The sequence below is a fragment of the Brevundimonas sp. NIBR10 genome (genome assembly GCF_027912515.1).
Taxonomy (GTDB): domain Bacteria; phylum Pseudomonadota; class Alphaproteobacteria; order Caulobacterales; family Caulobacteraceae; genus Brevundimonas.
Genome location: NZ_CP115464.1, coordinates 3,418,287 through 3,530,960, shown reverse-complemented (window position 1 = coordinate 3,530,960; position 112,674 = coordinate 3,418,287). Strand labels below are relative to the sequence as shown.

Annotated in this window: 104 protein-coding genes and 3 tRNA genes (2 of these 107 running past the window's edge); 50 read left to right on the top strand and 57 right to left on the bottom strand. The window is 67.1% G+C overall.

Annotated features, from left to right (window positions below; translation table 11 throughout):
• From glyS to O5K39_RS17185, 5 genes are all read left to right on the top strand, one after another.
• Window positions 1–1,910, top strand: partial view of a glycine--tRNA ligase subunit beta gene (gene glyS / locus O5K39_RS17205; RefSeq protein WP_271144823.1) — the 3' portion only. The gene continues 322 nt to the left of window position 1, outside the view; 1,910 of the gene's 2,232 nt are visible here — the last part of the coding sequence; the start codon falls outside the window, past its left edge; its stop codon occupies window positions 1,908–1,910.
• 301 nt (window positions 1,911–2,211) lie between these two features.
• On the top strand, window positions 2,212–4,902 hold the full coding sequence (gene ppdK, locus O5K39_RS17200; RefSeq protein ID WP_271144822.1) for a pyruvate, phosphate dikinase: 2,691 nt from the start codon (window positions 2,212–2,214) through the stop codon (window positions 4,900–4,902).
• Between the two features lie 340 nt (window positions 4,903–5,242).
• Window positions 5,243–5,800: a hypothetical protein gene (locus O5K39_RS17195; RefSeq protein ID WP_271144821.1), complete on the top strand. Its 558-nt coding sequence runs from the start codon at window positions 5,243–5,245 to the stop codon at window positions 5,798–5,800.
• Between the two features lie 47 nt (window positions 5,801–5,847).
• Window positions 5,848–6,750 (top strand): 2-dehydropantoate 2-reductase, encoded by a 903-nt coding sequence (locus tag O5K39_RS17190; RefSeq protein WP_271144820.1) that lies wholly within the window; start codon window positions 5,848–5,850, stop codon window positions 6,748–6,750.
• Between the two features lie 173 nt (window positions 6,751–6,923).
• Window positions 6,924–7,454 carry a porin family protein gene (locus O5K39_RS17185; protein ID WP_271144819.1) on the top strand — a complete coding sequence of 177 codons (531 nt, stop codon included), beginning with the start codon at window positions 6,924–6,926 and terminating at the stop codon, window positions 7,452–7,454.
• Window positions 7,455–7,515: 61 nt separating this feature from the next.
• On the opposite strand, the gene O5K39_RS17180 is transcribed toward O5K39_RS17185, so the two are convergent.
• Window positions 7,516–7,806, bottom strand: coding sequence for a hypothetical protein (locus O5K39_RS17180; RefSeq protein ID WP_271144818.1), 291 nt, complete (start codon window positions 7,804–7,806; stop codon window positions 7,516–7,518).
• Between the two features lie 184 nt (window positions 7,807–7,990).
• On the opposite strand from O5K39_RS17180, the gene coaD reads away from it, so the two are divergent.
• From coaD to O5K39_RS17165, 3 genes are read left to right on the top strand one after another with little or no spacing between them, the layout of a single operon-like run.
• Window positions 7,991–8,479 carry a pantetheine-phosphate adenylyltransferase gene (gene coaD, locus O5K39_RS17175; RefSeq protein ID WP_271144817.1) on the top strand — a complete coding sequence of 163 codons (489 nt, stop codon included), beginning with the start codon at window positions 7,991–7,993 and terminating at the stop codon, window positions 8,477–8,479.
• Window positions 8,476–9,384 (top strand): peptidylprolyl isomerase, encoded by a 909-nt coding sequence (locus O5K39_RS17170; RefSeq protein ID WP_271144816.1) that lies wholly within the window; start codon window positions 8,476–8,478, stop codon window positions 9,382–9,384. Before coaD ends, O5K39_RS17170 begins: the two co-directional genes overlap by 4 nt.
• Before the next feature lie 19 nt (window positions 9,385–9,403).
• Complete coding sequence (locus tag O5K39_RS17165; RefSeq protein WP_271144815.1) at window positions 9,404–10,324, top strand: peptidylprolyl isomerase; 921 nt, start codon at window positions 9,404–9,406, stop codon at window positions 10,322–10,324.
• Here O5K39_RS17165 and O5K39_RS17160 read toward each other — a convergent pair.
• Entirely contained in the window at window positions 10,303–11,463 is a 1,161-nt protein-coding gene (locus tag O5K39_RS17160) for a Ppx/GppA phosphatase family protein (protein ID WP_271144814.1), read from the bottom strand. The two genes, O5K39_RS17165 and O5K39_RS17160, sit on opposite strands and share 22 nt — an antisense overlap.
• Window positions 11,464–11,612: 149 nt before the next feature.
• Here O5K39_RS17160 and hspQ point away from each other — a divergent pair, with 149 nt between their 5' ends.
• Together hspQ and phhA are read left to right on the top strand one after the other, a co-directional pair.
• Window positions 11,613–11,942: a heat shock protein HspQ gene (hspQ, locus tag O5K39_RS17155; RefSeq protein WP_271144813.1), complete on the top strand. Its 330-nt coding sequence runs from the start codon at window positions 11,613–11,615 to the stop codon at window positions 11,940–11,942.
• A 69-nt stretch (window positions 11,943–12,011) separates the two neighbouring features.
• Window positions 12,012–12,887: a phenylalanine 4-monooxygenase gene (phhA, locus tag O5K39_RS17150; protein WP_271144812.1), complete on the top strand. Its 876-nt coding sequence runs from the start codon at window positions 12,012–12,014 to the stop codon at window positions 12,885–12,887.
• A gap of 205 nt (window positions 12,888–13,092) precedes the next feature.
• Here phhA and O5K39_RS17145 read toward each other — a convergent pair whose 3' ends face one another.
• From O5K39_RS17145 to O5K39_RS17120, 6 genes are all read right to left on the bottom strand, one after another.
• The gene (locus O5K39_RS17145) at window positions 13,093–14,382 is read right to left on the bottom strand and encodes an MFS transporter (RefSeq protein WP_271144811.1); all 1,290 of its coding nucleotides are present in this window, start codon (window positions 14,380–14,382) and stop codon (window positions 13,093–13,095) included.
• Complete coding sequence (locus O5K39_RS17140; protein WP_271144810.1) at window positions 14,379–14,813, bottom strand: hypothetical protein; 435 nt, start codon at window positions 14,811–14,813, stop codon at window positions 14,379–14,381. The genes O5K39_RS17145 and O5K39_RS17140 overlap by 4 nt, the downstream gene beginning before the upstream one ends.
• Before the next feature lie 4 nt (window positions 14,814–14,817).
• On the bottom strand, window positions 14,818–16,149 hold the full coding sequence (gene astB / locus O5K39_RS17135; RefSeq protein ID WP_271144809.1) for an N-succinylarginine dihydrolase: 1,332 nt from the start codon (window positions 16,147–16,149) through the stop codon (window positions 14,818–14,820).
• Between the two features lie 178 nt (window positions 16,150–16,327).
• A complete protein-coding gene (gene astD / locus O5K39_RS17130; RefSeq protein ID WP_271144808.1) occupies window positions 16,328–17,743 on the bottom strand; it encodes a succinylglutamate-semialdehyde dehydrogenase in 1,416 nt (471 codons plus the stop codon).
• Between the two features lie 8 nt (window positions 17,744–17,751).
• Window positions 17,752–18,759, bottom strand: a complete 1,008-nt coding sequence (locus tag O5K39_RS17125) for an arginine N-succinyltransferase (protein ID WP_271144807.1) — start codon at window positions 18,757–18,759, stop codon at window positions 17,752–17,754.
• A complete protein-coding gene (locus tag O5K39_RS17120) occupies window positions 18,760–20,010 on the bottom strand; it encodes a hydrolase (RefSeq protein ID WP_271144806.1) in 1,251 nt (416 codons plus the stop codon).
• A gap of 120 nt (window positions 20,011–20,130) precedes the next feature.
• Between O5K39_RS17120 and O5K39_RS17115 the strand changes: the two genes are divergently transcribed.
• Genes O5K39_RS17115 through O5K39_RS17105 form a run of 3 tightly spaced genes read left to right on the top strand, consistent with a single transcriptional unit; the run spans window position 20,131 to window position 21,454 of the window.
• Window positions 20,131–20,637 carry a hypothetical protein gene (locus tag O5K39_RS17115; protein ID WP_271144805.1) on the top strand — a complete coding sequence of 169 codons (507 nt, stop codon included), beginning with the start codon at window positions 20,131–20,133 and terminating at the stop codon, window positions 20,635–20,637.
• Window positions 20,526–20,981: an arsenate reductase family protein gene (locus O5K39_RS17110; RefSeq protein ID WP_348637116.1), complete on the top strand. Its 456-nt coding sequence runs from the start codon at window positions 20,526–20,528 to the stop codon at window positions 20,979–20,981. Before O5K39_RS17115 ends, O5K39_RS17110 begins: the two co-directional genes overlap by 112 nt.
• Window positions 20,978–21,454 carry an SMI1/KNR4 family protein gene (locus O5K39_RS17105; protein WP_271144803.1) on the top strand — a complete coding sequence of 159 codons (477 nt, stop codon included), beginning with the start codon at window positions 20,978–20,980 and terminating at the stop codon, window positions 21,452–21,454. The genes O5K39_RS17110 and O5K39_RS17105 overlap by 4 nt, the downstream gene beginning before the upstream one ends.
• Here the strand turns inward: O5K39_RS17105 and O5K39_RS17100 are convergent.
• From O5K39_RS17100 to O5K39_RS17090, 3 genes are all read right to left on the bottom strand, one after another.
• On the bottom strand, window positions 21,451–25,677 hold the full coding sequence (locus tag O5K39_RS17100) for a translocation/assembly module TamB domain-containing protein (protein WP_271144802.1): 4,227 nt from the start codon (window positions 25,675–25,677) through the stop codon (window positions 21,451–21,453). The two genes, O5K39_RS17105 and O5K39_RS17100, sit on opposite strands and share 4 nt — an antisense overlap.
• The gene (locus O5K39_RS17095; RefSeq protein WP_271147185.1) at window positions 25,674–27,449 is read right to left on the bottom strand and encodes an autotransporter assembly complex family protein; all 1,776 of its coding nucleotides are present in this window, start codon (window positions 27,447–27,449) and stop codon (window positions 25,674–25,676) included. Before O5K39_RS17095 ends, O5K39_RS17100 begins: the two co-directional genes overlap by 4 nt.
• A gap of 188 nt (window positions 27,450–27,637) precedes the next feature.
• Window positions 27,638–27,880: a hypothetical protein gene (locus O5K39_RS17090; RefSeq protein WP_271144801.1), complete on the bottom strand. Its 243-nt coding sequence runs from the start codon at window positions 27,878–27,880 to the stop codon at window positions 27,638–27,640.
• Between the two features lie 129 nt (window positions 27,881–28,009).
• Here O5K39_RS17090 and O5K39_RS17085 point away from each other — a divergent pair, with 129 nt between their 5' ends.
• Together O5K39_RS17085 and O5K39_RS17080 are read left to right on the top strand one after the other, a co-directional pair.
• Window positions 28,010–29,755 carry an ATP-binding protein gene (locus O5K39_RS17085; RefSeq protein WP_271144800.1) on the top strand — a complete coding sequence of 582 codons (1,746 nt, stop codon included), beginning with the start codon at window positions 28,010–28,012 and terminating at the stop codon, window positions 29,753–29,755.
• 52 nt (window positions 29,756–29,807) lie between these two features.
• A tRNA-Lys gene (locus O5K39_RS17080) sits at window positions 29,808–29,884 on the top strand.
• Here the strand turns inward: O5K39_RS17080 and O5K39_RS17075 are convergent.
• A complete protein-coding gene (locus O5K39_RS17075) occupies window positions 29,847–31,082 on the bottom strand; it encodes an NAD(P)/FAD-dependent oxidoreductase (RefSeq protein WP_271144799.1) in 1,236 nt (411 codons plus the stop codon). The two genes, O5K39_RS17080 and O5K39_RS17075, sit on opposite strands and share 38 nt — an antisense overlap.
• A 100-nt stretch (window positions 31,083–31,182) precedes the next feature.
• Between O5K39_RS17075 and O5K39_RS17070 the strand changes: the two genes are divergently transcribed.
• Window positions 31,183–31,806, top strand: a complete 624-nt coding sequence (locus O5K39_RS17070; RefSeq protein WP_271144798.1) for a TetR-like C-terminal domain-containing protein — start codon at window positions 31,183–31,185, stop codon at window positions 31,804–31,806.
• Between the two features lie 105 nt (window positions 31,807–31,911).
• The gene (locus tag O5K39_RS17065; protein WP_271144797.1) at window positions 31,912–33,057 is read left to right on the top strand and encodes an iron-containing alcohol dehydrogenase; all 1,146 of its coding nucleotides are present in this window, start codon (window positions 31,912–31,914) and stop codon (window positions 33,055–33,057) included.
• Window positions 33,058–33,060: 3 nt separating this feature from the next.
• Here the strand turns inward: O5K39_RS17065 and O5K39_RS17060 are convergent, their stop codons facing one another.
• The 7 genes from O5K39_RS17060 to O5K39_RS17030 all read right to left on the bottom strand — a co-directional run bounded on the left by O5K39_RS17060 (window position 33,061) and on the right by O5K39_RS17030 (window position 40,472).
• Entirely contained in the window at window positions 33,061–35,430 is a 2,370-nt protein-coding gene (locus O5K39_RS17060) for a TonB-dependent receptor (protein WP_271144796.1), read from the bottom strand.
• A 112-nt stretch (window positions 35,431–35,542) separates the two neighbouring features.
• On the bottom strand, window positions 35,543–36,016 hold the full coding sequence (locus O5K39_RS17055; RefSeq protein WP_271144795.1) for a nuclear transport factor 2 family protein: 474 nt from the start codon (window positions 36,014–36,016) through the stop codon (window positions 35,543–35,545).
• Window positions 36,017–36,024: 8 nt separating this feature from the next.
• Window positions 36,025–37,134: a tRNA guanosine(34) transglycosylase Tgt gene (gene tgt, locus O5K39_RS17050; RefSeq protein WP_271144794.1), complete on the bottom strand. Its 1,110-nt coding sequence runs from the start codon at window positions 37,132–37,134 to the stop codon at window positions 36,025–36,027.
• 34 nt (window positions 37,135–37,168) lie between these two features.
• Window positions 37,169–37,474 carry a hypothetical protein gene (locus tag O5K39_RS17045; protein WP_271144793.1) on the bottom strand — a complete coding sequence of 102 codons (306 nt, stop codon included), beginning with the start codon at window positions 37,472–37,474 and terminating at the stop codon, window positions 37,169–37,171.
• Between the two features lie 13 nt (window positions 37,475–37,487).
• Window positions 37,488–38,546 (bottom strand): tRNA preQ1(34) S-adenosylmethionine ribosyltransferase-isomerase QueA, encoded by a 1,059-nt coding sequence (gene queA, locus O5K39_RS17040; protein WP_271144792.1) that lies wholly within the window; start codon window positions 38,544–38,546, stop codon window positions 37,488–37,490.
• A gap of 94 nt (window positions 38,547–38,640) precedes the next feature.
• Entirely contained in the window at window positions 38,641–39,804 is a 1,164-nt protein-coding gene (locus O5K39_RS17035) for an acyltransferase (protein WP_271144791.1), read from the bottom strand.
• Window positions 39,805–39,977: 173 nt separating this feature from the next.
• Entirely contained in the window at window positions 39,978–40,472 is a 495-nt protein-coding gene (locus O5K39_RS17030) for a surface-adhesin E family protein (protein ID WP_271144790.1), read from the bottom strand.
• Window positions 40,473–40,571: 99 nt separating this feature from the next.
• On the opposite strand from O5K39_RS17030, the gene O5K39_RS17025 reads away from it, so the two are divergent.
• Both O5K39_RS17025 and O5K39_RS17020 read left to right on the top strand, forming a co-directional pair.
• On the top strand, window positions 40,572–42,248 hold the full coding sequence (locus tag O5K39_RS17025) for a lysine--tRNA ligase (RefSeq protein WP_271144789.1): 1,677 nt from the start codon (window positions 40,572–40,574) through the stop codon (window positions 42,246–42,248).
• Window positions 42,249–42,368: 120 nt separating this feature from the next.
• A complete protein-coding gene (locus O5K39_RS17020) occupies window positions 42,369–42,839 on the top strand; it encodes an SH3 domain-containing protein (RefSeq protein WP_271144788.1) in 471 nt (156 codons plus the stop codon).
• Window positions 42,840–42,917: 78 nt separating this feature from the next.
• Here O5K39_RS17020 and O5K39_RS17015 read toward each other — a convergent pair whose 3' ends face one another.
• The 6 genes from O5K39_RS17015 to O5K39_RS16990 form a co-directional block, all read right to left on the bottom strand.
• Entirely contained in the window at window positions 42,918–43,550 is a 633-nt protein-coding gene (locus tag O5K39_RS17015) for a helix-turn-helix transcriptional regulator (RefSeq protein WP_271144787.1), read from the bottom strand.
• A 71-nt stretch (window positions 43,551–43,621) separates the two neighbouring features.
• Entirely contained in the window at window positions 43,622–44,050 is a 429-nt protein-coding gene (locus O5K39_RS17010) for a hypothetical protein (RefSeq protein ID WP_271144786.1), read from the bottom strand.
• Window positions 44,051–44,139: 89 nt separating this feature from the next.
• Window positions 44,140–44,508 (bottom strand): hypothetical protein, encoded by a 369-nt coding sequence (locus O5K39_RS17005; RefSeq protein ID WP_271144785.1) that lies wholly within the window; start codon window positions 44,506–44,508, stop codon window positions 44,140–44,142.
• Window positions 44,509–44,545: 37 nt separating this feature from the next.
• The gene (locus tag O5K39_RS17000) at window positions 44,546–44,926 is read right to left on the bottom strand and encodes a hypothetical protein (protein WP_271144784.1); all 381 of its coding nucleotides are present in this window, start codon (window positions 44,924–44,926) and stop codon (window positions 44,546–44,548) included.
• A gap of 67 nt (window positions 44,927–44,993) precedes the next feature.
• Window positions 44,994–45,389: a PaaI family thioesterase gene (locus O5K39_RS16995; RefSeq protein ID WP_271144783.1), complete on the bottom strand. Its 396-nt coding sequence runs from the start codon at window positions 45,387–45,389 to the stop codon at window positions 44,994–44,996.
• The gene (locus O5K39_RS16990; protein WP_271144782.1) at window positions 45,386–45,892 is read right to left on the bottom strand and encodes a PaaI family thioesterase; all 507 of its coding nucleotides are present in this window, start codon (window positions 45,890–45,892) and stop codon (window positions 45,386–45,388) included. The genes O5K39_RS16995 and O5K39_RS16990 overlap by 4 nt, the downstream gene beginning before the upstream one ends.
• 60 nt (window positions 45,893–45,952) lie before the next feature.
• On the opposite strand from O5K39_RS16990, the gene O5K39_RS16985 reads away from it, so the two are divergent.
• Both O5K39_RS16985 and O5K39_RS16980 read left to right on the top strand, forming a co-directional pair.
• Window positions 45,953–47,002, top strand: coding sequence for a ligase-associated DNA damage response exonuclease (locus tag O5K39_RS16985; RefSeq protein WP_271144781.1), 1,050 nt, complete (start codon window positions 45,953–45,955; stop codon window positions 47,000–47,002).
• A 48-nt stretch (window positions 47,003–47,050) separates the two neighbouring features.
• Window positions 47,051–49,012: a M10 family metallopeptidase C-terminal domain-containing protein gene (locus O5K39_RS16980; protein ID WP_271144780.1), complete on the top strand. Its 1,962-nt coding sequence runs from the start codon at window positions 47,051–47,053 to the stop codon at window positions 49,010–49,012.
• 28 nt (window positions 49,013–49,040) lie between these two features.
• Here the strand turns inward: O5K39_RS16980 and O5K39_RS16975 are convergent, their stop codons facing one another.
• A complete protein-coding gene (locus O5K39_RS16975; RefSeq protein WP_271144779.1) occupies window positions 49,041–50,663 on the bottom strand; it encodes a response regulator in 1,623 nt (540 codons plus the stop codon).
• A 213-nt stretch (window positions 50,664–50,876) separates the two neighbouring features.
• On the opposite strand from O5K39_RS16975, the gene queC reads away from it, so the two are divergent.
• From queC to O5K39_RS16960, 3 genes are read left to right on the top strand one after another with little or no spacing between them, the layout of a single operon-like run.
• Window positions 50,877–51,593, top strand: a complete 717-nt coding sequence (queC, locus tag O5K39_RS16970) for a 7-cyano-7-deazaguanine synthase QueC (RefSeq protein WP_271144778.1) — start codon at window positions 50,877–50,879, stop codon at window positions 51,591–51,593.
• Window positions 51,590–52,225: a 7-carboxy-7-deazaguanine synthase gene (queE, locus tag O5K39_RS16965; protein WP_271144777.1), complete on the top strand. Its 636-nt coding sequence runs from the start codon at window positions 51,590–51,592 to the stop codon at window positions 52,223–52,225. The genes queC and queE overlap by 4 nt, the downstream gene beginning before the upstream one ends.
• Window positions 52,225–52,608: a 6-carboxytetrahydropterin synthase gene (locus tag O5K39_RS16960; RefSeq protein ID WP_271144776.1), complete on the top strand. Its 384-nt coding sequence runs from the start codon at window positions 52,225–52,227 to the stop codon at window positions 52,606–52,608. Before queE ends, O5K39_RS16960 begins: the two co-directional genes overlap by 1 nt.
• Before the next feature lie 7 nt (window positions 52,609–52,615).
• Here O5K39_RS16960 and O5K39_RS16955 read toward each other — a convergent pair whose 3' ends face one another.
• Window positions 52,616–52,885 carry a hypothetical protein gene (locus tag O5K39_RS16955; RefSeq protein ID WP_271144775.1) on the bottom strand — a complete coding sequence of 90 codons (270 nt, stop codon included), beginning with the start codon at window positions 52,883–52,885 and terminating at the stop codon, window positions 52,616–52,618.
• Window positions 52,886–52,941: 56 nt separating this feature from the next.
• Entirely contained in the window at window positions 52,942–54,579 is a 1,638-nt protein-coding gene (locus tag O5K39_RS16950; protein WP_271144774.1) for a long-chain-fatty-acid--CoA ligase, read from the bottom strand.
• Between the two features lie 205 nt (window positions 54,580–54,784).
• Here O5K39_RS16950 and udk point away from each other — a divergent pair, with 205 nt between their 5' ends.
• Window positions 54,785–55,432, top strand: a complete 648-nt coding sequence (gene udk / locus O5K39_RS16945; RefSeq protein ID WP_271144773.1) for a uridine kinase — start codon at window positions 54,785–54,787, stop codon at window positions 55,430–55,432.
• Window positions 55,433–55,503: 71 nt separating this feature from the next.
• On the top strand, window positions 55,504–56,139 hold the full coding sequence (locus O5K39_RS16940; RefSeq protein WP_271144772.1) for a TetR/AcrR family transcriptional regulator: 636 nt from the start codon (window positions 55,504–55,506) through the stop codon (window positions 56,137–56,139).
• 8 nt (window positions 56,140–56,147) lie between these two features.
• Here O5K39_RS16940 and rffA read toward each other — a convergent pair whose 3' ends face one another.
• Window positions 56,148–57,350 (bottom strand): dTDP-4-amino-4,6-dideoxygalactose transaminase, encoded by a 1,203-nt coding sequence (gene rffA, locus O5K39_RS16935; protein ID WP_271144771.1) that lies wholly within the window; start codon window positions 57,348–57,350, stop codon window positions 56,148–56,150.
• A gap of 3 nt (window positions 57,351–57,353) precedes the next feature.
• Window positions 57,354–58,154 (bottom strand): class I SAM-dependent methyltransferase, encoded by an 801-nt coding sequence (locus O5K39_RS16930; RefSeq protein WP_271144770.1) that lies wholly within the window; start codon window positions 58,152–58,154, stop codon window positions 57,354–57,356.
• 62 nt (window positions 58,155–58,216) lie between these two features.
• Here O5K39_RS16930 and O5K39_RS16925 point away from each other — a divergent pair, with 62 nt between their 5' ends.
• A complete protein-coding gene (locus O5K39_RS16925) occupies window positions 58,217–59,395 on the top strand; it encodes a glycosyltransferase family 61 protein (protein WP_271144769.1) in 1,179 nt (392 codons plus the stop codon).
• Between the two features lie 12 nt (window positions 59,396–59,407).
• Here the strand turns inward: O5K39_RS16925 and pdxH are convergent, their stop codons facing one another.
• On the bottom strand, window positions 59,408–60,082 hold the full coding sequence (gene pdxH / locus O5K39_RS16920; RefSeq protein ID WP_271144768.1) for a pyridoxamine 5'-phosphate oxidase: 675 nt from the start codon (window positions 60,080–60,082) through the stop codon (window positions 59,408–59,410).
• 93 nt (window positions 60,083–60,175) lie between these two features.
• Here pdxH and O5K39_RS16915 point away from each other — a divergent pair, with 93 nt between their 5' ends.
• From O5K39_RS16915 to O5K39_RS16895, 5 genes are all read left to right on the top strand, one after another.
• Window positions 60,176–60,889: a DnaJ C-terminal domain-containing protein gene (locus O5K39_RS16915; protein ID WP_271144767.1), complete on the top strand. Its 714-nt coding sequence runs from the start codon at window positions 60,176–60,178 to the stop codon at window positions 60,887–60,889.
• Window positions 60,890–60,950: 61 nt separating this feature from the next.
• Window positions 60,951–61,169 (top strand): type II toxin-antitoxin system VapB family antitoxin, encoded by a 219-nt coding sequence (locus tag O5K39_RS16910; RefSeq protein WP_271144766.1) that lies wholly within the window; start codon window positions 60,951–60,953, stop codon window positions 61,167–61,169.
• Complete coding sequence (locus O5K39_RS16905; RefSeq protein ID WP_271144765.1) at window positions 61,166–61,543, top strand: PIN domain-containing protein; 378 nt, start codon at window positions 61,166–61,168, stop codon at window positions 61,541–61,543. The genes O5K39_RS16910 and O5K39_RS16905 overlap by 4 nt, the downstream gene beginning before the upstream one ends.
• Window positions 61,544–61,549: 6 nt before the next feature.
• Window positions 61,550–62,635, top strand: coding sequence for a chorismate synthase (gene aroC, locus O5K39_RS16900; RefSeq protein ID WP_271144764.1), 1,086 nt, complete (start codon window positions 61,550–61,552; stop codon window positions 62,633–62,635).
• Between the two features lie 97 nt (window positions 62,636–62,732).
• Complete coding sequence (locus tag O5K39_RS16895) at window positions 62,733–63,395, top strand: hypothetical protein (protein WP_271144763.1); 663 nt, start codon at window positions 62,733–62,735, stop codon at window positions 63,393–63,395.
• On the opposite strand, the gene O5K39_RS16890 is transcribed toward O5K39_RS16895, so the two are convergent.
• On the bottom strand, window positions 63,380–64,282 hold the full coding sequence (locus O5K39_RS16890; protein ID WP_271144762.1) for an MBL fold metallo-hydrolase: 903 nt from the start codon (window positions 64,280–64,282) through the stop codon (window positions 63,380–63,382). The two genes, O5K39_RS16895 and O5K39_RS16890, sit on opposite strands and share 16 nt — an antisense overlap.
• Before the next feature lie 69 nt (window positions 64,283–64,351).
• On the opposite strand from O5K39_RS16890, the gene O5K39_RS16885 reads away from it, so the two are divergent.
• The gene (locus O5K39_RS16885; RefSeq protein WP_271144761.1) at window positions 64,352–64,498 is read left to right on the top strand and encodes a hypothetical protein; all 147 of its coding nucleotides are present in this window, start codon (window positions 64,352–64,354) and stop codon (window positions 64,496–64,498) included.
• Here the strand turns inward: O5K39_RS16885 and O5K39_RS16880 are convergent.
• Entirely contained in the window at window positions 64,495–64,896 is a 402-nt protein-coding gene (locus O5K39_RS16880; protein WP_271144760.1) for a TIGR01244 family sulfur transferase, read from the bottom strand. The genes O5K39_RS16885 and O5K39_RS16880 overlap by 4 nt on opposite strands.
• On the bottom strand, window positions 64,896–65,426 hold the full coding sequence (locus O5K39_RS16875; protein ID WP_271144759.1) for a hypothetical protein: 531 nt from the start codon (window positions 65,424–65,426) through the stop codon (window positions 64,896–64,898). The genes O5K39_RS16880 and O5K39_RS16875 overlap by 1 nt, the downstream gene beginning before the upstream one ends.
• Window positions 65,427–65,709: 283 nt before the next feature.
• Between O5K39_RS16875 and O5K39_RS16870 the strand changes: the two genes are divergently transcribed.
• Entirely contained in the window at window positions 65,710–68,670 is a 2,961-nt protein-coding gene (locus tag O5K39_RS16870) for a TonB-dependent receptor (protein ID WP_271144758.1), read from the top strand.
• Between the two features lie 173 nt (window positions 68,671–68,843).
• Window positions 68,844–69,407, top strand: coding sequence for a hypothetical protein (locus O5K39_RS16865; RefSeq protein ID WP_271144757.1), 564 nt, complete (start codon window positions 68,844–68,846; stop codon window positions 69,405–69,407).
• 15 nt (window positions 69,408–69,422) lie between these two features.
• Here the strand turns inward: O5K39_RS16865 and O5K39_RS16860 are convergent, their stop codons facing one another.
• The 7 genes from O5K39_RS16860 to O5K39_RS16830 form a co-directional block, all read right to left on the bottom strand.
• The gene (locus O5K39_RS16860) at window positions 69,423–70,370 is read right to left on the bottom strand and encodes a methyltransferase domain-containing protein (RefSeq protein WP_271144756.1); all 948 of its coding nucleotides are present in this window, start codon (window positions 70,368–70,370) and stop codon (window positions 69,423–69,425) included.
• 50 nt (window positions 70,371–70,420) lie between these two features.
• A complete protein-coding gene (metH, locus tag O5K39_RS16855) occupies window positions 70,421–73,087 on the bottom strand; it encodes a methionine synthase (protein WP_271144755.1) in 2,667 nt (888 codons plus the stop codon).
• Between the two features lie 53 nt (window positions 73,088–73,140).
• Window positions 73,141–73,659 (bottom strand): RidA family protein, encoded by a 519-nt coding sequence (locus O5K39_RS16850; RefSeq protein ID WP_271144754.1) that lies wholly within the window; start codon window positions 73,657–73,659, stop codon window positions 73,141–73,143.
• Between the two features lie 15 nt (window positions 73,660–73,674).
• A complete protein-coding gene (locus O5K39_RS16845; RefSeq protein ID WP_271144753.1) occupies window positions 73,675–75,234 on the bottom strand; it encodes an FAD-dependent oxidoreductase in 1,560 nt (519 codons plus the stop codon).
• 121 nt (window positions 75,235–75,355) lie between these two features.
• Complete coding sequence (locus O5K39_RS16840) at window positions 75,356–76,450, bottom strand: homocysteine S-methyltransferase family protein (RefSeq protein WP_271144752.1); 1,095 nt, start codon at window positions 76,448–76,450, stop codon at window positions 75,356–75,358.
• Between the two features lies 1 nt (window position 76,451).
• Window positions 76,452–77,429, bottom strand: coding sequence for a methylenetetrahydrofolate reductase [NAD(P)H] (metF, locus tag O5K39_RS16835; RefSeq protein ID WP_271144751.1), 978 nt, complete (start codon window positions 77,427–77,429; stop codon window positions 76,452–76,454).
• Complete coding sequence (locus tag O5K39_RS16830; RefSeq protein ID WP_271144750.1) at window positions 77,429–78,397, bottom strand: metalloregulator ArsR/SmtB family transcription factor; 969 nt, start codon at window positions 78,395–78,397, stop codon at window positions 77,429–77,431. The genes metF and O5K39_RS16830 overlap by 1 nt, the downstream gene beginning before the upstream one ends.
• A gap of 147 nt (window positions 78,398–78,544) precedes the next feature.
• Here O5K39_RS16830 and O5K39_RS16825 point away from each other — a divergent pair, with 147 nt between their 5' ends.
• On the top strand, window positions 78,545–78,958 hold the full coding sequence (locus tag O5K39_RS16825; RefSeq protein ID WP_271144749.1) for a hypothetical protein: 414 nt from the start codon (window positions 78,545–78,547) through the stop codon (window positions 78,956–78,958).
• 7 nt (window positions 78,959–78,965) lie between these two features.
• Here O5K39_RS16825 and O5K39_RS16820 read toward each other — a convergent pair whose 3' ends face one another.
• From O5K39_RS16820 to O5K39_RS16795, 6 genes are all read right to left on the bottom strand, one after another.
• Complete coding sequence (locus tag O5K39_RS16820; protein WP_271144748.1) at window positions 78,966–79,892, bottom strand: 2-hydroxyacid dehydrogenase; 927 nt, start codon at window positions 79,890–79,892, stop codon at window positions 78,966–78,968.
• A gap of 49 nt (window positions 79,893–79,941) precedes the next feature.
• Window positions 79,942–82,257, bottom strand: coding sequence for a calcium-binding protein (locus O5K39_RS16815; protein WP_271144747.1), 2,316 nt, complete (start codon window positions 82,255–82,257; stop codon window positions 79,942–79,944).
• A gap of 299 nt (window positions 82,258–82,556) precedes the next feature.
• A complete protein-coding gene (locus O5K39_RS16810) occupies window positions 82,557–83,147 on the bottom strand; it encodes a hypothetical protein (RefSeq protein WP_271144746.1) in 591 nt (196 codons plus the stop codon).
• 130 nt (window positions 83,148–83,277) lie between these two features.
• The gene (locus tag O5K39_RS16805; RefSeq protein ID WP_271144745.1) at window positions 83,278–85,539 is read right to left on the bottom strand and encodes a calcium-binding protein; all 2,262 of its coding nucleotides are present in this window, start codon (window positions 85,537–85,539) and stop codon (window positions 83,278–83,280) included.
• Between the two features lie 91 nt (window positions 85,540–85,630).
• Complete coding sequence (gene ettA / locus O5K39_RS16800; protein WP_271144744.1) at window positions 85,631–87,298, bottom strand: energy-dependent translational throttle protein EttA; 1,668 nt, start codon at window positions 87,296–87,298, stop codon at window positions 85,631–85,633.
• 116 nt (window positions 87,299–87,414) lie between these two features.
• Complete coding sequence (locus O5K39_RS16795) at window positions 87,415–88,026, bottom strand: TIGR02466 family protein (RefSeq protein WP_271144743.1); 612 nt, start codon at window positions 88,024–88,026, stop codon at window positions 87,415–87,417.
• Between the two features lie 186 nt (window positions 88,027–88,212).
• Here O5K39_RS16795 and O5K39_RS16790 point away from each other — a divergent pair, with 186 nt between their 5' ends.
• Complete coding sequence (locus O5K39_RS16790; RefSeq protein WP_271144742.1) at window positions 88,213–89,544, top strand: MATE family efflux transporter; 1,332 nt, start codon at window positions 88,213–88,215, stop codon at window positions 89,542–89,544.
• Between the two features lie 285 nt (window positions 89,545–89,829).
• Here the strand turns inward: O5K39_RS16790 and O5K39_RS16785 are convergent, their stop codons facing one another.
• Window positions 89,830–91,146: an amidohydrolase family protein gene (locus O5K39_RS16785; protein ID WP_271147184.1), complete on the bottom strand. Its 1,317-nt coding sequence runs from the start codon at window positions 91,144–91,146 to the stop codon at window positions 89,830–89,832.
• 166 nt (window positions 91,147–91,312) lie between these two features.
• Between O5K39_RS16785 and O5K39_RS16780 the strand changes: the two genes are divergently transcribed.
• Both O5K39_RS16780 and metG read left to right on the top strand, forming a co-directional pair.
• The gene (locus O5K39_RS16780; RefSeq protein WP_271144741.1) at window positions 91,313–91,966 is read left to right on the top strand and encodes a murein L,D-transpeptidase catalytic domain-containing protein; all 654 of its coding nucleotides are present in this window, start codon (window positions 91,313–91,315) and stop codon (window positions 91,964–91,966) included.
• 751 nt (window positions 91,967–92,717) lie between these two features.
• On the top strand, window positions 92,718–94,427 hold the full coding sequence (gene metG, locus O5K39_RS16775) for a methionine--tRNA ligase (protein ID WP_271144740.1): 1,710 nt from the start codon (window positions 92,718–92,720) through the stop codon (window positions 94,425–94,427).
• On the opposite strand, the gene O5K39_RS16770 is transcribed toward metG, so the two are convergent.
• From O5K39_RS16770 to rlmB, 5 genes are all read right to left on the bottom strand, one after another.
• Entirely contained in the window at window positions 94,424–94,978 is a 555-nt protein-coding gene (locus O5K39_RS16770) for a hypothetical protein (protein ID WP_271144739.1), read from the bottom strand. The two genes, metG and O5K39_RS16770, sit on opposite strands and share 4 nt — an antisense overlap.
• Before the next feature lie 102 nt (window positions 94,979–95,080).
• Window positions 95,081–95,305, bottom strand: coding sequence for a type II toxin-antitoxin system HicB family antitoxin (locus O5K39_RS16765; RefSeq protein ID WP_271144738.1), 225 nt, complete (start codon window positions 95,303–95,305; stop codon window positions 95,081–95,083).
• Window positions 95,305–95,544 (bottom strand): hypothetical protein, encoded by a 240-nt coding sequence (locus O5K39_RS16760; RefSeq protein WP_271144737.1) that lies wholly within the window; start codon window positions 95,542–95,544, stop codon window positions 95,305–95,307. Before O5K39_RS16760 ends, O5K39_RS16765 begins: the two co-directional genes overlap by 1 nt.
• Before the next feature lie 10 nt (window positions 95,545–95,554).
• Window positions 95,555–96,361 carry a TerC family protein gene (locus O5K39_RS16755; protein WP_271144736.1) on the bottom strand — a complete coding sequence of 269 codons (807 nt, stop codon included), beginning with the start codon at window positions 96,359–96,361 and terminating at the stop codon, window positions 95,555–95,557.
• Window positions 96,362–96,436: 75 nt separating this feature from the next.
• Window positions 96,437–97,366, bottom strand: coding sequence for a 23S rRNA (guanosine(2251)-2'-O)-methyltransferase RlmB (rlmB, locus tag O5K39_RS16750; protein ID WP_271144735.1), 930 nt, complete (start codon window positions 97,364–97,366; stop codon window positions 96,437–96,439).
• Window positions 97,367–97,480: 114 nt separating this feature from the next.
• Between rlmB and O5K39_RS16745 the strand changes: the two genes are divergently transcribed.
• Window positions 97,481–97,564, top strand: a tRNA-Tyr gene (locus tag O5K39_RS16745).
• A 361-nt stretch (window positions 97,565–97,925) separates the two neighbouring features.
• Here O5K39_RS16745 and O5K39_RS16740 read toward each other — a convergent pair.
• Together O5K39_RS16740 and O5K39_RS16735 are read right to left on the bottom strand one after the other, a co-directional pair.
• Window positions 97,926–98,010: transfer RNA gene (locus O5K39_RS16740), tRNA-Leu, on the bottom strand.
• 51 nt (window positions 98,011–98,061) lie between these two features.
• Window positions 98,062–98,313 (bottom strand): FliM/FliN family flagellar motor switch protein, encoded by a 252-nt coding sequence (locus tag O5K39_RS16735; RefSeq protein ID WP_271144734.1) that lies wholly within the window; start codon window positions 98,311–98,313, stop codon window positions 98,062–98,064.
• Between the two features lie 77 nt (window positions 98,314–98,390).
• Between O5K39_RS16735 and lipB the strand changes: the two genes are divergently transcribed.
• From lipB to O5K39_RS16685, 10 genes are all read left to right on the top strand, one after another.
• Window positions 98,391–99,107 carry a lipoyl(octanoyl) transferase LipB gene (lipB, locus tag O5K39_RS16730; RefSeq protein ID WP_271144733.1) on the top strand — a complete coding sequence of 239 codons (717 nt, stop codon included), beginning with the start codon at window positions 98,391–98,393 and terminating at the stop codon, window positions 99,105–99,107.
• A 141-nt stretch (window positions 99,108–99,248) separates the two neighbouring features.
• Window positions 99,249–100,730: a hypothetical protein gene (locus tag O5K39_RS16725; RefSeq protein WP_271144732.1), complete on the top strand. Its 1,482-nt coding sequence runs from the start codon at window positions 99,249–99,251 to the stop codon at window positions 100,728–100,730.
• Between the two features lie 194 nt (window positions 100,731–100,924).
• A complete protein-coding gene (gene msrB / locus O5K39_RS16720; protein ID WP_271144731.1) occupies window positions 100,925–101,419 on the top strand; it encodes a peptide-methionine (R)-S-oxide reductase MsrB in 495 nt (164 codons plus the stop codon).
• 49 nt (window positions 101,420–101,468) lie between these two features.
• Window positions 101,469–102,059: a hypothetical protein gene (locus O5K39_RS16715; RefSeq protein ID WP_271144730.1), complete on the top strand. Its 591-nt coding sequence runs from the start codon at window positions 101,469–101,471 to the stop codon at window positions 102,057–102,059.
• 129 nt (window positions 102,060–102,188) lie between these two features.
• The gene (locus tag O5K39_RS16710) at window positions 102,189–103,352 is read left to right on the top strand and encodes an isovaleryl-CoA dehydrogenase (protein WP_271143615.1); all 1,164 of its coding nucleotides are present in this window, start codon (window positions 102,189–102,191) and stop codon (window positions 103,350–103,352) included.
• Entirely contained in the window at window positions 103,352–104,959 is a 1,608-nt protein-coding gene (locus tag O5K39_RS16705) for a carboxyl transferase domain-containing protein (RefSeq protein ID WP_271144729.1), read from the top strand. Before O5K39_RS16710 ends, O5K39_RS16705 begins: the two co-directional genes overlap by 1 nt.
• A gap of 173 nt (window positions 104,960–105,132) precedes the next feature.
• The gene (locus O5K39_RS16700; RefSeq protein ID WP_271144728.1) at window positions 105,133–107,025 is read left to right on the top strand and encodes an acetyl/propionyl/methylcrotonyl-CoA carboxylase subunit alpha; all 1,893 of its coding nucleotides are present in this window, start codon (window positions 105,133–105,135) and stop codon (window positions 107,023–107,025) included.
• 163 nt (window positions 107,026–107,188) lie between these two features.
• On the top strand, window positions 107,189–108,925 hold the full coding sequence (locus tag O5K39_RS16695; RefSeq protein WP_271144727.1) for a DUF1800 domain-containing protein: 1,737 nt from the start codon (window positions 107,189–107,191) through the stop codon (window positions 108,923–108,925).
• 12 nt (window positions 108,926–108,937) lie between these two features.
• On the top strand, window positions 108,938–110,488 hold the full coding sequence (locus O5K39_RS16690) for a DUF1501 domain-containing protein (RefSeq protein WP_271144726.1): 1,551 nt from the start codon (window positions 108,938–108,940) through the stop codon (window positions 110,486–110,488).
• A 145-nt stretch (window positions 110,489–110,633) separates the two neighbouring features.
• Window positions 110,634–111,329, top strand: coding sequence for a hypothetical protein (locus O5K39_RS16685; protein ID WP_271144725.1), 696 nt, complete (start codon window positions 110,634–110,636; stop codon window positions 111,327–111,329).
• On the opposite strand, the gene cobS is transcribed toward O5K39_RS16685, so the two are convergent.
• Together cobS and O5K39_RS16675 are read right to left on the bottom strand one after the other, a co-directional pair.
• Window positions 111,326–112,330 carry a cobaltochelatase subunit CobS gene (cobS, locus tag O5K39_RS16680; RefSeq protein ID WP_271144724.1) on the bottom strand — a complete coding sequence of 335 codons (1,005 nt, stop codon included), beginning with the start codon at window positions 112,328–112,330 and terminating at the stop codon, window positions 111,326–111,328. The genes O5K39_RS16685 and cobS overlap by 4 nt on opposite strands.
• 70 nt (window positions 112,331–112,400) lie before the next feature.
• Window positions 112,401–112,674, bottom strand: partial view of an organic hydroperoxide resistance protein gene (locus O5K39_RS16675; protein ID WP_271144723.1) — the 3' portion only. 152 nt of this gene lie beyond the right edge of the window; 274 of the gene's 426 nt are visible here — the last part of the coding sequence; the start codon falls outside the window, past its right edge; it ends in the stop codon at window positions 112,401–112,403.

Genomic DNA, 112,674 nt, shown 5'->3' with positions numbered 1-112,674 from the left:
ACGAGGCGGGCCGTCCGACCCCCGCCGTCATCGCCGAGACGGTCGAAGCCATCGTCCGCGCCTTCCCCTGGCCCAAGTCGATGCGCTGGGCCGACGCCACCCTGCGCTGGGTGCGGCCGCTGAAGCGGATCGTCTGCCTGTTCGACGGGGCCGTGGTGCCCTTCGTCATCGACGACGGCGCGCCGCCTCCGACCCAGGACGAGGTCCTTCGCGGCATCGCCTCCGGCGACACCACCGAGGGCCACCGGTTCATGGGCACGGGCCGCCCGCTCAAGGTCCGCGACTTCGCCGACTACCGCAAACAGCTTGAAGCCAACCACGTCATCCTCGACGTCGCCGACCGCAAGCTGAAGATCCTCGAGGGTGCCCGCGCCGCCTGCCACGCGCGGGGGCTGGAACTGGTCGACGACGACGGCCTGCTGCACGAGGTCGCCGGTCTCGCCGAATGGCCGACGCCGATCCTGGGCGACATGGACCCGCAGTTCCTCGACCTGCCGCCCGAGGTCGTCCGCCTGTCGATGAAGGTTCACCAGAAGTATTTCGCGGTGCGTGACCCCGCGACCGGCAAGTTGGCCCCCAATTTCCTCGTGGTCGCCAATGTCGAGGCCTCCGACGGCGGCGTGGCCCTGGCCGCCGGCAACAGTCGCGTCCTGTCCGCCCGCCTGAACGACGCCCGCTTCTTCTGGGACGAGGACCTCAAGACCGGCTTCGACGCCTGGAACGCAAAGCTTCAGGGCGTCACCTTCCACGCCAAACTGGGCACCCTGGCCGAACGCGTCGACCGCATCGCGGCATTGGCCCGCGAAATCGCCCCCCTGGTCGGCGCCAATCCCGACGAGGCCGAACGCGCCGCCCGCCTCGCCAAGGCTGACCTCGCCTCCGGCATGGTCGGCGAGTTCCCGGAACTGCAGGGCGTCATGGGCGGCTACTACGCCCGCGCCTTCGGTCAGTCCGCCGCCGTCGCCGACGCCATCCGCGATCACTACAAGCCTCAGGGTCCGGCCGACACGGTCCCCACCGCCCCCCTGACCGTCGCCGTCGCCCTGGCCGACAAGCTCGACACCCTCGTCGGCTTCTTCGCCATCGACGAAAAGCCCACCGGCTCCAAGGACCCGTTCGCGCTGCGCCGGGCGGCGCTGGGGGTGATCAGGCTGGTACTGGAAAATGCATCGCGGTTTCCGTTCCTAGCGATGGCCAAGTTTGCTGGCGCGATAGTGCGACTTAACGCCATCAGTCGATCGACACATTTGGCGGCCGAGCAAATGGTGGCAGTTCGTCAGCACCTTAGTCTAGATGTCATCGAGCAGTCTAAAGTCCCGCTTCCTATTGATAGGGACGAACTCCAAAAGCAGATTGACACTGCAAACGCGGAGGCCCGTGCCAGTAGCGGGGATCTCCTCGCCTTCTTCGCCGATCGCCTGAAGGTCCTCCTCCGCGACCAGGGCAAGCGCCACGATCTCGTGGACGCCGTCTTCGCGCTCGGCGACGACGACCTCGTCCGCATCGTCCGCAGGGTCGAGGCGCTGGATGCTTTCCTAGCCACCGACGACGGGGCCAATCTGCTGGCCGGGTACAAGCGCGCGTCCAACATCCTCAAGGCCGAGGCGAAGAAGGGGGATATCCCCACCGGCATGGTCCAGACCGGCCTGCCCAACCAGCCCGAGGCCGAGACCACGCTCGCCTTCGCCGCCGACGCCGCCCGCACCGCCGTGGACACCGCGCTGGACACCGAGGATTTCGCCGTCGCCATGACCGCGCTCGCCCGCCTGCGCGCGCCGGTGGATGCGTTTTTCACGGACGTGATGGTCAACTCGGATGTGGCTGAGGAACGCGACAACCGGCTGAAACTGCTGGGTCAGGTGCGGGATGTCATGGGCCGGGTGGCGGATTTCGGACTGGTCGCGGGGTAGGAGGCCTTCTTCTCCCGCGCAGCGGGGGAAGTGGCCCGGCGTCGAGCGAAGCGAGACCAGGGTCGATGGGGGTAGTCATCCGCCTGCGCCCTGCGTCACATGGCCCCCATCGTCGCTGCCTTCGCTGCGCTCAGGGACGCGACACTTCCCCCGCTGCGCGGGAGAAGAAGGAAACGCAGCCCCCGGTAACATTCCTCACGCTTTGTTTCATCCCGGTCTCGCCTTCGCGGGCGCAGCACGGTAGTCAGGCCCCATGAGTGGGGACAACCCGCCGTTGCTATTCAAAACTCAGGGGTTTCCAATGGTGCAGTGGGTCTATGCGTTCGGTGGCGGGGCCGCCGACGGCGACGCGTCGATGAAGAATCTGCTGGGGGGCAAGGGCGCCAACCTGGCCGAGATGTCGTCGCTGGGGCTGCCGGTGCCCCCCGGCTTCACCATCACGACCGAGGCCTGCGTCCACTACTATTCCAACGGCCAGAAATACCCCGACGCCCTGGCCGGACAGGTCGCGGCCGGCCTGCTCAAGGTCGAATCCATCGTCGGCAAGGTGTTCGGCGACCCCGAGAACCCCCTGCTGGTCTCGGTCCGCTCCGGCGCCCGCGCCTCCATGCCGGGCATGATGGACACCGTCCTGAACCTGGGCCTCAACGACCAGACGGTCGAGGGCTTGGCCAAGCTGTCGGGCGACCGCCGCTTCGCCTTCGACTCCTACCGCCGCTTCATCACCATGTATTCCAACGTCGTCCTGGGCCTGTCCCACGACGACTTCGAGGAGGTGCTGGACGACCACAAGGACCGCTTGGGCGTCACCGTCGACACCGACCTGACCGCCGAGGACTGGGAAAAGGTCGTCGCCGAATACAAGACGGTGGTCCAGCGCGAGCTGGGCGTGCCCTTCCCCCAAGATCCCCAGCTTCAGCTCTGGGGCGCGGTCTCGGCCGTGTTTGCCAGCTGGATGAACGACCGGGCCAAATTCTATCGCCGCATGCACGACATCCCCGAAAGCTGGGGCACGGCCGTCAACATCCAGTCGATGGTGTTCGGCAACATGGGCGAGACCTCCGCGACGGGCGTGGCCTTTACCCGCAACCCCTCGACCGGCGACGCCCGCCTGTACGGCGAGTTCCTGATCAATGCCCAGGGCGAGGACGTCGTCGCCGGCATCCGCACGCCGCAATCCCTGACCAAGGTCGGCCGCGAGGAGATGGGCGAGACCGCCCCCTCGATGGAAGAGGCCATGCCCACCGTCTTCGCCGAGTTCGTGGACGTGGTCGGCCGGCTAGAAACCCACTACCGCGACATGCAGGACATCGAGTTCACGGTCGAACGCGGTCGCCTGTGGATGCTCCAGACCCGCAACGGCAAGCGCACCGCCAAGTCCGCACTCAAGGTCGCCGTCGACCTGGCCGCCGAGGGCGTGATCACCCAGGAAGAAGCCATCAGCCGCGTCGAGCCCGCCGCCCTCGACCAGCTTCTGCATCCGACCCTGGACCCCAAGGCCGCCCGCACCGTCGTCGCGACCGGCCTGCCGGCCAGCCCCGGCGCTGCGACCGGCAAGATCGTCTTCGACGCCGACGAGGCCGAACGGATGTCGCAGCTCGGCGACGCCGTCATCCTGGTCCGTGAGGAAACCTCGCCGGAAGACATCCACGGCATGCACGCGGCGCGCGGCATCGTCACGGCGCGCGGCGGCATGACCAGCCACGCGGCGGTCGTGGCGCGCGGCATGGGTCGCCCCTGCGTCTGCGGCATCAATGCCCTGTCGATCGACGAGCACGCCGGGACCTTCACCGCCAACGGCCGCACCTTCAAGGCCGGCGAGATCATCACCATCGACGGCTCAAAGGGTGAGGTGCTGGACGGTGCCGTGGCCATGATCGAGCCCGAGCTGACCGGCGACTTCCAGACCCTGATGGGCTGGGCCGACAAGGTCCGCAGGCTCAAGGTCCGCGCCAACGCCGAGACCCCGCTGGACGCCAAGACCGCGCGCGGCTTCGGCGCCGAGGGCATCGGCCTGTGCCGCACCGAGCACATGTTCTTCGACGAGGAACGCATCGCCGCCGTGCGCGAGATGATCCTGGCCGACGACGAGGCCGGTCGCCGCACCGCGCTCGCCAAGATCGCCCCGTTCCAGAAGGCCGACTTCGTCGAGCTGTTCACCATCATGGCCGGCCTGCCGGTCACGGTCCGCCTGCTCGACCCGCCGCTGCACGAGTTCATCCCGCACACGGACGAGGACATCGACGCCCTTGCCGCCGGTTCGGGCCTCGATGCCATGAAGCTGAAACGCCGGGCCAAGGAACTGCACGAAACCAACCCGATGCTGGGCCACCGGGGCTGCCGCCTCGGCGTCGCATACCCTGAAATCTACGAGATGCAGGTCCGCGCCGTGATCGAGGCCGCCATCGCCGTCAAACAGGCGTCCGGCACCGCCCCCATCCCCGAGATCATGCACCCCCTGGTCGCCATGGGTCTGGAGATGAAATACCTGCGCGAACTGACCGACAGCACGGCCAAGGCCGTGTTCGAGGAGGCCGGCGACACCGTCGAATACCTGGTCGGCACCATGATCGAACTGCCCCGCGCCGCCCTGCGTGCCGGTGATCTGGCCGAATACGCCGAGTTCTTCTCCTTCGGCACCAACGACCTGACCCAGACCACCTTCGGCATTTCACGCGACGACTCCGGCCGCTTCCTCCAGGCCTATATGGACAAGGGCATCTTCGAGACCGACCCCTTCGTCCGCCTGGATCAGGACGGCGTCGGCGACCTGATCCGTATCGCCAGGGAACGCGGCTCGGCCGTCCGCCCCGACATGAAGATGGGCATCTGCGGCGAACACGGCGGCGACCCCGCCTCCATCGCCTTCTGCGAAGAGGTGGGCCTGTCCTACGTCAGCTGCTCCCCCTACCGCGTCCCCATCGCCCGCCTGGCCGCAGCCCAGGCCGCGCTGGTCAGCCGTGGCGGCGAGGCGCGCGAAAAGGATCGCTGAACTTTTCTCTCTCCCCCTGCGGGAGAGGGAGCCCGCGCACGGCGGCGCAGCCGTCGTCCTTGCGCGGTCGGGTGAGGGGTCACGCCGGCTTATTAGTCCTGCGCGCCTGAACCCTCACCGTCTCTCCTCGGCGTGACCCCTCATCCATCAGCCTTCGGCTGCCACCTTCTCCCGCAAGGGGAGAAGGAATTTCGGCTTGTCCGCCGCCTCGAAGTTTCAAACTTCAGCCTACCAATCCCTTGCCGCACAAGGGATTGCTCCGTTCTCACCCCCTCCAACCTCGCCCACCTCGACCCGTCCCTTATCCTGACCCCTCAACCCAATCCGAGGACGAAGGACGATGGACGACGAAGAATTCTGGCAACCTCTCCGGACGCGGGTGGAGGCGGCCCGAAATGCCGGGTTGCGGCCTGCACCGGACGACGTCTGGGCCGTGGTCCGGCTCGACTATCTGGATGGTTTGTCGGCGCGGGAGTGCTGCGAGCGACACGGCGTCGGACGCTCGGCCCTTCGCGCCCGTGCCAAGATCGAGGGCTGGCGGCGCTCGGATCAGCCATGGATCGTGACGAGTGGTCTGGATCCGGATGACGAGGGCGTCGAACTCGATGTTCTGAACGACAGCGATATCGACCGGATCGACGACGATCAGTTCATGGATCTGGCCCGACGCCGGATGAAGCGGGCCCTGCTGCGCGGCGATGCGGTCGCCGCCCTGCGGTGGCGTCGCGTGGCCCAACAGGTCGGCGACGAGTTCCACAAGATGGTCTGCGAAGCCCGGTGGGCCGCCCGTGACGCGCCTTCGCCAGAGAGTCCGGACTCCTCGGACTCCTCGGACTCCTCGGACTCCTCGGACTCCTCGGACTCTAATTTCGAGTCCGGACTCCCTCACCCCGCGTGATCCATCCGCTAGACTGAACCTCCCGCCCAATGCCCACAGGACCAACAATGCCTGCCCAATCCCGCCTCTCCATCGCCGTGGTCGGTCCCGGCGCCATCGGCGGGACCATCGCGGCCTGGCTGTCGCGCAGCCCCCGGGTGGGGCAGGTCACCCTGTGCGCCCGCAGCCCGCTGGATCGGCTGGTCGTCGAGACGCCGGACGGTTCGGTCATCGAGTCGGATCCGCGCGTGGTCACCTCGCCTGCGGACATCACCGCCCCCGTCGACTGGGTCCTGGTCGCCACCAAGGCCTATGACGTCGAGGCCGCCTCGGCCTGGTTCGCCGGCCTGGTCGGGCCGACGACCCGCATTGCGGTGCTCCAGAACGGCGTCGAACACGTGGAACGCTTCGCCCCCTTCGTCGCACCGGACCGGATCACGCCCGTGGTCGTGGATATCCCGGCCGAACGCACCGGGCCGGGCCGGATCCTGCATCGCCGCGAGGGCACGGTCATCGTGCCGGCCGGGCAGGCGGGAGACGATTTCGTCGCCCTGTTCGCCGACAGCGTCATCGCCGCCTCGACCACCGACGATTTCCCGACCGTCGCCTGGACCAAGCTGGCCCTGAACTGCGCGGGGGCCGTCAACGCCCTGACCGGCCAGCCGGGCGGAGTGGTGCGGGCGCAAGGGATCGCCGACCTGATGCGGGCCATGGTCCGGGAATGCGTCGCGGTGGGCCGCGCCGTCGGGGCCGATCTGGGCGATGACCTGCCGGACTGGGTGGTCGAGCGCGCCATGACCTCGCCCCCGGACTCGGTCAACTCCCTGCTGGGCGACCGGCTGGCGGGCCGGCCGATGGAATGGGATGCGCGCAACGGCGTGATCGTCCGCCTCGGCCGGGACCACGGCATCGAAACCCCGGTCAACGCCCTGTGCGCCACCCTGCTGAGCGCGACCGCCTGGCAGCCCTGAAGAGGCCATCTTTGAGATATCGTCTGTCGCAGAACAAGGTCTGTGTCAGTCATGCACGATTTCACGACTGCAACGTTCAGGTCATGGAACGGCCGCGCAGGGTCACCATTTAACTCCTCGCTGGATGGGGCTGATGACCACAAGTCATCATCATCTAGGAGTTAATAGAAACAATGCGTAACATCATTCTCTCTGCCGCCGCTGTCTCCCTGTTCGCCGTGCCCGCCATGGCCCAGAGCCTGCAATCGCCGACCTACTACGGCACCCTGGGCTATTCCCAGATGCAGGGCGACGACGCTGACCTCGGGGCCGTGACGGGTCGCCTGGGCGCCAAGCTGACCCCCTATCTGGGTGTCGAGGGCGAGACCTCGTTCGGGGTCGGCCATGACGACGTCTCCTTCGCCGGCGTCGACGGCAAGGTCGAGCACCGCTACGACGTCGCCGCCTACGGTGTCGCCACCCTGCCGGTCCAGCCGAACTTCGACCTGTTCGCCCGGGTCGGTTACGGCGTCACCGAAGTGAAGGCCTCGGCCGCCGGCGTCGCCGCCAGCGACCATTCCGACAGCGTCAACTACGGCGTCGGGGCCAACTACCACCTGGACGGCGTCAACGGCATCCGCGCCGACTGGACCCGCCGCGACTTCCAGGACGACAACGCCGGCGAAGCCGACGTCTATTCGCTGAGCTTCATCCGCAAGTTCTGATCATGAAAAAGGCGCGGTCCAGAACGGGCCGCGCCTCATGCCTTTCCGGGGATGGGAACGGTCAGCCCGGCTCGGCCACTAGGGCCCACCGCATCGACCCCTCGCCGAACGGCCGGGTGAACCACTGGGAGTACCGCTCGAACGCCTCGACCACCGCGTGACGCAGATCGTTGTTCACCGGCTCGCCACGGTTGCGCTTCATCGCCGCGACGCAGTCGATGACCACATTCTGGTGCGCCGACCCGCCGAGGCTCTTCAGGACCATGGCCACGTCGCGGGCCAGGGATTCCAGCAAGGACAGCCGTCCGCCCGCCGGGGTGGCGCTGTATCGGTTCGTCTGGGTGTCGGCCATTCGGGCGTCCCCTCGCGCTTTCACGGTGTGGATAGACATCCGTGACAAACTCGCCTCTCAGGCGCAAGCGGCGCCGCACAATTTTCGGTAGATTGTTCGTGACGAGGCACCCGAGATCACCCTCACTGGCCCACCCGTATCGCACCTGCTAACAAGACCGCGTCAGGCGGGAAGGGAAACGCCCATGAGAATCGGCCTCTATCCGGGCACCTTCGATCCCGTCACCAACGGGCACATGGACATCATCGGCCGGGCCGTGAAGCTGGTCGACCGGCTGGTCATCGGCGTGGCCCAGAACGACGACAAAGGCCCCCTGTTCACCACGGCCCAGCGGGTCGAGATGGTCAGGGCCGAGGTGGCCCACCTCGACGCCGACATCGACGTGCAGCCCTTCTCCAGCCTGCTGATGCATTTCGCCGAGCACCTGAACGCCCAGATGATCGTCCGCGGCCTGCGCGCCGTCGCCGACTTCGAGTACGAGTTCCAGATGACGGCCATGAACCAGCGCCTCAATGACGACATCGAGACCGTGTTCCTGATGGCCGATCCGCGCCACCAGGCGATCGCCTCCCGCCTCGTCAAGGAGATCGCCCGGCTGGACGGCAATATCGACAGCTTCGTCAGCCCCGCGGTCGCTGAGGCCGTCCGGCAAAAGGTACAGAAACGCGTATGAAGGCCCTCTTCGTTTCCCGCACCGTGCGGGTCGTGACCGCTGCGGCCGTCGCCGCCGGTGCCGCCCTTCTGGTCCTTCAGTCGGTCCAGGCCCAGGCCATACGGGGCCCCGAAGTGCCGCCCATGCCGATCGGCGAGGCCGACTGGCGCACCGTCCTGCCTGAGAACCTGCTGGTCATCGACACCACCAAGGGCCGCGTCCTGGTCGAGATGGAGCCCCGCGCCGCCCCCGGCCACGTTGCCCGCATCACCCAGCTGGCCGACCGGGGCTTCTTCGACGGCCAGAAATGGCACCGCGTCATCCCCGGCTTCATGGCCCAGACCGGCGACCCCCTGGGCACGGGCGAGGGCGGTTCCGACCTGCCGGATCTGGCCGGCGAGTTCAGCTTCCGCCGTGGTCGCGACGGGTTCGGACTGGTTCCCAACTCAGGGGGTGCGGTGCGCGGCTGGCTCGGCTCCCTGCCGATCGAGACCCAGCCCGACGCCCAGATGTTCGTCACCGCCGACATGAAGGTCCCCGCCAGTGGCCTGTTCTGCCCCGGCGTGCTGGGCATGGCCCGGTCCCAGTCGCCGGACAGCGCCAACAGCCAATTCTTCCTGATGACCGGCACCAACCCCAACCTGAACGGCTCCTACACCGCCTTCGGGCGGGTCGTGGTCGGCCTGGACGTGGTCAAGGCCCTGAACGCCGGATCCAGTGCCAACAACGGCGCGGTGGCCAACCCTGACGTCATGACCCGCGCCCGCATCGCCGCCTCCATCCCCCCGGCCGAGCGGCCCAGCGTCCGGGTCCTCGACCCCCGTACCGCCCCCTTCGCCGCCCGGGTCCAGACCCTGCGCGAGACCCGGGGCCTGAACTTCAACATCTGTGATATCCCGGTCGTCGCCGAAGCCATCGGCGGCTGACGAGGACAGGCGAGACACGATGCGCAACCCGGCCCTGATCCTGTCGTCCCTCGCCGTCCTGCTGGCCGGGCCCGTCCTGGCCCAGACGACCGAGACGCCCCCGCCGCCGCCCGCCCCCCCGGCCGTCACGCCTCCCAGCGAATGGCGTGCCGTGCCGCCGGAGAACCTGATGGTCATCGACACGACCAAGGGCCGGATCATGGTCGAGCTGATCCCCGAGATCGCCCCCCTGCACGTCGACCGGATGCGGCTTCTGACCCGCGCCGGCTTCTTCGACGGCATCGTCTGGCACCGCGTCATCGACCAGTTCATGGCCCAGACCGGCGATCCGCTGGGCACCGGCGAGGGCCAGTCGGCCTATCCCGACCTCAAGGCCGAGTTCACCTTCCGGCGCGGTCCCGAAATGGGCTTCACCCCCGTCGCTGCCCCGGCCGGGGCCCAGGTCGGCTTCCTGCATTCCCTGCCGGTCCAGACCCAGCCCGACGCGGTGATGGCCACGACCGCCGACCGCAAGGTCCACGGCTGGGGCCTGTACTGCCCGGGCGTCGCCGGCATGGCCCGTGACGACGCCCCCGACAGCGCCAACTCCCAGTTCTTCCTGATGCGCCAGCCCTATCCCTCGTTGGACAAGCGCTACAGCGTCTGGGGCATGGTGGTGTCGGGGCTCGACGTCGTCAGGTCGATCAAGGTGGGCGAGGGCGACGGTGGCATGGTCACCGATCCCGACCGCATGACCCGCGTCCGTATCGCCGCCGACCTGCCCGAGGCCGAACGGCCGACGGCCCTGGTGCTGGACACCGCCTCGCCCCGCTTCCAGGCCCTCGCCGCCGAGACCCGGGCAGCCCGGGGGGCGGACTTTTCGGTCTGTGACATCATGCTGCCGGCCCAGGTGACGGGCCAGCCTCCGGCCCCACCGACTCAGTCGCCGCCCGCCGCCTGATCCCGGCCTGACGACCCCTGGCAGCGCCGATGGCTGCGCCGTCGCCGTGAGGGCTTGCGCTCGCCCCGCATGGCATCCAGCAACAGGCCTTCGCGCAGGCCCCGGTCGGCGACCCGCACCCGGTCACAGGGCCAGGCCCTTTGCACGGCCTCCAGGATCGCGGCACCCGCCAGCACCAGATCGGCCCGGTCCGGCCCGATACAGGCCTCGGCCGCCCGTCCGATCGGCCCAAGGGCCTGAAGTCGCGCCGTCGCCGCATCGCACTGGCCCCGCGTCATCCACAGGCCGTCGATCCGGTCGCGCTGATAGCGGCGCAGGTTCAGATGGATCCCCGCCAGGCTGGTGATCGCCCCCGACGTCCCGACGATATGCCCCCTTCCGGCGGCGAACAGCCTGGTGATCTCAGGGTCCGCGAAGCCGCCTGCCGCCAGCGCCGTCTCGACGTCCGCGACCATGGCCTCGTACCAGTCGGCACCCGATCCGATCGGCTCGGGGTGACGTTCGGCCAGGGTGACGACCCCGATCGGGGCCGACATCCAGCCCACGGTCTCCATCTCGCGCCCGACCTTCTTCAGCCATGACAGCTCGGTCGAACCGCCGCCGACGTCGATGACCAGCACAGCCTCGGCCCGGGGATCGAACAGGTTGAGGCAGCCGCGCACCGACAGCCGGGCCTCCTCGGCCGGATCGATGATCCTGAGCCGCAGACCGGTGCCCAGCCGGACGCGTTCGATGAAGGCCTCGCCGTTCTCAGCCTGGCGACAGGCCTGGGTGGCGACGGCGGTCAGGCGGTGCGAGTCCAGTCCCTTGCGCACCACCCGCTCGGCGCAGGCGGCCAGGGCGTCATAGGCCCGGTCCATGGCGGCGGGCTCGAGTCGGCCCGATTGCGACAGGCCCTCGCCCAGACGCACGATCCGGCTGAAACTGTCGACGACCCGAAAGCCGTCGCGCATCGGCCGTGCGATCAGCAGCCGGCAATTGTTGGTCCCCAGATCGAGCGCGCCATAGAGGGGCGCGTCGCGACCGGAGCCACCGAAGCCTGTCGCCACGCCCCCGGGCTCTGCCGGAGGCGCGTTTCGAGGCCGTCGGCGCGGGGACCGATCGCCACGCCCCCGGGGCGCGTCGTCGGATTCCGGCATGGGCCGAGCTTTCAAGTGGGCGCAACCGTTGAGGGCACCCGTCCCGCGCAACCTAGACCCGGCCTGCCACTCGTCACAAGCCGATATGACAGCCAGATGAACAAGGAGGCCAGCATCCCGCTCAGGGTCGGTCACGTAGTTTTCCTGTCATGACCCAGTCCTCCACAGAGATGACCCGCACCGCCCGGTTCGGTCTCGGCCAGATCGTCCGCCACAAGGAAGCGGCGTTTCGCGGCGTGATCGTCGACGTCGACGCCGTTTATGGCGGTCCCGACGGCCAGCCCGGCCCCGACCTGCGCGACCAGCCCTTCTACCGAGTGCTGGCCATGGGCGAGGATGCGGGCTTTCTGGTCTATGCCGCCGAGGACTTGCTGGAGCACGAGACCGAACTGTCCGAACTGTCGCCGGCGGACCAAGCCAAATGGTTCACCCTGGACGATCAGGGCCATCGCGCGCCCCGGATGCAGCCGATTCACTGAAGTCGAACCGACGCTCTGGCGAAGCGCTGGCGGTCGGCCTAGATTGACCGGCCAAGGAGCGTGATCCCCATGTCCGATTTCGAGCACGTCTTCGCCGAGCCCCCGCCGGGCGCCGCCGCCGACTGGACCATCAGCCAGAACTGGCGCGCCTATACCCAGGTCGAGCACGACACCTGGGACACCCTGTACGCCCGCCAGATGAAGATCCTGCCGGGCCGGGCGTCCGACGCCTTCCTGAACGGACTCAAGGCCCTGGATCTGAACACCGGCGGCATCCCCGACTTCGCGGTGATCAATCCCAAGCTCGAGGCCCTGACCGGGTGGACCGTGCATTGCGTGCCCGGCCTGGTGCCGGATGACGTCTTCTTCGATCACCTGGCCAACCGCCGCTTCGTCTCGGGCCAGTTCATCCGGAAGCCCGACCAGCTGGATTACCTGCAAGAGCCGGACATCTTCCACGATGTCTTCGGCCATGTGCCGATGCTGACCGACCCCGATTTCGCCGATTACATGCAGGCTTACGGCCTCGGCGGTCAGAGGGCGGCGGGTCTGGGGGTGCTGGACCAGCTGGCGCGGCTGTACTGGTACACAGTCGAGTTCGGGCTGATGGAGAGTGCCGAGGGCCTGCGCATCTATGGTGCCGGGATCGTGTCGTCTGCCACCGAGAGCGTGTTCGCGCTGGAAGACGTCTCACCCAACCGGATCGCGTTCGACCTGGAGCGGGTGATGCGGACCCTTTACCGGATCGACGACTTCCAGCAGGTCTATTTCGTCGTACCCTCCATCGAGGCGCTGAAGGCGGCGACCCTCCAGGACTTCGCGCCGATCTATGACCGGTTGCGGGGGGCACCGGAGATCGCCGTGGACGCGGTGTTGCCAGGTGACCGGGTGCTGACACGGGGGACGCAGACCTATGCGGCGCGGGGCGGGCGGTTCGCGGCGTGACCCCCTTCGTCTCCCGCGAAGCGGGGGTGGAGGAACGAGCGGCGAAGCCGATCGGACGACGGTCGCGTCCCTGAGCGAAGCGAAGGCAGCGACGATGGGGGCCGTTTGTCCGGCGCACGAAACTCGAAATTCCCCCATCGACCCTTGTCTCGCTACGCTCGACGCCGGGCCACTTCCCCTGTGACGATCGGGGGAAGAGTGGTGCTCAGTCGTGGACGATCAGGCTCCTGCGCTTGGTGTCTCGCATGAACACGAACACGAGCAATGACACCCCGATCATCGCCGTGACGTACCAGAAATAGGCGCTCTCGATCCCCTCCAGCTTGAACTTGAGGGCCACGTACTCGGCCGTGCCGCCGAACACCGCATTGGCGATGGCATAGGGCAGGGCGACGCCCAGGGCGCGGATGTGGGCGGGGAACAGCTCGGCCTTCACCACGGCGTTGATCGCCGTATAGCCCGAGACGATCACCAGGGCCGCCAGCGACAGGGCAAAGGCCGTCAGGGGGTTGGTCGTGGTCGCCAGGGTGGTCATGATCGGAACGGTGCAGAGGACCCCCAGCACCCCGAAGGCGATCATCACGGGCTTCCTGCCGATCCGGTCCGACAGGGCCCCGACGGCGGGCTGGATCAGCATGAAGACGAACAGGGCGGCGGCGCTGATCTCGGTCGCCGTGGCCTTGGGAAAGCCGGCCGTATTGGTCAGGAATTTCTGCAGGTAGGTGGTGTAGGTGTAGAAGGCGAGGGTGCCCCCGGCGGTCAGGCCCATGACCAGCAGGGCCTCCTTCGGGTGTTTCAGGATCAGCAGCAGGGCGCTGGATCGCGGGGCTTTCTGCGTGTCCTCGGCGACGAAGGCCGAGGTTTCGTCCAGCCGACGCCGCAGCCAGAAGACCACCACGGCCAGGCCCGCGCCCACGAAGAACGGCACGCGCCAGCCCCAGCTCGACAGCTGAGCCTCGGTCAGGGTGTTCTGGAGCAGGATCAGCAGGGCGAGCGACAGCAGCTGGCCCGAGATCAGGGTGACGTACTGGAAGCTGGACCAGAAGCCGCGATGCTTCGCCGTGGCCATCTCCGACAGATAGGTGGCCGACGACCCGTACTCGCCGCCGACGCTCAGGCCCTGAAGCATCCGCGCCAGCAGCAGCAGGCCTGGCGCGAGGAGGCCGATGGTCGCATAGGTGGGGGTGCAGGCGATGATCAGCGAGCCGGTACACATCAGGGTCACCGACAGGGTCAGTCCCGCCTTGCGCCCCTTGCGGTCGGCATAGACCCCCATGATCCAGGCCCCGATCGGGCGCATCAGGAAGCCGACGGCGAAGACGGCCGCCGCCTGAAGCAGTTCGGCGGTATCGTTGGCCGCCGGGAAGAACAGCGGCGCGAAATACAAGGTGAAGGCCGCATAGGCGTACCAGTCGAACCACTCGACCAGATTGCCCGCCGACCCCCCGACGATGTTGCGCAGGCGACGGGCGGGGGTCATGGGTGCGTCGGTCATCGCGTGGACAGTCCCGGCCAGGCGATCCAGGTCCCGACCGCGTAGGCCAGGCCATAAACCAGCACGATCAGGGAGCTCCACAGGATGAAGGGCTGGACGCCGCCCTGATTGATGAGCAGCGCAGGAATCAGCAGCAGGCCGCGCACCAGATAGATCGCTGAAATGACCACCAGCCCCGTCCTGAGCAGGGGCAGGCGGGCGATCAGACCCGCGCCGGAAAAGGCGTAGGCGGCCCAGAGCGCCAGTACACCCGCGATACCGACGGTGATGGCGGCGGCTCTCCAGTCGCCGCGCTCGGCCATCCGCGCCATGCCTTCGCCCGCGCCGAAGAACCGGTACCAGGCCGGGCCGCCGATGATGACGGCGAGGTGCAGGACCGAGGCCGCCGCGCTGAGCAGGCCTCCCGTGACGAGGATTGGGTTGGACGCCATCGGCTCAGGTCCGCTGGAACGGATAGAAGGAACCGCCAAGGTCGAGGATGGCGGTCAGGCTGTCCAGCGCTGATCGCGTCTCGACCAGCAGGGCGGGATCGGCGAGATCGGCGGCAGTCAGGCGGTCGCGGTAGTGTTCGCCGGCCCAGTCGTTCAGGACGCCGAACAGTTCGTCGTTCATCCGCATGGGGTCGTAGACTGCGTCGAGCTCGGCCTCGGTCAGGACGACGCGCAGACGCAGGCAGGCCGGGCCACCGCCGTTGCGCATCGACTGGCGCACATCGACATATTCGACCCGACCGATCGATCCGTTGGAGGCCGCCAGGGACTGGGCCACGGCGTGGGCGCGGGGGTTTTCCTGCGTTTCGACCGGGCAGATCAGGGTCAGGCGATCCTCGCCGGGCAGCCGCACCAGCATGGAGTTGAACAGATAGCTGGAGATGGCGTCGGCCAGCGGCAGGTCGGCGGAGGAGACCTGGACGAAGATCGGCTCGAACCCCTGTGCGGCCGCGCGGATGGCGGCGTGGGTGGCGGCCGTGTCCTCGAAGGCGAGGTCATGGTGAAACAGGGTGTCGAGCGCGCCGACGCAGACGACGTCGTTGTGGAAGGTGCCGCCCGCGATGGCGGCGCGGGACTGCTGGGCCAGCACGACGCCCGACGCGCCATGGCGCCGGGCGACGGCCTCGCTGGCCTGGCGCGTCTGGCGGGCCGGGAAGGGGCCGTCCCAGGCTTGAAACGCGTCGCGGCCCCAGACAAGAAGGTTGACGCCGGGCTCGCCGTGATCGGCGCACAGGCGGACGTGATTGGCGGCGCCCTCGTCGGCGAGATGGGCCACGGACGGCAGGGCGTCGTGGACGGCGTGGTGGTCGGGATGCTGGAACAGGGCCTGAAGCGACCGCTTCGTCTGGGCGTGCTCCAGCGACCTGTGCAGGTTGGTGACGAGGTTGGCGGGGGTGAAGTGGACGCGGCCGTCGGCGCTGTCCGCGCTGGGCGTCACGGTCGCGGCATTGGCGGCCCACATCGGGCTGGCCGAACAGGCGGCGGCGGCGAAGGCGGGGGCGTCCTTCCAGGCCTGTTCCAGCGCCCGGGCGTCGGAGCCTGTGAAGCCGAGGGTGCGCAGGAAGGGGATATCGGGCCGTTCGTGCGGCGGCAGGACGAACTGGGGCAGGCCGAGGTCGGCGAGCCGCTTCATCTTCTGCAGGCCTTGCAGGACGGCGGCTCGGGGGTTGGAGGCATCGCCCTTGTTTCGGCCGGAGGCGAGATTGCCGGGGGACAGGCCGGCATAGGAATGGGTCGGGCCGATCAGGCCGTCGGCGTTGGCTTCGACGGCTGTCACGCTTTCTTCTCCCGCGCAGCGGGGGAAGTGTCACGTCGATCGGCGCAGCCGATCCAGTGACGATGGGGGCAGTTTGTCCGGCGCACGAAACTCGAAATTCCCCCATCGACCCTGGTCTCGCTACGCTCGACGCCGGGCCACTTCCCCCGCGAAGGGCGGGGGAAGAATGAAGACGCCCTCACTTCAGCCCCCGCATCTCGCCCTCGATGTTCTTCAACGATCCAGCCTCGAAACTGGCCACCGGATAGGCGCAGTAGTCGGCGGCGTACCAGGCGCTGGGGCGGTGGTTGCCGCTGTCGCCGAGACCGCCGAAGGGCATGTCGCCGGCCGCGCCCGTGGTGGGGCGGTTGAAGTTGACGACACCGGCCCGGATGCGGCGGATGAAACGGTTCCAGTTGGCTGGGTCGTCGCTGACCAGACCGGCGGACAGGCCGTAGCGGGTGGCGTTGGCGGCGGCGATCGCCGCCTCGAAGGTCGGGACGCGGGTGATCGACAGGAAGGGGGCGAAAATCTCCTCGTCGGGGACGTCCACCCCCGTCACGTCGATGATGGCGGGACGGACGAAGGCCGCTGACAGACCGTCGATGGGGCCGGAGGGGCGGATGACTTTCGCGCCGAGGTCGATGCGTTGCTGAAGGGCGGACAGGGCGGTGGCGGCTGCGCGCGGCGAGATCAGGGGACCGGCGTAAGGCTCCGGAGTCTGGTTCCAGGGGGCGAAGATCAGCCGCTCGACCATGGCGTTGACGGCCTCGATCACGGCGTCTCCGGCCGGGCCTTCGGGCAGGATCAGGCGACGGGCGCAACTGCACCGCTGGCCGGTGGTGACGAAGGCGGACTGGACGACGAGGCCGGCGACCGCTTGCGCATCCGCCGCATCCCAGACGACCAGCGGGTTGTTGCCGCCCAGTTCGAGGGCGAGGATGACGTGGGGGTTGTCGGCGAACTTCCTCCGGAAATGAGCCCCGGCCGCGCCCGACCCCGTGAACATCAGGGCGTCGATCGGCTGGTCCAGCAGGGCGGCGCCGGTGTCTCGGCCGCCCTGGATGATGTTGAACACGCCGCCGGGCAGGTCGGCCTCGGCCAGGCATTCGGCCATCAGTTGGCCGGTGTGGGGCGTCTCTTCGGACGGTTTGAAGACGACGGTGTCGCCTGCCAGAAGCGCCGGGACAATATGGCCGTTGGGCAGGTGGCCGGGGAAGTTGAACGGGCCCAGCACCGCCGCCACCCCGTGCGGGCGGTGACGCAGGGTGGCCAAACCGAACCCGGTCTGGGTCGTGCGCTCGCCGGTGCGTTCGTCATAGGCGCGGATCGAGATGTCGACCTTACCCGCCATGGAGCCGAGTTCGGCGGTGGTCTCCCAGAGGGCCTTGCCGGTCTCGCGACTGATAGCTTCGGCGATCCCGGGCGCGCGGGCCTTGAGGGCGGCCTGATAGCGTTTCATCGCGTCGATGCGGTCCTGACGCGGGCGATCGGCCCAGGCGGGGAAGGCGGCGCGGGCGGCCTCGACGGCGCCAGCGGTTTCGACGGGAGAGGCGGCGGAGCCTTCCCAGACCGTCTCGCCGGTGGCGGGGTTGGTGGAGGTGAACTGGGTCATGGGAATACTCAGGCCTTGATCCGCACGGTGTCGCCCGCGCGGACCTTCAGGGCGTCGGCGGTTTCGGCCGAGAGGGTGGCGGTTTCGCCGTCCAGCGAAGCGCGCTGGCGGACGGCGCGGAACGCCTCGACGCGGTCGGTGGAGATCAGCGACGGCAGTTCGGCCTCGACCTCTGGGGCGACGGCGACGGTCATGCGGCGGGCGTCGCGGACGGTGCGGATATGGTCGCGGGGGCAACTGACGGTCGGACCGGCGTCGAAGATGTCGACGAGGCCGTTGGGGCGGAAGCCCTCGCTCTCCAGCAGGGCCATGGCCGGGACGCCCTGCGGATGGACCTTGCCGATCACGGCGCGGGCGGCTTCCGGCAACAGGTTCACATAGATGGGGTGACGGGGGGCGAGGTCGAGGATGAATTGCTTGTCGGTGGAGCCGGTCATCATGTCGGCCTGATCGAACTCCATCGGAAAGAATTTGTGGGCCACATGGTCCCAGAAGGGGCAGGCCCCGTCGGGGGTGAAGACGCCGCGCAGCTCGGCCAGGACGGTCTCGGCGAACAGTTCGGGCTCGGCGCCGATCAGCATGTAGCGCGACTGGGACAGCAGGCGTCCGGCGCCGCCCTTGCGACGGTCGGCCTTGAGGAACAGGGAGCCGACCTCGGACCAGCCGGTGCATTCGTTGACCAGGACCAGGGTCTGGTGCTCGATCTTGATGTCCAGCGAGGGCGAGGACGAGGCGTTGTTGACGACGCGGTAGGAGAAGAAGGGGCGCTTCAGGCCGACCGCCGCCTTGACGCTGCCGATGCCATCGACGTCGCCTGTGTCGCTCTCCTCGAGCATCAATGTGTACCAGCGCTCCTGGGGCGGGAGGCTGCCGGTGAAGCTGTCGCGGCTGAGGTCCAGGCGTTCGGTCAGTTGGTCCGGGTCTTCGGGCAGGCTGGTGAAGCCGGGGCCCGACAGGATGGCGAGCTCCAGCAGATGGTCGAGGTCGGCGGGGCCGGCGGGGCGGACGACGAGCATCTACATCGTCTCCAGACGCAGGCGCTTCAGTTCGTGGGCGTCGATCTCGCCGGTGGCCAGTTTGCACAGGATCAGGGCCGAGAGCTGGGCGCGTTCGACGAAGCTGTCGGGCCAGGCGAACTCCTGGTCCGAGTGGATGTCGCCGCCCCGGACGCCGAGGGTGTCGATGTTGGGCAGGCCTGCGGCGTGCAGGTTGTTGCCCTCGCAGACGCCGCCAGAGGGCGTCCAGGCGATGGGCTGGCCGAGCAGGGCACCGGTCTGGCGGACGGCCTCGAACAGGGCGGTTTGCGACGCATCCATGGGTTTTGGCGCACGGGTCATGCCGCCGTGCAGGTCCAGCGTCAGGCCCTCGAACGGCGGCGAGGCGACGATCTCGGCGACGGCGTCGGTGATCCAGGCGGCGGATTGCGCATCGGGGACGCGGACGTTGAAGCGGACCACGGCATTGTCGGCGACGACGTTGAGGGCCCCTCCGCCGCTGATCTTGGCGACATTGATGGTGACGCCGTCGCGGCGGCCGTTCAGGGCATGCAGGGCTGAGGCGATGATGGCGGCGCCGGCTATGGCGTTGGCCCCTTCATGGAAGGCGCGGCCGGCGTGGGCGGCGCGGCCGGCGACGATCAGGTGGTAGTTGCCGCTGCCCTTGCGGGCCCCCGCCATGGTGCCGTCGGCCAGGGCGGGCTCATAGGTCATGCCGACGTGACCCGCCGCGCCGAGCTGGGCCAGCAGGGGGGCGGAGGCGGGGGAGCCGATCTCCTCGTCGGGGCTGAGCAGGACGGTCCAGCCGAGATTGGCGCGGTCGGGGTGGGTCTCGAAGGCTTTCAGAGCCGCCAGCAGGACCGAGATGCCGCCTTTCATGTCGGCGACGCCGGGACCGTTCAGGGCGCCGTCGGGGCGCGCCCGGACCGACTGGAACCGGCTGTCGGCGGGGAAGACGGTGTCGTAGTGGCCGGTCAGGACGACCTGGATCGGCGCGTCGGGCCGGGCGGTGATCTTCAGGGCGTCGGCGTGGGCGATGGTCTGCACCGCGCCGTCGTCGCCGACGGTGGTGGAGCCTTGCGTCGGGATGCGGACGACCTCGGCGGGCAGGCGGCGCGCCTCGGTGTCGAGCAGGTCCAGCATGGCGTTCAGGCCGTCAATGTTTCGACTGCCGGAGTTGACCTGGGCCCAGTCGAGGGTCCGGCCCACGATCGTCGCTTCCCTGGCCGCGACATGGTCGAGGACGGCCTGATCGGGCTGGAGAATCCGCATCGCCGGACCCTAGCGAGGTCGGCTGGAAAGGTGAAGGGACAGCGATCGGAGGATGCAGATCCGGGCTTTACTCGCCGTCACGCGATGTTAAGGTCGCTTTACATTCTTGGAGAGGAAGCGATGACCCACCTGTTGCCCAACGCCCCTGTGGCGACCGAAGCCCAGGCCGAAAAGGCCGCCCGTGCCAGCGCCATCTCGATCATCATCGGGGTGATCGTCGGCATCATCGGCGCTGTCTGGCTGGCCACCCAGCCCCAGATCGCCGAACAGGCCATCGCGGCCGCCGAGGCCCAGACTCCGGGTGCCGGCGCGATGGTCGAGGCGACCATGCAGGGCACCGTCTGGTTCACCTATGCCCTGATCGTGGTTCAGGCGGTCTTTGCCTTTATCCAGTGGCGCTCGCCCAAGAAGTGGATCGCCTTCCTGTTCCTGGCCATGCTGGCCCTGGGTCTGGTCAGCGTGGCGGTGTCGCCCTTCGCGGCGTCCCTGAGCCCCGGAACGCCGGTCACGCCGATGTGGCAGATCGCGCTGTCGGGCGCCGTCATGGTGGTCCAAATTCTGCTTCACGTCACGGGCCTCAAGGGCATCGCGGCCCTGGACAGGCTTCAGATGGACGCCGCGCGCTGAGCGTGTCGGTCACGATCTATCACAAGCCGACGTGCAGCACATCGCGCGCGGCCCTCGCTCTGTTGAAGGAGCGAGGGCTGTCGCCGTTGGTGGTCGATTACGTGAAGGTCGGCTGGGACGTTGCGACGCTGGAGCGGCTGGGGGTCGCGACCGGTGGTGGCGTGCGCGGCCTGTTGCGGACCAAGGAGGAGGGGGCCAGGGCGCTGCTGGCGTCCGGGGCGGATGATGCCGCGATCGTAGCGGCGATGATCGCCGAGCCGGTACTGGTCGAGCGGCCGATCGTGGAGACGGGCAAGGGTGTCCGGATCGGGAGGCCGGTGGAGAGGGTGCTGGAGGTTCTATGAGCGAAGACGTCTTCGCCGACTTCATCGCCAAATGGACCCATCCCGACTATCCGCCTCAGCGGGTGGTCGGTGATTGGCGTGTTGATGTCGAGACGAAGTTGGGCGTCAACCTGCCTGATGACCTGGTTCAGTCTCTCACCAAGAAGGGCTGTCCCGGCTTAACTGTCGCCCTCTTACACAGCATCGTCGAAGGCGATCGGGACATGGCAGATGTCAGCGACTTTCTGACGCCGGAGGAAATGATCTCTGTCACCCTCGACTGGCGTGAGCTCGGGATGGATCCGATGCTCGCGGCCTTTGCGACTGACTGCAGCGGAAATCTGTTCGGCGTACGAAGCGGCCAGACGGCTATCTGGCTTTGGGATCACGACACCGGGGAGACACGTCAGGTCGCGGAATCGTTCGAGACCTGGATTGCCGCGTTCAATGCTATTCCCTGGGTCGATCCCTTCGAGGGCGACGACACAGATTAGGGCGTCGCACGGTTCGCAGGCGGCTCCCTCGGCGGCCGCGTTGAGCGCCGCCAGCGGATCGAGAGCGTCGCTTCGCCCGTGCCGCCGAATTTGGAGCTGACGGTCAGGTTCCGGCGGACCTGCCATTCGAGGTTCACGGCCGCGCCGCCCTCGCCCCCGCCGATGATTTCCAGATAGACATTGTTGGTGATGTAGCGGCCGCCCGCGACGGTCAGGGCCGAGGCCTCGCCGCCGAAGGACAGCCGGTCCAGCCCGGCCAGTTCGCGCAGGTTGCCGATCACGTCGAAGCCCCCACCGCCGGCCAGGGACGCGACCCCGGCCGCCAGCTGGGCCGCCTCGAACGGCGACAGCTGGGAGGCCGAGCGGCCGAACAGGACCTGGGCCAGGATCTCGTCCTGGGGCAGTTGCGGCGTCGAGGTCAGGGCGATCTCGGGCGCGGCCGCGGTGCCGGTAACGCGGATGGTGGCGGTCAGGGCCGGATCCTCGCGCACCGCCGACAGGTTCAGGCGGATTCTGGCCGGATCGGTCGACAGGGACACCGTGCCCCGGTCGTCGAAGACGAAGCGCTTGCCGGCGAACTCATAGTCGCCGCGCACGATGCGGGCGCTGCCGGTCAGGTTGGGCTGGGCGATGGTGCCGGTGACCTGGGCGTTGACGCCCAGCACGACGTTCAGGCCCCGGCCGACGACCCGGACATTGCCGCCGACCGAACGCAGGCCGATGTCGAGGTTGAACTGGGGCCCGCGCTGGCGCTGGACTTGCTGGTCCTCGGTCTCGTCGCCGCCGGGCTTGTTGATCTCGATGACGTCCATGCGGACGACGCCGTTGGAGCCGGGGGGGTTGGCCTCGATCCGGGCCTCGTCGATGTTCATCTGACCGGCCAGGCGGATGTTGCCGCCCTCGGAGCGGACGACCGTTATGGGGCCCGAGGCGCGGGCCTCGGCGATGTCGTTGTCGATGATGCGGAAGCGGTTGAGGTTGAGCTCGAAGCTGGAGCCAGACCCTTCGCGCAGGCCGATGCGGCCGTCGCCCGACACCGTGCCGCCGGACCCGTCGTTGGCGCTGAAGGTCTCGACCAGGGCGGTGGTGTCGTCGAAACGTCCGGCCAGGGTCATGGCGTTGAGCGTGACGCCGGTGGCGTTGTCGCGGAACGACCCCTGGGCCACGTCCATCCGGCCGTTGATGCGCGGTGCGGCCATGGTGCCGGCGATGGTGGCGTCCAGGTCGACCTGGCCCGCCAGCGAGCGCTCGCCACCCAGGAACAGGTCCCAGATGGGCTGGATCTGGCCGTGCAGGTCGATCTTGCCGGACATGGGCCGGGTGCGGACGATGGCGAGGCGGAAGGGGGCGGCCGAGGCCTCGACCGGCAGGCTGAGGTCGGCGCTGGCACGCACGGCGGTGTCGTCGTGGGCCTGCGCCTGGATGCGCAGGACGCTGTCGTTCAGGGTGGCGTTGACGGTGCCGTCCACCGCCAGACCGCGCGGGGCGTCGAGGCTGCGGACCTGGGCCAGGGCCATGTCGGCCGAGCCGGACAGGCTGGCCCCCGCGCCGCGCAAGGCGATCTTTCCGGTGACCGAGCCGCGCAGATCGGGGGCGATGGAGCCCAGTTCCACGGCGGACAGGTCGGCGTTCAGGACCACCGCCTCGGCCGTCTGGAGCAGTTCGCCTTGCAGCACACCGCCGCCGATGCCGAGGTCGAACCGGGCGGCGTGACCGTCGGCGGTCAGGGTGACGACGGCAGGATTGCGGGTCAGGAAAGCGATCTCTCGCACCCGTCCACCGCCGCGCAGGGTCACGGCCTGGCCCACGTCGTTGCGCGAATAGACCCCGCCGCCGTTGAACTGCACCGGCGTTGCACCGCCCACGTCCATGGACAGGGTGAAGGGCAGGTTCGAAAGGGTGCCGCGTCCGTTCAGGTCGAGCGTCCGGACCGTCCAGGTGGTGCCGGCCAGCCGGGCGTTTCGGGCGGTGACGTCCAGGATGGCGGTGTCGTTTCCGGCCCCTTCGGCCAGGCGTACCCGGCCCTCGGCGCTGCCCGAGGTGATGAAGGCACCGGGCCGGGCGCTGAAGGTCAGGTCGGCGCTGGAGGGGACATTGTTCGACAGGGCGATCGCGCCTTGGGCCACCACGCCACCGGCGTTCAGATCGACATCGGTCAGCCGGATGGCGGGGCCGCCGAGGAAGAAATTCCCCGAGGCCGTGGCGGGGCCGTAGTTGGAACCTGCGGCGAGGGTGATCCGGCCGTCCGAGGCGTCGGTGCCCTTTCGGAAGCTCAGGATCATGTGGGTGTTCAGCAAAGTCAGGGGCCCGGCAGCGACCTTGTCGAAGTCGGCGGTCAGGTCAATGCGGGGCTGGGCCAGGGTGCCGGTCAGGGCGCCTTCGCCGGTCATGGCCCCGTCGATGGTGACCGGGCCGACGCCGAACGGACCGCGCGCATTCCAGTCGAGCGCAAGCCGCAGCGATCCGTCGAAACCCATCAGACCCCTGGCGTTGGCCGTACCCGACGCGCCCGTGACCGTCGCCGAGTTCACCTCGATCCGGTTGTTCTGCATCAGGCCGGCGAACTGCAGGCGGGGCGTGGGGCCTAGCAGGCGGTCGGTCTCGGCCTGGCCCGTGACGATACGGGTGCCGCGCCCGTCGAAGGTCAGGTCCCAGGGCATGCCCCGGGGCGGTGCGCGGGCGGTGACGACACCGCCGACTTCACCCCGGGCCCCAGGCCAGATCTTGCCGAAGTCGGTGATACGGGCGTTGCCACGGAAACCCAGACCGCCGAGCAGGTTGCGGGAGCCCGAACCCTGGAAGCTCAGGGCCAGACCTTGCAGGTCCAGTTTCTCGAACAGGAAGACGCCGTCCTTGAGCAGGGCGGTCTCGGCCCTGATGCGAGGGGTGGAGCCCAGAAGGGCGCCGATCAACCCCTCGGTGACGCCGCCGGTGACCTGGGCGTCGGTATCAATGTCGTAGCGACCGGCGGCGGCGCGCACGTTCAGGGGGCCGGCGATCCGGGCGGAGCGATAGCTGATGAGGTCGGTGTTCTGCAGATCGACGCGGCCGTCGAGCGCCCATGTCGAGGCGTCGCCGGTGAAGACCCCGCTCCAGGCGGCCGGGCCCGCCAGTCTGAACTTGATCAACCGGCTCAGCGACGGGGTCGAGACCTCGACCTTCACGCCGTCAGGGGCGGAGCGGTCGGAAAGGTCGATCAGCCCTTGGGCGCTCGACGTCAGGTTCTCGGCCATCAGCCGCCAGGCGACGCCCTGGACGTCCTTGCGGTTGGCATCCGGCACGGCGGCGAAGCCGAAGCGGGCGGTGCGGCCGATACGCTCGACGAAGGGCTCCAGCAGGTCCGAGCCGCTGAAGTCGGCATAGCCGCTGATCCGCGAACCCGCCTTGCCGTAGTGGCCCTTGATGGTCAGGGGGGTGAAGCTGCCGGTGCGGACCACGGCATCGACGATCTCGCCATTGACCAGGGCGGCGGCGGTGAATTGCTGGTCCGGTGAATAGCCGAGGGCCCCGGCGATGGGTCCGCCTTGCGCCTCGTTGGCCCGGAGGTTCAGCCGGGTGTCCTCGATCTTCGCGCCGAGGGTGGCGTCGATGCGCAGGAAATCGCCCGGCCGGTTCAGGCTGTAGGCATTGACGGTCGCCTGTTTGGCGCCCGAGCGCGGGACCTCGGCCGAGCCGGTCAGACGCCAGCGGCCGTATTCCTTGGAGAAGCCCTCCAGCAGTTCGACGTTGGCCGCGAACTTGTCGATGTCGACCGAGATGGGCATGGGCTGGGGAGGCTTGCCGTCCGGCGGATCGAGTTCGGGGCGGCGGACCAGGCGGATCGTGCGGGCACTGATGTCGGTGGCGTGGAAGCGGCGCGCGATCAGGGCCGGATAGGACCAGTCGACCCGGACGTCGGCCGCCTCGAGCCAGACGCCCTTCTGGTCGGTGATGGTCAGGCGGCGGATGGTGAAGTCGTCGAACAGGTCGCCGGTGACGCCCTCGACGTTGATGCGGCCATAGCGGCTGATCTTCTTGCCGGCGATGAAGGAGGTGACCAGGCCGCGCCCGGAGTCGGACAGCAGATACATCCGGCCGCCGACCAGCAGCACCAGGACCAGAACGGCCAGAACGGCCGCCGTGATCCCGCCTATGAAGGCAGCGAGCTGCAGCCGGGTGCGACGGCGTTTCTCGACCGTGGCGGGCGTCTCGGTTTCAGGTTCTGGCGCGGTCGGGTCGGTCAAAACGCCTGGCCGATGCTGATGTAGACCTGGAAGGTCGGATCGCCCTCGCGCGGGCTGATGGGGAAGGCGATGTCGGCGCGGACGGGACCGAACGGCAGCTTGTAGCGGGCCCCGACGCCCACGGCGTAGCGCATGTTCGACAGGTCCGGGGCTTCGTCGAAGCCGATCGCGCCGGCATCGACGAAGGCCACGGCGCCGAAGCTCTGGCCGATGTCGCGACGCACCTCCAGCGAGGTCTCGAACAGGGATATCCCGCCGCGCGGCGTGTTGTCGGGCAGGCGGGGACCGACGTCCTGATAGCCGTAGCCGCGCACGGACCCGCCGCCGCCGGAATAGAACAGGCGATCGGCCGGCACCGTCAGCTCGTCCCCGCCCAGGATGGACCCCAGCCGGATGCGCCCGGCCAGCACGGTGCGGTCCATCACGGGGCGATACAAGGTGGCCTGGGTTTCCGTCCGCAGGAACAGCACCGTGTCGTCACCGGCCACAGCCGTCGGCTGGACGTTCAGGGTGAAGCGGTAGCCCGCCGTCGGGTTCAGCGGGTCGTTGGAGCGATCCAGATAGGCTCCGGCGCGTCCCGTCAGGATGGCCAGGTCGCGGTTCATGCGGATCGGCGCGAGGGTGACCGGGTCGAAGCGGCTCTCGTCATACTGACCGACGTCCAGGCCGACGCCATAGCTGATCCAGGAGGTCTTGCCGATCCGCTGCTGGAGGTCGGCGGACACCGTCGCGGCGAGGCGGCTGTAGGCGTCGGTGTTCTCGTTCACCAGGGCGGTGGTCAGCTTCAGCGTCTGGGCCGGCCGGCGCCAGTGGGGCAGGGAGAGGTCGACGCCCAGACGGCTGTCGATCGTGGCGATCCGGGCCTGCCAGCGCAGGGTGTCGGCGCGGCCGAAGCGGTTGTACCAGGTCGAGATCGCCTCGACGGCCGAGCCGCCGGTGACCGAAGTCGTCGCGCCGGTCGTCACCGTCGCCTGGGCGGTGGACAGGGTGATCCCGGCCTCGAGCACACGCCTCGGCCGATCGGCGAGGGTGACGACGACGGGGCGGTTGCCGGCCGGATTGGTCTGGTCCGCCGGGGCCAGGGCGACGCCGACGGTGTCATAGACTCCGGTGTCCAGCAGGCGGCGTTCCAGTTCCGCGACCTTGTCCGGATCGAACCGGTCGCCCTCTGCCCAGGGAGCGAGGCCCGCGACCCAGTTCTGGCGTGTCCGACCCTCGGTCTCGAGTCTGATTCCGTCCAGCCGGACCATCGGACCGGAGACGACGCGATAGGTAGGCTGAACGGTGAAGGCGGCATGGTCGACGACCACCCTGCGGGGCTGGGTCGCCGCATCGGCATAGCCCCGGCGGGTCAGACCCGCGACGATCCGGCCCTCGCCCGCGATGACGTCGACGGCGCGGCCGGGATCGCCGGGCGTCAGGCCGACCTCGGCGGCGGCCGCGGCGGCCGCCCCCCGTTCCGGCTCGGGTGCGATCCATTCGATGGCCGGCGGGCCGAGCAGGAAGCGCCGGCCGGGGATGACCGAGACGATCGCGACCGGATTCTCGTCGCCCTCGACCACATCATCCAGCGTCGGCTGGTAGTAGCCTTCGGAGCGCAGCAGGGCCTCGGCGGCCTCGACCGCGGAGCGGGCGCGTCGGCGGGCCTCGAAACGGTTGGTAGGCGCGCCGTCGGCCTCGCCCACGGCACGGACAAGCTGGGCCCTCAAGGTATCGTCCAGGTCACCGCGAATCTGGGCCTTGGGGTCGGCATGGGCCGGAGCCACCATCATCAATAGCGCCAGCGCGACGCCGCCGATCGCAGCCGACTGCGGAGCGCGTGCGACGGTCGCGTTCCAACCGGACTGCGGGGAGGGCCGTGCGATCAATCCCGAACCTTCGTCAACGCGTCACCCAGGTGACGCGTGCGGGTGAAATCACCCCGTCGTGGCACCCATAAGGCACCGGTCTGAGGCGGCGGTCAGTAGAACAGCGTCTCGCTCTCGGGTTTGACCGTTTCTTCGGAAGCCCGCTGGTCGGCGGGCAGGGTCGAGGTGTCCGTCGCCGAGGGCGGTGGCGTGGTCGGCACCGGGGTCTCGACCGGCGGCGGAACCGGAGCCTCCATGGGCGGCGGCGCGGTCTCTTCCTGAGCAGGACGAGGCTCATCGCAGCCGGCGAGGGCGACGGTGCCGAAGGCGAGAGCCAGAACGAGTCTTTTGATCATCGATGTCTTCCCCGGAACTTCGCGATAATGCGCCCCGGACAGAGCCGTTCCATAGCGGTGATCGGCCGTCCAAGGCAACGAATCCTTGGTGTTTGGCTCGTACAACAGTGCGATGCGAAGCGAGGCCCCATGACGACTTCCGGATACGCCATGGCCGCACAGGTGCGCGCCCGCGAGCTGGGCTCCCGGCTGGCGCTCGCCGCCTTCATCGGTTTCGTGGGCTGGATCCTGGCCCCGTCGATCTGGCCGGCCGTCTGGATCGTCGTCGTTCTGGCCAGCCAGGGTGCGGACTGGTGGCTCTGTCGAGACCTCCGGCGCGCGCCGGAGCAGGTACCGTCGCCGGCCTACAAGATCGCCTGCTGCGTGATGGCGTCGCTCAATGTCGTCGTCTACTCCGGGATGACCGGCTATCTGTGGTTCTACGGCGGCGAGGAAGGTCGCATCTTTGCGATGATCCAGGCCGCCGGCGGCTTGCTGCACGTCAGCCTGCACATGCACCACACGCGCGCCCTGCTGCTGTCGGCTGTCATTCCCCACGCCCTGTATTTCGTCGGCCTGCCCGTCGCGACGGCCATTCTGGAGCGGCGCCCGGCCGAACTGCTGATCACGGTCGGCGGCCTGCTCTACATGAGCCATCTGGTCGTCGCGGTCCGCCAGAGTTCGGCGACCACCTCGGGCCTCCAGGCCGCCAATGCCGAGGCCCGCGAGGCCCGGCACAAGGCCGATGCCGCCAGCGCCGCCAAGTCCGACTTCCTCGCCGTCGTCAGCCACGAAATCCGCACGCCCATGAATGCGGTGATCTCGGCGGCCAACCTGTTGCGCCGGACCCGGCTGGACGCCGAACAGCGCGAGCATGTGATGATGCTGATCGATGCGGGCGACGTTCTGGTCGGACTGCTCAATGACGTGCTCGACTTTTCCAAGATCGAGGCCGGCAAGATGCATCTGGAGCAGGCCCCGATGGACGTAAGGGCGCGGCTGACGTCGCTTCAACGGCTGTGGGAACCCAAGGCCGAGGCGGGCGGCGTCACCTTACGATTCGACATCGCCGACGACACGCCTGACGGCGTGGTGACCGATGCCCTGCGCTTCCAGCAGATCCTGTTCAACCTGCTGTCCAATGCCCTGAAGTTCACCCGCGAAGGGGAGGTGACGGTGAGCGTCGCGTGGGACGCGCCGAACGCGGCCCTGATCCTGGCCGTCGCCGACACCGGCTGCGGCATCCCCGAAGACCGACTGGCCCATATCTTCGACAGTTTCGAGCAGGCCGACGTCGGCACGACGCGACGCTACGGCGGCACCGGCCTTGGGCTGGCCATCAGCCGTCGCCTCGCCGAGATGATGGGCGGTGACCTGACGGTGACCAGCGTGGTCGGCCAGGGCTCGACCTTTACCGTGCGCCTGCCGGCCGAGGCCGTCGTCATGGCCCCGGCCCAGGACAAGGCCCGTCGGGTCGCCGACGCGGGGGCCCTGCGCGGCCGTCAGGTGCTGGCGGCCGACGATCATGCGGTGAACCGTCGTATCCTCAGCCTGCTGCTTGAACCGCACGGCTGCGTGCTGACCCTGGTCGAGAACGGGGCCGAGGCCGTCGCCATCTGTCAGACCCAGGTGTTCGACGCCATCCTGATGGATATGCAGATGCCGGTCATGGACGGGCTTGAGGCCTCGCGCGGGATCCGCAGCAGCGGCGTGAACCGCGACACGCCCCTGATCGCCCTGACCGCCAACGCCATGGACGTCCATCGCGCCGCCTGGGACGAGGTCGGGGCCCAGGCCTTCCTGACCAAGCCGATCGACCCCGTCCTGCTGGCCCGGACCCTGGCGGAGGCCTGCACGCCGGCTGTCGAGACCGACGAACTGGTACAGGCCGCCTGATCCGGTCTTGACCCGGCGGCCGCGATCGAACAGAAGGCCCACCCGATAGTGCGCGTCCTTAGCTCAGTTGGTTAGAGCATCTGACTTTTAATCAGAGGGTCCTCGGTTCGAGCCCGAGAGGACGTACCATCGGCTGTTCGCCTTCCTCGATTTCAGCCAGCTGGCTGAGGATCTGTGCCGGCATCTGGTCGCCCACCATCCTTTGCAGGAATGGGGTCCGGTCGAAGATCAGGTCCCGCAACGGCCGTAAGGGCCCGGGCAGATGGTGGAACATCCGGCCGACCTTGTACGCAAGTTGCGACACATAGGCCGTATGGGGTTTGCGCCGATCTTCGTAGGCTTGCAGGGCACCATGGACCGCCTCGGTGTCATGGATATCGATCGCGCCCAGTTCCCGGGCCAGAAAATAGCCGTCCTCGATCGACATGCCGGCGCCGTAGGCCGCGTAGGGTGACGTCGGGTGGGCGGCGTCGCCGACCAGGGTCGCACGGCCCCTGGACCATTGCCTGATCGGCGGGCGATCGCGGATTTCCCATCGCTGCATGTTTTCGACCGGCGTCCGGTCGATCAGTTCCCGGACGAGCGGCGAGAACTCAACGGCGCGCTTCTGGCAGAAGCCGAGGAGGTCGACCAGAACCGGGTCCCTGTCCCTGAACGCTTCCAGCACCCACCATTCAAAGCCCCACTGGCCCTCATGACGGATCGGGGTGTAGCTGACCTGGGTCGTGCGGTTGTGCGAGATCACACCTTCGCCCGATGCTCCGCGCTCATCGTAGAGCCAGCCGCCGACCAGATGGAGAAACTGCCGTCGGATGGGGGCGTCGCCCCACAGCGACTTCCGGACAGATGAATTGATGCCGTCTGCGCCGATCACGAGGTCGGCGACGACCGGGTCGCGACCTTCAAAGGTCAGTTTCACCGTCTCGCCCAGATCCTCCAGACCCGTCAGGTTGTGGTTCAGCCGGAGGACGCCCTCGGGCAAGGCCGCCAGCATGCGCTGATAGAGACCCCACCGAAGCAGGCCGATGAAGCCGCCGCCATACTCTTCCTCGACCTCGGCCGGTAGCCTCACGTCGGCGCGCATCCGGCCTTTGGCGTTGGCGAAGATCGTGTGGCAGGGGGCCCCGAGGTCGGTCGTATCGACACCGATGATCTTCAGAACTTTCTGGGGCGGCGGCCACAGGTTGAGGATGTTTCCGGCCGCCTTGACCTCGGCAAACCGCTCATAGATCGAAACCTCGAACCCCTGACGGATCAGGGCGAGGGCTGCTGCCATGCCCCCCGGACCCGCCCCGATGACCGCAATACGCCCTCTGGATTCCGCCATATCCATCCCTTTGCAGTTGTTAATCACTGATCAATTAATCGCTGATTAAACGAGTGGGCGAGGCTTGTCACTCCCCCACTTCGCGGGCAATGACGGACCCATGGACACCGGTAGTTCCGATGCAGCGACGCAGAATTCCAGCGGCGAGGATTCAAAGCGCGATCTGTTGCGTTGCGGGCTCGACCATCTGCGAACGGCGGGCCACGCCTCGATTTCGGTCAGGGCGCTGGCGATTTGCGCGAACCTGTCGCCCGGCGCGCCGTACTACCATTTCGGGACTCGCCGTGGCCTGCTCTGCGCCCTTGCCCTCGAAGGTTTCCGGCAAATCAATGGTGCCGCCGCTACGATCGTCCGTGACGGCGCTGCCGATCCGAGACGTGTGCTCGCCGACCTTGCTCGCAGCTTCATCGCCTTCAGCCTTGAGAACCCTCATCTGTTCGAGCTGATGTACGAGAGCGAGCTGACGCATCCAGTCGATCCCGCGCTCGGCCCGGCTTTCCGCCAGGCCTTCGACATCGTGGTGGGTGCCGTCGCTTCCGCACGGGGGGAGCCTGAAGGCGAGCAGAACGTGGTGAGGGCGGTTTCTTTCTGGACGTCGATCTTCGGGCTGGCGCGGTTGTTGCGGTTCGAACTCCTTGATCCATTCTTCGATCGTGGCTCGCTGGATCTCCAGACGCTGATGATCGAGGAAGCCGTCGCGAGCGTGCTGCGCGCCCCGGGCTAGCTGACCCAGGCCGGGCACAGCGACGCGATCCCGCCCCCATCTTGCGTTTGACTGAGAGGGTCGGAGCCCCGACTGTCGTCGAAGACGACGGACGGAACGTGAGCCATGCAGGCGTTTGATTTCAACTATGGACCCCGGCTTCATCTGGGGGCGGGCGGATGCGGCCGGCTGGCCGATCTGGTGCCGGAGGGGGCTGTGCTGCTCGTCACAGATGCCGGTGTGCGTCGGCTGGGGCTGTGTGATCAGGCGGTCCGGGCGCTGGAAGGTGCAGGGCGGACGGTCATCATCTTCGACGCGGTCGAGGCCGATCCGTCGGCGGCGACGGTGCTGGCGGCGGTCGAGGCGGGGCGTTCGGCCGGGGTCGGTTCGGTGGTCGGTCTGGGCGGGGGCAGTCCGATGGATGTGGCCAAGCTGGTCGCCTATCTGATCGGCTCGGGCGATGCGCTGGAGACCATATACGGCGTCGATCAGGCCCGGGGGCGACGGCTTCCGCTGGTGCTGATCCCGACGACGGCGGGGACCGGGTCCGAGGCCACGGCCGTGGCCATCGTCACGGTCGGCGGGGCGGAGAAGAAGGGGGTGGTGTCCGCCGCCCTCTATGCCGATTGGGCCATTCTCGATGCCGAGCTGACCGTGGGGCTGCCTGCGCACATCACTGCGGCGACCGGCGTGGACGCCATGGTCCACGCGATCGAGGCCTTTACCTCGGCGCGTCTCAAGAACCCGATGTCCGACCTGATGGCGCGGCAGGCGCTGGATCTTCTGAGCCGCAACCTGTTGACAGTGGTCAGGAACGGGCAGGACCGGGCCGCGCGCGGGGCGATGCTGCTGGGGGCGCATCTGGCGGGGGTGGCGTTCGCCAATGCGCCGGTGGCGGGGGTTCACGCCCTGGCCTATCCGCTGGGTGGGCATTTCCACGTGCCGCACGGCCTGTCGAACGCCCTGATGCTGCCGCACGTGCTGGGGCACAACATGGCGGCGGCACTGGATCACTATGCGGAACTGGCCGAGATCGTGTCGCCGGCGCTGGCCGGGCGTTCGCGCGAAGCCAGGGGGCAGGGGCTGATCGAGGCGCTGACGACGATGTGCGCCGAATGCGGCCTGCCCGACCGGCTGTCGATGGTGGGGGTGGCGGAGAGCGACCTCGATCTGCTGGCGGCCGAGGCGATGAAGCAGCAGCGGTTGCTGGTCAACAACCCCGTGCCGATCGATCAGGATCAGGCACGGGCGCTGTATGCGGCCGCCCTGTGAGACCTACCGCGTCAGCCTCACGGTGACGCCCACGGTGCGCGGGGCACCGAGGAAGGCGCCCAGGGTTCCCGTCTGGAACGGCGCGCCGAACGCCACCTGAGAATAGGTTTCGTCCGACAGGTTGCGGCCCCAGAGTTCCACGGACCAGTCGGCCGCCGCATCGCTGATCGCCAGCGAGCCGTTGGTCAGCCAGTAGGCCTGTTGCACCTTCTCCGGGGCCAGGTCCGAACCCGTGTTGTAGGCCGACGAATATTTGGTCGCGAGGGTGGCGCGGGCTGTAAGGTTGCCTCCGATCGAGCGTCCGTAGACGCCGGAGAGGGTGCTGGACCACAGGGGTGCAAAAGACAGCCGCGAACCGGCCAGCAGGGGCAGGCCCGCGACGGGCTGATCGCCGTATTCGGTCTGGGCATAGACCACCCCGCCTTGCAGGCTGAGGCCCTCGACGGGGCGGGCCGTCCACTCCAGTTCGGCGCCTTTGGCGGTCACCTCGGGGATCGAGCGGACGAGGAAGGTCGTGCCGAGGAAGGTGTTGAGCTGAAAATCCTCATAGCGCTGGTGGAAGGCGCTGACGGCGACGGATACCCGGCCGTCCTGTCCGGTGGCGCGCAGACCGGCTTCGGCGGCGTTGACGGTTTCCGGGGCGAAGGCAGTGGAGGCGTCGGGGACCAGCCCGGTCTGGGCCCGGTCGAGGTTGTAGCCCGCGCTCTTTCGACCGCGCGACCATGAGGCATAGGTCAGCACATCGTTGGCCAGTCGGTATTCGATGCGGCCCACACCGGACCAGCCGGCGTCGGTCTGGCTTTCCTTCGCGACCCGCCCGTTGAAGGCGGGATTGGCCCAGGGCAGGCACAGGGTCGCACTGGTGATGCCGCGCGCCAGAGCCGCCGCGCAGGCCGCGCCGCCGTCGGTGTTGACGTACCGGGCCTCAAGATCCTTGCCGACGCTGGAGTATCTCAGGCCCAGGGTCAGGCCGAGCCGGTCGGTCGCCTGCCAGGTGGTCTGGCCGAACAGGGCGGCGGTGTCGGCGGTCTGGTCGTAGGTGTCCTTCTGGCCCTGGCCCGCGACGAAGCTGCGGCCGACGGGCAGGCCGGTCAGGGTCGAGACATGGCCTGCGAGCCCAACCGGGTTGGCCGCCGAACGGGTCAGGACGCGGCCGAGGTAGTCCTCATAGGCCGTGCCGTACTGGAAGGCGTCGCGGCGGTGCAGGGTCTCGCGCGCCAGATACAGGCCCACGGTGTAGTCGATCGGGCCGCGGGCACCCGTCAGGCGGGCTTCGTGGCTGAGGGTGTCGAAGCGGTTGGACCAACTGCCGTCGTCGGGCCGCACGGCGATATCGGCCGAGGTGAAGTCCCAGTCCTGGCTGAGCCGCGCGTCCCAGCGGCGGGCCGAGGTCGTGGTCTCGGCCCGGCCGAACCGGGTGTCGATCCGGTTGTGGATGGCCAGGCCACCGTCCTCGATCCGGGTATGGGTGGCGCGGTTGGCATAGCCGATGCGTGCCTCGGGGTCGGGCGTCGTATCGACGCCGCCATCGGGGCTCAGCAGGGCCAGGATGCCCGCGGTCGGGCCGGTCCTCAGTTGCACGCCGATGCAGCAATATTCATCACGGTGGGCATAGTCGGCGACGAGACGCACCTGGACCCGGTCGGCGGGAGTCCAGAGCAGTTGAGCGCGGGCGGTCTCATAGGCTTCGGTCTGATCGTCGGTACGGGTGCGCGGACCGGCCCCCGTGCGGACCTCATAGAAGCCGTCGCGACGCCGGGCCGAGAGGTACAGCCGCCCGGCCAGACGATCCTCGATCAGGGGGCCGGTCAGGGACAGGGAGCCGCCGTAGGCACCGTGGTTGCCGAGGGTGGCCTCGGCTGTCGCCGACGGGCTGAAGCGGGGCAGGGCGGTCACGACATTGATCAGCCCGGCGGTGGTGTTCTGGCCGAACAGGGTCGATTGCGGGCCACGGAGCACCTCGATCCGCTCCACCTCGCCGAGGTCGCCAAGGGCCACGCCGTTGCGGGCGCGGAAGACGCCATCCACGACCACGCCGACCGAGCTCTCCAGACCCGGGTTGTCGCCGACCGTGCCGACGCCCCGGATGCGGGCCGTGGTGAAGGTCTGGTTCGAGGTCGAGGCGACCAGCAGGCCGGTGGCCAGGATGGCCAGATCCTTGATGTCGGTGACCCCTGCGCCGGCCAGCAGGGGCTGGGCCGCGACGGTCACGGACAGGGGGGTGCGACCCAGGCTGCGGTCACGCCGTTCGGCGGTGACGACGACGTCGGCGACGGCCGAGGCGGAGGGGGTCTGGGCGTCGGCGGGTGCGGTGAACACGGCAGGCGCGGCGAGGATGGCGACTGAGACCGTGAGGGAGATTTGTCTACTCATGAGTAGCTTTTGGCGATGCTCGCGCACCGCCGTCAAGCCGAATATCGACTAATCAACGATCATCTAAGCGATTCTACCTGTGATAATCCAACTCTTCAGTAGGAAACCGATGTCATGGCGCGACCTCATAGGCCGAGACGTGGTTGAGGGCGATGACCCAGCGGCCGTCGATCTTGCGGAACAGGCGGGTGTTGATTCCCTCCATCGGACGTTCCGGCCGGTCGAGGCGATAGTGGCCGATCAGCTGGGCGGCGTCGGGGCTGAGGAACTCCACCGTCATGTCGTAGAAGGTCAGGGTGCCCCGGCTGTCGGGCGTGGGGCCGTAGTTGCGGATGTAGTCGTCCAGCGCCCCCTGCCAGCCGTTCTTGATCCGCCCGCCCGAGACGAAGATCACGTCCGGGTTCTTGAAACCCTGCATATAGCCCGCGTAGTCGCCGCGGTTCCAGGCGGCCTGCATGGTCGCGATCGTGTCGAGAATGGCGGTGCGCTCGGCCGCCTCGTCGAAAGGAGCCGGGGCCGTCTGGGCCGAGGCGGGCAGGGTCCAGGCTCCGAGCAGGAGGATCAGGACGGCGAGCAGGCGGATCATGTCGGGCCTCAGTTCGAGGTGTGGCGGGCGTGGAAGTCGCGGCGGAAGGCCTCGAAGCGGCCGTGCTGGATCGCCTCGCGCATCGCCGCCGTCAGGGCCTGGAAGAAGGCGATGTTGTGCCAGCTGAGCAGGGTCTTGCCGAGAATCTCGTCGGCGCGGATCAGGTGGTGCAGATAGGCCTTTGAATACCGCGACGAAGGCCCGTCGATGGTGGGGTCGAGCGGATCCTGATCCTCGGCGAAGCGGGCGTTCTTGAGGTTCATGGGGCCGTCCCAGGTCCAGGCCTGGCCGTGGCGACCGGCGCGGGTGGGCAGGACGCAGTCGAACATGTCGACGCCGCGCCACACCGCCTCGACCAGGTCGATCGGCTTGCCGACCCCCATCAGATAGCGGGGTCGGTCGGCGGGCAGCATCTCGGGGGCGTAGTCGAGGACCTCGCACATCGCCTGATGGCCCTCGCCGACGGCCAGGCCGCCGATGGCGTAGCCGTCGAAGCCGATTTCCTGAAGCTGGTCCGAGGACTGGCGGCGCAGGTCCTCGAAGGTGGAGCCTTGCTGGATGCAGAACAGGGCCTGGGTCTCGCGCGTGCCGAACGCGGCCTTGGAGCGGGCGCCCCAGCGGATGCTGAGCTCCATGGCGGCCTTGGCGGCGGGCTTCTCGGCCGGGTAGGCGACGCATTGATCCAGCTGCATCGAGATGTCGGCGCCGATGCGGTCGGCCTGGATCTTGATCGAGCGTTCTGGGGACAGGACGTGTTTGGAGCCGTCGATATGGCTGGCGAAGGTGACGGCGTCCTCCTTGACCTTGGAGATGCCGGCCAGGGACATGACCTGGAAGCCGCCGCTGTCGGTCAGGATAGGCTTGTCCCAGCCCATGAATTTGTGAAGGCCGCCCAGCCGCTCCATCCGCTCGGGGCCGGGGCGGAGCATCAGGTGATAGGTGTTGCCCAGGAGGATGTCGGCGCCGGTCGCCCTGACCTGTTCGACCGTCATCGCCTTGACCGTGGCGGCGGTGCCGACGGGCATGAAGGCGGGCGTGCGGATGTCGCCGCGCGGGGTCCTGAGGACGCCGGTGCGGGCGCGGCCCTCGGTGGCGGAGATGTCGAAGGGGAAGGGCATAGGCGCGTGGCCATAGACCCTTACCGCCGCCGCGTCACGAGATCAGCGACGCGCCCGTGGCTTTCGGCGGTCTCGGTAGCAAGTTGCGCCATGCCATGACGATCAAGGTCCCGATCGCCGACATCGCGGCGTTGATGACCAGGCCGAAGATGAGCAGGAAAACCAGCACACCCAAGGCCCCGGCCGGCGACGTCGCGGGGACTCCGTTCATATTGAACAGGCCGGGTGACAGAACGGCCAGCAGGATGCCGAGCAGGCTCATCGCGACTTGAAAGCTGCCTGCGACCAGGAAGGTGACGAGGAACAGATCCCCGAACGGCGCGGTGCGAAGGAAGGCCATTAAAACTCCGAGTTCACCGTCCTCGGAATAGCAGCGATCCGTCGCCGTAGGAATAGAAGCGATATCCGTCGGCGATGGCGTGGGCGTAGGCGGCCTTCATCGTGTCCAGACCGGCGAACGCCGAGACCAGCATGAACAGGGTCGATTTCGGCAGGTGGAAGTTCGTCATCAGGACGTCGGCGGCGCGGAAGGCGTAGCCGGGCGTGATGAAGATCGCCGTGTCGCCGTGGAAGGGCTGGATCAGGCCCTCGGGCGTCGTGGCAGATTCCAGCAGGCGCAACGAGGTGGTGCCGACACAGACGATGCGGCCGCCGGCGGCACGCACGGCGTTCAGGGCGGCGGCTGTCTCGGCGGAGACCTCGCCCCATTCGGAATGCATCCTGTGGTCGGCGGTGTCGTCGGCCTTGACCGGGAGGAAGGTGCCGGCCCCGACATGCAGCGTCACCGCATGGGTCGAGACGCCGGCCGCGCGAACGGCTTCGAGCAGGGCGGGGGTGAAGTGCAGGCCCGCCGTGGGAGCGGCGACGGAACCGTCGTGTTCGGCGAAGACGGTCTGATAGTCCGTCAGGTCGCGGTCGTCCTCGGGGCGTTTGGCCGCGATATAAGGGGGCAGGGGCATGACCCCCACGGCGCGGATGGCGTCGTCCAGCGCAGGGCCTGCGACGTCGAAGGTCAGGGTGACAAGGCCGTCGTCGGACTTGTCGGTGACGGTGGCGGTCAGGGCCTGGAAGACGATCCGGTCGCCCGCCTTCAGCCGCTTGCCCGGCTTCATGAAGGCGGACCAGACAGCGGGGCCGTCGCGGTGATGCAGGGTGGCCTCGACGGCGACGGTCAGGGTTTCGCCCTCCGGTCCGATCCGCTCGCGGACGCCGGACAGGCGGGCTGGGATCACGCGGGTGTCGTTGAACACCAGGGCGTCGCCGGGACGCAGGAAGTCGGGCAGGTCGCGGATCGTGTGGTCGGAGAGGTTTCCATCCTGAACCACCAGCAGGCGAGCGGAATCGCGCGGCTCTGCGGGCCGCAGGGCGATGCGGTCTTCGGGCAGATCGAAATCGAAATCGGCGGTCTTCATGAGGCGGGGCAAAGGACACGCCGGCAGCGGGGGGTCAAGTCGGCCCGTCGGTCCTTGATAGCGTCTTCAAGGGCGACCGGTTGTCGCCGGGCACCTAGCGTACCGGGGTGGTCAGGCCGAGGCGGCCGTCCGTCGGAGCTTGTTGCATGTTCGGCCGGGGGCCGAACCGCTTACGGATCCAGTGGCGGCCGGGGGTCTCGACGGCGAGGTGCATGGCGACGGCCGCGATCAGGGCGGCGGTGAACACACCGGCCAATTCGGGAAGGCCCATCACGAAGCCGCTGTCGATGCCGCGAAGCTCCGACGCCAGGCTCTTCCAGGCGATGAGGACCGGCATGTGGACGATATAGAGGGCGAACGACGCCTCGCCCGCGAACACCAGGGGGCGCCACGCGAGCACGCCTTCGCACCCGGCCTTGGCCAGCAGCGACCAGGCCAGGATGACCGGCGCGGCCAGAGCCACGATAATCCGGTCGTCCAGGCTGAGGTGCATGGCGGTCAGCAGGACGACGGTCGAGACGACGGAGGCGGTGAGCGCCAGCGCCCGCGTCGCGCGGATGCGGCCGCCGATGCCGTACAGGGCCATGCCGATCAGGAACTCGGGTGCGACGCGGGCGATGCCCATGACGTCCTCTGCGCGCGGCAGAACCTTTCCGAACGCCTGACGATAGAAGGCGTCCAGCAGCATAAAGCCCGCCACGCCGACGACCAGCAGCACAAAGGGCCTTCGCCGAAGTTTGAGCGCGATCGCGGCGAACAGCGGAAAGGTCAGATAGGCGAACCATTCCGCCGACAGCGACCAGGTGGGGCCGTTCCAGTTGATGCCGACATCGGTCGGGAACCAGGCGTGAACGAGGAAAACCGCTTCGAGGAAGCCCTGGGCCGAATAGGTCCGGGCCTCGTAGGCGACGCCCAGCACGGTGGCGACGGTCACCATGACCAGGGTGGCGCCCAGGACGACGAGATGCAGCGGATAGAGCCGGGCGATCCGGGCGACGATGAACTGGCGGTAGCTGAAGGTTCCGGCGGCAAAGCCGGGTCCATAGACATGGGCCATGATGAAGCCGGACAGCATGAAGAAGGCGTCCACGGCCAGACGGCTGCGTTCGATAACGGCGCTGTAGCCCAGGGCGTGATCGGTCTGGAGCTGGAAATGGAACAGCACCACGCCGACCGCCAGGAAGATGCGCAGGCTGGTCAGGGCCCGAAGATCCGGGGGATAGGGGTGGCTGACGGCGTGAGTATTCGACAGAGACACGGCGTCTTCTTTCGGGAGAACAAGGGTGAACCGGTCAAGCCCCTGCAAGCGCCTGGCCAGAAGCGTGGCGGCTTTCGGGCACCGTATTTCACGGCCGACACAAAGGTGGTTTCAGGCTTTTGAGCCCGCAGCGGCCTGATCAGCAGGTCGACGGCGTTGATCTGACCGGTCGTTCAGAGGCCGAGACGCGATCGTCCCAAGGCGCGCGCCGCCACCGCCCCCGAAACGGTGGCGCTTGAGGGCATCCGGACTTCGCCGCAGACGATCTTTGCCGCGAAATCCCAGGTCTGTTCAGGTCGGATTGGGGTCTCGGCTTCGGCTGGAAATGACGCGATCCATTGCCCTGTCGCCGTGAAAGCATCGGCGCTCAGCATACGCCATGTACGGGTCCCGCAGTCGATCTCGCCTGCGATGACCTCCTGATCCCTGATGCCGCGAGATGTCGCTGCGCCTTCTGCGTAGACCCTGTAGATGGCCAGGCGCACGCGTTCGCCGGTGCGCGAAATCGAATTCTCGACAATGAAGTTTGCTGACGCGCCGTTGCCAGCGAACAAGGTGTAGGAGCCTCCCGGCAGGGTCGGGGATTGTGCATGGGTGGCGGTCGCCGAAAGGACCAGGGTGAGCGCCGTCAAAGGGCCAGTGTGCAGGTTTCGCCATGTCGGGGTCATGCGGAGGGCTCCTTTCCGATAGGGCCATCGTAGGACTCACATTGAACATCTGTCGATGCGTCGGTTGATTATCGTCGGCCGTCGGGCCAAACCCGCGCCATGTTGCAGAACCTCGAAACCCTGGCGCGTGACGCCAAGTCATGGCCGTTTGAACAGGCCCGCAATCTGCTGACGCATGTGCTGAAGAAGCGGCTGGCGGCGGGGGATGTGGCGACGGCCCGGGCGCTGATCGACGCCGGCAAGGCGGACGAGGCGTTGGCGGCGTTTCCGGACTTGCAGCGGCCGGTGGTCCTGGAGACGGGGTATGGGCCATCGGGCCTGCCGCACATGGGGACGTTCGGCGAGGTGGCGCGGACGACGATGGTGCGCAATGCCTTTCGGGCCCTGACCGGGGATCACTGGCCGACGCGGCTGGTGGCGTTCAGCGACGACATGGACGGGCTGCGCAAGGTGCCGGAGGGCATCCCGAACCCCGAGATGCTGGCCGAGGACCTGCACAAGCCGCTGACCGTGGTGCGCGATCCGTTCGGGACCCATGACAGTTTCGGGGCGCACAATAATGCGCGGCTGAGGGCGTTCCTGGACGGGTTCGGCTTCGACTATGAGTTCATGTCGTCGACGCAGACGTATCGGTCGGGGCGGTTCGATGCGGTGCTGCTGACCCTGCTGGCGCGGTTCGACGCGGTGCAGGCGATCATGCTGCCGACGCTGGGCGAGGAACGCCGCGCGACCTATTCGCCCTTCCTGCCGGTCAGCCCGGCGACGGGGCATGTGTTGCAGGTGCCGACGCTGAGCCGCGACGTCGAGGCTGGGACGATCACCTTCGACGACCCGGCAGCGGGGAAGACGACGGTGCCCGTCATTGGCGGCCATGTGAAGCTGCAATGGAAGCCGGACTGGGCCATGCGCTGGGTCGCGCTGGACGTCGATTACGAGATGTCGGGCAAGGACCTGATCGAGAGCGTGCGGGAGTCGTCCAAGGTCTGTCGCGCCTTGGGTGGGACGCCGCCGGAAGGGTTCAACTACGAACTGTTCCTGGACGTCGAAGGCAAGAAGATTTCCAAGTCCAAGGGCAACGGCCTGACCATGGAGCAGTGGCTGCGCTACGGCACGCCTGAATCCCTGAGCTGGTACATGTTCCAGTCGCCCAAGTCGGCCAAGAGCCTGCATTTCAACGTCATTCCGCGCGCCATCGACGACTATCTGGCGGCGATCGAGGCCTACAAGACCCAGGAGCCGGCCAAGCGGATCGACAATGCCGTCTGGTCGATCCATGCCGGCGAGCCGCCGACGCACACCTCGCCGGTGTCGTTCGCCCTGCTGCTGAACCTGGTCGGCGTGGCCAATGCCTCGTCCAAGGCGCAGCTGTGGGCCTATTTCGCGAAATACCTGCCCGAGGCGACGCCCGAGAACGAGCCGCTACTGGATCAGCTGATGGAGCGGGCGCTGAACTATTACGAGGACTTCGTGAGGCCCTCGAAGTCGTATCGCCTGCCCGACGACAAGGAGAAGGCCGCGTTGCTGGATCTGGCGGGGCGGCTGAAGGCCTTGCCGGCCGACACCACGGACGGCGAGCTGATCCAGGGCGAGGTCTATGCGGTGGGCAAGGAGCACGGGTTCGAGCCGCTGCGCGGCTGGTTCGGGGCGCTGTATGAGGTGCTGCTGGGCGCGTCGCAGGGGCCGAGGTTCGGCTCGTTCGCGGCGATCTATGGCCTGTCGCAGACCGTTCAGCTGATCGAGGCCGGTGCCCAGGGAGAGCTTGCCAGCCAAGCGTGACTGTGACGGAAATGTCTGTCACCGTACATGAACCGAAAATAACGGTGAAGCTCCGGGAGCCTTCATGTGGGCTCGGGCATTGTGAAGCCATCGACCAACCTCGATGAAATGGAGAGAGCCATGTCGAAGACATTCAAGATCACCCTAGCCACCGCTGCTGCGATGGCTTCCCTCATCACTGCGGCCCCGATGGCCGCGTCGGCCCAGTCGAACGGCATCACCAGCTGTGACGCTCCCGGTGGCCGCCAGCAGGCCGGTGCAGTGATCGGCGGCGTGATCGGCGCCCTGGCCGGCAGCCGGATTTCCAGCAACGAACGCGCCCTGGGTGCCGTCGCCGGTGGTGCGGCCGGTGCAGCGGCCGGTTCCTACATCGGCTGCAACCAGCAGCGCGCCCGCGCCACCCAGGTTTCGACCGGCGGCCAGTATCGCGCGCTTTCGAACCTGAACGTCCGTTCGGGTCCGGGCACCAACTACCGGGTCGTGTCGCGCCTGTCGGCCGGCCAGCCCTTCAGCGCCTCGGGCTCCGAGGGTGAGTGGGTCCAGATCGCCGGCGGCGGCTGGGTCAACGCCCGCTACGTCGGCGCGAACTAGGTCAGGGCACCAAAGCTCGGAAGCGTTCCGAGTGTAGATTGAGAGGGTCGTCCCGAAAGGGGCGGCCCTTTTTCTTGTCTACTGGCTGACCCACAGAATCCGCGCCATCCAGGCGACCTGGCGGCGCGGGACGGTGCGGGGCGGATGGGCGGGGTTGATCGAACCCAGGGTCACCGTGCGGGCGTTGATGGCCAGGATCTCCTTGGCCATGGTCTCGCCGTCGGCGGTGCGGACGACCACGCGGTCGCCCTTGCGCACGGTCGATTGAGCCGGATCGACGATGACGCGGTCGCCGGGGCGATACAGGGGGACCATGGAATCGCCCGAGATTTCGAGGCTGAACCGGCCCTCCGCGGCGCGGGGCATTTCGGTCTGTTCCCAGCCGTCGCCGGTCGGCAGGCCCGCATCGTCGAAGAAGCCGTCGGCACCGGCCTGGGCCAGTCCCAGCAGGGGCAGTTTCGCCGGCGCGGAGGCGTCCTCGGCGAGATCGGCAAAATCCCCCAGCGAAATCCGCGTCGCCTCCAGAACCCGGGTCAGGCTCTCGGTCGAGGGCCAGCGGGGGCGAGGGGGGTCACCGGGACCGAACCGCTTGGACGGGTTGAAGCTGGTCGAATCCAGCCCGGCCCGGATCGCCAGGCCGGAGGCCGACAGCCCCTCGCGCCGCGCCAGATTGTCGACGGCCTTCCAGATCTTGGCATGGGACAGAGGCATGGGCGGACGAGGCTCGCGCTGATTCGCCCACAGGATAGTCGATGTAAGAATATAAGCCTAGTCCCGAATGCCTATTCCAGTCCTGCCGCCCTGCGCTCCTGCCAGGCCCAGAAGGTGCCGATGGCCAGGGAGATGAGGACGCCGTAGCCGGCCAGGTTCAGGACGGTCAGGAAGGCCATCATCGGCGGCCGAACGTCGATCATCAGGACGACGTGGCTCATCACGATCAGAAGATCGCATGCGGCGGCCCAGACCGGCCAGGTCTTCTTCGACTTCCAGATCAGGCCGATCAGGACCAGAAGCATGGCGGTGTCGACAGCGAAGACGCCCCACTGCACCTCGTAGAGCTCGCCGTCCGTCTGCAGCAGCATCGAGGCGAACCAGCCCAGGATATAGGCCCCGGCCGCGATCCGCTCGGGCTCGTCGCCCTTGAGGAAGGCGAACACGCAGACGCCGACCACGAGGATCGCGCCGACCTGGGACCATAGGGAATCAAACATAAGAACGCCCTCGTGCCGAATGACACGAGGGCGATCCTGTCGTGAATCGCTTCCAATCGAAATGACTGGAGGCGAACATTACGTCGAATTCAGACGGCGCGGAGGCGACGTACGGCGGCTTCGGCCTTTTCCGGCTGGACCTTGGTTTCGTCGGGCCAGCCTTCGTCGGGCTTGTCGAGCGGACCGATGGCGTAGGTGCCCCAGCCCATGCGACGGTGATCCTTCTGGAGTTCGGCGTGGCAGGCGACGATGGCGTCGCGTGCGGCGGCCAGCTGCGCGATGGTTTCCATGGCCTTGGCCTGCGAGCCCGCGAAGGCCACCGGCGAGATCGACAGAGCGGCGCGGGCGCCGATCATCGACTGCACCAGGGTGGTCGCCTGGGTGATCGCGGCATCAACCGCACGTTCCGTAGCAGTCAAGTCACCGGCAACGCCGGCAGCGATTTCGGCACGTTCCATTACTGTATCCCTCCAAAAGCAACAGATGAAGGAAAGCTTAACACGCGTCAGGCGAAAGCGGTAGGGATTTGTTTACCTTTGGCGCGAACGCCGCCGTGATCCCGCCCCCGTTCGGCGGCGTATCCTCGGGCTTGTCCAGCGGACCGATGGCCAGGGTTTCCAGCCCCAGTTTTCGGGCGAGAGCGGCCAAGGTGTTGTGGGTATCGACCATGTGGGACCGGGCTTCGGTCAGGGCGGCGATCGAGGCTGCGGCCCCGTCAAAAACGCGTTGGCCTGTGACGGCCGGCAGATAGGCCTCGGCCCGTGCCCGGGGCAGGAGCGCCATCAGGGTGGAACTCTCGACAAGGGCGGCGTCGATGGCCGCTTCCACGGCGTGGAGGCGGATGGACAGGGCCTCGCCCATCGTCTGTCTCGTCATGATTGGTTTCCCGGTGACGGAAGCGTCACCGTCGGAAGCAACCACTCAGTAATCGCGTTTGCAATCCCTAGTTATCTTCGGACAGCAGGAAGTTGGCGGTCAGGCTCGCGATCGGCTGGGCGGCGTCGTCCTGCCAGGCCTCGGCCAGGACGTGGGCGACACGGCGGCCGGCGCGCGAAATGCGGGCCCGGGCGCGTACGTCCTGGGGTCGCCCCGACCGAAGGTAAGACACGGTCACGTTGATCGGGCGCGGCAGGCGCAGACGAGGATAGACCAGGGCCACCTGGGCGATGGCCGTCATCTCCAGCAGGGCGGCGGTCGATCCGCCGTGCAGGGCCGGCAGCATGGGATCGCCGATCAGCCGGTCGGCGAACGGCATCACGACCGTCAGAAGGTCGCCCTCCATCTCGCCACGCAATCCCAGGAACCGGGCGTAGGGCAGGGTGTCCAGCAGGGCGGTCATGCGGTGGCTCCGCGACCGGTCTTCAGATTGGCCCCGATCCGGTGAGGACTCGCTTGCGACAGGACATAGGTGGACTGGGCCGCCGCGACCGGGTCGTCCGGCGAGGCCTCGAACGACCAGGCGCGGACGAAGGCGACGTTGGACGTCAGACGGTAACAGATCGCCTCCGCGATGAGGTCCTCGCGGGTGCGGGCGGCACGCATGTAATCGACGCGCAGGTCGAGGGTGGCGATCGGCTGAAAACCGCCGGCGGCGATCCAGACGGCGAGGCCGCCGATATGATCCAGCAGGGTGGTGACCAGTCCTCCGGCCAGAACACCGGTCTCCGGATCGCCGACCAGATCCTCGCGCCACGGCACGCGCAGGCGCACGGTCCGGCCCTCGACGCCCTCCAGCCTGAAGCCCAAGGCCGAGGTATGGGCCGAGCCACTGGCCAGCTGTGGCAGGATGTCGGTCAGGAAGGGATCGGCCGGGCTCAGGTCGGGCGGGAACGGATCGGTCATCCAGCCGTCCTTATCGGGCGCGGCCTTGCGCGCAAGCCCTGGATGGCTTGAGGTCTCTCGATGACGCGTTTTGAAGATCTGCTCAGGCCGACACCGGCGGGGCTGTATTGCCCGCCGGGAGATTTCTACATCGACCCGGTGCGCCCTGTTGACCGCGCTGTCGTGACCCACGGCCATTCCGACCACGCGCGGGCCGGGCACGGTGCGGTGCTGGCCACGCCCCAGACCCTGGCCATCATGGCTGAACGCTATGGCGAGGACTTCGCCGTGACCCGCCAGGCGGCCCCCTATGGGTTGAAGACGTCGATGGGCGGGGTCGATATCGAACTGGTCCCCGCCGGCCACGTCCTGGGCTCGGCCCAGGCGGTGGTCCGCTGGAAGGGGATCACCATGGTGGTCTCGGGCGACTACAAGCGCAGGCGCGATCCGACCTGCCTGCCGTTCGAGCCCGTGCCGTGCGACGTCTTCATCTCTGAAGCGACCTTCGGCCTGCCGGTCTTCGTGCATCCGCCTGACGAAGAGGAGGTGGCGCGGGTGGTCCAGTCGCTGGGCCAGTTTCCGGACCGGGCCCATTTGATCGGAGCCTATGCGCTGGGCAAGGCGCAGCGGGTGATCCGGCTGTTGCGCGAGGCAGGCTGGGATCGGCCCATCTATGTCCACGGGGCGCTGGAGCGGCTGAACCGGCTGTATGAGCGTGAGGGCATCGACCTGGGGCCGATCCTGCCGGCGACGGGGTTGAAGAAGGACGCCCTGGGCGGCGAGGTGGCGATCGCTCCACCGTCGGCGATCCAGGACCGCTGGGCTCGCCGGTTTGCCGATCCGGTCACGGCCTTCGCATCTGGCTGGATGGGGGTGCGGGCGCGGGCGCGGCAACGGGGGGTGGAGCTGCCGCTGGTCATTTCCGACCACGCCGACTGGACCGAACTGACCGACACCTTCACCGAGCTGAAGCCCGAGGAAATCTGGATCACCCACGGCCGGGAAGAAGGCCTGCTGCGCTGGTGCGAAATCCACGGCCAGACGGCGCGCGCGCTGAGGCTGGTCGGTTACGACGAGGAGGATGAGGAGGCTGTCGAGGGGGCTCCCGTCACCCTGGATTTCGCCACCTAGTCAGAAGGCCATGACGGCAATACACTCGCGGTAACCGGGAGATCACTCATGCCGACAGTCACGGGGACCAGCGGGACCGACACTCTGTCCGGAGGTGACGGTGACGATATCGTCATCGGTCTGGCCGGCGACGACAGTCTGTCCGGCGGCGGTGGCGATGACATCCTGCGGGGCGATGAGGGCAACGATCGACTGGATGGTGGCACCGGTCGAGACACTGCCGACTACAGCACGGCCACATCCAGTGTTCGGGTCGACCTCAGGATAACGGGGCCTCAGGACACGGGCGGGGCGGGCGTCGACACCCTGATCGCCGTCGAATCATTGACCGGCAGTGATTTCAACGACGTCCTTATCGGCTCTGACGCGATCAATATCCTGCGCGGTGGCGCTGGTGCCGACACACTGACCGGAGGAGGAGGCTCCGATACCTTCTTTTATGGTTCGGCTTCGGAATCGACCGCCGCCAACCAGGATGTGATCACGGACTTCTTTCCAATCAGCGACTCGTTCGATTTCACGGCCCTGGTTCCGACGGAAATCAGGATCGTCTACCTGGAGAATTTTGGAAGCCAGGTGTTCGCGGAGTCGGCGACCGGGACCCTGCAACTGCTGGTTCAGGGTGTAGACGTGCCGGGATCGTCGGGCTTTCTGTACTCGACGACTGCGGGCATCCAGATCTTCGGATCAAGCCGCGGCGAGAGCCTTCAGGGGGGGAGCCGGAACGACCAGCTTTTCGGTGGGGGCGGGAACGACACCCTGTTCGGGTCGCGGGGTGCCGACATTCTGACCGGAGGACAGGGTAGCGACAGTTTCCGCTTCATCACGGCCCTGGATTCCACGGCCGCTTCGTCGGACATCATTACGGACTTCGAGGTTGGACGCGATTCGATCGACCTGTCCGTAATGCTGGTGACGTCGATCGCCATCGGCCGACTGGACAACGGCGACAGCGTGCTGTTCGCCCAGGGTCGCGACGGGGCCCTTCAGGTCCTGTTCCGCAATGTGGCCCTGACCACGGCCAACATCGCCTACCAGGGATTCGGAGCGACCGGGTTCTATCTGATCGGATCGAACAACGCCGACGTCATGGTCGGCACCACCTTCGGCGATGCGATCGTGGGCATGGGCGGCGACGACATCCTGACAGGCGGGACGGGTGCCGACGCAATTGCCGGTGGCGCCGGGCGCGACATCTTCCGCTATGCCGAAGGGGATTCGACCCAGGCAGCGGGCCTGGACAATCTGTATGACTTCACCACGGGCGAGGATCGTATCGACCTGACCGGCGTACGGGTGTCCAGCGTCAGCCTGGTCCGACAGGCGGACGGATCCAGCCTGCTGTTCGCGGGTCCCGGAGGTTCGACCGTAGCACCCGCCGTGGTCGTCGGCGCGACGGGTCGCGCGATCAATGCAGGCGACCTGGACTACCTGCCGTCCGTGGGATCGAATATCCTGGCGGTGACGCACTCGTTCGGGTCGGCAATCGGCGACACCCTGACCGGCAGTTCGCGTGCGGACGCCCTCTACGGACTGGATGGCAACGACATCCTGATCGGCGGCGGAGCCGGCGATGTGCTGTGGGGCGGGGAAGGCGCGGACGCGTTTGTCTATGTCGCCGCTTCGGACTCCCGGGTAGCGGCGGCCGATACCCTCTTCGGCTTCGCGTCAGGCCAGGACCGGATCGATCTGCGTGGGGTGCGCACGGGGGCGACGGACAGTTTCGGTCTCGCGTTCCTGGGCGGTTCGACCTTCGTGTTCGTCGACCTGGGTGGCGACGGGATAAACGATATGCTGATCCAGGTGCAGAACAGCACCCTTTCGGCGACCGATATCCTGTGGTCCCAAAGCACGGCCGTCCCCCCATCGAGTGCCGAGCGGGGGGCACTGGACAACGCTTCGGCACAAGCCAGCGGGGTCCAGAACTTTGCTGGCTGGGCTTCCGGCTTCGACGCGAACATCGCAACAGGCCTGGCGGGGCCGGCGCTCGTCGCAGACTGGTATCTGTGACGACAGGTCCGAAGAGGCCGGCCGCAGCTTAGGCCGCGCGGACTCTCGACGGCGCGGGTTCGGCGACGGGAACCGGTTCGCCGGACAGGGCGGCGTTCATGGCCATGCGCAGGCGTTCGGGCTTGATAGGCTTTTCGACCACGGCGGCCATGCCGATGGCAAGATATCCCTTGGCGTCGTCAGGGTCGGCGTTGGCGGTCAGAGCGATGATCGGGATCAGGCTCTCGGGGCCGGACAGGGCGCGGATGGCCTGGGTACACTGGACGCCGTCCATGCGCGGCATCTTGATGTCCATCAGGATCAGGTCGAACGAACGAGACATGACGGCGTCGAGCGCCTCCAGCCCGTCCTCGGCGGTTTCGGACGAGCAGCCAAACATCTCGCACAGGGCCTGGGCCACGACGCGGTTGGTGGCGTTGTCGTCGACGATCAGGATGTGGGGCGTGGCCTGGAGCTCGAGATCGTCCAGGGTCTGGACGTTCGACGGAGCCTCGACCTGGGGCACGGTGCGGGCGGCGTCGAAGTCGAAGGCGAAGGTGGCGCCGCGACCGGCGTTGTTCTCGGCCCAGATGCGCCCGCCCATCCGGTCCACGATCTGGCGACAGATCGACAGGCCCAGGCCCGCGCCGTCGGCACCGGATCCGTGGACGAAGGGATCGAAGATGGCGTCGACCTTGTCGGCATCGACACCGGGACCGTCGTCGCGGACGCGGGCCTGCATATGGATATGGTCGCCCTCGGCCCAGGCCTTGAGGCGGGCCTCGACCATGCCGTTGCGGGCGAACTTCAGCGCATTGCCGATCAGGTTGTTGAAGACCTGTTTCAGCCGCATCGGATCGATCTCGGCGGCCAGTTCCGTGTCGCCCTCATAACCGATCATCAGGGTCACGCCGTCCTGGGACGCTCGCGGTGCCCACAGCTGTTCGACGTCGTCCATCAGGGCGCGGAGAGGGGTCGCAACCGGCGTCAGTTCCAGCTCGCCGGCCTCGGCGCGCGACAGATCCAGGGCGTCCTGAAGGATGCGGATCAGGGTTTCGGAGGAATCGACGATGGTCTGGACATGGGCCTGGGCGGCCGCATTCAGCGGCTGGCGGCGCAGCAGCTCGGCGACGGCGAGCACGCCGTTCATCGGGGTGCGCAGCTCGTGGCTCATAATGCTGAGGAACTGGCTCTTGGCGCGGGCGGAGGCGAGGGCTTGGGTCCTGGAATCGGTCAGGGCATGGGCCTGGGCCTCCAGTTCGCCGTTCTGGATCCGCTGGCGATCATTGACGGCCTGAAGCAGGGACACGGCCGTGCCGACGCCGCTGTAGCGACCGTCGCGGGTGACGATGAAGCCGCGCATCAGGGCTCCGGCGCCCCCCTTCAGCATGATGTCGCAGAAAGAGTCGATGCTTACGCCCGCCTCGACCACGGCGGGCTCGGGATCCATCACATGGACCACCGTCCGGCCGGAATAGAGGGCATGGCCGAAGGGTCCGGCGATCTTGAGCAGGAAGGCATTGCGTTCGATCAGGCCGATCGGCCGGCCGTTCTCGACCACCGGAATGACCAGGGTGTCGGGCTCGTCTCGGAACCGCAGGAAAACATCGCTCGCCAGGGCGGTGGGCGCGATGGGGTCCATGCGTTCTGTCAGGACTTCGATCGTCGGCATACTGCCCGAAACTCCACTTTATCTGTGGAAAGTAGGGGAGAAGCTTTTGAAGAAGGGTTAAGGCGGGCAACCAACACAAGAATCGCCGTTTTTATGTCGCAATTGGCACCTTTTGCCTCCCCGCCGCAGTTGGTGTAGAAGCGCCGGCTCGATACGAAACAACCCTAGGCGATCCGGAATGCGCGCGGCCAGACGGCCGACCGCAGATTTGTCATGAGCGAAATCCAGCCCGTCTCTTCATCATCGGCTCTCGTCCTGTTCTCGGGCGGGCAGGACAGCGCGACCTGTCTGGCCTGGACGCTGGAGCGGTATGAACGGGTCGAGACGGTCGGCTTCGACTACGGCCAGCGGCATGCGGTGGAGATGGCGGCGCGGCTGACGGTGCGCGAGGCCATGGGGCGGGCCCTGCCGGAGCTGGCCGGGCGGCTGGGGCCGGACCACGTCATCGACCTGACCGGGTTCGGAGCGATCGGCGAGACGGCCCTGACCAGCGAACGCGCCATCGAGATCGATGCACGCGGCCTGCCGACCACCTTCGTGCCGGGGCGCAACCTGGTATTCCTGAGCGTCGCGGCGGCGCTGGCGGACCGGCGCGGACTGGCGGTGCTGGTCGGCGGGATGTGCGAGACGGATTACTCGGGCTATCCCGATTGTCGGCGCACGACCATCGACGCCATGGCCAGGGCGCTGTCGCTGGGCCTGGACAAGCCCGTGCCGATCGAGACGCCGCTGATGGGTCTGAACAAGGCCCAGACCTGGGCCCTGGCGCACCAGATCGGCGGGCGGCGGCTGGTCGACCTGATCATCGAGGACAGCCACACCTGCTACCTCGGCGACCGCGAGCATCGCCATGTCTGGGGATACGGCTGTGGAACCTGCCCGGCCTGTGAACTGCGGGCGGCGGGTCATGCCGAATGGGTCGGCGGATGACCTATTCGGTCAAGGAGACCTTTCTGACGGTGCAGGGGGAGGGCGGCCAGGCGGGACGTCCGGCAGTCTTCCTGCGCTTTGCCGGGTGCAATCTGTGGAACGGGCTGGAGCGGGACCGAGTGGCGGCGGTCTGCTCGTTCTGCGACACCGACTTCGTTGGCGTTGATGGCGACGGCGGCGGTAAGTTCGCGGATGCCGAGGTCCTGGCCGACCACGTCGCCTCGATGTGGCGGGGACGGGCAGGTGATCCCATGCTGGTCGTCTGCACCGGGGGCGAGCCCTTGCTGCAACTGGATGCGGCCCTGATCGCTGCGCTGAAGGCGCGGGGGTTCGACATCGCGGTGGAGACCAACGGTACGGTCGCGGCACCGGACGGGATCGACTGGATCTGCGTCAGTCCTAAGGCCGAAGCATTGGTGGTGCAGAAGACGGGGGCCGAGCTGAAGCTGGTCTATCCGCAAGCCGCCGCCATGCCCGACCGGTTCGAGCATCTGGCGTTCGACCGGTTCTGGCTCCAGCCCATGGACGGTCCGGACCAGGTGGCCAACACCGCCGCCGCCCTCGACTATTGCCTGAGCCACCCGAAATGGCGGCTCAGCGTCCAGACCCACAAATACATAGGCGTGCGTTGATGCCCTCCCTCCCCAAGGCTGTTTTCGAGATCACCAAACAGGCGACCTTCGACGCCGCCCACCATTTCCCGAACGAACCCGAGGGCAGCATCTATCGCCGCGTCCACGGCCATTCCTTCACGGTCGAGGCGACGGTGAGGTCCGAGACGCTGGACGCCGAGCACGGCTGGGTCGCCGACCTGGGAGCGCTGGACCGGGCGCTGAAGACGGCGGCGGGGATGCTGGACCACGGGATGCTGAACGACCATCCGGGGCTGGAACTGCCCAGCCTGGAGAAGCTGTGCCTGTGGTTCGTGGGTCAGTTGCAGCCGGAATGGCCGGGCCTGGCGCGCATCAAGGTGGCTCGGCCGACAATCAACGAAAGCTGCGTGCTGAGCTTGTAACCGCGGCTCAGCAGCGGCGGCCGCGGGCCTCGCGCTCGCGGCAGCGGCGCTGTTCGCGTTCCCAGTCGCGCTGTTCGCGCTCACGACGGGCGCGGGTTTCCTCGTCGGATGTGGTGACGGCGTCGATGCCGGCCCCGGCGACGCCGCCGACGACCTTGGCACCCGTGCCGACCACCGCTCCGGCCGTGCCCACGACCGCGCCGACGACGCAGCCCTGAAGCATCAGGGCACCGCCCAGGACGGCTGCGAGGGCGCTGGCCCGCGAAAGGTGGATCATGGCTGGTTCTCCCGAGACTGCAGGGTTAACCGCCAAATGGTGAACGGAGCCTGAAATCAGGCGGGCACCGTCGCCGTCGGCAGGCGGTAATCCTTCATGCGTTCGCGGATCAGCTTCTTGTCGACCTTGCCGGTGGCCCCCAGCGGGATGTCGTCGACGAAGACGACGTCGTCGGGCATCCACCATTTGGCGATCTTGCCGGTCAGGAAGTCCAGATGCTCCTGCTTGTCCTGGGTCTCGCCGGGCTTGAGCTTGACGATCAGGACGGGACGTTCGTCCCATTTGGGGTGGGCCGCGCCGATGACGGCGGCCAGTTCGACCTTGGGGTGACCCACGGCGATGTTCTCGATGTCGATCGAGGAGATCCACTCGCCCCCGGACTTGATCACGTCCTTGGCGCGGTCGGTGATCTGCATGAAGCCCTGTTCGTCGACGGTCGAGACGTCGCCGGTGTCGAAGAAGCCCTCGACGTCCAGGATGCTCTCGTCCGAGCGGAAATAGGCACCGGCGATGGTTGGGCCCTTGATCATCAGCCGCCCGTAGGTGTGACCGTCGTGGGGCAGTTCCTGGCCGGCGTAGTTCTTGAGCTTGAGTTCGACGCCCAGCGGCGGCGTGCCCTGCTTGATCCGCCACTTCATCTGCTCGTCATAGGGCAGGGCGAGGATTTCGGGCGTCATGTTGGACAGGGTGCCGATCGGCGAGGTCTCGGTCATGCCCCAGCCCTGGAGCACCTCGATGCCGAATTCATCGTTGAAGGCGCGGATCAGGCTTTCGGGCACCGCCGAGCCGCCGATCAGCACGCGTTTGACCGTGGGGATACGCAGGCCGTTGTCGCGCAGGTGGGTCAGCAGGCCCTGCCAGACGGTCGGTACGGCGGCCGAGAAGGTGACGCCCTCGGACACGATCAGCTCATAGATCGAAGCGCCGTCCATCTTGGCACCCGGCATGACCAGCTTGGACCCCGCCGCCGGACCGCCGAAGGCAATGCCCCAGGCGTTGGCGTGGAACATCGGCACGACCGGCAGGATGACCTCGCTCGGCGTGGCCCCCAGGACTGTCGATTGCAGGCCCAGCAGGGTGTGGATGAAGTTCGACCGGTGCGAATACAGGACGCCCTTGGGGTTTCCGGTCGTGCCTGAGGTGTAGCACAGGCCACAGGCAGTCTTTTCGTCGAAGTCGCCCCAGACGACATCTTCGGACGCGTCAGACAGAACCGCCTCATAGCATTCCGCCTTGGGCAGTTTGGTCGCCGGCATGGTCCATTCGTCGGTCATGACGATGACCCGCTCGACCTTGGGGCAGTGCGGCAGGATGGCTTCGAGCAGGGGTACGAAGGTCAGGTCGACGAAGATCATCCGGTCTTCGGCGTGGTTGATGATGTAGATCAGCTGTTCCGGGAACAGGCGCGGGTTCAGGGTGTGGCAGACCGCCCCGATCCCCATGATGCCGTACCAGGCCTCGATATGTTTGCCGGTGTTCCAGGCCAGGGTGGCGATGCGGTCGCCGGGCTTGACGCCCCAGCCCAGCAGGACGTTCGACACCCGCTTCGCCCGGCCGTGGATCTCCGCATAGGTCGTCCGGACGATCGGGCCCTCGACCGAGCGGGTCACGACCTCGCGATGGCCGTGCCAGTTCTTCGCGTGATCGAGAATCTTGTCGACCGTCAGCGGCCAGTCCTGCATCAATCCGAGCATTGCACTTCCTCAGCTGCACCGGCTGATCGCGGCGCTTGAGACCAAGCTAATCAGGTGATCGGCGTTAAGCAACGTGACGCAAGGGCAGGGAACAGGCAGCAGGCAACGGGCAACAGGGGATCATCGTGAGAATCCGGCGGATGACTCGTGGACGACGCCGTGCCTGTTGCCTACTGCCTGTTCCCTGTTGCCAATCGGAGCTCCCATGACCGTCCTGATCGCGATCACCGGAGGCTCGGGCTCGGGCAAAAGCACGTTGGCGGAAACCCTGGTCGCCGTTCTGCCCCCGGGGGCGGCGGTGCTGGTGCGCGAGGACTCCTACTATCGCGATGCGGCCAGTCTGCCGGATTTCGATGCGGCGACCTTTGACTTCGACGATGTGGCGGCGCGCGACCACGACCTGATGATCGCCGACCTGAAACGTCTCAAGGCCGGCAAGCCGGTAACGGCGCCGGTCTATTCCTTCATCCACCATGGGCGCGAGCCCGAGGGCGAGCCCATCGCAGCGGCCGAGGTCGTCATCGTGGAGGGCACCCACGTGCTGTGTACACCCGACCTGACCGCCCTGTTCGACATCCGGGTGTTCGTGGATACGCCCGCCGACATCCGCTTCATCCGCCGTCTGTTGCGAGATCAGTCCGAGCGGGGACGCACGGCCGAGTCGGTGATCCATCAGTATCTGGCCACCGTGCGGCCGGGCCACGAGCGGCTGACGGAGCCGTCCAAGACCCATGCCGACTTCATCGTCGCCGATGCGACGGCGGCCGTTCGGCTGGACGATCCCCAGGCTGTGGTGAGACTGGCGGCACCGGTGCTAGCGCATCCGCTACTGGCGGCGCTGCTGGCGCGATAGGATATTCGGCGGATCGCCCACGAGAGCGAAGTTTTGCAACCATGGCCAAGCTTGGAGTATCAAGCAGGACCATGACCGCCCATTCCACCCTTGCCCCTGTCGCCGTCGCCGATCCGGACCCCCGGTGCCAGGTGGTCCTGCGGGCCGCGCGGCGGGCCTTCATGACCCAGGGTTATGCCGCCACCCGCATGGAGCCGATCGCGCGCGAGGCGGGCGTGTCCACGGCGACCCTGTATCTTTACTTCCCGTCAAAGGCCGATCTGTTCGCGGCCGTCATCGAGGACGCCGGCCGGGATTTCTCGCGCCAGATGGAATGCGTGCGGGCGTCCTCGGGCCCGGCGCGAGAGCAGCTGACCCATTTCATGACGGCCTATGCCGGGTTCATGGCCGATCCGTTCGTCCGCTCGGTCTTCCGGCTGGTGATGGCCGAACGGCCCCGGTTCCGCGACACGGCCCTGGCCTTCTTCGAGCGAGGCCGCAGCGATTTCGGCGGTCCCTTGATCCGGGCCCTGAAAGATCTCGACAGCGCGGGAGAGCTGAAGGTCGCCAAGCCGTCCTGGGCGGCGGGTCAGCTGATGGGGATGATCGAACATCCCGTCTTCTTCATGCCGCTGGTGACCGGGGACGAGATCATGGCGGCCCGGTCGATCGATGAGATCGTCGGCGACGCCGTCGACACCTTCCTGGCCCGCTACGCCGTCAACTAGGCCGGCAACTAGGCCGGCAACACCGTCAGCAGGGCCCGGATGACCTGGTCCTGGGCGTCGCGCGAGATCGACCCGTCCATCGGCAGGCGCAGCAGGGTCCGGGACGCCCGAACGGTAACGTCATCAGGGCCGCTGAGTCGACCGTAACGCAGCCCGGCCGGTGTCAGATGCAGCGGTTGGTAGTGGGTCGTGACCTCGACCCCGACCCGCGCCATGTCGGCCTTCAGCGCGTCACGCGCCGCCTGGTCCGCCGTTCGCATATGGTAGATGTGCCCGTTGTGCGCGGCGTCTGCGGGAATGTCCGGCAACACCAGATGTCTGTCGACACCGGCAGCGCGCAGTTGCTGGTCGTAGTGGTTCCAGGCGGCGACCCGCCTTGCAGTCTTGGTCGGTTCGTTGCGCAGGGCTGCGTCCAGCAGGGCGGCGGTGATCTCGGACGGCAGGAAGGACGAGCCCACGGTCTGCCATTCATAGGCGGTGACCTCGCCGCGTCCGAACCGGACCCGGTCGGTGCCCTTTTCCCAGAGCATTTCGGCACGGGCCATATGCTCGGGCGACTTGACCAGCAGGGCGCCACCCTCGCCACAACTGATGTTCTTGGAGGCGTGGAAGCTGAAGGTGCCGATGTCGCCGATGCCGCCCAGCGCCCTGCCGCGCCAGGTCGCGCCGACGGCCTGGGCCGCATCCTCGACCAGGGCCAGGCCGTGCCGGTCGCACAGGGCCTGAAGAGCCTCCATGTCGCAGCCGACGCCGGCATAGTGGACGCAGAAGATGGCCCGGGTTTTGTCCGTCACGGCCTCGGCGGCCAGATCGACATTGATGTTCAGCGTATCGGGCATCACGTCCACGAACACAGGAACCGCACCCCGCAGCACGACCGCGTTGGCCGTCGAGGCGAAGGTCCACGAGGGCATGATAACCTCGTCGCCCGGCTCCAGGTCCAGCAGCAGGGACGCCATCTCGAGCGCGCCGGTGCAGGAATGCGTAGCCAGGGCGCGTGTGCCCGGGACCATCGCCTCAAGCCGCTGATGGCAGCGCGCCGTGAACGCCCCATTCCCGGCATGATGGTCTCCGTGCAGGGCCTCCATCACGGCGGCGACTTCGTCAGCGCGGACGTTGGATCTCGAGAACCGGATCTGGCGATCCGGCGCCGTCGTAAAAACGGCGAGTGGCCGGGGCGGTATGACCGGGGGGACGACGAGGTGAGGCATGGCTCAGATCTCGCCGGAAAGCTGCCGACGCAGCGCCTGACCCGGTGCCGGATCCACGAGCTCGGCGACGATATAGCGCCGCGCGATATCCAGGGGCCCGTGATCGCCGCCGTCCGGCCCCGAGACGCTGGTCAGGATACGGAACCCCAGACGCGTGAAGACGTCGTCGAGGAAGCCTTTGGACAGCCAGTGGAAGCGCGTATCCGGTTGCAGGCTGAAGGCCGAATGGCGTCCGGTATCGCGAATCATCCGGTCCCAGCCGCTCTGGGTGTCGGCGTCGCCGAAGGTCGCGGCGAACCGTCCGCCGACCCTGAGTGAATTTGCCGCACTGACCAGGTAGGCGAGGGTCGACTGGAAATCCATCATGAGGAAAACGTCGACCGCGAAGAACAGGTCGACCGTGCCGACCTCAGGGCCGATCGCGGTCAGCAAACCGTCGTTCGAGGTCCAGTCGATGGGGCGACCGTCCAGCCGTCCCGAAGCCACCGCCGTCGCGCATCGCTGATGCATCGACTCTAGCAGGGCGGGACTCAGCTCGAAGGCGATAAGCTTTGCCATACTGCGATCTAGCAGCATCTCGGTGTATTTTCCGGATCCCGGACCGATCTCGACGATCGAACGCCAGGGTTGTCCGGGCGGGGGCTCAAGAAGCGTAGAATAGGTCGCTTCCCGCACCTCGGCGGTAACCCATTCATCGCCCGGCCACTGAAATTTTCCGCCGTCCGTCGCGCGCCGGCCGGGGAAATCGCGCACGACATAGTCGTCGAAAAAGGCGCGCATATCCTGGACGTCTACGCTGGGCATCGGATGGTCCCCCCCCGGGAAAAAGATCGACGAACAAGGCACTTACAGCCATATCGGCTGGGATGACAGGGTTCGATATCATTGGCGATCTGGCCACGGACAATGATGTCCTGAAAGGCACGGTCGATCTCGCGCGCCGGCCTATCGATCGCATTCGCGTCGATCGCGAAGCGGCCCGGGAAACGACCGAACTGCTGGTGGGGCGTCTACGGGACGTTTTGGTTACCAGCTACTACCTTCCGGTCCATGTCGAGAGCCACAGGCTGCTCATCAACCAGAGCTATTTCGATATCGTCCGCTGGTTTCCCGACATGCGGCCGATGGTCGATGGCGACGAATTCCGACTGATCGCCGAGGCGCGGACCATCGAGGGCCCACATGTGGTGATCGGGGGACCCGTCGACGGGGTCTGGTATCACTGGCTGGTCAGCTGGTGCGCACGGCTGCTGATCCTGAAACAGCTCAGGCGCGACATCTTCGACGATCCGTCCGTAAGGTTCCTGATCGACGGCGCGGCGTCGAAGCCCCCCTATATCGACTTGGTCAGGGCCATGGGGGTGAACGAGGACCGCATAACCTTCGTCAGCGAAAGCGCCGACGACGTTCTGGTCAGGGACGCGATCCTGGTCAGCTTTCCGGACCAGAGGTTCCTCTATCCCGACTTGGTCCGGGACTTCGCAGCGACGGTGCGACAGGCCTTCGACGTGGCGACCGTCGAGACGGCCAAGCCGTCGATGATCGCCTCATGGCTGGGGCGGCGTCCGGCTTCGGCGCTGCGCGGCGGACGACGTATATTCACCAGCCGGCAAGCGTTTCCGAACCCCAAACGGCGCATCCATAATTTCGAGGCCGCAGCCGAGGTTCTGAACCGGTTCGGCTTCGAGATCGTCAATCTGGCCGAGCTCTCGGCGCGTGATCAGGTGGAGATGTTCGCGGCGGCCGAGTTCGTCGTCGGGGTTCACGGCTCGGACTTGGCCGACCTGATGTTCTGTTCGCCGGGCGCCCAGGTGCTGGTCATCGAGAACCAGCGCAATGTGACCATGGGGATCGCGGCGTCGCTGGACGTCCTGTGCCAGATCGTCTCGGCCGGGTACCACCACATGATTGTGGAAGAGGCCATCGACCCCGACGCCGACTATGCGAGTTTCACCGACGAGCACAATCGCGACGTGATCGTTCCGCCGGATGCCCTGGAGCGCGAGCTGCGGGCCATGGGTTGCCTTCCGATCGACGAGCGCTGAAGGCGGTCGAGGTCAGGGCTGGAGGCGGGTCCGTTCCCATTCTTCGCCGCGACGCACGAAGGCCAGACGGTCGTGCAGGCGAAACGGCCGGTCGCGCCAGAACTCGATGCGATCGGGAATAACCCGCCAGCCGGTCCAGCGGTCGGGACGGGGCACGTCGGCACCGTCGAACCGGGCCTCCTCACGCGCGATCGCGGCTGCCAGCGCCGCGCGGTCGGCCAGGGGGCGGGACTGGTCCGAGGCCCAGGCCCCGATGCGGCTTTCACGCGCGCGGGTCGCAAAATAGGCGTCGGCCTCGGCGGCGCTCACGGGTTCGACCATGCCGCGCACCCGGACCTGGCGCCGCAGCGACTTCCAGTGGAACAACAGGGCCGCGACCGGCCGCTGGGCCAGTTGCAGGCCCTTGGCGCTCTCTGCGTTGGAATAGAAGGTCAGGCCGCGTGCATCGATGTCCTTGAGCAGCACCATCCGGCTGTCCGGGGAGCCGTCCGCATCGACGGTGGACAGGGCCATGGCGTTGGCGTCGTTGATCTCGTGCGCTCGCGCATCCGCCAGCCATTCGACGAACAGGCCGATCGGCTCGGCGCGGTCGAAGATTCCCTCGTCACCATTCGCCGCGAGGGCGGCGGCATAGTCGCGGGCGTACTCTTCGCGATCGGGGCTGGGCGGAATGGCGGCGTGGGTCATGGGTGGGCCTATAGACCCGGACGGCGACGACTGCACCTGCGACCTATCGCGGTTAACCCGGCCTTGACCATGTCCGCGACAAGGATCGCGGCCATGTCCGCTGTCAATCTGAACCAGGCTTTTGCGACTCTGGGCCTTCACGGCCCCACGGGCGGTGACGCCCTGGTTCGGGCATTCCGGGCGGCAGTCAAGGCGGCGCGCCCCGACATGCCGGGCGGCGACGCCGACCGCTTCCGCCGCGTCATCGCCGCCTATCGCCTGATCCAGCGGGAAGGCGGTGCCATGCAGGCGCTGGAACCGCCGAAGGCGGCACCGGCCGCCTTGCCGGTCGTGGCCGTCAGCGTGCTGGAAGCGCTGCGCGGGGGTATGGCGACGATCCGCTTTGCAGAGCGGGTGCTGCGCGTTGCGGTCGCGGCCGGGGTCCGGACGGGCGATCACCTGCGACTGCGGGGCGCAGCGGCCGACGGCGGCGATCTCTATCTGCCCGTATTGATCAGGCCGGTCGATGGACTGTCGGTCGTCGGGGACGACCTGCACATGAATTGGCCCGCGCCTTCGCGATTGATCGAGGACGGCGGCCGGCTCGAGATCGAGACCCATGCCGGGGTGCGGGGCGTCTGGGTCACGCGCGGCCTGACGGGCACGGTCCGGCTGCGTTTGCGCGATCTGGGCCTGCCGGCGCGGGGCGGGCGGCCGACGGGGCATCTGTTCGTGACCCTGGACCCGTCGGAGGATGCGCCTTCTGCCGCGGACCATCTGCTGGCGCGGTTCACCCGGGTCTGGACGCCGGAGCGGCTGGCGGCGTGAAGGTTGCCGAACAGCATAAAAATGCGCATCATATGGTGAAACTTATGATGCGGAGCTGATTGTGCGCACCACTCTGAACCTGGACGACGAACTGATGGAAGCGGCCGCCGAATACAGCGGCCAAGTCGAGAAGTCCGCAATCGTCCGAACCGCTCTGCAAGCCTATGTGGCCCGCGAAGCAGCGCGCCGTCTGGCCAGACTGGGCGGTAGCCAGCCGGATTTCGAGCCGGGCCCACGCAAGCGATACTGGGGGGTCGAAGAAGGGGGTGACGAGGAGTGATCCTCGTCCTCGCCGATACTTCGGTCTGGACCGATCATATTCGCCATGGCGATCCGCAAATGGAGGCGCTCACCGATAGAGAGCGGCTGCTGATGCACCCCTATGTCATTGCCGAGTTGCGAATGGGCAATCTGAAACGTCGAAAGGCCTTTCTGAGTAGTCTGCATCAGATGGACATGGCGACCCGAGCCAGCGATGAAGAGGTCTCAACCTTGGTCGAGAGCCACCACCTGTTCGGATCTGGAATTGGCTGGATCGATGCCCATCTGCTGACATCGGTGCTGCTGATGGGAGAGGCGAGGCTGTGGACCCGAGATCGTCGCCTGAACTCTGCCGCGCAACGACTCGGCGTCGCGTTCCAACCTCATCACTAGGAAACCATGTCCCACAACACCTTCGGCCATCTGTTTCGCGTGACGACCTGGGGCGAGAGCCATGGGCTGGCGATCGGGTGCGTGGTGGACGGGTGTCCGCCGCTGATCCCGCTGACCGAGGCCGACCTTCAGCCCTGGCTGGACCTGCGCAAGCCGGGCGGCAGCCGGTTCGTGACCCAGAGGAACGAGAGCGACACCGCGCGCATCCTGTCGGGCGTGTTCGACGACGGGGCGGGGCCCGTCACGACCGGAACGCCGATCGCCATCGAGATCCAGAACGAGGACCAGCGGTCAAAGGACTATGGCGAGATCGCCCGCGCCTATCGGCCGGGCCATGCCGACGTCACCTATCAGGCCAAATACGGCGTGCGCGATCATCGCGGCGGTGGGCGGTCCTCTGCGCGCGAGACGGCCAGCCGGGTCGCCGCGGGCGCGGTGGCCAGGAAGGTGCTGGGGCGGGGGGTGTCGATCCGCGCCGGGGTCGTGCAACTGGGTTCGCACCGGATCGAGGACGCGGCGGTGGATTTCGGCGCGACCTACGACAACCCGCTGTTCGCCGCCTCGGCCGAGGTCGGACCGGCCTGGGAGGCCTATCTGGACGGGGTGCGCAAGGCCGGTTCTTCGGTGGGCGCCGTGGTGGCGCTGGAGATTACCGGGGTTCCGGCCGGCTGGGGCGCGCCGCTCTATGCCAAGCTGGATGCCGAGCTGGCGGCGGCGATGATGTCGATCAATGCGGTCAAGGGAGTCGAGGTCGGCGACGGCTTCGGCGCGGCGGCCCTGTCGGGCGAGTCCAATGCCGACGAGATGCGGATGGGCGAGGACGGCCAGCCAGTCTTCCTGTCCAATCACGCGGGCGGCATCCTGGGCGGGATTTCGACGGGGCAGGCGATCACGATGCGGGTGGCGTTCAAGCCGACATCCTCGATCCTGACCCTGCGCCAGACCGTGACCCGCGACGGCACCGAGACCGACCTGCGCACCAAGGGCCGGCACGACCCCTGCGTCGCCCTGCGCGGCGTGCCGGTGGTCGAGGCCATGGCCGCCTGCGTCCTGGCCGACGCGATGCTGAGACATCGGGCCCAGGTCGGGTAGTTTCCTCAGGCCGGCGCGCGGGGTAGGGTCAGGAATGGCCAGTTCATCGACCCGCAAAGCGTCATCCAAGCCTTCAAGGCTGGCCGTCATCGGACTGGTGCTGGTGCTGCTGTCGCCGTTGACGGTGTTGGTGGCGATCGCGGGGCTGAAGGCGGGGGTCTTCGATATCAACTTGGCCTATGACACGATCACCATGCAGGCGGGTCTGTATCTGGCAGGGCTGGGTGTGCTCGGCGCGATTCTGGCGCTAGTCGGCGCGGTCCGGGCGTTCCGCACCTCTTGGCTGATCGCGGTTGCCGCCATTGTTCTCTCGGCTGCGACGGTCGTGCTTTTCGTGCGTGAAGGTTCTGCTGTGAGCGGCGATCAGCAATACGGCGCTGGCGGCGTCTCGACTGACAGCGACGATCCAATAGGCTTTTCTGCTCGCATCATGGCTGAGCGCCAAGCCGACGTCGCCGATCCCTCGGCCAACGATTTTGGGCCCAACGGTTGCCAGATCGCCTATCTCCCCACCCAAACGGCCCCCGGCGTGGCCGGCTATGCCCTGCAAGAGGCCGGTTTCGAGATTCGCGATATCGGCATCAACCGCGCCAATGGCGTCCATACCAGCTTCTGGTTCGACCGGACCTATGACGCCGCCATCCGCATCCGCCCCGGCCGCACCGACGTGCGGGTAGCGCCTCGCGACGGCGCTCGCGATCATGGCACCTCCTGCCGTCTGGCCCAGAAAATCCTGACGGCGCTTCAGCCCAGCCGGTAGAGCGCGTCCAGCGTCGGACCCGGCTCGGCGACGACCCGGCCCTCCCGAACCAGCTTGCCCAGATGCGCCAGCACCGACAGGCTGGCGGCGGGCCACAGTCGCTTGTCCACGGCGGCGTAGAGGACCGGCACCATGTCCGCGATCGTCGTGTCGCCCGCCTCGATCCGCGCCAGCACCCCCGCCTCTCTCGCCAGCCGGTGGTCCTTGTAGGCTTGCAGGAAGGGCGCGGGCTCGGTGATCGGCGCGCCGTGGGTCGGCCAAAGGGTCAAAAACCCCCGCGCGATCACCGCGTCCAGACTGGCCATATAGTCGGCCATGTCGCCGTCCGGCGGCGCGATCACCGTCGTGGACCAGCCCATGACATGGTCGCCGCAGAACAGGGCGTTCTCCTCCTCCAGCACGAAGGCCATGTGGTTCGACGCGTGACCGGGCGTGGCCATCGCCTCGATCGTCCAGCCGTCGCCGACGATACGCTCGCCGCCCTCCAGAATGACGTCCGGCCGGAACGCCTCGTCCTCAGCCTCGTCGAGATGTCCTGAGGCATGGGTAACGAGCAACGGCGGCCGGGCGGCGAGGATCGGCGCACCTGTGCGCTCAGCGAGGGGGCGGGCGAGGGGAGAGTGATCGCTGTGGGTGTGGGTCACGAGGATCTGGCTGACCCGACGATCTCCGACAGCACTCAGGATCGCATCCAGATGTGCGGGATCGAACGGTCCCGGGTCGATCACGGCGACGCCGGCCCCTGCTTCGTCGCGCCCGACGATATAGGTGCCTGTACCGGTATAGGTGAACGGGCCGGGGTTGTTCGCCACGACCCGCTGGATCAGCGCCGACACCGGATAGCGGCGGCCGTAATCGACGTCGTGGTCGCGCACGAAGGGGATCATCCGAGGGACCCGCGCGACTGGTCCGGGCCTTGCCTTAACGAGAGGTAGATCCCCTCCGGAGCGTCCGTCGTGGCCAAAACTCTTGCCCTTGGTGTTTCAAATCGGCTCCAGCCTATCGCGGCGGCGCTACTGTGTCTCATGGCGGCGCAACTCATCACCGCCTCGTGCACGCCCGAGCCCGTCCCCTATGCGGCGCGCGCCTATCTGATCCGCTAAAGCGGCAGGCTCGACAGATCGTAGCCGGCGCCGGCCGCAGCAGCGACGATCTCGTCACGCGACTGACCCCTTTGGCTCGCGGCGAGCGCCCAGGCGACCGTCGATCGCATCCCCGACTTGCAGTGGATCAGGACCGGCGTCCCTTCGGACAGGGCCGCCCCGATCGCCGCGACGGCATCCGGTCCCGGCATTCCGCGCACCGGAGCATGAACGTAGTCGAGGCCGAGCGCCCGCGCCGCATCCGCCATGGTGGCGGCGTCGGGCTGGCCGTATTCCTCGCCGTCCGGGCGGTTGGAGATGATTCGGACCACACCCAGGTCGCGCGCGGTCTGCAGATCCGCCAGGTCGATCTGGCCCGCCACCAGGACACCGGGGGCGAGCGTTCGCAGAACCGCCACTATTGCCGCCTGACGCGCACGGCGCGGCTGCGGCCCGCGGTCAGCAGATAGCTGCCCATGGCGGCGTGGCGCACGCGCACTGGTTCGCCGGCCTGGTTGCGGAAGGACACCCGTTCGGTGTCGATCTGACGCCAGACGCTGCCGTCGGCCAGGGTGAACACCCAGCGGCCCTCGCCGGACATGCCCGCGCGGGTCAGGGTCGTCTCGATCTCGCCGATCGGCTCGGCACGCTCGCCCTGCTCAAACAGGGTGATGGTGGGCAGCTGGAAACCGAACATCTGGCGCCGCGCCGCGGTGACCTGGGCCCGGTCCACGACGACGACCTCGCCCTGGCGTTCGGCCGAATCGAGCGCCTCGGTCGCCCGGTCGTAGCAGGCCAGCCGTGCCACACTGTCGCTCAGCCCCCGGCAGGACACCAGCTGGTTGAGGATTTCCGGCCGGGGCAGCGATGTCTGGGCGGCGGCCGGGACGGCCATCGCGGCAGCGGCCACCGCGACCAGCGCGACAGCGCCCAGCGCCTTAATCTGCATCTGAAAATCCAAGGTTCTCGCCGCTCCTGAGGTTCCGCTGCATCCTGCCACAGACCGCAACGTCACCGCCAGCCGACCTTCGCGGCAAACGTGGCTCGAATACGACAGTCTCAAGGCGACTTGGTTACACGTGTGTAATTGCTGTGGCGCAGCATGGGCGAAGGCGCCTAACGTACGGCAGCCGGCGGGCAAAGTTGCGTTCACCCGCCACGCGATAAAAACAAATCAAGGTCAGGCGGTCCGCGCGAACCCCGCGATTTGGACCCAATCAGGAGAACGATCCTTGCGAACCCCACAAACTCGTCAACGACTTCTTGCCACCACGATCATCACGGGCGCCGCCCTGCTCGCCTTCGCCGCTCCGGCGATGGCCCAGGACGAACCCGAGTCGGAACTGGAAGAAATCGTCGTCACCGGCTCGCGCATCCCGCAAGCCAACCTGGTCACGACCAGCCCGGTCACCCAGGTCACCGGCGAAGACATCGACGTTCAGGGCGTGACGCGGGTCGAAGACCTCGTCACCCAGCTGCCGCAGGCCTTCGCCTCGCAGAATTCGACCGTCTCCAACGGTGCCTCCGGCACCGCCACTGTTTCGCTGCGCAACCTCGGTTCGTCGCGCACCCTGGTGCTGATCGACGGTCGCCGCATGGGCTACGGCTCGCCGCTCGACGACGCGGCCGACCTGAACCAGATCCCCGGCCAGCTGGTCGAACGGGTTGAAGTCCTGACCGGCGGCGCCTCGGCCGTCTACGGTTCGGACGCCGTCGCCGGCGTCGTGAACTTCATCATGAAGAAGGAGTTCGAGGGCGTTCAGATCGACGCCTCGTACGGCTTCTATCAGCACAGCAACGACTATGATGACGTCGGCAACGTCCGCGCCGAAATCACCCGTCGTGCCGCCACCAACCCAGCCAACTTCGCCCTGCCCGCCGACGATGTCTCGGACGGCGAAAGCCGCGAAGTCACCCTGACGATGGGCGTCTCCTCGCCGGACGGCAAGGGCAACCTGCTGGCCTATGCCGGTTACCGGAACAACAATCCGGTCCTGCAGCGCGACCGCGACTACTCGGCCTGTACGATCGGTGCCCCTGCGGCCGCCGGCGGCCTGTCGACCTACTCCTGCGGCGGTTCGGGCACCTCGTTCCCGGGCCAGTTCACTGATTTCGTGAACTACGCCTTCACCCTCGGCGCGAGCGGCAGAACCTTCGTGCCCTATTCGGCCGCGAACAACGCCTACAACTTTGGCCCGATCAACTACTACCAGCGTCCTGACGAGCGTTACACGCTCGGTGCCTTTGGTCGTTACGAGATCAACGAGCACGCCGAAGCCTTCGCACAGCTTATGTTCTCCGACTATTCGTCGGTGGCCCAGATCGCGCCCTCGGGTTCTTTCTTCAACGCCTCGACCATCAACTGCGACAACCCGCTCCTGTCGGCCACCCAGCGCACCCAGATCGGTTGTACGCCTGCCCTGCAAGCGTCGGGCGGCACGGTTCCGTTCTACATCGGCCGTCGTAACGTCGAAGGCGGTGGTCGCCAGGACTCGCTGACCTACACCTCCTACCGTGCGGTCGTCGGTCTGCGTGGCCTGATCACCGAGGGCTGGAACTATGACGTTGCCGCCCAGTTCTCGCGCGTTCGCCTGGCCCGCACCTATCTGAACGACTTCTCGGTCTCTCGTCTGACCCGTGCGACGGACGTCGTTTCCGTCGGTGGCGTCCCGACCTGCCGGTCTGTCGTCAACGGTACGGATCCGACCTGCGTTCCCTACGACGTCTTCACGCGGGGCGGCGTCACGCAAGCGGCGCTCGACTACCTGCAAATCCCGCTGATCCAGACGGGTGAAACCACCCAGCAGGTCGTCACGGCCGCCGTCACCGGCGACTTGGGCGTCTACGGCTGGCAGTCGCCCTGGGCCGCCTCGGGCATCAAGGTTGCCTTCGGTGCCGAGTATCGCCGCGACGCCCTGGGTTCCACCACGGACGCCGCCTTCGCTTCGGGCGACGGTGCCGGTCAGGGTGGACCGACGATCGGCATCACCGGTGACGTCGATGTCGCCGACGTGTTCGCCGAAGTGCAGATCCCGCTCGCCGACGATCAGCCCTTCGCCTATTCGGCCTCGATCGACGGTGCCTTCCGTCACTCCGAGTACGAGAACCTGTCGACCGACACCTACAAGGTGGGCGCTGACTGGGCTCCGATCCCCGACCTGCGCTTCCGCGCCAGCTACTCGCGCGCCGTTCGCGCTCCGAACGTGATCGAACTGTTCGCGGCTCAGGGCCTTGGCCTGTTCGACATCGACGAGGATCCCTGCGGCCCGGCTCGCACCGCCACTCTGGCACAGTGCGTCGCCACCGGCGTTCCGACGGCCCTCTACGGCAACGTCGCTCTGGACAGCCCCGCCGGTCAGTACAACCAGCTCACGGGCGGTAACCCGAACGTCGCACCGGAAGAATCCGACACCTACACGGCCGGTATCGTGTGGACCCCGGGCTTCCTGTCGGGCTTCAACCTGTCGGTCGACTACTTTGACATTACGGTCGACGGCCTGATCTCGACGGTCGGTGCCGGCAACACGCTGGACCTCTGCTACCGCGACGGTGACGCTGCGGCCTGCTCGCGGATCAACCGTAACGCTGCCAACGGCTCGCTCTGGGTCGGTTCGGGCTTCGTCCAGAACCTGAACATCAACATCGGTGGTCTCCAGACCTCGGGTGTGGACGTCAACGCCAACTACGGCTTCGACCTCGACGCCCTGGGCCTGACCAACAAGGGCACCATCGGCCTCGCCTTCGTCGGTACCTGGCTGAACACCCTCGAGTCCGACTCGGGCACCAACACCGCCAGCTCGGTCTATGACTGCGTCGGCTACTACGGCTCGGCCCAGTGCGGCGTCCCGAACCCCGAGTGGCGTCACCGCGCCCGCCTGACCTGGCAGTCGCCGTGGTCGGTCGATGTCTCGGCGACGTGGCGCTACTACTCCGAGGTCGACTTCGGCTCGACCCTGACGGGTCCGGTCGCCGGTCGTCTGGACTCCACCCTGGAAGCCCAGCAGTACCTCGACCTCTCGGCCAACTGGCAGGTGACGGACACCGTCTCGGCCCGCGTCGGCGTCAACAACGTGCTGGACAACGATCCGCCGCTGTCGATCTCGGCCGGCACCGGCGGCAACGGCAACACCTATCCGCAGCTCTATGATGCGCTGGGTCGTTACGTCTTCTTCGGCGTGACCGCGAACTTCTAGGACCGACGGCCCTTCGGGGCTGGCGATCACGGAAACGGAATGGGCGGCGGATCTTCGGGTCCGCCGCCTTTTTCATGGGCGGCGGCGGGTCTGGACCCCGCCATGGAAAAACCATCGGCCCACGGCAAGCGTCGCCGAAGTCCAGATTTCACGTGCCCCAGGATAGTTCGCCCATGCTGATCGCCGCCTTCGCCGCCGCTCTTCTGTCCCAGACGCCCGCCGCGGCGGGTCAGGACGGCCCGATCTCGACGGCGAGCGGCGCGACGGAGACGGCGGCCCAGGTCCGGCTTCGCGAGGCCCTGGCCTATTCCAATCCTTTGCCGCGCGGCGCGCCGACGCAGGACTATCCGCTGGTCGCCTGGTGCGACGCCCTGGTCAGCGGCCATGTGCGGCTGGGCGAGACCCTGACCGACCGCAACGCCGAGGATCTGGAGATCATGCGTCTGGGTCGGCTGGAGGCCTCGGACTTCCGCTCTGCCCTCGCGGCGGCCGGACCACGCCAGACCGCAGCGACGCGCACGGCCGCGGCCCAGGCGGCGGCGGCGGCCACCGCGCGCTGGACCCCCTTGATCGCACAGCCTGACGAGGCCGCGCGCAGCCAGTCCTTCGGCCTGTTCTTCGGCCTGCCGGGGCGTTGCGAGCACGCGGCCCGGCGCATCCGCGCCAACATCACGACCCCGCCGGCAACCCTGGACGAGGTCGGCCTGCGCTCCGAAGGCGTCGATCCGGTCCAGTAGGCCGGACTGTCGCGTTCAGCCTGCGGGCGACCTGGACAGGTCGATCCGCCAGCCCAGCAATGCGCCATAGGCGTCATGCTCGAGCGCGCGCGCCGTGACGCTCAGGCCGACACCCTCGGCCCGGGCCAGAAATCGCTCCAGCCCGTCGACATCCAGGGCCGCGCGGGTCTGGCACAGCTGGCGATGGCGCCGGGCGGCGTTGCCGAACTCGAAGTCATCAAGCCGGGCCAGGCCGCTGGACGGCTCATAGGCCGCGATGCGGTCCGCCAGGTCGCCCAGGTAGCTGACCATATAGGTGACGGTATCGAACGCCGGACCCGTGCCGATCTGGCTTCGGCATTTCGTGACGGCCTGGGCGAAGGCGGCGTGGGACGCGGCGCGTGCGGTCGCGTCGGCTTTTCCCTGCGCGGCAAAGGCGCGGCGGCCCAACCGGACGGCGGTGCCGGTGCCCAGCACCGCGTCATAGGCCTTCATCTGGGCCCGGGCCTGTTGCGTGATGACGCTGTCGGCATGATGCACCAGCAACCGCGCCCGTCCGCCGGGCTTCAGGACGCGCGACAGTTCCGCCAGCGCAGGACGGTGATCGGCGTATTCGATGCCGAACTGTGACGAGATTCCGTCGAACGTGTCGGCCTCGAACGGCAGGGCCTCGACGGCCACACCGCCGATGAAGGTCGGGCCAGCCTCACCCGCAGGCGTCGCGGGGATGTCCGCATAGTCCACGCCGGTCACGTCGAACGGACCCGCGGCCTGGGCATAGCGCGCGACTTCACCCGACCCCGTGGCCAGGTCAAGAAGGCGGGCCCCCGCCGGGAAGGTCCCGAAAAACCCGGTCCACAGAGCGGAGGTGTCGAGCGCACGCGGCCCCGTCGGGGTGTCGATCGACATAACCTCGGCCCGGCCCCGCGACCAGTAGGCGGTCCAGTGCCAGCCGGGGCGTTTCACGGGTTGGGGCGGTGCCATGGTCCCGGCCTATAGACCGCCGCCCGCCGTGCGCGCCAGCGGTTCGCCGATCACGCCGCCGCCACGCGCGCCGCTGCTCCCGGTTCATAGTTCAGGATCGGCGACAGCCAGCGTTCGGCGGTGGCGACGTCCCAGCCCTTGCGCCGTGCATAGTCCTCGACCTGGTCGAGATCGATCTTGCCGACACCGAAATAGTGGCTGTCCGGATGGCCGAAATACAGACCGGACACCGAGGCCGGCGGGCTCATCGCGAACGACTCGGTCAGGGCCATCCCGGCGTTAGTCTCGGCCTGCAACAGCCTGAACAGGGTCGCCTTTTCGGTGTGATCGGGCTGGGCCGGATAGCCGGGGGCAGGGCGGATGCCCTGGTATTTCTCCTCGATCAGGTCCTGCGTCGTGGTGACTTCGTCGGGGGCGTAGCCCCACAGTTCTGTCCGCACCTTCTTGTGCAGGGCCTCGGCGAAGGCTTCGGCCAGACGGTCGGCCAGGGCGGAGGACATGATGGCGGAATAGTCGTCGCCGGCGTCCTTGAACCGCCTGGACACCTCCAGTTCGCCATGGCCCGTGGTGACGGCGAAGGCTCCGATCCAGTCGGACCCTTCCGGGGCGATGAAGTCCGACAGGGCCGAGTTGGGCTTGCCGTTCGACTTGGCGATCTGCTGGCGCAGGGTGTGGAAGCGGGCGATCTCCTGCGTCCGCGCCTCGTCACCGAACACGACGATGTCGTCCTGATCGGCATTGGCGGGCCAGAAGCCGACGACGCCCTTCGCCGTGAACCACTTCTCGTCGATGATCTGTTTCAGCATCGCCTGGGCGTCCTTGAACAGGTCGCGCGCAGCCTCGCCGACGACCTCGTCATCGAGGATCAGCGGATAGCGGCCGATCAGCTCCCACGACGCGAAGAAGGGCGTCCAGTCGATGTGATCCGCCAGGTCGGCCAGATCCCAGCTGTCGAATGCCTTGACCCCGATGAAGGACGGAGCGGTCGGACGCGGTGCGGTCCAGTCGATCTTGAACCGGTTGTCCCGTGCCTTGGCGATGCTGGTCCGCGCCTTGACCTCCAGCCCCCGCGCATACTGCTCGCGGATGCGGATGTACTCGTCGCGCGTGATGGCCTCGTTCTTCGCCCGCTCGGTCTTGGACAAGAGGCCAGAGACCACGCCCACGGCCCGCGACGCATCGACGACATAGGTGGTCGATCCGCGATGGTATCCGGGCTCGATCTTGACCGCCGTATGGGTTCGACTGGTGGTCGCCCCGCCGATCAGCAGGGGGATGTCGAAGCCGCGCCGCTCCATCTCGCGGGCCACGAAGACCATCTCGTCCAGGCTCGGCGTGATCAGGCCGGACAGGCCGACGATGTCCACCTTGTGCTCGATCGCGGCATCCAGGATCCGGTCGGCGGGCACCATGACGCCCAGGTCGATGACCTCGTAGTTGTTACATTGCAGGACCACGCCGACGATGTTCTTGCCGATGTCGTGGACGTCGCCCTTGACCGTGGCCATCAGGATGCGGCCCGCCTGTTCGCGCGGCTTGCCGGCCTTTTCGGCCTCCATGAAGGGTTCAAGCCAGGCGACGGCCTGTTTCATCACGCGGGCGGACTTCACCACCTGCGGAAGGAACATCTTGCCCGAGCCGAACAGGTCGCCGACCACATTCATCCCGTCCATCAACGGGCCTTCGATGACGTGCAGCGGCCGCTCGAACGACAGGCGGGCCTCTTCGGTATCGGCGTCGATGAACTCGGTGATGCCGTTGACCAGGGCGTGCTCGATCCGCTTGCCGACCGGGGCCTCGCGCCACTTCAGATCGACGACCCGCGCGACGCCCTTGTCTCCCTTGTAGTTGGGGGCGATGTCTACCAGCCGCTCGGTGTTGGACACATTGGTCCGCTGGGGCCGGTTCAGGATCACGTCCTCGACGGCTTCCCTCAGCGTCGGGTCGATGTCGTCATAGACGGGCAGGTCGCCGGCGTTGACGATACCCATGTCCATCCCTGCCTGGATGGCGTGATACAGGAAGACGCTGTGGATCGCCCGGCGCACCGGCTCGTTGCCCCGGAACGAAAACGAGACGTTCGACACCCCGCCCGATACGCGGGCATAGGGCAGGGTGCGCTTGATCTCGCGGGTGCCCTCGATGAAGTCGACGGCATAGTTGTCGTGCTCCTCGATCCCCGTCGCCACGGCGAAGATATTGGGATCGAAGATGATGTCCTCGGGCGGGAATCCGACCTCGTCGACCAGGATGCGATAGGCGCGGGTGCAGATCTCGATCTTGCGGGCGGCGGTGTCGGCCTGACCTACCTCGTCGAAGGCCATGACCACGACGGCGGCCCCGTAGCGCAGGCATTTGACTGCCTGGGCCCGGAAGGCGTCCTCGCCCTCCTTCATCGAGATCGAGTTGACGATCGGCTTGCCCTGGACGCATTTCAGGCCCGCCTCGATCACCTCCCATTTGGACGAGTCGATCATCACCGGCACGCGGGCGATGTCGGGCTCGGCCGCGATCAGGTTGAGGAAGGTCACCATGGCCTGCTTCGAATCCAGCAGGCCCTCGTCCATGTTGATGTCGATGATCTGGGCACCGGCCTCGACCTGTTGTCGGGCCACGGTCAGGGCGGCGGTGTAGTCGCCCTCGATGATCAGCTTCTTGAATCTGGCCGAGCCGGTGACGTTGGTGCGTTCACCGACGTTGATGAAGGTGGGTCTCATACGCTTGTTCTTTCGCTGCCCGTTCCCGCGAACGGGCAGACGGACTTTCGTATCTAGTGGGCGTGGGCCGGCAGGCGGGCGGCGGTGACCTCGATCTCGACCAGGAAGCCCGGCCCGGCCAGGCCTGCGACCTGGACCGTGGAGCGCGAGGGGCGGTTCGGCTGTTCGGCCGTGCCGAAATACTTGCCGTAGGCCCGCATCATGCCCGCGAAATCCATGCGCTCGGAGCCTGGCGCCGCCGTCAGATAGACGGTCATCGACACCACATCGCCCATGGTCAGGTTCCGCGTGGCCAGCAGCCGCTCGATCTTGGCGAAGGTCGAGGCCGACTGGGCTTCGGTGTCACCATAGGCCTCGACCGAACCGGCGGGTGCCGTGGTGTCGGTAACGTCAGGCAACTGGCCAGACAGGAAGATCAGCTCCGACCCGGCCGGGACCGTCACCGTCGAGGCGATGAAGGCCGTCGGCGAGCCATAGGTGCGCTCGATCGCGGGGTGGTCATGGCTCTGGGCCAGGGCGGGGGCGGCGCAGAAGAACAGTGCGGCGGTCAGGGCAGGTACAACAATCTTCATGGTGCGGTCTCCGGTTCAGGCGGCTGCGGATTGGCGACGGGCGGCGATGGCGTTGACGGCGCGCCAGGCGCTGACGAAGGCACCCTGCTGCCAGGCACCGACGTGGCTCAGGTGTTCGCCGGCGAACAGATAGGGCCCGTCCGGCTCGTTCATCAACGTATAGCCCGTCGGGTCTTGCCGAGCCACTGGTCCTTCGATGCCCAGGCTGTAGGGGATGCTGCGCCAGTGGACGGTGACGCCGTCGGTCAGGGAGCCGCTCTGGCCCGGATGCAGCCGTTCGACGGTCTCGCGCGCATAGGCGTGGCCCTCGGCCAGGGGCAGGGACCCCAGACGCGTCGCGGGGCCTGCGAAACTGTAGCCCGCGACCAGGATACCCTTCGCGTGCAGGAATTTGCCGGACGGATACCAGGTCATCAGGGTGTCGCGGTCGGTGAACGACAGGCCGCCATAGATGTGGTCGTTGGTCTCCCAGAACCGGGGTGCCTGGAACGCGATCTTGACCGAGTCGGCATAGCGGGCGTTCTTGACCACCGCCTTCCGGTCGGCCGAGAAGTCGTTGTCGATCCCGGCCAGGACCGAGAAGGGAATGGTACAGATGCAGTGGTCGGCGGTGATCGCGTGGCTTGCGCCGGCCGCATCCTTCCAGGTCGCCTCGACGCCCGTGCCCTTGCGCTTCAGGCCGGTGATCTGGGCGTTCAGGGTTATCGCCGCGCCCAGCTTGTCGGCGAACGCCATGGGAATGCGGTCCATGCCCCCGACCGGCTGGAGCATGGTCGCCTGCATGTCGATGATGTCGTGGAAGGCGGGCGCGCCCCAGGCCATCGGGTGCAGCAGCGAGGCCAGCACCATGGCGTCGCGCGGCTTGCCCTCGATATCGCCCGCGGCTGGCTCGATGGCGAAGCCGGCGCTCTCGCTATGGCGGAACATCAAATCGGGGTCCAGCTCGCCCCAGCCGATCAGGTTCTCGACCAGCAGGGCCTTGTCCTCGGCGCTCAGGGCCACGTCGACGCCGCCGTTCCGCACGCCCTTGGCCAGCAGGGAGGCGACGTTGCCGCGGATATTGTGGATCGCCTGACGCATCTGCAAAGGCTTGCCGCCGTTCAACCCCTCGGCCTGGATCAGGGCCCCGTGCGAGTGGTTGACCAGCACCTCCATCTCGACGCCCAGTTCCTTGCAGTAGCCGATGGTGGCCTGATGGTGGCTGGGGATGCGGGCGGGGCCGGCGTTGAAATACTGGCCCTCGTCGAAGGTGCAGACCTGTTCCGGCTTGTCGGTGTGGGCGATCTTGGAGCCGCGACGGACGGTCCAGTTGCGCCCCCCGACCCGATCGCGCGCCTCGAGCACCGTGACGGCATATCCGGCCTTCTTCAGCTCATAGGCCGCGCTGAGCCCGGCCACACCGGCACCCAGGATGACCACGCTCGCGCCGTCGCCGGAGCCCGCCGCGAGGGTCGGCGTCTGGGCATGGGCGACGCCGTCGTCCACCAGCCCCATGGCCCGCATGGCCATATACATCCCGCCGGTCCCGGCCACCGCCGCCACCCGCGTCAGAAACGCCCGCCTCGTGCCGATCATGACTCATATCCCCCTGGCTCATTTCGCAGATGCGAGAAGAGCAACACGGTTCGACGAGCGTGACTAGGGCAGGAGGCGCCGCGAATGCGCCCGAGCCCGGATGATCTGGCCAGTGTGGATATCACGCCACCAGCTCGAACGGTTCCAGCCCCGACAGACGCATCGCGACCGGACGTTCGGGAATCTCCCGCGTCGGCAGTTTCGACACCACCTGTGCGGTATGGGCGATGTGGTCCGGCGTCGTACCGCAGCAGCCGCCCACGATGTTGACCAGACCTGACGCCGCCCATTCCTCGATGAAGTGGGCCGTCTCGTGCGGTTCCTCGTCGTATTGGCCCATGGCGTTGGGCAGGCCGGCGTTGGGATAGGCAGCGACCAGGGTGTCGGCGACGCGGCTCAGTTCGGCGATGAACGGTCGCATCAGATCGGCACCGAGCGCGCAGTTGAAACCGACCGCGAACGGCTTGGCGTGGCGCACGCTGTTCCAGAACGCCTCGGCGGTCTGGCCCGACAGGGTCCGGCCTGAGCGGTCGGTGATGGTCCCACTGATCCAGATCGGCAGGGGCTCCATCCCCTCGTCTTCCAGGTCCTTGATGGCCTTGATGCAGGCCTTGCAGTTCAGCGTGTCGGTGATGGTCTCGATCAGATACAGATCGACCCCACCCTCGTTCAGCGCCTTCACCTGATGGCGATAGGCGTCATAGACCTGGTCGAAGGTCACCAGCCGCGCGCCGGGATCGTTCACGTCGGACGACATCGACAGCATCTTGTTCAGCGGCCCGATCGAACCGGCGGCGAAGCGCGGCTTGTGCGGCTCCTTTTCCGTCCAGCGGTCGGCGGCGGCGCGGGCCAGTCTGGCCCCCTCCAGATTGATGTCCCAGACCGCGTCGGCCTCCAGCTTGTAGTCGTCCTGGGCGATGACGGTGGCGCTGAAGGTGTTGGTCTCGGAGATGTCGGCCCCCGCCCCGAAATACTGGTCATGGAGGTCCGAGATGACGTCCGGCCGGGTCAGGCACAGGATGTCGTTGTTGCCCTTCATCTGGTCGCGCTCGTTGTAGCCATTGGCCTCGACGAAACGGTCGCCTCTGAAATCGACTTCTTCCAGCCCGCGACGCTGGATCATCACGCCCCAGGATCCGTCAAGGACCAGGATGCGTTCCCTGGCGGCCTTGTGCAGGGCGGCGACGCGTTCGGGGCGGGTGAGGGGAGACGTCATGTCAGGCAGCGGCCTTCTGTTCGCGAACGCCCAGCACGCGGCAGATCGCATAGACCAGGTCGGCGCGGTTCAGGGTGTAGAAGTGGAAGTCGGAGAAACCCTCTTCCTGCAGCCGGGCGCAGGTTTCGGCGGCGACCGAGGCGGCCAGCAGCTTGCGGGTTTCGGGGTCGTCGTCCAGGCCGTCGAAATGCGATGCCAGCCAGCCCGGGACCGAGGCGCCGCAGGATGCGCTCATCCGCTGCAAGGCCCCGAAGTTCGACACCGGCATGATGCCGGGCAGCAGGGGAATGGTCACGCCCGCCGCGCGGATGCGGTCACGGAAGCGCAGGAAGGCGTCGATGTCGAAGAAGAACTGGCTGATCAGCCGCGTCGCTCCGGCGTCGACCTTGGCCTTCAGCACATCGATGTCGTGCTCGATCGACGGGCTTTCGGGGTGTTTCTCGGGATAGGCGCCGACGCTGGTCTGGAAGCCGCCGACGCGCTGGATGGCTAGGGCCAGTTCGGTGGCGTTGGCGTATCCGTCCGCGCGCGGCTGATAGACGCCGCCGATGCCGTCGGTTCCGGGCGGATCGCCGCGCAGGGCCACGATGTGATCGACACCGATCGCCTTATAGCTTTCGATCACCTCATCGACCTCGGCTCTGGAGGCGTCGACGCAGGTCAGGTGGGCGGCGGGTTTCAGCGTGGTTTCCGTCAGCATCCGCTGCACCGTGCGGTGCGTCCGCTCGCGGGTCGAGCCGCCGGCACCATAGGTCACCGACACGAAGGCGGGGTTCAGCGGCTCCAGCCGACGCACGGCTTGCCACAGGGTCTCCTCGGCCTTGTCGGTCTTGGGCGGAAAGAATTCGAACGAGACCCGCACCGGATTGGCGTTGTCCCCGGCGCGCGCGACCGGGCCCAGCGGCGACAGCAGCAGGGCGCGGGCGGCGGCCAGATTGGAGGGGTTGGCCCCCTCGGATTTCACGGCGGCGAGGGCCATCAGGCGGCGCTCCTGGTCAGGGCGGAAAGGGCAGGGCGAACGGCGCCCCAGATGGTGACGGTCAGGCCGTCCGTGTCGGGCGGCAGGGCGACCGGCGCCTCAGTGGTCAGGCCCGCGTCCGCCAGCCAGCCGTCGATCTCCTCGGCGGCAAAGCCGAGGCGGCGGTGCTGGTGCTCGGCGCGCAGGTGTTCCAACTCGTGCTGGGCGAAGTCGACGATCAGGATCCGGCCGCCGGGCGACACCAGTCGCGCTGCTTCGGTGACCGCCGCATGCGGATCGGCCAGATAGTGCAGGACCTGATGCACCAGCACGAGGTCGGCACTGCCCGCCGGCAGCCGGGTCGAGAAGATGTCGCCGTGCCTCAGTTCGACATTGGTCAGCCCGGCCTCGGCGACATTGGTGCGGGCGATGTTGAGCATGTTGTGGCTGAGATCCAGCCCCGTCAGCCGCCGCGCCCGGGCCCCCAGCAGGGTCAGCATCCGGCCCGATCCGGTACCCAGGTCGACGATCCGCTCGAACGGCCCATCGCCCGCGGCGTCGCGGATCGCGGCCTCGACGGCGGTCTCGGCGACATAGAGGGAGCGGATGCGGTCCCACTGCGGCGCGACGCGCTCGAAATAGGCGGCGGCGGCGGCCTGGCGCTCGTTGCGGACCTGATCCAGGCGCAGAAGGTCGTCCTCGCCCGCCGTGTCGGCCAGCAGGTCCAGGATGGTCTCGATCAGGCGTCGCGTCACCGGCTCGGACGACAGGCGATAGAAGACCCGGGCCCCGTCGGGAAACCGCTCGATCAGCCGGGCGTCGCTCATGACCTTGAGGTGGCGCGACACGCGAGGCTGGCTCTGCTCCAGCACGCTGGACAGTTCCATCACCGACAGTTCCTCGCTGGCCAGCAGGGCGAGGATGCGCAGGCGGGTCGGCTCGCCGGCCGCGCGCAGGGCTTCCACTGTCTGTTCCGCCGTCAGGGACATACAGACATATAAGGATATCCTTATATGTTTTGGCAAGGAAAAACGCCTGGGCCGATCGGTTCATCGCTTTCGCGCGCGGCGGCCCCCCTCGCCTGCGAAGGAATGCCGCGCTAGGATCGTTGAAGGGGCTGGTTTCAGGAGACCGCAATGTTCAAGACCATCTTCGCCGTCGCGGCCGTGAGCGCCGCCGTCCTGCCGTCGCTGGCGCTCGCCCAGGCCGGCGGGGCCATGACCCTGGCCGCCATGACCGCCAAGGCCGACGAGACCTTCGACGCCGCCGACTTCGACCAGAGCGGGGTGCTCAGCGCCTCCGAACTGGCCCGCGCGGCCCAGGACCTGGGCGCGGCCGGTCAGGGCCTGTCCCGCGCCGACGCCAACCGCGACGGCCGCGTCACCCGCACCGAATACCATGCAAGCTACGCCGCAATGTTCGCCCGGCTGGACCTCGACGGCGACGGCTCGATCAGCCCGGCCGAGCGGGCCCAGTTCCGGGGCTTCGACCTGGGGCGCGGCCTTCTGGGCGGCGGCACGGCCATGCCCACCCCCGACGGCGGCCGCTAAACCCCCGTCAGGCCACGGGCGTCACCGGCGGTTCGCCTGCGAACACCGCCTGAAGGTTCTGCATCAGCAGCATCAGCATGCCCCGCACCGCCTCCTGGGTCGCCCCGCCCGTGTGGGGCGTCAGGACGGTGTTGGGCACCTCGGCCCAGCGCGCCGCGTCGACCGGCTCGGTCTCGAACACGTCCAGCGCCGCCTGACCCAGGGCGCCGGACCGCAAGGCCGCGATCAGGGCGTCCTCGTCCACCACCTGGCCGCGCGCCACATTGACCAGCAACCCCTGCGGCCCTAGCGCCGCGATCACCTCGGCCGAAATCAGCCCGACATTGGTCTCATCCGCCCGGCACGCGACCACCAGGATGTCGCTGTCGGCCGCCAGCGCGATCAGGCTGTCGGCGCGGGGCCACGGGCCGGCCTTCTCGCGCGGCCCCCACCAGCGCACGGTCATCCGCATCGCCTCGGCCCGCCGCGCCACCGCTTCGCCGATCAGACCCATGCCGACGATCCCGACCCGCTGCCCGCCCAGCGACGGCGTCATCAGCTTTGACTCCACCGTCCACAGCCCGGCCCTCAGCTCCCGGTCGCCGCGCACGATCTCGCGCCGCGCGGCGAGGATCAGGCCGATGGCGTGGTCGGCGACATCCTCGTGATTGACCCCCGGCGCATGGCTGACCGCCAACCCCCGCGCCCGACACCATTCGACGTCGATCCGGTCATAGCCCGAGGTGAAACAGGCGAGCAGCCGCAAGCCCGGCAACCGCTCGATCAACCCCTTGTCCAGCTCGAACTCGCCCGCCACGATCACCGCCTGGATCAGAGGCTCAGCCTGCGCCAGCGGCCCCTCCCAGAACCGATAGACGTCGTACGCGCTCTCCAGAAACGGCGTCAGCTGCCCCAGGTGACACTGCATGATCAGGACGGCGGGGCGTTGGGTCATGCGGTGATACTAGGTCCGCCGCCGCCGTCTGTGAACGCTGTCCGGATATCTACAGATACCAGTCTTGCCCGTGGAACCCGCGTGCGCCCTCCAGGTCCAGCAGGTAGCGGCCGGTGTGCGGCGACAGGTCGAAGGCCATGTCGGTGTCGAACAGGTCGATCTCGTCCACGCCCGGCAGGATCTGGGGCCCGGCATCCTTGACCGCCGGTTCCTCGCCGATCGCCCCGGTCGCCCACAGGATGTCGGAAGCGACCAGCGTCGTCCCGGCCAGGCCGATAACCATGTCGGTCGAACCGTTGCCACCGAGGTCCACGAACAAGAACGACCCGCCCTGCAGATAGGCGATGCCGAAGGTGTCCGACGCGCCGGTTCTTACCGCCCTCAGATCCAGGCGATCCTGGCCGGACACGAAGCCGAAGATGCCGTCCGTCGCCGCCGCCGTCGAATCCGAAGCCGCCACATAGACGAAGGTGTCCGCCCCCGCGTCGCCGAACATCGCGTCCGCCCCGCCGCCGCCGGTGATGGTGTCATTGCCCGCACCGCCTGCGATCGGATCAGCCAGGCCGGTCCCGATGAGGATGTCGGCGACCCCCGACCCGACCATGTAGATGCCGAACCCGCCAGAATAGATGAAGTCGGTGCCGTTGATCGCCTGTCCGGCCGCCGTGGTCAGGAAACTGCCGGCCGCCGTCTCGGCATAGACGAAGCTGGAGCCGTTGTCGGTCCTCAGGACCGAGATCGAGGTTGCGCCGATCAGTTGCAGGTCGATCCGGTCCTCGCCCGTCACGAAGTCGTACAGATTGTCGAAGCCGGTCGTCTGATTGGAATCGCCTCGCGACTCGTAGCGGAACACGTCACGCCCCGCCCCGCCCGCGATGGCGTCCGCGCCACCACCGCCGGTGATGGTGTCGGCCCCGTCATTGCCCAGCAGGGGATCGGGCCGCGACGAGCCGACGATGGTGTCGGCATCGGCCGAGCCGATGATGAAGGCGCCGATGGCTCCGTTGAAGATGAAGTCGTTCGAGTTCACCGCGCCGTTGACATAGGCTTGGAAGGCCCCGCCCGGCGTCTCAGCGAAGACCACCGACACGCCGCCGGCCAGCCGGCCCACGCTGACGCTCGTCGGATTCAGCGCCGTCAGATCGATCCGGTCCGTCCCGGTGACGAAGTCGGTGATCGTGTCCTGAACCGCCGCCGTGGAATCCGACGTCGCCAGATAGCGGAAGGTGTCGGACCCCGATCCACCGGTCATCGCATCGGCACCGGCAGCGCCAACTAGAATGTCGTCGCCTTCTCCACCAACCAGATTGTCGTTGCCACCCAAGCCGAAGAGTGAGTCGCCGCCGACGGAGCCCGTCAATGTGTCGCTGCCAGCAGTACCTGTGATGCTGGTCATCAGGCGCGCATTGAGATCCAACACACGCACGCCACCCGTAGTAGTCATGAGCAGAAGGCGACCATCGTCGACGACTTGCATCCGTCCGAACGCTGAGCCGTTGCCCTGAGTGTTGATGAGAACGCCAGGATCAAGCTCGCCAATTTTCGTCCAGTTAGTGGTGTCGTAGATTTCCACCCGATCCGTGTTTGTGTTCCAGGCGTAAAGTTGTCGTCCGTCTAGACTGAACTCAGCATCCGAGTATGTTCCGGAAGACTGTTGGGGGGTGAAATCTTTTACAACGACAAAATTGTTATTGTATATAACGAAGCTATTATAAGTGACTATACTGATCAGGCCACTATTTGTGACGCTTCCATTGTCATTATTGAAGCCAGAAAGGCCAATCGTATAAAGATCGCTGCTAGCGATGACCCTTCCCATGGTCGAGTCGTAAAGCGAAAAGGGGGCGTTGGAGCTGTTTGCCTCCAAGATCAGGACATACCGGCCGTCAGGAGAGGCGGTGAGGGTGCTTCCGCCCCTGACGGAGTTGACGAGGATCGCCGGAGCAGGAGCAGCGCCAGATACGGGAAAGGTGCGCAGCGGCGTCCAGCCAGACCCAAGGAACTGGGTGGTGAACAATGCGGTGCCGTTCGCGGCCACAACCACGTCGGTGACACCGCCTTCGTAGAAAGCTGTCGAATAAACGATGTCGGTCACCGCCGAAGTCTGCAGGTCAATCCGGTGCAGGACTCCCTGGGTCTGGCCGGCCGTCGTGATGGTCGCGCTGTCGCCGACGACGAGATACCGGCCGTCGGGGGAAAGGGCCAAGCTGGACAACGAACCCGGGAGGATGATCGGAGCCAAAAACCGGCCCGTGATGGCATCCCAGCGCGTGATCTGACTAGCGCCCAATGAGTAAACGATATTCGTGCGCTCATCGAAAACTGACGTTTCGCGAACCGCAATCGTCGTGGTCCGATCGACCATTCTCATACTCCGGTATCTGACGCGCTGGGGAGATATCGCAAGAAAGCGCTAGCATAACGTTTTCAATAGTCGACCAAACAGAATTGGCGCAACCTTGAGTGTTTCCCTAGCGCATAATCGGGGCGGCGTTGTAGCGTTAGCCCGCAGGACAAGGCAGCGACCATAGTCGTATGAGGGAATACGATCTGGCGGTGCGGTGGTCATCCTAGAGCAAGTCTCAGTCCCACCGCCCCTGATACGGCTTCCGGGGTGCCATATGCCCGGTCAGGCGGTCGATCTCGGGCTGGAGCGGGGCCAGGTCACCCTCCCGTTCCGACTGGGGCAGCCGTTCCCAGAAGGCGCGCAGGCGTCTGGCGTCCTCTCCGGGGGTGGCGGGGGCCCAGCGGGCCGAGGTGGTTCAGCACCACGGTGTCGGCCAGGAAGGCGAGGTTGCCGGGCGACAGGGTGTGGTCCTTGGGCACGACATCGATCAGGGCCTCTCGCGCCCGGTCGACGTCCTGATGCAGCAGCACATACTCCCGCGCGGCCTTGAGCAGGGCCGTCGCCTCCGACCCCCGCCCGGCCGTCAGCGCCTCTCGCGCGCGGCGCAGCACGGTGGTCATCAGATCTTCCTCCGAGGCCGGGCCGGGTGCGGCGGTCGGGGTGGAGGGCGCTCCGTGCGCGCCGGGCGCGGGTTGGCCGTTGTCGATGACGCCGCGCGCATCGGCCCAGTCTCGCTTGGTCCAGCCTTCCAGCCGGGCCTTCTTCCGCAGATTGGCCTCGCCCACGCCGAACCGTTCGCACGCCACCCGTGCGGACAGGCCGCCGACATAGGCGGCGCGGGCCAGGTCCCAGGTCTGGTCGCTGACCTTGCCATAGGTCTGGGTCGGTGGGCGGCGGCGGGCATCCATCTGCAGCTCCGGCGGTCAGGTCGTCACCGCCGTATCGCCCCCGGTCACGACAATATCGGTCGCACCCGCCGGGATGTGACGAAAGCTGCCGTTACTGCTCGAACGTCTGGAACCTGATCCGGTGGGACCGCTACAGATACCAGTCCTCGCCGACCCGGGGGCCACGCTCGGTGGCGGGGTTCAGGTCCAGCGTGAACGACGACAGATCGGACATCAGGCCTGTCGGAAACAGCCGCGCGCCTTCGCCCAAGGGCAGGGTCTGTGGGCCGGCTTCCTTGAGCACCGGTTCCTGCCCGATCGCGCCCGTGCTCCACAGGATGTCCGAGGCGACCAGCGTCGTCGCGGACAGGCCGATGACCATGTCGGTCGTGCCGTTGCCACCCAGATCGACGAACAGGAACGACCCGCCCGACAGATAGGCGATGCCGAAGGTGTCTGCCGCGCCGGTGCGCACGGCCCGAAGGTCCAGCTTGTCCGTCCCCGACACGAAGCCGAAGATGCCGTCGGTCATGGCCTGGGTGGAATCCGAGGCCGCCCGATAGACGAAGGTGTCCGCGCCCGCATCGCCGAACAGGGCATCGGCACCGCCGCCGCCGGTAATGATGTCGTCGCCCGCCCCGCCATAGATCGGATCGGCCTGGAAGGTGCCGGTCAGGACGTCGGCGACGCCGGATCCGACCATATAGACGCCGAAGCTGCCGCCGATCGGGCCGTCTCCATAGAGGAGGTCGCTCGCCTGTATGGCGCGCCCTGCGGCCGTGGTCAGGAATATGCCCTGGGGCGTCTCCGCGTAGAGGAAGCTGGACCCGTTATCGCTCCTCAGGATCGAGACCGACGTCGCTCCAAGGGCCGACATGTTGATCCAGTCCTCGCCCGACGTGAAGTCGTAGAGGTTGTCGAACCCCGTCGTCTGGTTGGAATCGCCTTGGGACACATAGCGGAACACGTCCTGCCCCGCGCCGCCTGCCAAGGCATCAGCTCCACCCCCACCGGTGATACTGTCAAACCCGCCGTTGCCGACGATGGGATCGGGCAGGGCTGTGCCCACAATGGTGTCATTGCCCTCCGAGCCGATCACATAGACCCCGAACCCGCCCGTGAAGGCGAGGTCGCCGCCGTTCAGATTGGCCCCCGCGACGAAGGTCTGAAACGCCCCGGCCGCGGTTTCGGCAAACACCACGGAGCCGCCGCCTGCCAGTCGTGCGATCGAGATCGACGTCGAGTTCAGCGCCGTCAGGTCGATCCGGTCCGTCCCTCCGACGAAGTCCGTGATGGTTTCCTGTGCCGCCGCCGTTGAGTCCGAGGCCGCGCGGTACCGGAAGGTGTCGGCACCCGCTCCGCCCGTCAGCGTGTCCGAACCACCGCCGCCCACGATCACATCGTTTCCGTTCGTGCCGGTCAGGAGGTCCGAACCGGCAGTGCCGTTGAACTGCTCCCCGGGGACGGAGATCGACGGGATGACGTCCCCGAGCAGAACGGCACCGAGAACCCGTACTGCGAAGGCACCAGTCGGCGTCTGTGCCGACACGAGGGTGTAGGCCCCGTCCGTCGAGATCGTGATGCTTGTCGGCAGCAGGGCCGTCAGGTCGATCTTGTCCAGACCGGTCTGGAAGTTCTGGATCACGTCCGGACCCGTCGAACCGTTCGACGGGGACTCGTTCGTGGCCAAATAGGCGAAGACGTCCGCGCCTCCTCCACCATCCAGGGTGTCGCTTCCGACTCCGCCGATCAGCAGGTCGTCGCCTTCGCCGCCACGCAGGATGTCGTTCCCGGCCTCGCCGGTCAGCAGATCGGCCCCGGATCCTCCGTCGATCTCGTCCACACCGGCACCGCCCAGAACGCTGTCGTCGCCCGAGCCGCCGATCACTCTCGATCCAAAATCGCCGAGCAGCACCAACTCGATACTTCGCAGCGTAAAGCCATCTGCGGCCGTCGCGGCCGGGTCCAGATAGATCGTGGGCCGATAGCGAACGAAACTGAAGTTGGCGACATCTTCGTCTGCGCCACCGTCCATGGTGGCGCGGTAGGAAGCGTTCCCCTGCTCCTCGGCCTCGAAGACGTCGTCGCCGGCACCGCCGAGCGCGGTGTCGAGGTTGCCGATCAGGATACTGTCATTGCCAGCCCCGCCGTCGAGATCGTCACGGGTCTGGTCCGGCACGGCGATACCCGTGTTGCCGAACCCTCCGCCCCACAGCAGATCGTCGCCGTCACCGCCGATCAGAACATCCAGACCCGAACCACCGAAAAGAACGTCGTCTCCGACGCCGCCCAGCAGGAAGTCGTTGCCGCCGGACCCGTCGAGCGAATCGTCTCCGCCGTTCCCGGCCATGTTGTCGTCGCCGCTCGAACCGCGAAGATTATCGTTCGCGGTAGTTCCATTATAGGTCGGCACGGTCGTTCACCTGATACACGCTAAAGCACTGTACGCAGCGTCGAGGAAAAGCTCGCCGGCGACAAGACTCAAAGCGCGCGGTCAGGTCAGATTACCGCCCGAACTTCTGGAATTTGATCCGGTGCGGGATCAGGGCGTCGGTGCCCAGGCGGCGTTTCTTGTCCTCTTCGTAGGCCTCGAAATTGCCCTCGAACCATTCGACGTGGCTGTCGCCCTCGAAGGCCAGGATGTGGGTCGCCAGACGGTCCAGGAACCAGCGGTCGTGGGAGATGACCACGGCGCAGCCCGCGAACTCCTCCAGGGCCTCTTCCAGGTTCTGCAGCGTCTCGATGTCCAGGTCGTTGGTCGGTTCGTCGAGCAGGATCAGGTTGCCGCCGGTGGCCAGGGTCTTGGCCAGGTGGACGCGGTTGCGCTCACCGCCCGAAAGTTGGCCGACCTTCTTCTGCTGGTCGCCGCCCTTGAAGTTGAAGCTGCCGACATAGGCGCGGGTGTTGATCTCGCGCTTGCCGACCATCATCACGTCGGTGCCGCCGCTGATCTCTTCCCAGATGGTCTTGTTGGGGTCAAGGCTGTCGCGCGACTGGTCGACATAGGCCAGCTTGACCGTCTCGCCCACCTTGATGGTGCCGCCGTCGGGCTGTTCCTGGCCGGTGATCATGCGGAACATGGTCGATTTGCCGGCGCCGTTGGGGCCGATGACGCCGACGATGCCGTTGGGCGGGAGCTTGAAGGTCAGGTTGTCGAACAGCAGTTTCTCGCCATACGACTTCTGCAGGCCCTCGACCTCCAGCACGACATTGCCGAGGCGCGGCCCGGGCGGGATCTGGATGTGGGCGTGGGTCTGGGCACCGCGCAGGTTTTCTTGCTCCGTGACCATCCGCTCATAGGCGGCCAGACGGGCCTTGGACTTGGCCTGGCGGGCCTTGGCGCCGGACCGCACCCATTCCAGTTCGCGGGTCAGGGCGCGCTGACGGGCCTCGGATTCCGAGTTCTCCTGCACCACCCGCTTCTGCTTCTGCTCCAGCCAGCTGGAGTAGTTGCCCTCGTAGGGGATGCCCTTGCCGCGATCGAGCTCCAGCGTCCACTTGGTCACCAGATCAAGGAAGTAACGATCGTGGGTCACCAGGATGACGCAGCCCGGGAAGGCTTCCAGGTGGTGCTGCAGCCAGGCGACGCTCTCGGCGTCGAGGTGGTTGGTCGGTTCGTCCAGCAGCAACATGTCCGGCTTTGACAGCAACAGCCGCGCCAGGGCCACGCGGCGTTTCTCACCGCCGGACAGGTTGGTCACCGCCCAGTCGTCGGGCGGGCAGCGCAGGGCGTCCATGGCCATCTCGATGCGGCTGTCGATGTCCCAGACGTCGCCGGCGTCGATCTTCTCCTGGAGGGCGGTCATCTCCTCCATCAGTTCGTCGGTGTATTCCTCGGCCATTTCCATGGCGATGGCGTTGAAGCGGTTGACCCACTGCTTCTCCTGGCACCAGGCCTCGACGTTCTCGCGGACGTTCAGGCTGTCATCCAGATGGGGTTCCTGTTCCAGATAGCCGCGCTTGATCCCGTCGGCGGCCTTGGCCTCGCCACTGAACTCCGGGTCGATGCCGGCCATGATCTTGAGCAGCGTCGACTTGCCCGACCCGTTGACCCCGACGACGCCGATCTTGGCGTCGTTGTAGAAGCTCAGCCAGATGTTCTCGAAGATCTTCTTGCCGCCGGGAAAGGCCTTCGTCAGGCCCTGCATCTGGAAGATGTACTGCTGCGCCATGGGGTGCGTGAGCCCTGTCGTTCGATCGAATGGGAGATAGGCGCGGGGTGTAGCGACCGCCGCGCGCGGTGGCAAATGACCTAGCGGATGCACAGGGCGGAATGAGGGCGGAGGCCTCAGGCGTAGTTGAAGCTGATCGAGATGCGATCGGACTTGGCGGCGTTCATGGGAACCTCATGGCGTAGCCAGCTCTCCCACATCAGGACCGTTCCGGGGCGGGGGGTCAGATAGACGAAGGGTTTCTCGGCCTCGGACGCGTCGGCGGCGACGGCCGGGCGGGCCATCATCATGGGCAAGCGGGGGTCCTCCAGTTTGAGCGCCGAGGCGCCGTCGGGAACCTCGACATAGACGGTGCCGGACAGGAAGGCGTGGGGGTGGATGTGTCCTGAGTGGCTGCCGCCGGGCTTGAGGACGTTGACCCACAGATTGTCCAGCCGGGGTTTGCGGGCGAGGTCGAAGTTCAGGGCCCTGGCATAGGCGAGGGCGTGGCGGTCGAGGTGGCGCTTGAGCTCGGCGAACTCGGGCATCCGGGTCGGCAGGTCGTTGAGCGATCCGTAGGAGGTATAGCCGCGATAGCCGTGGGCCCGGCACCAGGCGCGCCCGGCGTGATCCTCGACCGCCAGCATCCGCACGGCGTCGGCCAAGGCGGCGTTGAAGCCCTCGAAGCCCGGCGTGGCGGACAGGGTGGCCTCATAGACCTGGGTGACGAAGAGGGGGCGCAGGGACATGGTGCGTCATACCTCTCCCTCCCCTTCATGGGGAGGGCAGATCGCGAAGCGATCGGGTGGGGCAGTGTGAAGGGCAATCGTTCCTTTCGGACCCCACCCTGGCTTCGCTTCGCTTCGCCGTCCCTCCCCACAAGGGGGAGGGAGAAGGTTGACCCGCAGCCTCGCCCGTGGTCCGTGCCGCGTCCCATGTTGAGCCCCGCTACCCGATCCGCGACGAAAGACCTGCTGCATCTGGCGTGGCCGGTGATCCTGGCGCGGCTGGGGATCATGACCATGGGGCTGACCGACGTGATCGTGGTCGGCAACTGGTCCAGCGAGGAGCTGGCCTATTCGTCCCTCGCTCTGGCCCCGATGAGCATCGTCGTGACCACCGCGGTCGGGCTGATGATGGGGGTCCAGGTGATGACCGCCCGGATGCTCGGCGAGGGTCGTCGGGCCGAGGTCGGGGCGGTGCTGAGGCGTGGGCTGGTCTATTCGCTGCAACTCGGCGTGGGGGCCATGATCGTGCTGTGGCTGCTGGGGCCGCTGGGGCTGAGGCACGCAGGGCTGGCGGACGGTCTCGCCGAGGGCTCGTCGCCCGCCCTGCGCATCTTTGCCCTGTCTATGCCCGGCTATCTGGTCAGCGTAGCGGCGCAGTTCTTCCTGGAGGCCTTGCACAAGCCCAAGCCGGGGATGTGGGCGATGTGGATCGCCAACGGGGTCAATCTGGCGCTCAACCTGTTGCTGGTGCCCGATATTTTGGGGCTGGGAATCGACGGGGCGGCGGCCTCGGCCTGGGCGACGTTTGCGGCGCGGACCTCGCTGGCGGTGTTCCTGGTGGTCTATATCGTGCGCCTGCCCGAGGCGCGGGCGCTGGGGGTGTTCGTCAAGCCGGTCCGGGACATCACCGCCGAGCGCGAGCAGAGGAAGGTCGGATACGGGGCCGGGTCCAGCTATTTCATCGAGGTCGGGGCGTTCGCGGCCATGACCTTCATCGCGGGCCAGCTGGGAGCGATCGAGACCTCGGCCTGGGCCATCGTGCTGAATGTGTCGGCGATCGTCTTCATGGTGCCGATGGGGATGTCGGCGGCGACGGCGGTGCTGGTCGGGCGGGCTTACGGCGCAGGGGACGGGCCGGGCGTGCTGCGGGCCGGGCTGGTGGGGCTGGGGGTCGTCAGCCTGCTGACCGTGCTGGTCGCGCTGGGGTTGTGGGGCACGGCTCCGTGGGTGGCCAGCGCCTATAATCGTGATCCGCTGCTGCTGGCGGTGGTGACCCCGGCCCTGGTGCTGGCGACGCTGTTCTTCGTGGCGGACGGGATCCAGGTGGTCTCGGCCTCGGCCAACCGGGCGGCGGGAGACGTCTGGTGGCCCACCATCATGCATTTCGGGGCCTATACCCTGGTGATGATGCCGCTGGGCTGGGTGCTGGGGCATAGCCTGGGCGTGGACGGCCTGGTCTGGGCGGTGATCATCGCCAGCCTGGTGTCGTCGGTGCTGCTGACCGGGCGGTTCGTGCGGGTGGCGCGGCGGATCGGCTGAGGCGAGGCCGGGCCGCCCTTCACCGGAGCCGACCCGGTGGCGGTTGGCGGTCCAGAAACAGGCCGCCAAACCGCCAAACCGCCAAACCGTCATTGGGTCGCGAGCCGAACGCCGAGAAATCAACGGGTTACCGGATCGGCGTGGCGGCGACCCCCACATTATAGGAACCCCCTCGGCAGGCTGACGCGGTCTCATGGCGTCAGGACGTGAAACCTGGACAGCGCAGGTGGGGAGGGCAAGGAACAGTTCAAGGCCTTAATAGGAAAAAATTCCTCCCGGGCAGTGTCATTCGTCGAGGTAGACCACGCCGCCCTTCATCACGAAGTCCATGTCTTCCAGCACCGTGACATCGGTCAGGGGATCACCCGACACGGCGACGAGGTCGGCGGGCATGCCGACGGCGATGCGGCCTGCCTGATCCGAGATCTTCAGGTGCGCGGCCGCCCCGACGGTGGCGGACTGGATGGCCTCCAGCGGGGTCATTCCGGCGCGGACCAGAAGGGCGAACTCCTGGGCGTTGTCGCCGTGGGCGGAGACGCCGCTGTCGGTGCCGAAGGCGATGCGGACGCCGCCGTCATGGGCGCGTCGCGCCATGTCGAGCATCTTTGGCCCGGCCTCCATCGCCTTGGCGGTCTGGGCCGGGGTGAAGAAATTGTCGGGTCCCGAGGCCAGGCGGAGCACGAAATCCCCGGCCAGCAGGGTGGGCACCAGATACGTCCCCTCGCGCTGGAACAGGCGGATCGATTCGTCGTCCAGATAGGTGCCGTGCTCGATCGAGTCGCCACCGGCGCGCAGGAAGGCGTTGATGCCGTCGACGCCGTGGGCATGGGCGGTCACCTGACGGCCCATGCGGTGGGCAGCGCCGACGATGGCGGCCAGTTCCTCGTCCGAGAACTGCTGGGCCAGGCCCGCGGCCGTGTTGGACAGGACGCCGCCGGTCGCGGTGATCTTGATGATGTCGGCCCCGGACCGGACCTGAAGCCGGACCGCGCGCATGCAGTCGTCGGCGCCAGAACAGACGCTTTCGGGCGACAACAGGTGCATGACGTCTTCGCGGAAGCCGTTGATGTCGCCGTGGCCGCCATGGATCGAGACCGCCGACCCGGCCGCGATGATCCGGGGGCCGGGCACGTCGCCGCGCCGTACGGCGTCGCGGAGGGCGAAGATCGCCTCGTTGGATGCGCCCAGATCCGCCACGGTGGTGAAGCCGGCCATCAGGGTCTTGCGCGCATAGCCGGCTCCGACCATCGCCTGTTCGGCATTGGACTGGGTGACTTCTTCCAGACGGCCGTTCGGATTCTGCTGGCTGGTCAGATGGACGTGGCTGTCGATCAGGCCGGGCAGGACGAAATCGTCCCTCAGATCGACGATGTTTCCCTCTCCGACGAAGCCGTCGCGGATTTCGACAATGCGATTGCCGGTGATCACGAGAGTTTTATCGCGCTGCACAACGCCGGTTTCGGGGTCGGCCAGAAGTCGCCCCACTTGCACGAACGTCGTTCCCGTTTCGGGCGAAGTCGTCGGCGCGGCGGCGGTTTGCGCGGCGACGCCCGTCGCCAGAACCAGCCACAAAGCCGACACCGCCACGTTAAGCTTGATCATCATGTCCTCCCGAAACCCGGATTTCACCATAGACGGGAAGGGCCGCGCGCCAAGGCGCAGGTTGTGCAAAACCTGATCTTCGGCGACAAACGGCCACTTGGATCAACCGCGCGAGGGGCGTCGCATGCGGCTATCAAGGCGAGGACTTGTGTTGGGCGGTTCGGCGATGCTCGCCGGCTGTGCCACCAATCAAGCCGTTCAGGCTCCGGTTCAACTCGCCCAGGCCGTTCCGGTTCCCGCGCCCGTCGCCCCGCCCGCGCCGCGCATCGTCTATGAGCGCGCCGCGCCGCCGCCGCTTGATCCCTATCGCCGCGTCCGCCCCGAGCTGATGCAGCGCGCCATGCAGGCGCTGGACGTGCATCACCGCCGCATTCCACTGCGTGACCGGATGTATCTGGTCGATTTCCAGAAGTTCTCGGGCGAAGAGCGGTTCTACGAGGTCGATCTTTATTCGGGCCAGGTCACGGCCTTCCGCACCTGCCACGGCCGGGGTTCGGACCCCGAGCATTCGGGATATGCCCGGACCTTCTCCAACACCCCCGAAAGCTTCATGTCCTCGGTCGGCGCCTATTCGACCGCCGGGGCGGGCTGGGGCTCGCAGCAGGGCCCCAATGTCCTGCTGGACGGGCTGGAATACTCGAACAACATGGCCCGCGAGCGCGCCATCATCATCCACGGCGCCGACTACGCCGACCCCGACTGGCTGGCCCGCGAAGGCAAGCTGGGGCGGAGCTACGGCTGTTTCTCGGTGGCCCACACCGACCTGCCTGCCCTGCGCGAGCGGATGGGCGAGGGGCGGCTGCTGTTCGCGCAGGCTTAAGCGGTTTCCCCTTCCTCTCGTCATTCCGGGCGGAGGCGAGCGCAGCGACCCGTAGACCCGGAACGAGGCGGCGCGCGAGAGCGCGAACCTGTCGCGAGTGAGTTTGTCTCAACTATCGCTTGCGCTTCGCTACGGCGCCGCCCTGTTCCGGGTCTCCGCTACGCCGCGCCCGGAATGACGAGAGAGGGATATGACCGATGTCATTTCGTTTACCGACCTTATAGAAGCGCCTAGGTTGCTTTGATGCATATCAGTTGGCGCATGGTTCGCACCCTCGCGAAAGGCTATCATCGTCGCCTGTGCGAGGTCGGCGAACAGACCGATGTCAACCGCTTGCAGTATGTCGCTCCAGGCGCAGCATTGCCTTGGCTCTTGGTATTGATGGGCCTCTTGATCCTTCAATGGCTCATCGAAGGATCAACCGGCCAAAGTCTGTGGTTTTCGCAACCGAAGTACCTCCGTTGGTTGGTATCTGCGGCCTACTTGATACCTGCTGCCGGGTTCGTTTATGCCCAGGCGATAGTTTTTATCAGCTCGTGGCGGGCTGAAATGCGTCGCAAACACTAAGCAGTCCAGCTTTGGCGGTGTCGCCTTGTTGACGGTCGGGTCCGCTAGCTACCCCTCTGTGACATCGCGAGCTTCTGCTTTCAGTCAAGGCCGCACAGCCTCAATCGGCCCGTCCCACCCATCAGCATTTTGAGCAACCGCCCACCCGCTCTATATGCGTCCTCCCCAACGCGTTCGGATTCCCATGGCCCGCATCCTGATCACCTCGGCCCTGCCGTACATCAACGGCATCAAGCATCTCGGCAATCTGGCCGGGTCGATGCTGCCGGCCGATGTCTGGGCGCGGTTCAAGCGGGGGCAAGGCCATGAGGTGCTGTATATCTGCGCCACCGACGAGCACGGCACCCCGGCCGAACTGGCCGCCGCTGCCTCAGGGCAGGACGTGCGGACCTATTGCGACGAACAGCACCAGATCCAGAAGGCGGCGGGCGAGGCGTTCGGCCTGTCGTATGACTGGTTCGGCCGGTCCTCGAACGCGCCCAACCACCGCCTGACCCAGCATTTCGCGGCGGCGCTGGAGGCGAACGGGCTGATCGAGGAGCGGGTGGACCAGATGGTCTATTCGGTCGACGACGCGCGGTTCCTGCCCGACCGCTATGTCGAGGGCACCTGTCCGCACTGCGCCTATCCCAAGGCGCGCGGGGACCAGTGCGACAACTGCGGGCGGTTGCTGGACCCGACCGACCTGATCGATCCGTATTCGTCGGTCTCCGGCAGCCGGAACATCGAGGTCCGCGACACCCGCCACCTGTATCTGTTGCAGACCAGGATCGAGCCCCAGATCCGGGCCTGGGTCGACGGCAAGACCGGCTGGCAGCCGCTGGCCAAATCCATCGCCTACAAGCATCTGGACGAGGGCCTGATCGACCGTGGCATCACCCGCGACCTGGCCTGGGGCGTGCCGGTGGTGGGCCCAGACGGCGGGCCGCGACCGGGCATGGAGGGCAAGGTCTTCTACGTCTGGTTCGACGCCCCCATCGAATACATCGGCGCGACCGAGGAGTGGGCGCAGGCCAATGGCCGGACCTGGCGCGACTGGTGGCGGCTGGATGAGGGCGCCGACGACGTCCGCTACGTCCAGTTCATGGGCAAGGACAACGTCGCCTTCCACACCGTCAGCTTCCCCGCGACCATCATCGGCTCGGGCGAGCCGTGGAAGTCCGTGGATCAGCTGAAGGCCTTCAACTGGCTGAACTGGTACGGCGGCAAATTCTCGACCTCGGGCAAGCGCGGAGTCTTCATGGATCAGGCGCTGGAGCTGTTGCCCGCCGACTACTGGCGCTGGCACCTGACGGCCTATGGGCCCGAGGGGTCGGACGCGGCCTTCACCTGGGAACAGTTCCAGTCGACGACGAACAAGGATCTGGCCGACGTCCTGGGCAATTTCGTCAACCGGATCGTCAAGTTCACGGAGTCCAAGTTCGGCGGCGTCGTGCCGGAGGGTGGCGAACCCGGCCCGGTGGAGGCGAAACTGATCGCCGACGTCGAGGCGGGGCTGGCCGAGGCCACTGCCGCGCTCGAGGCCATGGAATTCAGGAAGGCCTGTCAGGCGATCCGCGCCGTCTGGGTGCTCGGCAACGAATACCTTCAGGTCGCCGCGCCCTGGACCGCGTTCAAGACCGATCCGGTCCAGGCGGCGGTCGGGGTGCGGATGGGGCTGAACCTCGTCGCCCTTTTCGCCCGGCTGGCCGCGCCGGTCATGCCGTTCTCGGCGGTGAAGATCGCGGGGTCCGTCGGCGCGACGGACCTGTCATGGCCCGCAGCCGGCGAGCACTGGACGACGGCGCTCGCAGTGGGTCAGCCGGTCCAGGCCGCCGAGGTGCTGTTCAAGAAGATCGAGGACGTTCAGGTCGTCGAATGGACCGAACGGTTCGGTGGGGCGGAGACGGCTTAGGCCTCGCCGCCCTCGGCCTCTTCCATGCCGACCAGGGCAGGGCTGACGCCGTACTGGCGTGGCCAGGCGACGGCGGGAACGTCGGTTGGGCCGATAGCCATTGTCGCAACCGTCCAGCCGCCGTCTTCACGTTTCAGGAGGGCTACAACGGTAGTGCCGTCCATCATGCCTTCTTCTGCAGCCGAAGCCATGTTGGTCTTCGAGAGGTCCAGTTCCGACCCATCCAATGCGACAGCCGGGCCGGAGACATAGACCCACTGAAGCTCGCCCCTGGTCTCGCCCCGAAGAATCTCCAGATTGACCCTGGCCGGCAGGCCCAGAGACCGGATCACCGCCGCATCGAGAACGGCCTGGATCGACGGGCGCGCCGGATCGGTCGGCGAAAGTTCAGCGCCTGGAGAGCTTGGTGTCGCTGCAGGTGCCTCGATCAGACCCATGACGCCCGGAGGAAGCTCCGAAGCCGTTGCGGGTGTCGAAGCTGGCTCAGGCGCTGGCTCGTCACAGGCCGCGACCAGCAGACAGGCTGTGAAGATCAGTCGGAAATGGCTCACGGTCTTCCCCCTTCGCCGTCGAAAGGCGACCGCTTGCAGCGGTCAAGGTCGGCGATCCCACAGGCCAATGGTGACGCTTGTTTCGCGCGAAGTGAAGTGCCGTCAGGACGCGAGTTTGAGTTCGATTGAGGGTGGCGGGACGGGCCGGCTCATCTCTTCGGCCATCTCGAACCAGCACAGGATAGCGTCTCGCACGTTGACGATCGCCTCTTCCGGCGTCTCGCCGTCGCTCATGCAGCCGGGCAGGTCGGGCACGGTGGCCAGATAGCCGCCGCCTTCGTCCTCGCTGAGAGGGCGAACCAGAACAGGATAGGACAACGGCGACATCACGCCCTCGAAACCGCGTCCACCATCTGGACGGGTTTGCGAATATACACGGACTTGATCGGACGCGCGAATGGGATGCTGAGCATGTCCGGTACCGCCGGGCGGGCGACCTTGTAGTGCGATCCGCCGCCGCGCGGTGGCGAGCACGTCAGGCCGTGTTCCTTGCACAGAGCTTCGACATCGCGAATGTGCCAGTCGTTTGACGGAATGGCCCGCATCTGCGCGAGACGTTTGCTCATCGACGCACCCTTACGGCTTGGCGATCGCCCTCTGAGCCAGACAGACCGTCAGCTTCTCGCCCGCCTCGGGCCGGCAGGATTTCTGGACCTCTGCGGCCGAAATATCGAGGAAGGCCGGGGCTCTCGCATTGTGCGACTGGACCGCCAGGGCCCGCACCACGGTCGAGCGATAGCCGTCCCAGATCATGTGCAGGGCGACGTACAGCACGATGACCAGACCGACGTAACCGATCCAGCGATAGCGGCTCAGCAGCTTGGCGATATAGGTCGCCGCGACGCCCATCAGGCCGATCGACAGGACCAGGCCGAACACCATGATCCACGGATGATCGTGCGCGGCGCCGGCGACGGCCAGCACATTGTCCAGCGACATGGTCACGTCGGCGATCAGGATCTGGACCAGGGCCGCGCCGAAGGTCTTGCGCTTCAGGCCCATTTCCTCGGGGCTGGGGCCCTTGCCGTGCTCGATGGCGATCGCAAGTTCCAGCTCGGCCTGGGCCTCGGCCTGGTCGTGGGTCGCCGATTCCTGCAGCTCGCGCCACATCTTCCAGCACACCCACAGCAGCAGGACGCCGCCCGCGATCAGCAGGCCGATGATGGCCAGAAGCTGCACGGTGACCAGGGCGAAGACGATCCGCAGCACGACGGCGGCGGCCAGGCCGATCAGGATGGCCTTGCGACGCAGCTCCTGGGGCAGGGCGGCGGCGGCGAGACCGACGGCCACGGCATTGTCGCCGGCCAGGACCAGATCGATGGCGAGCACCTTGCCGAGAGCCGACAACTGGCTGGCGAGTTCGGGAGACGAGAGAAATTCCATCGCGGCTCTCTAGCGGCTGGGCGTCGATGCGCCAAGTCTCCTCCCCACCGGCGCGCCGACGGCGAAAGAAATGTGTCAGCCGCGCTGTTTGCGGGTGGCTTCGTACAGGGCGACGGCCGCCGCATTGGACACGTTCAGGCTCTCGAACCCGCCGGGCATGGGGATTTTCGCCAGCACGTCGCAGTGTTCGGCGACCAGCCGTCGGATGCCGTCACCCTCGGAGCCCATGACCAGTACGGTCGGGCGGTCGTCCAGCGCCGTCTCCAGCGTCTCCTCGGATGATCCGTCCAGCCCCACGGCGCGCCAGCCGAGGTCGGCCAGCCGTTCCAGCGCCCTCGACAGGTTCGTCACCCGTGCGCAGGGCAGTCGCTCGGTCGCCCCCGCCGAGGCCTTGGCCAGGGCTCCGGCCAGGGAAGGCGAGTGCCGGTCCTGAACCACGATGCCGCGTGCCCCGAAGGCGAGGGCCGAGCGGAAGATGGCCCCGACGTTCTGTGGGTCGGTCAGCTGGTCCAGCATGACGATGATTCCCTCGGCCGGATCGGCGATGTCGTCCAGCGACACCCCTTCCAGGGCCGCCACCTTGAACACCATGCCCTGATGCACGGCCCCGGCCGGAAGCATCCGATCCAGCAACTGGGCGTCCATGACCTCGACCTTGTGGCCGTGGAGAGCCAGGCCCTCCCGCTCGATCTCGGCCGCTCGATCGGCCGTGGCCAGCAGGCGACCCATGCCCTTGCGCGCCGGGTTGGCCAGGGCGGCCACCACCGGGTGACGCCCCCACAGGAAGTTGTCGGCGTCCGGCCCCGCACGTTGCGGCCGGGGTGCGCGCTGGCTTTCGGCAAAGGTCTTCTCGCGCGGATTGGGGTTCCACCCACCGCGGTCGCCGCCGCCCGATCCTGAGCCGGGACCGGCCTTATTCGGACCGTCGCCACCGCGCGGAGCCTTGCCGGAAAAGGGCGCCGATTTGCCCGATTTCCGGTCGTTGCGTTCTGGATTTCTCGCCACTATAAGACGCCCTCCGATTTGGAGCCCTAAGGGCTTTCGGGTCTGGCGCCCCCTCTATCTCAGGCGTGTCAGGGACCGAAGGCTTTTATGTCCGATTGGGTTCTAAAACGCGCTGGGGGAATGTCCCGAGCGGCAAAGGGGGGGGACTGTAAATCCCCTGCGTAAGCTTCGCAGGTTCGAGTCCTGCTTCCCCCACCACGCGTTTTCGATCCTGACGACTGGGTATCGGTGAGGGTCAGCGGCGGAAGGCTTCCTGCAAAGGCAAGGAGCCGCCGTGTTTTCCGTACGGGTGCATTGCTCAATCCCGCCCGCAGCCTCCCTGGAATTCTGACCGGTCGGCATCGAACCCCACGACATCGGATACGCACACCCGGGGCGTCTGCATCAGATGCTGGTTCCGCTCGAAGATCTGGATCGCAATGCGTCCCCAGACGCCAGAACCCTTGTGCGACTGACCCGCAACAGAGCGAATCGCTGAAATCTGGGGTGGGGCGAGACGCTGGACTGATCCAAGAGGTTCCCGACAGACCGGGTTGGATCAGCGCATCACAGCGTCTGATGGTGCGGTCGAGAAGACTCGAACTTCCACGGGTTGCCCCACAGCGACCTCAACGCTGCGCGTCTACCAATTCCGCCACGACCGCTCGCATCGGAGGCGGGGCAATAGCGGAGGTCGCGCCGGAAGGGAAGGGGGTTCAGGCGGCTCCCGCCATGAAGTCATAGACATCCGCCGCCCGCGTCACGGTGATCGCGATGCGGTCGTCGCGGATTTCGATCTCGCCGCGCGCGACGGGATGGTTGTTGGCCAGGATCCAGACCTCGTCGTGTTCCGAGGCGTCCAGCGGGATCACCGCGCCGCGACCCATCCGCAACAGCTGCGACATCGGCAGGACCGATCGGCCCAGCACGACGGAAATCTCGACATCGACGGCGTCAATCTGGCTCAAGGCGTACTCGGTTCATGCAAGGGGCCGCGCAAGCGACAGCCCTTGCGCATGGGCCCCCGACGCCACATTGAGTCCTCATGCTTGCCGACCCGTTAAGCCCCGCCGGAATTCGGCTCCAACGTGATGACGGCCGACCCGTCGAATGGGCGGTTTCGACCGGCCTGATCGGCTATGAAGATGCCGTCGCGGCCATGGAGGCGCGGGTCGCGACGATCGCGGCGGGCGAGGCGTCCGAACTGATCTGGCTGCTGGAGCACCCCCCCCTCTATACCGGCGGGGTTTCGGCGAAGGACGGTGACCTGCTGGATGCGCAGCGGTTTCCGGTTCACCGGTCGGGACGCGGTGGACAATATACCTACCACGGGCCGGGCCAGCGGGTTGCCTATGTGATGCTGGACCTGAACGCCCGTGGTCGCGACATCCGCCGGCTGGTGCGGGCCCTGGAGCAGTGGCTGATCGACGGCCTGGCGACCTTCGGCGTCGAGGCCGGGGTGCGTGACGGCCGCGTCGGGGTCTGGGTCGAGCGCAAAGGGGCCGGGTGGTCGCGCGAGGACAAGATCGCCGCCATCGGCGTCAAGGTCAGGAAATGGGTGACCTTCCACGGGATCAGCCTGAACGTGGAGCCCGACCTCGATCATTTCGGCGGCATCGTGCCGTGCGGGATCACCGATCACGGGGTGACCAGTCTGGTCGACCTCGGCGTCCTGGCCACGATGGACGAGGCGGATGCGGCGTTGAAGGGTGCGTTCCTCACCATCTTCGGCCCCGTGACACCGGCCATGCCGCCGGTTTGACCCGTCACGCCCCTTTGTCGCCGTGATCTTCGCGACAAATCGGCCTCTGGTGTCGCTTCGCGGGGGATCGGGCTTGGCAAGTCCGGCGCGGATCGCTTTAACCCTCTCATCCCTTCGTGACCGGCTCTGGAGCCTGCTTTCATGCATCGACTGTTTACCGCCGCCGCCGCCTTTGCGGCGCTCGCCATGGCCGCAGGGGCCGCGACGGCCCAGGACTTCCGGGCTTTCGCGCGTCAGGATCTTCAGGCCGCGCATGACCAACTGCGCGCCAACCACCCCGCCGCCGTCGTCGGTGGCGCGGCGGCCCAGACCTTTAACGGCTGGATCGACGCAGGCCTGGCGGACTCCATGGCCAAGGTGGCCCAGGTCAACTCGGGCGACAGCCACGCCTATCTGATGCGTTACTATGCGCGTGGCTTCCGCGATTCCAACATCGCCATGACGCCCAGCTTCGAGGGCCTCAGCCCCTATTTCGCGATCCAGTGGCCGGGCTTCACGACCGGCTGGCGCGGCGGCAAATATGTGGTGACCTATATCAAGCCGGGGGTGCGCGGCACGCCGCCCCTGGGCGCCGTCCTCGTCGACTGCGGAGGCAAGACCGCCGAACAGATGGCCCAGGACAAGCTGGATCGCTGGGAAGGCGACCTGACCTCGGAAGCCGGCCGGATCAACACCGCCCCCTTCCTGCTGTGGAACCGCAACAACCCCTTCACCACCGGAACGCCCGGTGCCTGTAACTTCCAGGTGGGTGGCCGTGGTCGTCCGCGTGAATTCCGCCTGATGCCGCAACCGCCGCTGATCGCGGATCTGGAAGCGGCTTATCGCTCGACCGTCTACCAGCCCGGCCCGACGCCGCTGGGCATCGAGATCGTCAACGGCCGTCCGTGGCTGCACGTCCATTCGTTTGCCGACACCGCCGGCTGGGACGCCTTCAATGCGGCGGTCCAGGCGCAAGGGCCGGCTCTGCGCAACGGCTTCGTGCTGGATCTGCGCGGTGCCCGCGGCCAGTCCTATACCTCGACGGCGCGCGGCTATGGCCTGGCCAACCGCATCTGGACGCCCGAGTTCACCGTCAGCCGCCAGCCGGCCGCCGGCGAGATCACCTATCGCGCCACCCCCGGAAACCGTCAGTGGTACGCCGAGACCCTGGGCCGGATGCAGGCCGACCCCCGCTTCGTGCAGGAAAGCGCGCCGGTGATCGAGGAAACCCAGGCCATCGTCGCCGCCTTCGACGCCGCCATCGCCTCGGGCCGTCAGAGCTTCACCCTGGCCGGCCGTCCGGCCGTGCCCGACACCGGGGCCGCCAACCCGATCGCAGGGCCGGTGGTCGTGCTGGTCGACAGCGGCTGCTCGGGCGGCTGCCTGGATACCCTCGACCTGCTGACGCGTCTGCCGAACGTCAAGCTGGCGGGCTCGGTCACGGCGACGGACTCGATCTTCATCGAACAGACGACCATGCGTCTGCCGTCCAACTATTCGGACCTCAGCTTCGGCCACAAGGCCTGGACCTCGCGCCAGCGCGCCAACAACACCCCGTTCACGCCGCAGCCGGCCCTGACCTACACCGGCAATCCGTCGGACGAGGCGGCGGTGCGGGCCTGGGTCGCGACCCTGATGCAGTAGGTAAGGGCGCTTCTCCCTCCCCCGAAGTGGGGAGGGACGGCGTAGCGCAGCGAAGCCGGGGTGGGGCCGTGTGAAGTATCGATGCTCTCCTTGGCGGCACAATTCCCCACCCCGGTCGCTTCGCGACCGTCCCTCCCCATGAAGGGAAGGGAGAAGGGGGTGCAACCTCGGCCGGCCTTTCCTATTTCAGATGCATGACCGACACATCGACCATCCCGACCCCGCTGCGTTCCGCCTCCGGCTATGACCTGACCCCGCCGTCGGAGGGCCAGCGCGTCGCGCTTGAGGCCGACCTGAATGCCGAGGAGAAGCGCGTCCTCCTGTCCCACGGCACCGAGGCACCCTTCTGTGGCGTGCTGCTGGGCGAGAAGCGGCCCGGCGTCTTCTGCTGCCGCGAATGCGGCCTGCCGCTGTTCAAGGCCACGACCAAGTTCGAGAGCGGCACCGGGTGGCCCAGCTTCACCCAGCCGGTGGACGAGGCGCATGTCACCGCCATCGTCGATCGCTCCTACGGCATGACCCGGACCGAAACGACCTGCGCGCGCTGTGGCAGCCATCAGGGCCATGTCTTTCCCGACGGTCCGCCGCCGACCGGCCTGCGCTACTGTATCAACTCCGTTGCCCTGACCTTCGTCGAGGAGGGCCAGCCTTTGCCCGATCCGTTGCGGCGCGGAGACGGAAACGCCTGACCTTGGCCGCATTGTTCGCTAGGGTAGCTTTGTCGCTGGAGCTCGCCGCATGTTGATCGCCGTCCTCGCCGCCGCCGCCCTGTCGGGCGCGAACGATCCCGAGGCCGTGGTCGCGACGGCGCCGCGCGGACAGCAGTCCGTCGCAACAGACGCGGTCGCGCCGGTCGCCGGCGAGGTTCCTTCGGCCTCCAGCCAGACCATCACCCCCCACGGCCTGACCACGGCCCAGCAGATCGACGGCTGGATCGGGCAGGGCAGGGCGAACACCAAACCCTTCGCGGACGACAGCCTCGGCCGCGACCCCTGGGAACAGCCGGACGACCGCAAGATGCATGGCGAGGTCTTCGCCGCCGTCGGGTCGGGCGACTACACCGCCTTCGGCGGCCGGGTCTCGATCCCGATCGGCGAGACCGGTCGCGTCGATCTGAGTTACAGCGAATCGAAGAACAGTCCCTGGGGTTACGGCTACGGATACGGCTATCCGGGGCGCGGCCCCGACGCCCTGCTGTACGGTCCGGGCTATCGCGGTGCCTATGATCCTTTCTTCCTGGGCAGTGGCATCGTCTATCCGGGCCGAAGCACCAGTTTCGGCCTGCGCTACGACAGCGACGACGCGGGCGAAAAGCCCAAGGACGACTGATCGCGTCGGGACGGCCGCCCGAATGGGTCGGCCTGTGCATCATTTGCCCCCGATCGGGGTGAATTTCGCAATTTCGACGGCCGGATTGTCGGGCTAGGATGACGAGACACTCTCGCATCAGGCCTGTTCATGAGCATTCCCTTCGCCCCGCAGTCCATGGAGTTCGGCCTCGGCGAGAACGCCGACATGATCCGGGAGACGACCGCCCGCTGGGCCGCCGACCGGCTGGCACCGCGCGCCGCAGAGATCGACGAGACCAACAAATTCGCCCGCGACCTGTGGCCCGAGATGGGTGAGTTGGGGCTGCACGGGATTACGGTCGAGGAGGAGTACGGCGGGCTGGGGATGGGCTATCTCGAGCACGTCGTGGCGATGGAGGAGGTGTCGCGGGCCTCGGCCTCAATCGGGCTGAGCTACGGGGCTCACTCCAACCTGTGCGTCAACCAGATCCGGCGGTGGGGCAATGAGGAGCAGAAGGCGAAATATCTGCCCAAGCTGATCTCCGGCGAACATCTGGGGTCGCTGGCCATGTCGGAGGCCGGCTCGGGCTCCGACGTCATGTCGATGCGGACGAAGGCTGATGCGCGGGGCGACCGCTACATCCTGAACGGCACGAAATTCTGGATCACCAACTCGCCGACCGCCGACACCCTGGTCGTCTATGCCCGTACCGGCGACGGTAACGGCGGGGTCACCGCCTTCCTGATTGAGCGCGGGATGAAGGGCTTCAGCGTCTCCAAGAAGCTGGACAAGATGGGCATGCGCGGGTCCGACACGGCCGAGCTGGTGTTCGAGGATTGCGAAGTCCCGGCCGAGAACGTCATGGGAGCGCCGGGCCAGGGGGCGGCCATCCTGATGAGCGGTCTGGACTATGAGCGGGCGGTGCTGTCGGGCGGACCGCTGGGCATCATGCAGGCGGCGCTGGATGTGGTGCTGCCCTACCTGCGGGACAGGAAACAGTTCGGCAAACCCATCGGTTCGTTCCAGCTGATGCAGGCCAAGGTCGCCGACATGTATGTCGCTCTGAACTCGGCCCGCGCCTATGTCTACGCCGTCGCCCGCGCCTGCGATCAGGGCAAAACCACGCGGTATGACGCGGCGGGAGCGATCCTGCTGGCGTCCGAGAACGCGGTGAAGGTGTCGCTGGAGGCGGTGCAGGCTCTGGGCGGCGCAGGCTATACGAAGGAATGGCCCGTCGAACGCCTCGTCCGCGACGCCAAGCTGTATGACATCGGCGCGGGGACGAATGAGATCCGCCGCTTCCTGATCGGCCGCGAATTGCTGGGAAGCTGATGCCCCGCCTGACCTCCTCGATCGATCCGAACAGCGCGGCCTTCAAGGCGCTCGACGCCCACAATCGCGCGCTCAACGCCGAACTGCGCGAGAAGGTCGCCAGGGCCGGGCGGGGCGGATCCGATGCGTCGCGCGACCGCCACGTCTCGCGCGGCAAGCTGTTGCCACGGGACCGGGTCGAACGGCTGCTGGACCCCGGCTCGCCGTTTCTGGAGATCGGCCAGCTGGCGGCCAATGGCATGTATGGCGATGCGAAGGACCCCGACGGGGCTCCCGGCGCCGGGATGATCTGCGGCATCGGACGGGTGTCGGGCCGCGAGGTCATGATCGTCTGCAACGACCCGACGGTGAAGGGCGGCGCATACTTCCCCATGACGGTGAAGAAGCATCTGCGGGCCCAGGAGATCGCCGAGCAGAACGAACTGCCGTGCGTCTATCTGGTCGATTCCGGTGGGGCCAACCTGCCGCACCAGGCCGAGGTGTTTCCCGACCGCGAACATTTCGGGCGCATCTTCTTCAACCAGGCCCGGATGTCGGCGAAGTCGATCCCCCAGATCGCCTGCGTCATGGGGTCGTGTACGGCCGGCGGGGCCTATGTGCCCGCCATGTCCGACGAGACGGTGATCGTCAGGAATCAAGGCACCATCTTCCTGGCTGGCCCGCCGCTGGTGAAGGCCGCGACCGGCGAGGTGATCTCGGCCGAGGACCTGGGCGGGGCCGAGACCCATTCGCGCAAATCGGGCGTCGTCGATCACGTTGCCGAGAACGACGAGCACGCGCTCCAGATCGTGCGCGACATCGTGGCGTCGCTGAACACCGTCAAGACCGTCTCCATCGACGTCCGCGAACCCCGTGCCCCCGCCTTCGATGCGGAGGAACTGTACGGCCTGATCCCCGACGACGTGCGGGCTCCCTATGACGTGCGCGAGGTCATCGCCCGGATCACCGACGGCTCGGAGTTCGAGGAGTTCAAGGCCTTGTACGGCACGACCCTGGTGTGCGGGTTCGCGCGCATCTGGGGCTATCCGGTCGCCATCCTGGCCAACAACGGGGTTCTGTTCAGCGAGAGCGCGCAGAAGGGGGCGCACTTCATCGAACTGGCCTGCAAGCGCAAGATTCCGCTGCTGTTCCTGCAGAACATCTCGGGCTTCATGGTCGGCGGCAAGTACGAGGCCGAGGGCATCGCCAAGCACGGTGCCAAGCTGGTCACCGCCGTCGCCTGCGCCGCCGTGCCCAAGATCACCGTCCTGATCGGTGGCAGCTTCGGCGCCGGCAACTACGGCATGTGCGGCCGGGCCTATTCGCCGCGCTTCCTGTTCACCTGGCCGAACTCCAGGATCAGCGTCATGGGCGGCGAACAGGCGGCCGCCGTCCTGGCCACCGTCCACCGCGACGCCGACAGCTGGACCCCTGAACAGGCCGAAGCGTTCAAGGCCCCGGTCCGCCAGAAATACGAGGACGAGGGCAACCCATACTACGCCACCGCCCGCCTGTGGGACGACGGCATCATCGACCCCGCCCAGACCCGCGACGTCCTCGGCCTCGCGATTTCCGCCACGCTCAATGCCCCGATCCCGGACACGGTGTTCGGCGTGTTCAGGATGTAGGGGATGGCCACGCAAATCCTCACCCGTAGGGGGAGGGGGACCGCGAAGCGGTGGAGGGGGCCAACCCCAGATACCGCTTCCAGTTCGGGCCCCCTCCGTCACGGCGCGAAGCCGCGCCGCGCCACCTCCCCCAATGGGGGAGGATTGAACTTCCAGATCAGGACCCGATGACCATGTTCAAATCCGTCCTGGTCGCCAATCGCGGCGAGATCGCCTGCCGCGTATTCCGCACCGCCCGCCGCATGGGCATCCGCACCATCGCCGTCTATTCCGAGGCCGACGCCAGGGCCATGCATGTGCGCGAGGCCGATGAGGCGGTGCTGATCGGGCCGGCGGCGGCGCGCGAGAGCTATCTGGTGGCGGAGAAGGTGCTGGCAGCGGCGAAGGCGACGGGGGCGGAGGCTATCCACCCCGGATACGGCTTCCTGAGCGAGAACGCCGAGTTCGCTGAGGCCGTGATGGCGGCGGGCATCGTCTGGATCGGCGCGCCCCCGGCCTCGATCCGGGCGATGGGTCTGAAGGATGCGGCGAAAAAGCTGATGGTCGCGGCGGGCGTGCCGGTGACCCCCGGATACATGGGCGAGGACCAGACCCCGGCCCACCTCAAGGCCGAGGCCGATGCCATCGGCTATCCCGTGCTGATCAAGGCCGTCGCGGGCGGCGGCGGCAAGGGGATGCGGCGGGTCGAGACGTCGGAGGCCTTTCTGGACGCCCTGGCGTCGTGTCAGCGCGAGGCGGCGTCCAGCTTTGGCGACGACCGCGTGCTGATCGAGAAATACATCCTGTCGCCGCGTCACATCGAGGTTCAGGTGTTCGGCGACAGCCAGGGCGAGGTCGTCCACCTGTACGAACGCGACTGTTCCTTGCAACGCCGCCACCAGAAGGTCATTGAGGAGGCCCCGGCCCCCGGCATGGACGGCCCGACGCGGGCGGCGATCACCGATGCTGCCGTGCGCGCGGCAAAGGCTGTGAACTATATCGGTGCCGGCACCATCGAGTTCATCGCCGATGCCTCCGAAGGCCTGCACGCCGACCGGATCTGGTTCATGGAGATGAACACCCGGCTGCAGGTCGAACACCCGGTCACCGAGAGCATCACCGGCGTCGACCTGGTCGAATGGCAGTTCCGCGCGGCGGCGGGCGAACCCGTGCCGCTGAAACAGGCCGATATCCCGATGAACGGCTGGGCCATGGAGGCGCGGCTCTATGCCGAGGACCCGTCGAACGGCTTCCTGCCGAGCATCGGCAAGCTGAATCATTTCCGCCTGCCCGACGACATCCGCATCGACACGGGCGTCTTCGAGGGCGGCGAGGTCAGCCAGTTCTACGACCCCATGATCGCCAAACTGATCGTGCATGAGACCAGCCGCGAAGCCGCCGCCGCCCGCCTCGCCGACGCCTGCGCCGACGTCGAGGTCTGGCCGGTGAAGACGAATGCGGCCTTCTTGGTGAAGTGTTTGGAGCATCCGAAGTTCGTCGAGGGCGACGTCGACACCGGTTTCATCGCCAAGGAAGAGGGCGATCTGACGGTTCGCAAGATCAGCGACTATGCGCTTCAGTCCGCTGCGCGCGTTCTTCGCTTCGGCGTCGAAGAATCCGGAAGCGACTATTTTGCCCCTTGGTCACAGCGGGGAGGGGCCATGGGCTTCCGGCTTAATGCGACTTCTGCGGCAAGCCAGACTGTCTACGTGGATGGACTGCTCACGCGACTGGAGATCGACGACAATATTGCTGCCGAAAGGGTTCATTTTGAGCCGGACCCCGTGACGACCGTCTATTTTGATGAGGGATCACCCTACCGCGTTTCTATGAACGCTCCCGTTGGTGCAGGCGGCGGCTCCACCTCCGACGGCTCCCTCCGCGCACCCATGCCCGGCAAGATCGTCGCCGTCTCGGCCGCCGTCGGCGACGTCGTCGTCAAGGGCCAGCCGATCGTGGTGCTGGAGGCAATGAAGATGGAGCATGCGCTGGTCGCCCCGTTTGACGGCACGGTGTCCGGGGTCGGAGCCGCGGTCGGGGATCAGGTCGCCGCCGATGCCGTTCTGGCGACCGTGACCGCAGACTGAGGGTGCTGCGGTCGCCCATCCTCAATGAAGGGTCAAGGTTACGCCTCGTGGTCAATGTCGCGTTAAGCGCGAAATCCGGACCTTTGCAGTAATCGATCCTCGCGAGTCAGTTGAAATCGTGTCATAGGCGAGGCAGATCTGGACCGACCATCGGGGGATTGTCGTGCTCTTCGCTAGGCTGAAACGACATCTGGGGCGGACCGCGCAGGTCGGTCTTGCCGCGCTGACCCTGACCGTCGCCGCCTGCGACGGCTCCAATATCCAGATCCCCGGCTTCGGCGGTGCCGCCCAGAGCAACACCACCACCAGCAGCCCGCTGTCGGATGCAGAGGCCGCGCGGTTTCTGACCCAGGCGACGTTCGGCCCGACCCAGGCCAGCATCAAGACCGTCAAGAACACCACCTACGCGTCCTGGATCGACCAGCAGATGGCCATGCCGACGCCGTCGCATGTGAACTATGTCGACAACCGCCTGATCGACATGCGCGAGAGCAATGCCACGGCCACCCTGGCCCCCAACCAGTTCTACGAAAGCTTCTGGAACTATTCGTCGCGCAGCGACGATCAGTTGCGCCAGCGGGTCAAGTTCGCCCTGTCCGAGATCTTCGTCATCTCCCTGCTGGATCCCAATATCGATACGCGCGGGGCCGCATCCTATTACGACATGCTGGGTGCCAACGCCTTCGGCAACTTCAGGACCCTGCTGGAGCAGGTCAGCCTGCATCCCATGATGGGCGTCTATCTGACCAGTATCGCCAATCAGAAGGAAGACGCCGCCACCGGCCGCAGCCCGGACGAGAACTATGCCCGCGAGGTGCTGCAGCTGATGTCGATCGGCGTCAGCCAGCTGAACACCAACGGCACGGCCCGGCTGGACAGCGCGGGCGCGCCCCTGCCGGCCTATACGTCGGCCGACATCGCGGGGCTGGCGAAGGTGTTTACGGGCTGGAGCTGGTACCATCCGACCCCAACGGCCAATACGTTCGCCGGACGTGTGAAGAACGCCGACGCCACGATCCGGCCGATGATCTTCTATTCGACCTACCATTCGACGTCGGAGAAGGCCTTCCTGGGCCGGACCATCGCCGCGGGATCGACCGACGGCGCGGCCGACCTGAAGATCGCGCTCGACACCATCTTCGCCCACCCCAATGTCGGGCCCTTCATCGGCAAGCAGCTGATCCAGCGGCTGGTGACGTCCAACCCCAGCCCGGCCTATGTCGAGCGGGTCGCCAGCGTGTTCAACAACAATGGCGCGGGGGTGCGCGGCGACATGGCGGCGGTGATCCGCGCCATCCTGCTGGACCCCGAGGCGCGTCACCCGGACAATGTCGACAGTGCCGTCTTTGGCAAGGTGCGCGAGCCGATCATCCGCATGACTAACTGGATGCGGGCCTTCAACGCGACCTCGGTGTCGGGCGCGTATCTGATCACCTCGACCAGCGCCAACACCTCGCTGGGCCAGTCACCGCTGAGTTCGCCGTCGGTGTTCAACTTCTATCGTCCCGGATATTCGCCGCCGAACACCCGGCTGGGAGCCGTCAACCTGTTGCAGCCCGAGTTCCAGATCGTCGATGAGGTCTCGGTCGCCGGCTATGCCAACACCATGCAGAACACGATCGGCAACGGGATCGGCACGGGCACCGACGTCCGATCGACCTATGCGGCCGAGACCATGGTCGCCGGCGACCCGCTGCTGTTGGTCGACCGGATCAACACCCTGTTGCTCTACGGCCAGATGTCCGGCGCCCTGCGCGCGCGCATTCTGGACGCGGTCAGGGGCATCACGGTGCCCGGCGGCACGGCGACCCAGGCCCAGATCAATACGGCCCTGACCAACCGGGCCAAGCTGGCGATCTATCTGACGATGATCTCTCCCGAATATCTGGTTCAGCGCTGAGGGGATGGGACGATGACGACACCCCTGGACAGACGCCATTTCCTGAGGGCCAGCGGGGCTCTGGGGATGCTGGGCGCGGCGGCGCCCTTCGCGATGCAGCTGGCGGCGGCCGGCTCTGCGGCGTCACAGAGCGCGCCCGACTATCGCGCCCTGGTCTGCATCTTCCTGTTCGGGGGCAATGACGCCAACAACATGGTGGTGGCGACGGACCAGGATTCCTACGACCGCTACTGGGCCGCGCGCCGCACGGGCGACGATCCCATCGCCCTGATGCCGCCGGGTGCCGCCCCTGTGCCGATCGGCAGCACGTCGTCGGTCACCGGCCGCACCGTCACCTCGGCGCGGATGCCCGAGGCCTGGGGCGGGCTGCTGCCGCTGGTCCCGCGGACGGTGAACCCGGTGCCGGCGGGCACCAGCGCCAGCGTCCGCACCTTCGGTATCCATCCCCTGATGGCCCCGGCGAAAAACCTGTTCGACGCCGGGCGGCTGGCCGTCGTGGCCAATGTCGGCACCCTGGTCCGGCCGATCACCAAGGCCCAGTATCAGGCGCGCACCGTCTCCTATCCGGCCAACCTGTTCTCGCACAACGACCAGCAATCGACCTGGCAGGCGGGGGCCGGAGAGGGGGCACGCGTCGGCTGGGGCGGTCGGATGGGCGACATCCTGGCCAGCCAGAACGGCACTTCGAGCCTGTTCACCGCCATCTCCACGGCCGGCAACGCCGTCTGGCTGTCGGGCCAGTCGATCGTCCAGTACCAGCTGTCCACCGGAGCCCAGCCCGGGGTGGTGATCAACGGGGCCACGGGGTCGTCGCTGTTCGGCTCCTCCGTCGGTCCGGCCAAGGCTCGTGAAATCCTGCAAGGCAAGTCGACGACCAGTCTGGCGGGCCTGGACTACTCCACCGTCACCGAACGATCGATGGGCGCGGCGGCGACCCTGAACAGCCTGTTCACCCAGTCGCTGTCGGCCGCCATCCCCGCGCCGCCCGTCTATACCAACCCCATCTCTGGCCTGACCGAGACCAACAGTCTGGCGGTCCAGCTCCAGACCGTGGCCAAGGCGATCGCCAGCCAGCGCACCACCGGCGTGAAGCGTCAGGTCTTCTTCGTCAGCCTGGGCGGCTGGGACACCCACGATTTCCAGAACTCGGCCCAGTCCAACAACCTGTCCAAGGTCGCGGCCGCAATGGCCTATTTCGATGGCGCGCTCAGTGCCATCGGCGGCATCGATATGCGCCCGAACGTGACGACCTTCACCGCGTCGGACTTCTCGCGCACCTTCACCACCAACGGCGACGGCACCGACCACGCCTGGGGAGGCCACCAGCTGGTGATGGGCGGCAGCGTCCGGGGCGGCGACATCTACGGCCAGTTCCCGACCGTCGGCGTCGACCTGGGCACGTTCCGCAACCCCGACATGGCCGGCAACGCCCTGGTCCCCACCACCTCGGTGGATCAGTACGCGGCGACCATGGGGCGGTGGCTGGGAGTGTCGGAAGGCAACCTGGACCTGATCTTCCCCAACCTGCGGAACTTTGCGTCGCGGGGGATGGGGTTCCTGTAAGGCTTCGTTCGCAAACCCTACCCATCGTCATTCTGGGCCTTGCGCCCAACATCCAGACTCACGGTGCCGACCATGAGCCGTGCTGGACACAATGGCACCACACATCTGCGGTGAAGTTCCCAGAACGAAAAAGGGGAACAATTCGATGCGCCTGAGTGCTCTGATCACGGCGTTGGTCTTGGCTCTATGGGCACCGCCGACGACCGCTGGCACGCCAGTCCGGGTTCAGATCGCTTGCCCCGTAGATGGCATCGAGTTTAGCTTCACCGATACGGCCTCGTTTTCGACCTGGGGGGCAGAGCTGGACGGCAAGCCAATGGGGTCTTGGACAACGCCCATGCCGATTCCCCAATGTCCCGGTTCCAACTTCCCCGTCTACCGTCGCGATTTCGACGACAACGACAAAGCGCGTATCAAGGCTTTGGTCGAGACGCCAGAGTATCAAGCAATCAAGGACGAAGCACCGTACTATTTGCTCCGCTTCGTCCTGCCGAAGATCGAACCGGACTCCGAGGCTGATCCGGACTTTCTTTTGCTCGCCGCGACTTGGCAGGCTCGCGACAAGCCTGAGGCCTACTCCCGCTATGTCGCGGAGCTGGTCCCCCTCATGGATGCGAAGGTCCAGGACAAAGCATCTGAGGATCCGGATTGGTGGTGGCGAAAAATCATCGTCGCGAACCTGCTGCGGCAGGTCGGGGATTTCGAGGGTGCGATGGCGCGTTTGGAAGATCTCAGCGGTGCCCCTCCCGCACAGACTGATTTCAGCCAGCGGGTTGCTCTGACGCGGACGTTGATCGCGGCGCGTGACGCACGACCTCGGGCCGTGGACTCCGCCGACTAGCCCACCTTCACCCGCACCGCCGCCTCCGGCAGATCCTCCCCGAACGCCCGCTGATAGAACTCCGCGATCGTCGGGCGTTCCAGTTCGTCGCACTTGTTGAGAAACGTCAGCCGGAACGACAACCCCACGTCGCCGCCGAAGATGATGGCGTTCTGGACCCAGGTGATCACCGTACGCGGCGACATCACCGTCGAGATGTCGCCGTTCATGAAGGCGTTGCGGGTCATGTCGGCGACGCGGACCATGGCGGCGATCTTGCGGCGGCCCTCGGCGTCGGCCCATTCGGGGGCCTTGGCGGCGACGATCTCGGCCTCGACGTCGTGGTCGAGATAGTTGAGCGTGGTCACGATCGACCAGCGGTCCATCTGGCCCTGATTGATCTGCTGGGTGCCGTGATACAGGCCCGATGTGTCGCCCAGGCCGATGGTGTTGGTGGTGGCGAACAGGCGGAACCATTTGTTGGGCCGGATGACACGGTTCTGGTCCAGCAGGGTCAGGCGGCCCTGTGCCTCCAGCACGCGCTGGATCACGAACATCACGTCGGGGCGGCCCGCGTCGTATTCGTCGAACACCAGGGCGATCGGCCGCTGGATGGCCCAGGGCAGCATGCCTTCGCGGAACTCGGTGATCTGCTTGCCGTCCTTCAGGACGATGGCGTCCTTGCCGACCAGATCGATGCGGCTGACGTGGCTGTCCAGGTTCACTCGCACCAGCGGCCAGTTCAGCTTGGCCGCGACCTGTTCGATATGGGTCGATTTGCCGGTGCCGTGATAGCCCTGGACCATCACGCGGCGGTCGTGGGCGAAGCCGGCGCAGATGGCCAGGGTGGTCTGGGGATCGAACTTGTAGCTGGGATCGACCTCCGGCACGTGGCTGTCGACGATGTCGAACATCGGCACGGTCATGTCGGCGTCGATGCCGAACGCCTCGCGCACGCTCACCTTGCGGTGGGGCTCGAACGTCAGCAGGGGATCGGGGGTCGCATCGAGGGGAAAGGCCATGCGCATCCTCTAGCCACCGGCCGCGCGCGGCTCAACACGCGCGCGGCCCGATCCCGTGATTTAACCGCGACTATTCCGCGCTGAGCGCCACATCGACGTTGCCGCGCGTGGCGTTGGAGTAGGGGCAGACCTGGTGGGCCCTGGCGATCAGGTCGTCGATGACCGCCTGGTCCAGGCCGTGGTCGGTGATCTTGAGCGCGATATCCAGGTTGAAGCCCTCGCCGCGCGTATTGGGGCCGAAGCCGACCGTCGAATGGACCTTGGTGTCCTTGCCGACGGGGGTGCCCGCCTTGCCGCTGACCAGCCGCAGCGCGCCGAGGTAACAGGCGGCGTATCCGGTCGCG

Excerpts from the sequence above, each read along its gene's own strand:
- O5K39_RS16925 (WP_271144769.1), top strand. The coding sequence starts at position 58,217 with ATGACAGGGTTCGATATCATTGGCGATCTGGCCACGGACAATGATGTC.
- aroC (WP_271144764.1), top strand. The coding sequence starts at position 61,550 with ATGTCCCACAACACCTTCGGCCATCTGTTTCGCGTGACGACCTGGGGC.
- O5K39_RS17000 (WP_271144784.1), bottom strand. The coding sequence starts at position 44,926 with ATGACGAGACAGACGATGGGCGAGGCCCTGTCCATCCGCCTCCACGCC.
- O5K39_RS17105 (WP_271144803.1), top strand. The coding sequence starts at position 20,978 with ATGAGCGAAGACGTCTTCGCCGACTTCATCGCCAAATGGACCCATCCC.
- O5K39_RS16940 (WP_271144772.1), top strand. The coding sequence starts at position 55,504 with ATGACCGCCCATTCCACCCTTGCCCCTGTCGCCGTCGCCGATCCGGAC.
- O5K39_RS16715 (WP_271144730.1), top strand. The coding sequence starts at position 101,469 with ATGTTGATCGCCGTCCTCGCCGCCGCCGCCCTGTCGGGCGCGAACGAT.
- O5K39_RS16975 (WP_271144779.1), bottom strand. The coding sequence starts at position 50,663 with ATGCCGACGATCGAAGTCCTGACAGAACGCATGGACCCCATCGCGCCC.
- O5K39_RS16850 (WP_271144754.1), bottom strand. The coding sequence starts at position 73,659 with ATGAAGATTGTTGTACCTGCCCTGACCGCCGCACTGTTCTTCTGCGCC.
- O5K39_RS16985 (WP_271144781.1), top strand. The coding sequence starts at position 45,953 with ATGACGCGTTTTGAAGATCTGCTCAGGCCGACACCGGCGGGGCTGTAT.
- O5K39_RS17055 (WP_271144795.1), bottom strand. The coding sequence starts at position 36,016 with ATGATCCGCCTGCTCGCCGTCCTGATCCTCCTGCTCGGAGCCTGGACC.
- O5K39_RS16725 (WP_271144732.1), top strand. The coding sequence starts at position 99,249 with ATGCATCGACTGTTTACCGCCGCCGCCGCCTTTGCGGCGCTCGCCATG.
- O5K39_RS16700 (WP_271144728.1), top strand. The coding sequence starts at position 105,133 with ATGTTCAAATCCGTCCTGGTCGCCAATCGCGGCGAGATCGCCTGCCGC.
- O5K39_RS16825 (WP_271144749.1), top strand. The coding sequence starts at position 78,545 with ATGTTCAAGACCATCTTCGCCGTCGCGGCCGTGAGCGCCGCCGTCCTG.
- queA (WP_271144792.1), bottom strand. The coding sequence starts at position 38,546 with ATGAAGACCGCCGATTTCGATTTCGATCTGCCCGAAGACCGCATCGCC.
- O5K39_RS16820 (WP_271144748.1), bottom strand. The coding sequence starts at position 79,892 with ATGACCCAACGCCCCGCCGTCCTGATCATGCAGTGTCACCTGGGGCAG.
- metH (WP_271144755.1), bottom strand. The coding sequence starts at position 73,087 with ATGAGACCCACCTTCATCAACGTCGGTGAACGCACCAACGTCACCGGC.
- O5K39_RS16875 (WP_271144759.1), bottom strand. The coding sequence starts at position 65,426 with ATGCAGATTAAGGCGCTGGGCGCTGTCGCGCTGGTCGCGGTGGCCGCT.
- O5K39_RS17015 (WP_271144787.1), bottom strand. The coding sequence starts at position 43,550 with ATGCCTCTGTCCCATGCCAAGATCTGGAAGGCCGTCGACAATCTGGCG.
- hspQ (WP_271144813.1), top strand. The coding sequence starts at position 11,613 with ATGACCCAGTCCTCCACAGAGATGACCCGCACCGCCCGGTTCGGTCTC.
- O5K39_RS17020 (WP_271144788.1), top strand. The coding sequence starts at position 42,369 with ATGTCGAAGACATTCAAGATCACCCTAGCCACCGCTGCTGCGATGGCT.
- metF (WP_271144751.1), bottom strand. The coding sequence starts at position 77,429 with ATGGCCCTCGCCGCCGTGAAATCCGAGGGGGCCAACCCCTCCAATCTG.
- O5K39_RS16980 (WP_271144780.1), top strand. The coding sequence starts at position 47,051 with ATGCCGACAGTCACGGGGACCAGCGGGACCGACACTCTGTCCGGAGGT.
- O5K39_RS16760 (WP_271144737.1), bottom strand. The coding sequence starts at position 95,544 with ATGAGCAAACGTCTCGCGCAGATGCGGGCCATTCCGTCAAACGACTGG.
- O5K39_RS17030 (WP_271144790.1), bottom strand. The coding sequence starts at position 40,472 with ATGACCCCGACATGGCGAAACCTGCACACTGGCCCTTTGACGGCGCTC.
- O5K39_RS17075 (WP_271144799.1), bottom strand. The coding sequence starts at position 31,082 with ATGGCGGAATCCAGAGGGCGTATTGCGGTCATCGGGGCGGGTCCGGGG.
- O5K39_RS17025 (WP_271144789.1), top strand. The coding sequence starts at position 40,572 with ATGTTGCAGAACCTCGAAACCCTGGCGCGTGACGCCAAGTCATGGCCG.
- O5K39_RS17145 (WP_271144811.1), bottom strand. The coding sequence starts at position 14,382 with ATGACCGACGCACCCATGACCCCCGCCCGTCGCCTGCGCAACATCGTC.
- O5K39_RS17090 (WP_271144801.1), bottom strand. The coding sequence starts at position 27,880 with ATGATCAAAAGACTCGTTCTGGCTCTCGCCTTCGGCACCGTCGCCCTC.
- O5K39_RS16780 (WP_271144741.1), top strand. The coding sequence starts at position 91,313 with ATGCTCGCCGGCTGTGCCACCAATCAAGCCGTTCAGGCTCCGGTTCAA.
- O5K39_RS17115 (WP_271144805.1), top strand. The coding sequence starts at position 20,131 with ATGACCCACCTGTTGCCCAACGCCCCTGTGGCGACCGAAGCCCAGGCC.
- O5K39_RS16685 (WP_271144725.1), top strand. The coding sequence starts at position 110,634 with ATGCGCCTGAGTGCTCTGATCACGGCGTTGGTCTTGGCTCTATGGGCA.
- rffA (WP_271144771.1), bottom strand. The coding sequence starts at position 57,350 with ATGCCTCACCTCGTCGTCCCCCCGGTCATACCGCCCCGGCCACTCGCC.
- O5K39_RS16755 (WP_271144736.1), bottom strand. The coding sequence starts at position 96,361 with ATGGAATTTCTCTCGTCTCCCGAACTCGCCAGCCAGTTGTCGGCTCTC.
- phhA (WP_271144812.1), top strand. The coding sequence starts at position 12,012 with ATGTCCGATTTCGAGCACGTCTTCGCCGAGCCCCCGCCGGGCGCCGCC.
- O5K39_RS17190 (WP_271144820.1), top strand. The coding sequence starts at position 5,848 with ATGCCTGCCCAATCCCGCCTCTCCATCGCCGTGGTCGGTCCCGGCGCC.
- O5K39_RS16795 (WP_271144743.1), bottom strand. The coding sequence starts at position 88,026 with ATGTCCCTGCGCCCCCTCTTCGTCACCCAGGTCTATGAGGCCACCCTG.
- coaD (WP_271144817.1), top strand. The coding sequence starts at position 7,991 with ATGAGAATCGGCCTCTATCCGGGCACCTTCGATCCCGTCACCAACGGG.
- O5K39_RS16865 (WP_271144757.1), top strand. The coding sequence starts at position 68,844 with ATGCTGATCGCCGCCTTCGCCGCCGCTCTTCTGTCCCAGACGCCCGCC.
- O5K39_RS17125 (WP_271144807.1), bottom strand. The coding sequence starts at position 18,759 with ATGCTCGTCGTCCGCCCCGCCGGCCCCGCCGACCTCGACCATCTGCTG.
- queE (WP_271144777.1), top strand. The coding sequence starts at position 51,590 with ATGACCTATTCGGTCAAGGAGACCTTTCTGACGGTGCAGGGGGAGGGC.
- O5K39_RS16955 (WP_271144775.1), bottom strand. The coding sequence starts at position 52,885 with ATGATCCACCTTTCGCGGGCCAGCGCCCTCGCAGCCGTCCTGGGCGGT.
- O5K39_RS17120 (WP_271144806.1), bottom strand. The coding sequence starts at position 20,010 with ATGCGGATTCTCCAGCCCGATCAGGCCGTCCTCGACCATGTCGCGGCC.
- O5K39_RS17065 (WP_271144797.1), top strand. The coding sequence starts at position 31,912 with ATGCAGGCGTTTGATTTCAACTATGGACCCCGGCTTCATCTGGGGGCG.
- O5K39_RS16995 (WP_271144783.1), bottom strand. The coding sequence starts at position 45,389 with ATGACCGCCCTGCTGGACACCCTGCCCTACGCCCGGTTCCTGGGATTG.
- metG (WP_271144740.1), top strand. The coding sequence starts at position 92,718 with ATGGCCCGCATCCTGATCACCTCGGCCCTGCCGTACATCAACGGCATC.
- lipB (WP_271144733.1), top strand. The coding sequence starts at position 98,391 with ATGCTTGCCGACCCGTTAAGCCCCGCCGGAATTCGGCTCCAACGTGAT.
- O5K39_RS17180 (WP_271144818.1), bottom strand. The coding sequence starts at position 7,806 with ATGGCCGACACCCAGACGAACCGATACAGCGCCACCCCGGCGGGCGGA.
- O5K39_RS16815 (WP_271144747.1), bottom strand. The coding sequence starts at position 82,257 with ATGGTCGATCGGACCACGACGATTGCGGTTCGCGAAACGTCAGTTTTC.
- O5K39_RS16930 (WP_271144770.1), bottom strand. The coding sequence starts at position 58,154 with ATGCCCAGCGTAGACGTCCAGGATATGCGCGCCTTTTTCGACGACTAT.
- O5K39_RS17170 (WP_271144816.1), top strand. The coding sequence starts at position 8,476 with ATGAAGGCCCTCTTCGTTTCCCGCACCGTGCGGGTCGTGACCGCTGCG.
- O5K39_RS16830 (WP_271144750.1), bottom strand. The coding sequence starts at position 78,397 with ATGTCCCTGACGGCGGAACAGACAGTGGAAGCCCTGCGCGCGGCCGGC.
- O5K39_RS17095 (WP_271147185.1), bottom strand. The coding sequence starts at position 27,449 with ATGATGGTGGCTCCGGCCCATGCCGACCCCAAGGCCCAGATTCGCGGT.
- O5K39_RS16765 (WP_271144738.1), bottom strand. The coding sequence starts at position 95,305 with ATGTCGCCGTTGTCCTATCCTGTTCTGGTTCGCCCTCTCAGCGAGGAC.
- O5K39_RS16810 (WP_271144746.1), bottom strand. The coding sequence starts at position 83,147 with ATGGATGCCCGCCGCCGCCCACCGACCCAGACCTATGGCAAGGTCAGC.
- O5K39_RS17165 (WP_271144815.1), top strand. The coding sequence starts at position 9,404 with ATGCGCAACCCGGCCCTGATCCTGTCGTCCCTCGCCGTCCTGCTGGCC.
- O5K39_RS17070 (WP_271144798.1), top strand. The coding sequence starts at position 31,183 with ATGGACACCGGTAGTTCCGATGCAGCGACGCAGAATTCCAGCGGCGAG.
- O5K39_RS16960 (WP_271144776.1), top strand. The coding sequence starts at position 52,225 with ATGCCCTCCCTCCCCAAGGCTGTTTTCGAGATCACCAAACAGGCGACC.
- pdxH (WP_271144768.1), bottom strand. The coding sequence starts at position 60,082 with ATGACCCACGCCGCCATTCCGCCCAGCCCCGATCGCGAAGAGTACGCC.
- O5K39_RS16790 (WP_271144742.1), top strand. The coding sequence starts at position 88,213 with ATGTTGAGCCCCGCTACCCGATCCGCGACGAAAGACCTGCTGCATCTG.
- O5K39_RS16845 (WP_271144753.1), bottom strand. The coding sequence starts at position 75,234 with ATGATCGGCACGAGGCGGGCGTTTCTGACGCGGGTGGCGGCGGTGGCC.
- O5K39_RS17185 (WP_271144819.1), top strand. The coding sequence starts at position 6,924 with ATGCGTAACATCATTCTCTCTGCCGCCGCTGTCTCCCTGTTCGCCGTG.
- O5K39_RS17195 (WP_271144821.1), top strand. The coding sequence starts at position 5,243 with ATGGACGACGAAGAATTCTGGCAACCTCTCCGGACGCGGGTGGAGGCG.
- O5K39_RS17140 (WP_271144810.1), bottom strand. The coding sequence starts at position 14,813 with ATGGCGTCCAACCCAATCCTCGTCACGGGAGGCCTGCTCAGCGCGGCG.
- udk (WP_271144773.1), top strand. The coding sequence starts at position 54,785 with ATGACCGTCCTGATCGCGATCACCGGAGGCTCGGGCTCGGGCAAAAGC.
- tgt (WP_271144794.1), bottom strand. The coding sequence starts at position 37,134 with ATGCCCTTCCCCTTCGACATCTCCGCCACCGAGGGCCGCGCCCGCACC.
- O5K39_RS17160 (WP_271144814.1), bottom strand. The coding sequence starts at position 11,463 with ATGCCGGAATCCGACGACGCGCCCCGGGGGCGTGGCGATCGGTCCCCG.
- O5K39_RS16840 (WP_271144752.1), bottom strand. The coding sequence starts at position 76,450 with ATGACGTCTCCCCTCACCCGCCCCGAACGCGTCGCCGCCCTGCACAAG.
- msrB (WP_271144731.1), top strand. The coding sequence starts at position 100,925 with ATGACCGACACATCGACCATCCCGACCCCGCTGCGTTCCGCCTCCGGC.
- astD (WP_271144808.1), bottom strand. The coding sequence starts at position 17,743 with ATGACCCAGTTCACCTCCACCAACCCCGCCACCGGCGAGACGGTCTGG.
- O5K39_RS17045 (WP_271144793.1), bottom strand. The coding sequence starts at position 37,474 with ATGGCCTTCCTTCGCACCGCGCCGTTCGGGGATCTGTTCCTCGTCACC.
- ppdK (WP_271144822.1), top strand. The coding sequence starts at position 2,212 with ATGGTGCAGTGGGTCTATGCGTTCGGTGGCGGGGCCGCCGACGGCGAC.
- cobS (WP_271144724.1), bottom strand. The coding sequence starts at position 112,330 with ATGGCCTTTCCCCTCGATGCGACCCCCGATCCCCTGCTGACGTTCGAG.
- O5K39_RS16915 (WP_271144767.1), top strand. The coding sequence starts at position 60,176 with ATGTCCGCTGTCAATCTGAACCAGGCTTTTGCGACTCTGGGCCTTCAC.
- O5K39_RS16710 (WP_271143615.1), top strand. The coding sequence starts at position 102,189 with ATGAGCATTCCCTTCGCCCCGCAGTCCATGGAGTTCGGCCTCGGCGAG.
- O5K39_RS17010 (WP_271144786.1), bottom strand. The coding sequence starts at position 44,050 with ATGTTTGATTCCCTATGGTCCCAGGTCGGCGCGATCCTCGTGGTCGGC.
- O5K39_RS16950 (WP_271144774.1), bottom strand. The coding sequence starts at position 54,579 with ATGCTCGGATTGATGCAGGACTGGCCGCTGACGGTCGACAAGATTCTC.
- ettA (WP_271144744.1), bottom strand. The coding sequence starts at position 87,298 with ATGGCGCAGCAGTACATCTTCCAGATGCAGGGCCTGACGAAGGCCTTT.
- O5K39_RS17085 (WP_271144800.1), top strand. The coding sequence starts at position 28,010 with ATGACGACTTCCGGATACGCCATGGCCGCACAGGTGCGCGCCCGCGAG.
- O5K39_RS16990 (WP_271144782.1), bottom strand. The coding sequence starts at position 45,892 with ATGACCGATCCGTTCCCGCCCGACCTGAGCCCGGCCGATCCCTTCCTG.
- O5K39_RS16705 (WP_271144729.1), top strand. The coding sequence starts at position 103,352 with ATGCCCCGCCTGACCTCCTCGATCGATCCGAACAGCGCGGCCTTCAAG.
- O5K39_RS16890 (WP_271144762.1), bottom strand. The coding sequence starts at position 64,282 with ATGATCCCCTTCGTGCGCGACCACGACGTCGATTACGGCCGCCGCTAT.
- queC (WP_271144778.1), top strand. The coding sequence starts at position 50,877 with ATGAGCGAAATCCAGCCCGTCTCTTCATCATCGGCTCTCGTCCTGTTC.
- O5K39_RS17005 (WP_271144785.1), bottom strand. The coding sequence starts at position 44,508 with ATGGAACGTGCCGAAATCGCTGCCGGCGTTGCCGGTGACTTGACTGCT.
- O5K39_RS16690 (WP_271144726.1), top strand. The coding sequence starts at position 108,938 with ATGACGACACCCCTGGACAGACGCCATTTCCTGAGGGCCAGCGGGGCT.
- O5K39_RS16785 (WP_271147184.1), bottom strand. The coding sequence starts at position 91,146 with ATGATCAAGCTTAACGTGGCGGTGTCGGCTTTGTGGCTGGTTCTGGCG.
- O5K39_RS17060 (WP_271144796.1), bottom strand. The coding sequence starts at position 35,430 with ATGAGTAGACAAATCTCCCTCACGGTCTCAGTCGCCATCCTCGCCGCG.
- O5K39_RS16860 (WP_271144756.1), bottom strand. The coding sequence starts at position 70,370 with ATGGCACCGCCCCAACCCGTGAAACGCCCCGGCTGGCACTGGACCGCC.